Below are 115,343 nucleotides of genomic sequence, written 5' to 3' on the forward strand. Positions count from 1 at the left end.
CTTTGGCCTGATGTGCAAATGAATGATGAAATATTCACAAGAGATGTTTATGCGCAGCAAAACCTTAAAGTGGTTCCGGGCAGTTATTTGGCTCGAAGCGTCGATGGTGTGAATCCGGGTGAAAATAGAATTAGGATGGCATTAGTGGCTACAATTGAAGAATGTATAGAAGGCGCAGAACGTTTACGTGCTTTTATCAAGTCTCAATAATGAAATCATCTATCTGAAGATATTCCAAACATTAAAAAAGCGCTCTATATGAGCGCTTTTGTTTGTAGAAAAGGTGCTTATTTAATTAGCATAAATAAAAAGGCACCCCCCTACTTTGAGGCAGTTTTTTTAGCCAGACATTTAATCGTTGCTATGCAGGCTACTGTTTAATCCACCCCATACTGAAGAATCACTGGTAATCGCTTCTACCGCGCCAGTTTGGCTGTTTCTTCTGAATAATAAGCCAGATTGTCCTGTTAAATCGCGTGCTGAGACAATTTCACCATCAGGTGTTTTTACTTTAGTTCCCGCTGTCAGATACAAACCAGATTCTACAATACAGTCATCGCCTAAAGAGATACCTAAACCTGCATTCGCGCCTAACAGGTTACGTTTACCCATAGAGACAACTTGCTTGCCGCCACCCGATAAAGTGCCCATGATGGATGCACCACCGCCAATGTCTGAATTTTCACCAACAATAACACCGGCGCTGATTCTGCCTTCAACCATGGAGTCACCGAGCGTACCTGCATTGAAGTTAACAAAACCTTCGTGCATTACTGTAGTACCAGAAGCTAAATGCGCGCCTAGACGAATACGGTCAGCGTTACCAATGCGTACACCTTCCGGAATCACATAATCTGTCATGCGAGGGAATTTATCGATAGAGGTGACGCTAAGTTGGTGATTTTCTTCCGCAATTAAACCGCGTAGGTTTTCTACTTCGCCTGGAAGAACAGGGCCAGCTGATGTCCATGCAACATTCGCCAATAAGCCAAATACACCGTCTAGATTTAAACTGTTTGGTTTAACCTGACATTCTGATAATAGATGTAAGCGCAAATAGGCTTCTTCTACAGATTTAGGTGCGTCATCTAATGATTCAATTTCAACTTCTACAAAATCACTTTTCAATAGGCCAACTTTTAAAGCCAGACAGCTTCTAGCTATTTCTTTATTGGTACGTGGAAACCATGTGTCGATTGTTTTGCCGCTTGCTGCATCAGTATATCGATGCCCTATCCGTTTAATTGTCATGTAATGCTCGCTGTGTAAAATGTGAAAGAGTTAAAAATAAACTGCGCAAAGTATACAGTTTGTTGAGTAAAACGTGGATAGATTTAGATAAATTCTCTGGTTTAAATATTGATTCTGTTAAACTGCAGAGTCATTTTTATTGTGATCAAAAGAGAAATAAGTATGTTAGATGTAAATGAATATTTTGATGGAAAAGTTAAATCAATCGCTTATCAAACTGAGACACTTCCTGCTTCTGTAGGTGTCATGTCAGTCGGAGAATATGTGTTTAATACAGCAGACAAAGAGACAATGACGGTAATAACAGGTGCTTTGGAAATAACGTTTAAAGATGCAAGTGAGTCTCAGGTATTTAGTGCAGGTGAATCCTTTAATGTTGAAGCGAATAGTTCTTTTGATGTCGTGGTGAAGCAGGAAACAGCTTATCTTTGTACTTATGGCTAAAGAAACCAGTAGAAAGATGATTGTTAAGCTGTATTTGTTAAGGCACTTTTAAAAAAGTGCCTGTAAGTAGGGGGTGTAGTTATAGATATTTATGTTAATAGCAAAAAAGTTGTTATTAACATCAGTTGTTAGCCGTGTTTAATCAGACACCCTTTTTCACCCACTTCATCGTGGTAAATGTGTAGGCGAGAGAAGCACGCGTAATCGACATTTAAACGAAACAGGTTTTCATCCTGCATACCTAGAATATACATAATGATTAATCGAATCGGGCCTGTATCGCTAACAAATAAAATGCGTTTGCCTTGGTTGTTTTCGATAATGTTTTTGAAGTATGCCAAAACGCGCGATTGAAATATGTGAAAGTCTTCACCTTCAGGTGGTGATACTCTAGTGGGTGATTGCCACCATGCGTTAAGAAGCTCTCCTTCCTCTTTCATGATCTGTTCCGGACACAAGCCTTCCCAATGTCCAAAGTCCATTTCATTCAAACTATCATCGACTTCTAGGTCAATATCATCTTCTTCTGCGATGAGTTGTGCGAATTCCTGGCAACGCTCTAGAGAGGCAGAGACAATTAAATCCCATTTGCCTTTATTATCGAGGGCTTTTACCATTTTCTGCCAACCGGCATCGGTAAGCGTATCGTTAGTGCTGCCGCAGAATACGGCATCATTTTCCACTTCGCCATGACGAAGTAAATCTATTATTGTTGTTGTGGGTGTCATTAATTAAAGCCTGTTAAATAATAAGAGATACATTCCGTATCTCTTATTATTTTAATTAAAACGTGAATGCGTTTTGATAAATCAAAAGACTCACTAAAATTGTTTAAATATATTTAATATCTACAATTTCGTATTCACGTATTCCCGCAGGTGCTTTAACGGTTGCTACATCGCCTTCTTCTTTTCCAATCAATGCTCTGGCGATTGGTGAAGACACAGCGATAAGATTTAATTTAATATCAGCTTCAACATCACCGACTATTTGATAGGTGACAGTTTCTTCTGTATCAAGGTCTTCAAGTTCAACAGTTGCACCAAAAACTACTCTACCTTCGACACCTAAATTGGTGACATCAATAATCTGGGCAGTAGAAAGAACGGATTCCAATTCTTGAATGCGTCCTTCTGCAAAGCTCTGTTGCTCTCTAGCAGCATGGTATTCTGCATTTTCTTTTAAGTCACCGTGTTCTCTAGCTGTAGCTATTGCTTCAACGATTTGAGGACGGGTAATCGTTTTAAGAACATTCAGTTCTTCTTTTAAACGATCAGCACCTACACTTGTAATTGGTGGTCTATCCATGAGGTAATTCCTTTGTACTTTATTTCTTAGTGTTGTTAAGTAAGACGATTACATTATTGATCTAGTGCAAGTCTTGTAGTTTATAAACTTGCTCTTGGTCATCATGAGTCATTGCCTGACATAGCGCCCAAGCCCCTGTGATGGTGGTGGCATAGGTAACTTTACCTTGCAATGCTTCACGTCTGATCTCAAATGAATCTTCAATCGCCTTTTTACCTTCGGTGGTATTTACAATTAAATTAACTTGTTCATTTTTAACCAAATCAACAATGTTAGGACGTCCTTCTCTCACTTTGTTAATTTGTTCGCATTCAAAACCAGCTTCTTTTAACGCACGTGCAGTACCACGAGTGGCAACAAGTTTGAACTCAAGATCCTGTAAAAGTTTCGCAACTTCTAGCACTGCTTCACGATCATTTTCTCTCACACTTAAAAAGGCTGTTCCGCCCTGTTTAGGGAAATCGATACTGGCTGCGTGCTGTGATTTGCCAAAGGCTTCTGCAAAGGTTTTACCAACACCCATAACTTCGCCCGTTGATTTCATTTCAGGGCCAAGAATAGGATCTACACCAGGGAACTTGATAAACGGGAATACAGCTTCTTTAACCGAAAAATGCGTAGGTATTATTTCTTCTCTCATCCCTTGCTCATCAAGTGATGTGCCTGCCATGCAACGTGCTGCAACTTTGGCTAGAGGTCGTCCTGTGGCCTTAGAAACATAAGGAACTGTTCTAGATGCTCTAGGGTTTACTTCAAGAACGTATACATCTTGATCTTTGATCGCGAATTGTACATTCATTAAGCCTACAACATTTAAGGCTAAAGCCATTTTGCGTGATTGCTCACGTAGCTCATCCTGAATTTCTTCGCTCAAAGAATAAGGGGGCAATGAACATGCTGAATCACCAGAGTGAACACCCGCTTGTTCTATGTGCTGCATGATGCCGCCAATAAGCACATTCTCGCCATCACAAATTGCATCTACATCCACTTCAATAGCATCATCCAGGAAGCGATCGAGTAATACCGGAGAATCATTAGACGCCTGAACAGCATCTCGCATATAAGTGCGTAAATCATCTTCGTTGTGGACTATTTCCATTGCTCTACCACCAAGAACATAAGATGGTCTAACAACAAGTGGGTAACCTACTTCACTTGCGAGCCTTACGCCCTCTTCTGTGCTTCTGGCCGTTCTGTTTGGTGGTTGCTTAAGACCTAGTTTCTCAATCATTTGCTGGAAACGCTCACGGTCTTCAGCCAAATCGATAGAGTCTGGGCTTGTACCAATAATTGGAGTTCCGTTCGCTTCTAGTGCTTCAGCGAGTTTTAGAGGTGTTTGCCCACCGTATTGTACGATGACGCCCTTAGGTTTCTCTAAATCTACGATTTCAAGCACGTCTTCCAGAGTCAGTGGTTCAAAATATAAACGGTCTGAGGTATCGTAATCGGTAGAAACGGTTTCAGGGTTACAGTTAACCATGATCGTTTCATAGCCATCTTCTCGCATTGCCAAAGCTGCGTGAACACAACAGTAATCAAACTCAATACCTTGGCCGATTCGATTAGGTCCGCCACCCAATACCATGATTTTATCTTTATCACTTGGCTTGGCTTCACATTCTTCGTCGTAGCTAGAATACATATATGCAGTATCTGTAGAGAATTCTGCTGCACAGGTATCTACTCTTTTGTAGATTGGTCTCACACCTAATTTTTGACGTAGTTTGCGTATTTCTTTTTCTTTAGCGTTTAACACAGTGGCCAAACGTCTATCGCCAAAACCTTTGCGTTTCAGGTCGAACATTTCATCTTTGCCAATACTGCTCGGTAAACGCCCTTTGAGTGAGTTTTCTAATTCAATAATTTCTTCAATTTGACTTAAGAACCATGGATCAATTGCAGTAAGGTCGAACAACTCTTCCAGACTCATGCCATAACGGAAGCCATCCCCGACATAAAGGATACGTTCTGGACCTGCTGCGATTAATTCGCGACGTAATTCGTCGATTGCATTTTCATCAGTAAGGTCAACTTTCTCATCTAAGCCATCTATGCCTGTTTCTAAACCGCGTAGTGCTTTCTGGAAAGATTCCTGGAAGGTACGGCCAATCGCCATCACTTCACCCACTGATTTCATTTGTGTGGTTAAACGTGAATCTGCTTTCGGGAATTTTTCAAATGTGAATCTAGGAATTTTGGTTACAACATAATCTATCGTTGGCTCAAATGATGCTGGTGTTGCACCACCCGTAATATCATTTTTCAACTCGTCTAAAGTAAATCCAACCGCTAGTTTCGCCGCTATTTTAGCAATAGGGAAACCTGTAGCTTTAGATGCAAGTGCAGATGAACGAGAAACACGTGGGTTCATCTCGATGATCACCATACGACCATCTTTTGGATTGATTGAGAACTGTACGTTAGAGCCGCCAGTTTCAACACCAATTTTACGAAGTACCGCTAGAGATGCGTTACGTAATATCTGGTATTCCTTGTCTGTTAATGTCTGTGCAGGTGCAACCGTAATTGAGTCACCAGTATGGATTCCCATTGGGTCAAGGTTTTCGATAGAACAGATGATGATACAGTTATCAGCCTGATCACGAACAACCTCCATTTCGTATTCTTTCCAGCCCAATAGAGACTCTTCTAATAAAACTTCTGTCGTTGGCGAAAGGTCTAAGCCACGCGCCACGATTTCTTCAAATTCTTCAAGGTTGTAAGCTATACCGCCACCAGAACCACCCATGGTGAATGATGGTCTACAGATAGTAGGGAAACCTAATCCTGATTGGACTTGACGTGCTTCTTCCATGCTGTGCGCGACACCAGAGCGTGCTGATGCTAGACCGATATCTTCCATGGCAACACGGAATTTTTCGCGGTCTTCAGCCATATCAATAGCTTCTTTTTTCGCACCAATCATTTCTATGCCGTACTCAGCAAGTACACCATGCTTGTCTAGATCTAATGCGCAATTTAATGCAGTTTGGCCGCCCATGGTTGGGAGCAAAACATCTGGTCTTTCTTTTTCTATGATTTTAGCAACTGTTTTCCATTGAATGGGCTCAATATAAATTGCATCAGCCATTTCCGGGTCAGTCATTATCGTAGCAGGATTAGAATTCACCAGAATTACGCGGTAACCTTCTTCACGAAGGGCTTTACAGGCTTGAGCGCCTGAATAGTCAAACTCACACGCTTGACCAATAACGATAGGGCCAGCACCAATTATTAAGATGCTTTTTATGTCGGTACGCTTAGGCATTATTTGGCCTCCTTCATTAAAGCAATAAAATCATCAAAAATTGGGGCTATGTCATGTGGACCAGGGCTTGCTTCTGGATGTCCCTGAAAACTATATGCTGGGCAATCCGTGCGCTTAACACCTTGTAAACTGCCGTCAAACAATGATCTGTGCGTTGTTTTTAATGTTGCTGGTAATGTGTCTTCATCAACAGCGAATCCATGATTCTGACTGGTAATCATTACTTTTTTACTTTCTAAATCTTGTACCGGATGATTTGCGCCGTGATGACCAAATTTCATTTTGACTGTTGAAGCCCCGCTAGCAAGGCCTAACAATTGATGGCCTAAACAGATACCAAAAGTAGGTACTTTCTTATCTAGAACCGTTTTAATCGCTTCTATTGCATAATCACAAGGCTCTGGATCACCAGGACCATTTGATAGGAACACGCCGTCAGGATTCATCGCTAACACATCTTCCGCTGAAGTTTGCGCAGGAACAACTTTAACAAAGCAGCCTCTGTCAACGAGCATGCGCAAGATGTTTTTCTTGATTCCATAATCATAAGCTACAACAAAATGGTCAGCCGATGATTTATCAATGGTCACATTGTCTTCTGGTTCTAAATTCCAGGTGCCTTCAGTCCAGTCGTATGATTCTTTTGTTGAAACCACTTTTGCCAGATCGGCACCTTTCAAACCAGGAAATGAATTAATTTGTTGTTTGGCTGATTCGATTTGTTCCTGAGTTGCAGCTCCTTCGATACCACCTATGATACAGCCTCGCTGCGCACCTTTTTCACGTAATATACGTGTCAGTCTGCGGGTATCTATATCGGCTATGGCAACTACTTGTTTGCGTTTTAAATAGTCAGGCAATGATTCTTCTGAGCGCCAGTTACTGACTAAACGAGGAACGTCTTTTACTATCAGTCCAGTAGCAAAGATGGTATCGGCTTCTTCGTCTTCTTTGTTTATGCCGGTGTTACCGATATGGGGATAGGTTAATGTAACCATTTGACTTGCATAAGATGGATCAGTCAATATTTCTTGATATCCAGTCATAGCAGTATTAAAAACCACTTCTCCGACATTGCTACCATCGTAACCTATAGACTTGCCATGAAATTCATTTCCATCTTCAAGAATTAGGATTGCCTTCTTATCCAAGCTGCCTCCATTTCGCTTTGTACTAAAGATATGGGGTTTTCAATAACACAAAGCTGTAAATTGCTTACACACAAAACGGGATGGTGCTCCATGCAGAACAACATCCCGATTAAATTCAAAAATATATTGTTGGGTATTCTACTCGAAAAGAATTACGAGTGTCTACGTAGCAGATCGAATCAATAGGTGTATTTGGGTATTATTTTGAAAATAATTTTCCGAGCCAGCGTTTAGGTTGATTTTCAGGCTTATCTTTTACTTGTAAGTTCTGAGGTTTAGATTTAGTTATTGTCCATTTTGGTAAAGGTGGAGTTTTGGCAATGCTGCAAGATGAACCTAGACCCTTTGGGTCAAATACCTTAATGAAATTAGGCTTTTCTAGATTATCCGCATACACAATTCCGCAATAGTCTTCCTTGTGTTCTGCTCTCAATGACAGGTCTATCTTTTCGATATAAGTAATTAAATCTTTCTCTAGCATGGGCTTTTCTGGAACTGTTTTATCTGTTTCATAGATGTACCATTCTTCGTCTGAGTCGGCCTTGACCACATCCCAAATATGATCGAGTTGATGCCATTTTAGAACTCCGTAAAATTTGCTTTTAAAAAGCGCCAAAAAATCAGTTCCACCTGCCTGATTTTTATCTTGTGATGATAGATCCTTGCTCATTGCAAAATCTCCAAGGTATTGCCATCAGGGTCGCGAACAAAAAGTGCTTTACGCCCTGATTGACTCATGGTGAACACAATCCCATGATCATTAAGACGCTGCTGTATGGTCGATAGGTCTCTGACTCTAAAGGCAGCATGCCGATCTCGACCACCATGCTCAGGTCGTTCTAATGGATCGTGATTTTTAACCAATAATAAATGTATTTGTTGAAGATGGTTGATGGTAAGCCAGAATCCATCAAAAGATAAATCAGGGCGTGAATTATCAACTCTTAAGCCTAAAACGGTTTCATAAAAACGTCTAGATTTTTCAAGGTTTGAAATAACAAAACTAATGTGGTCTATCGCTAAAAAGTTGTCTGTTGCTGTCATGTTTATAGTAAGAACGAATATAGTAGGAAATAATATAGTGAGATTGAAATTATCAGAATATATGTTTGATTAAGCCTATGCCTGATATAACAATGAGCGAGGCACCCAATACACGATGGAACATATTACTATCGGTATTAATAAAATAATCGTGTACTCGTAATCCGATGTAATGACCTATTGCCACAAAAGGAACCAACACCAAGCTAAATTGCCATTGCAACTCAACGTCATAAACAACAAATGCGGTCATTTTAAAAGCGACTAAAATTATCCAGATTACAAACAATGTTTCACGTAATTGTATTTTATTGACATAACGAGCTACTACCGCAACTATCAAGGGAGCTCCTGTCAAAGATGTGCCGCTGATATATCCACCAAGCGTCAGCAAAGCAACATCTACTGCTTTTGACTGACTTCGTATCGTGTAATTTAATAACCACGTAGCACCATAAAAAAGCGTGATACAGAACACTATTATAATCAGCCAGTAATTCGGGAGGCTTAAAAGCCCAATGAGTCCTAATATTTTCGGAACTATGATGATAGACATGGACTTTGCAACAACAGGCCAATTTACATTCTGTATTCTGCTGACAATAGTAAATGAGGTGAACAATAATAAATGTGTGCCGATAATAGGCAAGAATACTAACGGCTGATCATCGACTAATAAGAGTAATGGTAAGCCTAAAGCAGCACCACCAAAACCGATTCCAGTTCTTACGAACCCAGTCCAGATAAAAATGGCAGCGATTGCCATAAACTGAAATGCTGATAAATCGTTATTAAGAAAAGTATTTAATGTATCCATTTATAAAGGCACCCCCCTACTTTGGGGCACTTTTTATTAGTGTACTTTTTTATTGATATCAATGTTGCATGCCTGGTTGAACACCTTCGTTAAAACCTTCAGATAGTGACTCTTTGAAACCTGGTATTTCCATGACCATATAGATGATAGCAAAGATAAACAGCAACGATAGAATGATAAATAGATAACTGAGTATTAACCCAGTAATTGCCATTCCTTTGCCTTCGTAATCCATAGGTGCATTTTTAATTTTAGACAGCGCCATGTGGCCGGTGATCACACCAGGTATTGCTGTTATTAGAGATAAGAAGATTGATAACAATCCCAAAATTAAAGATGTAATTGCCAAACTATTATTTTTTACTGGCGCATAAGTAACTTGCTCATGCGTTGTGGCCTTAGGTGCAACTCCATAAGGGTTGTTTTGTTTATCCATAATAATATGCCTTAGAGGCTCCTGAAATAATTTACGTTGAGATGATCGTGAAAATAATAATAAGTCGATTATGAAATACTTTACGTATAATAATTACCCATAAAAAAAGGCATTCCATTTCTGGAATACCTCTTTTTATTCTTATAACGCTATTTAACTGTTAGATACAATCAAAAATCGTTAACAGCATCAAAAGTAAATCGATAGATTATGCTGCTACCACTGGAATATCCAGTAATTTACCTTCACCAATTTTCGCAGACGCTTGATATGACTCAATTTCGTTGAAGTTTAGGTAACGATAAATATCAGCAGACATAGTATCTAACTCTTTAGCATATTCCATATACTCTTCAGTAGTAGGAATTCTGCCTATTAAAGCAGCAACAGATGCTAGTTCCGCTGAGCTAAGGTAAACATTTGCACCATCACCTAATCGATTAGGGAAGTTACGAGTTGACGTAGAAACAACCGTCGAACCAGGAGCTACACGCGCCTGATTACCCATACACAATGAACAGCCCGGCATTTCTGTACGTGCACCAGCATTACCGAAGATGCTGTAGTAGCCCTCTTCCATCAACTGATGCTCATCCATTTTAGTCGGTGGAACAATCCACATACGTGTAGGAACAGTTTTTCCTGCTTTTTGTAGTAATTTACCCGCTGCACGGAAGTGACCGATATTTGTCATACAAGAACCCAGGAAGACTTCATCTACCTTAGCGCCTGCAACTTCTGATAAGGTTTTCACATCATCAGGGTCATTCGGACAAGCTAGGATAGGCTCTTTGATTTCAGACATATTGATTTCAAATACTTTTGCGTATTCTGCATCTTCGTCAGCTTCCATTAATTCTGGATTTGCTAACCATTCTTCCATCGCAGAAATACGACGACCGATTGTACGAATATCTCCGTAACCTTCAGAAATCATCCACTTCAACATTGTAATGTTAGAGGTTAGGTATTCTGCGATAGACTCTTTGCCTAACTTAATAGAACAACCACCCGCTGAACGTTCTGCAGATGCATCTGATAATTCAAAAGCTTGTTCTACTTTCAGATCTGGTAAACCTTCGATTTCAAGAATACGACCACTGAAGATATTCTTTTTACCTTCTTTCTCAACCGTTAAATCACCTGACTTAATCGCCGCTAGCGGAATTGCGTTAACCATGTCACGTAATGTGATGCCCGGCTGCATTTCACCTGTAAAACGAACCAGTACTGATTCAGGCATATCTAATGGCATAACACCTGTCGCTGCAGCAAATGCTACAAGACCAGATCCTGCAGGGAAAGAAATACCTAATGGGAAACGTGTATGAGAGTCACCGCCTGTACCAACAGTATCTGGAAGTAACATACGGTTTAACCAAGAGTGAATGATACCGTCGCCTGCGCGAAGTGATACACCACCACGATTCATAATGAAATCAGGTAGGTTGTGCTGTGTGTCGATATCAACTGGCTTAGGATATGCCGCTGTGTGACAGAATGACTGCATGGTTAAATCTGCAGAGAAACCTAGACAAGCTAAATCTTTAAGCTCATCACGAGTCATTGGACCCGTAGTATCTTGAGAACCTACCGTTGTCATTTTTGGCTCACAGTATTGCTCTGGACGAACGCCTGGTAAACCACAAGCTTTACCAACCATTTTCTGCGCTAAGGTATAACCTTTAGTTGAAGAAGCTGGCTCGTCTGGTTTAGCAAATACATCAGAAGGCTCTAAGCCTAGTGCTTCTCTTGCGCGTGCTGTTAAACCACGGCCAATAATAAGAGGGATACGACCATTTGCACGAACTTCATCTGGTAAAACTGGTGTGTTTAATTCAAATTCAGCAATGACTTCATCTGTTCCAGAGCGTTTTACAACGCCTTCGTATGGATAAACGTCAATTACATCGCCCATTTCCATTTTTGAAACATCCATTTCAATTGGTAATGCGCCTGAATCTTCCATCGTGTTAAAGAATATCGGTGCAATTTTATTGCCGAAACAGTAACCACCTTCACGTTTATTTGGAATAAACGGAATATCATCACCCATAGTCCATAGCACTGAGTTAGTCGCTGATTTACGTGATGAGCCTGTACCGACTACGTCGCCTACATAAGCAACAGGATGACCTTTAGCTTTTAGCTCTTCGATTGTTTCTAATGGCTTATCAACAAAATTAGGACGTGGCATTTTTAACATGGCTAATGCATGTAAAGGGATATCAGGTCGTGACCAGGCATCAGGTGCAGGTGAAAGGTCATCAGTATTTGTTTCGCCCGGCACTTTAAATACAGTTACGGTAACTTTTTCCGCTAGTTTCTCTTTAGAAGTAAACCATTCTGCGTCAGCCCAAGATTGCATGATTTGTTTAGCATAATCATTACCAGCATCAGCCAAATCTTTAACATCATAAAATGCATCAAACATTAATAGAGTTTTTGATAATGCTTCAACAGCCAACGGTGCTAATTTGTCATTGCTTAAGCAATCGATAAGAGGCTTTATGTTGTAACCACCTAACATTGTTCCCAATAACTGTGTTGCTTTTAAATCATCGATTAATGGAGAAGAAGCTTCTCCCGTTGTTATTGCCGCTAAAAAGCCAGCTTTAACGTATGCTGCCTGGTCTACGCCAGCAGGAACACGATTAGTAATAAGATCTAATAATTCTTCTTCTGTGCCGCTTTCTGGGTTTTTTAGTAGTTCTACTAATTCAGCGGTTTGTTCTGCACTTAGAGGCAAAGGTGGAATTCCCTGCTCAGCGCGTTCTGCGACATGTTGGTGGTAAGCGTTTAACACATTAATTTCCTCAAAACTTGAAAAACAGTAGATAATCATCATCTATAGAAGCATGTGTGGCAAGTATAAGTTTTAAATCATGGGTATTAAATGAATGAAATCTATCATAAGAAATTTTCCTAGGCAGGGAATAATAATAAATTTACTACTCATGGCTGCTTTGACTTGTCTTGTTGTAGGTGTCTCAGCACCATTACTGACTCTGGAAAAAATGTATTTCTTTGAAAACACTGTTTCCTTACTTTCTACGATTAAAGGTCTTTATTTACAACAAGAATGGTTTTTATTTTATGTCATCGCTATTTTCAGTTTATGTATACCTGCTATAAAAATAGCTAGCTTGGTATTAATTACTAATATGCAGTTTGAAAAAGGGTCATTTCTAGATAAAACATTACAAATTATAGAAACGTTTGGTAAGTGGTCAATGCTCGATGTGTTTGTTGTAGCGCTCTTATTAGTGTCTGTAAAATTAGGTGTTTTAGCCAAAGTCGATGTGCACTATGGTTTATATGTTTTCGCATCTTCGGTGCTGTTAACCATGGGTATTAGTTTCTGGATACATAAGCTATCAAAGTAAAAAAATTGCTAAAAGTAGATACAGATAAATTACTCATGCCACTTATCATTTAATATTCAGTTTTAATCAGAATATCTTTCACATCTAAGCATCACAAGGATATAAATAGCCTGTGCAGTTATAGATGCAAACTGCACATCACCAGATACTGACTGTTCATGGAATCTTTAGTGTAAAGATATGGGTGAATTTGTACTGGATTTGTAGTTAATGGATTATTCTTTATGAAGAAAAGTACAAATAAATTTTATATTTTGCTAACAGTGATTGCGACTTCATTGTGGTTTCTAGGAAGCTGGTGGCATTACACCTGCAATATAAAAAATACTTGTGGTTCAAACTCTACCGAAACTCTAGCGACAACTCCTAAACAAGAAAAGACTCCTGAAAACAAATCAAATACCTCTGCTAATCAAGTAGTTGATACCGATTCTGATGGCTTAAGCGATGAGGAAGAAAAATTATTAGGTACCGACCCCCTACTCTTAGATACCGATAAAGATAGCATTCCTGATAATGAAGAAATTGGCGCATCTGTCTCAGCACCATTAGATACAGATTCAGATGGAATAATAGATGCCTTAGATGAAGATGATGATAATGATGGCATTAAAACCTCTATCGAAGAAAAAATAGGTACCAGCTCATTACGTCAGGACACCGATGATGATGGGATCAGTGATTTTAAAGAAATAGGCAAAAACCCTGAAAATCCTAAAGATACTGACCTTGATGGAATCATAAATGCCCTAGATGCAGATGACGATGATGATTCAATCAGCACCAGTAATGAAACTTTACTGGGGACTAATTCCCTATTACTGGATACTGACGGAGACGGTATATCTGATTCAAAGGAAATAGGTGAAAATCTGGATCTCCCAATTGATACCGATAAAGATGGAATTATAGATGCACTTGATACCGAAGAAGAAACTGATCAAGACGGTGATGGTTTAAGCGACTCTTTAGAAGCAAAACTAAATACCGATCCTACAAAAGTCGATACAGATGGCGACGGAATAAGTGACTCAGTTGAAATAGGTGCGAATATAGAAACTCCCCTAGATTCGGATCTAGATGGAATAATCGATGCTATCGATGCTGTCGATGATACTGATACAGATAATGATACGATTAGTGATGTCTTAGAAAAGAAGCTAGGCAGCAAACCTGAGAAAGCAGATTCAGATAATGATGGCATTAATGATAATGAAGAAATTGGTAAAAATATTAACAATCCTTTAGATACAGATTCTGATGGTGTTCTTAATATTAATGACAAAGATGATGACAATGACAAACTAATCACACGTTATGAAATTACAATAGGCACCAATCCTCTGTCTAATGATACTGATAGCGATGGGCTAAAAGACAATGAAGAAGTCAGAAGCCCTGAAGGCAATGAATTACAGGATACTGATGGTGATAAATTGATTAATCCTGTTGATCCAGACGATGATAATGATGGAATATCAACCGCACAGGAACTAAGGCATGGTACAGATCCTTTAAAAACTGACACAGATGGCGATGGGAAATCAGATGCTGAGGAATACGGTAGTAATTTTGATCAACCTGTAGATTTAGATGGAAATGGAATAATCGATGCATTGCAGGCATTAGAAACAAACAAAGAAAGTATTGTTAAAAAAGATGAGCCAAAATTAGTACAAGATGAGTCAACTAATAAAACTAATGTTGGAAAGAATCCTACTAGTAAAGAGGGTGTTGAATCAGTTGAGCCATTAGCCGAAATATCCACTAAAACTGATACACAAAATCTGGATTTGGAATACACCAATCTAGATACTGAAAGCGATTTGAAATCTGCGCGATTATATTTCCCTTTCTATTCGGCAGAGCCTAAATATAGTGAAGAAGCTTCAAAATATTTTGATGAAGTTGTTGAGTGGATGAATAAACGTCCGGAAAATTTAATCACACTAATAGGACATACAGATAATATCGGCTCGGATAAGGCTAATCTAGCATTAGGTATAAAAAGAGTCATGGTTATTCGTGAGATGCTAATTAGCAAAGGTGCACCAATTGCTCAGATAGATATTATTTCCCGTGGTGAGTTTGAGCCTATAAAAGACAATAATACCGAACAAGGTCGATTGCTGAATAGACGTGTAGAAATTATTCCAAGTCAAAAAAAGTAGAACGATTCGTAAGTTTTAAAATTTAAACACTAGATAGTTAAAACGTATTAAGGAAAAATTATGTTTAACAACGATGTAACCAAAAACTATAACAACCAGGATGCGACAGGCGAAATTTTGGTTATGCTTGTGGGTGCTTTTTTACTTGGGTGCCTTCTTTGCTGGTTATTCAAAAAATTATTTAGTGAGAATGATGGTGCCGTTCATAGTAGTAATTCGTCAAACTTAAGCGCAAACAATTATAAACAGTCGATAGTTTCACCAAAAGTCGAAGAGCCAAAATATGTGCCACAGACTACTGGTGAAGTTAGAATAATCAAAAGTAATGATGATAGGATTTATTCTAAGCCTAGAATAGATGAGCTTACTAAAATCAGTGGCATCACGCCCGAAGTTCAAACCATATTAAAGCAGGAAGGCGTTAATTCTTTTACTGATTTAAGGGATATAAAAAGAGAAACTCTACAGTCTCTTCAAGAAAGACTTGTAACTAACAATACGAATAGGAAAGAAATTGAAACATGGCCACATCAAGCCAGTTTAGCTTCTAAAGGTGACTGGAATAAACTAAAAGAGTATCAAGCTTTTATTTCCAGGTCACAAAAAGCCTCACTCCATGTAAATACCGTGCCTCCAATAAAACCATCTGATGATTTAAAGGTAATAGAAGGTATCGGTCCAAGAATAGAAGAAATTTTACATTCAAAAGGTATAACCACGTTTCAACAACTAAGTAACTCTGATACAGATGTTTTGAAGAGCTATATTGTTGAAGCAGACAGTCGATTTAACAAGAACGAAACAGAATCTTGGCCACATCAGGCAGCAATGGCTGAAAAAGGACAATGGGAAGAGTTGAATATTTACCAAGAGTTTATGCACTCTGAAACAACTATAAATACCGATGCTAATACATCTTCTGATAACTCGTCTACGAAAAATACAGCTCAAGAGGTTGCTAATAACGATGATATAAAAGACTACGATGATCTAAAGAAAATTGAAGGAATAGGACCTAAAATTGAAGAGTTATTAAATAAAAGTGGTATATATACCTTTAGTCAACTACACAACTCTAATCAAGAACGACTGAAAAGTATTCTAGCAGAAGCGGGGAATCCGTATAGTATGCATAGCCCTGAAACTTGGCCCCATCAAGCAGGTATGGCGCATAATAATGACTGGAAAGGATTAACGGATTACCAAAAGTCTCTTCAAGATAATAGCACTGAACCATCAGTGGACGCAGTTATCATTACTAAGGATGATTTAAAGAAAATTGAGGGTATTGGCCCTAAAATCCAGGAATTGCTAGGAAAATCAGGAATACATACATTTAAAGATTTATCTGAGCAGCAAAGGGAAACTCTTAAAAATCTATTAGATGAAGGTGGCCCTCAATATAGAGTCCATGAACCAGAGAGTTGGCCACAACAGGCCAAACTAGCTAGTGAAGGCAAATGGGATGAGTTACAAAAATTTCAGGATGAATTAATTGGTGGGCGAAAGTAATAGCCACTCATCTCCAATAAAGTGACGTTTGATTGTTTAATCAGAGCAACAATACATACAAGGTAGTTATAAAGTTATTTAGCTGAAAACTGAAGTATATTCATTCTTTTGAAGGTTGATTCATAAGATGAAAAAAGAACTCTATACACATTTTGTTTATTTAAGTAATTTTTATAAGACTACTGAATTAAAGATATATTCGAGTAATTATCTGGAGATAAATGAAATTTCTTTGTTTGGATCTGTTCATAAAAAAATAAATTTAACAGACACATACATTAAAACAAAAAATACTCTGCCTAATAAAAAAATCATCTTAATTATTGCATTATTATTTATTAGCGCTATTAGTGCATTCTCCTTATCACAATTTAATCTAAACAATAAAACAGTATCTTTAGTTCTGTTATTAGCCTCCGCGTCAATCATACTAACTACTGTTTTTCATTTAATAACATATAGCTCTAAAAGAAGACATTCGCTTATTAAGTCATCCAGTGATGAGTTGCTTTATAAATTTGATTTTGATTTGGAGTCTTCATCTAATAGTGAGGAACTTAACGTTTTTACTGTTGAATTACAAAAAAGAATCTCTGGAAATGATGCACTAGACACTTATGTAGATATCTCCCATAAGTGCAGTAACACCGAAGAACAATATAATAATCTGCTATATCATTTGGAATGTTTATATAACTCTGGTGTTATAGACGATACAACGTTCGATAGAATTGATTCGAATATTAATGAGAAGCTATACCCAAACTTATATAAAGACCCTAGACACGTTGCCGAAGTAATATATCTTTATAATAAGTAAGAGCATATAGGTCGAGAATAATGACCACCTTATACAGATAAATATTAAATTACATCTAATATTAGAAAAAATAAAATTCAGAATACAAAAAAGCCAAAGTGAAATACTTTGGCTTTTTTGTGTGCAAACATCTCTCATCGAGATGTTAATGACTGTTTTAGTCTTATGCTGGGACTGCCTTAGATTCAAATGTTAATTTCAAATCATCAGCCTTCTCGGTTATTCTAACAATACCACCATCTTTACTTAACGTTCCGAATAGTATTTCATCAGCTAGACCGCGCTTAATTTTCTCCTGAATGAGTCTTTCCATAGGACGAGCTCCCATAACAGGATCATGCCCAGTTTTTGCTAACCAGCGCTTAGCTTTATCATCTACAATAAGCGTAACTTTTTTGTCATGTAATTGTGCCTCTAGTTTTATGAGGAACTTATCAACGATAGAAATAATCACATTCTCATCCAAAGGCTTAAATTGAATGACGCCGTCAAGTCTATTCCTAAACTCAGGTGTAAACACTCCTTCGATAGCCTTCATGGTATCTAAAGAATGATCTTGTTTAGTGAATCCCATAGAACTACGACTGATGTTCTCAGCTCCAGCATTACTGGTCATAACTAGTATTACATTTCTAAAGTCTACTTTACGTCCTGTACTGTCTGTTAAGAATCCATTATCCATAACTTGCAATAAAAGATTAAATACATCTGGATGTGCTTTTTCTATTTCATCCAGTAACAACACAGCATGTGGGTTCTTGTTAACAGCATCTGTTAACAATCCACCATCATCAAACCCAACATATCCTGGAGGAGCACCAATTAAACGTGAAACAGTATGACGCTCCATATACTCAGACATGTCAAAGCGAAGTAATTCAATTCCTAAGTTTTCAGCCAGTTGATTTGTTACTTCCGTTTTACCAACACCAGTAGGTCCAGCAAAAACAAATGATCCAATCGGTTTAGAGTCATCACGCAATCCTGAACGTGACATCTTTACTGCAGTTACTAATTGGTCAATGGCCATATCTTGACCAAAAACAACACGCTTCAAATTAAGATCTAAGTTTCTAAGTACTTCCATATCAGTACTAGATACAGTCTTAGGAGGTATGCGTGCAATCTTTGCTACTATCGCTTCAACATCTCTAACTGTAATTTTCTTTTTACGCGTTGATTTTGGTTGTAGCTGTCTATTAGCACCCGCCTCGTCAATAACGTCTATAGCTTTATCAGGGAGAAAACGATCTGTGATATATCTCTCAGAAAGCTTTACAGCTGACTCTAAAGCAGGAATGGTATAGGTAACACCATGGTGCTCTTCAAATCGTGATTTTAAGCCTTTGAGAATCTTGACTGTTTCATTAACACTAGGCTCTTTAATATCAATTTTCTGGAAACGACGGGATAATGCTCTCTCTTTTTCAAAAATACTGTGATATTCCTGAAAAGTTGTAGAACCTATACATTTCAGTTCGCCAGTTGCGAGCATCGGCTTTAACAAGTTAGACGCATCCATCGTGCCACCAGAGGTAGCACCCGCTCCTATCATGATATGAATTTCATCAATAAACAGAATCGCATGCTCTTCTTTCTTGATTTGAGTAAGAACACCTTTTAAACGCTTCTCGAAATCACCTCTATATTTAGTACCTGCAACTATCGCTCCTAAATCTAAAGAGTAAATGATTGCTTCTTCTAAAACTTCTGGCACTTCTTTATCTACGATGCGTTTAGCTAAGCCTTCAGCGATGGCAGTTTTACCAACACCGGATTCACCAACAAGTAGTGGGTTGTTTTTTCTGCGACGACAAAGAACCTGTACTGTTCTCTCTACTTCTAGTTCACGGCCAATCAAAGGGTCTATCTTGCCTTCAATAGCTTGTTGATTAAGGTTTGTAGCGAACTTTTCTAGAGGGCTCTCTTGAACTTCTTCAGACTCTTGGTCTGTGTCCTGGTTTATATCAGAGTCTTCTGATGAGCTATTCGTTTCATCTAAGCTAAAATCTGAAAGCATTGCTTCATCTTTGCGAATATCATGAGACACATAATTCACTAAATCCAGGCGAGACATATCCTGTCTTGCTAAATAATAAACCGCATGAGATTCAGGCTCACCAAAAATAGCGACTAAGATATTTTCTCCACTAACCTCACCTTTACCTGTAGCCTGAACATGGTATACCGCTCTTTGAATAACTCGCTGAAAGCCTAAAGTAGGCTGAGTTTCACGTTTATCTTCGGCTGTAAGTAGGGGGGTGCTTTCTTCAATATAGCTTTCTAGTTCTGTTTGTAAAATAGGTATATCTATACCACAAGCCCTTAAAGCTTTTCCGGCCGAAGGGTTTGTCGTCATTGATAATAATAGATGTTCCACTGTTACAAATTCATGGTGCTTATCACGCGCATCCCTGAATAATTTATTTATAGAATATTCAACTTCAGTACTTAACATCTGTATCTCCTTACATTAGCCCTTTTTACAACTGTACATTCTCTATAGTTCGTCACTAAGCTTGTTCCATAGTGCAAAGTAAAGGATGCTCATGCTCTCTAGCAAACTCATTTACCATGACAACTTTTGTTTCTGCAATGTCTTTAGAATAAACTCCACATACACCTTTCCCCTTAGTATGAACATTCAGCATAATTCGAGTAGCTGCTTCTTCATCGAGGTTGAAAAACTGTCGTAAGATTTCTACGACAAATTCCATCGGTGTAAAATCATCATTTACAAGTATAACCATATATCGTTTAGGTTCGGCTACTTCTGGGCGGGATTCTTGCACCACCAAACCTGACTCATGGTCAATATCATCATCTGAATGGTTTACTATTACATTCCTGCTTATCATATATTGATTTGTTAACTGTTTAGCTGGCATTTCTTTGTTCTCTTACTCTCACTTTTTGTTCTCTGTTGACGATCAAAATAATAATCAAGAATTTACATATGAGAAATCATTTGATCACCAAACTCTGAACAACTTACTTCTGTTGCATCATCCATTTGAGAGGAGAAATCAAAAGTAACTTTTTTAGCTGCGATTGCTCCGGATAATGCTTTCACGATTAAGTCCGCTGCTTCGACCCATCCAATATGTCTTAACATCATTTCAGCAGATAAAATAATGGAACCAGGGTTTGCTTTATTAAGACCAGCAATTGGTGGTGCAGTTCCATGCGTAGCCTCAAATAATGCAATCGTGTCTGACATGTTTGCACCAGGTGCGATACCTATACCGCCAACCTGAGCTGCTAATGCATCAGAAATATAATCACCATTTAAATTCAGTGTGGCGATGACATCATAATCTTCCGGGTGAAGTAATATGTTCTGTAAAAAGGCATCAGCGATGACGTCTTTGACGATAATCTCATTACCTGTTTTAGGGTTCTTAAATGAAAGCCATGGACCACCGTTTAATTCGGTTGCGCCAAATTCATTTTTAGCTAATTCATAACCCCATTGTTTAAAGCCGCCCTCAGTAAACTTCATGATATTGCCTTTATGAACCAATGTCATACTTGGTTTGTCATTATCAATGGCATATTGAAGAGCTTTTCGAACCAATCTCTCTGTTCCCTCTTTTGAAACTGGCTTTACACCAATACCAGAAGTCTCAGGAAAACGAATTTTGGTTACACCCATTTCATTCTGTAAAAAGTCGATGATTTTTTTCGCTTCTGGGGTGCCACTTTCCCACTCAATGCCAGCATAAATATCTTCAGAGTTTTCTCTAAAAATAACCATATCCGTTTTTTCAGGCTCACGTACTGGGCTTGGTGTTCCATCGTAGTAGCGAATTGGTCGTAAACAATTATATAAATCCAATTCCTGTCTTAGTGTTACATTGAGAGATCGGATACCTCCACCTACTGGTGTTGTTAGAGGACCTTTGAGGGACACAACATAATCTTTAATAGCTTGCATGGTTTCTTCTGGCATCCAGACATCTGCACCATAGACTTTAGTGGCTTTCTCTCCGGCAAAGATTTCCATCCACTGGATTTCTTTTGAACCACCATAAGATTTTTCAACAGCAGCATTGATAACTTTCTTCATCACTGGAGTAATATCTATACCAATACCATCCCCTTCTATATACGGAACTATTGGCTTATCCGGAACATTTAACGAGAAGTCACTGTTAGTTGTTATCTTTGATCCTGACTCAGGGATATTTATATGTTGGTAATTCATTTAAGTACAAATTTCTCCGTATTTTTATTAAAAGATTATGTGGCTATTGTATCGTATTTCAAGTATTTGTTTTTATCAAAATCTGTTAAATTACGCGCCAAATATTAAATTTTATCAAGAGACACTTTCTATGAAATACCATGTATACGGCATTGGCAATGCGTTAGTCGATAAAGAATTTGAAGTTAGCGAAGCTTTTCTTGCAGAAAACGGCATTGAAAAGGGTTTAATGACATTAATTGAAGAAGATCAATTAAGCAGTTTACTCGCTAATTTAAAAGAAAACTTCGGTCTGAAAAAAAGAGCTGGCGGTGGATCAGCAGCTAACACTATCGTTGCAATAAGCCAATTAGGTGGTAAAACGTTCTATGCCTGTAAAGTTGCGGATGATGAGACTGGCGATTTTTACATGAAAGATTTGGCTATAGCTGGTGTTACAACAAAATTAGATCAAATCAAAGGCGATGGCATAACAGGTAAATGCATCGTCATGGTTACAGATGATGCTGAGCGCACCATGAATACTTACCTTGGTATCACTTCAGACTTTTCAGTAGATGATCTGCATATTGATGACTTAATTAATTCGGAATTCTTATACATCGAAGGTTATTTAGTAACCTCAGATGTTTCTCGAAATGCTGCATTAGAAGCACGTAAAATTGCTAAACAGAACAACGTTAAAACTGCATTTACGTTTTCTGACCCAGCCATGGTTACCTACTTTAAAGACGGCGTGGGTGAAATTATTGGAGACGGTGTTGATGTATTGTTCTGCAATGAAGAAGAAGCATGCACTTACACCGGAAAAACCGATTTACATGATGCAATTACGGAATTACAAAAATTGACTAATAAACTGGTTGTCACCCAGGGGAATAAAGGTGCAATGGTTTTTTCTGATGGCAATAAAGTAGATATAGAAGCGAATAAAGTAACTGCTATAGATACCAATGGTGCTGGTGATATGTTTGCAGGTGCTTTTATGTACGGACTAACACAAGGAATGAGTGACAAAGATGCAGGAATGCTGGCAAGTGAGTCTGCAGCTAGAACTGTAGCTACATTTGGCGCAAGATTAGAGAAAGAAGTCTTACAAAGTGTGCTGGCTAACTATAGTAATTAATCGATCTTGATTTATTAATAGGCTATGTAACTTAGCTAAGCTAGCTAGGCAAATATAGTCAATGCAGACACAGATTATTCAGAAGCTGGTTTTACCATCAGCTTCTGGAATCTAGCCAATGTAGTTTCAAACTCACCTTTAACTTTATCTTTTTCTATGAGATTTTCTGTAATAGCTTGTTGGTATATCTTGAGATTATCGAGAACCACATCAATTTGCTTTTCTAAAGCCTGTTTGTGCTTAATATCTACCATTCTCTCGTGTTTTTGTTCTAACACTTCTAACTTAATAGATTGTTTTTTGTGCCTGCCTTTCAACAGATCGATGGTGACTTGAGCAAGTTGTAGTTTACTGTCATAGGCTTTAACCAATTCTTTTTCACTGCTAAATACAGACAGTAATAAATTGTCTTCGGCGGCTTGAAACTCTTTAATCTTATTTTCTTTATCAGCCTGTAGCTTTTTCATGGCTCTTAAATCAGCCAATTCTTTGATTTGTCTTTTCTTTTCAGCAGACATGACTTTTTCTGTTTCTAAACCCTGCTTGCTGATAACTACATGACCAAGCTGAGATTTAGACGCAGGTACGCTATATGAGTAATGGGTTTTACCATTATCATCTGTCCAACGGTAATACGCAGCTTCTACGGGCAGGTATAAGCAGAGAATTACCGCGATATATTTTGATTTAAATTTTATCATTATTATTTTTTTCTAACGAAGAATTTACTTTGTTAACTCTTTAAATCTTTCCAAATCAGTTTTGTAGTCTGAATTTAATTTAGCAATTTGAGTTTCATTTTCTTCTAATGCTTGCTTATATTGCACAATAGTCTTATTAATATTTACAATTTTTCCGGCTAAAGTAAGCAACGTATCTTTATGTGTAACCTTAGTGACTTTCTTTTCCAGATTTGCAATTTTTTTGGTTAATACATTATTCTGAGCTTCAAGAATTCTTGAATTCCCTTTAAGCATTTTAATTTTGCTTTCAAAAGAATGTTTTAATTCATCTTCGTTTTCATAAGTAGCTAATAAATAATCATCTCTCTTGTAAACAATATCGAGAGCTTCTTGTTTGATTCGTTGTATTTCTTCTTTTTTCGCTTTCTCATTAGCCGCGATTTTTTCCAGATCTATTTCATTCTGGATCGAAGCAGGATCTACCGTTTTGGTAACATCACCTGTCTTGTTTAATTTAGAATGAGTTTTTGTAGAGGCAGCTGCTGGAACTTTGTCAGAAAAATGAACGTTTCCCGCGTCATCAACCCAACGATATAAACCAGCTTGAGCAGATAATGTAATTAATAGAACAGAACCTAGCACAACTATCTTTTTCATCTTATTTACTTACCCTTTAACTTTTACGATTATTTTGATTATATAAAGCCATAATATCATATCCGTAAAAATAGAAAAAAGTTCCCGACGAACGAAACATTCGCTTAAAACAAAAGCTTAGCTATACTTAGCTTTTATTTTCTTACAAATTGAATATCATGAAATCATATCAACAGGAATTCCTCGATTTTGCCATAGCAAATGATGTACTTAAATTTGGTGAATACACCCTTAAATCTGGCCGCCTCAGTCCTTATTTTTTTAATTTTGGCCTCTTTCAAACAGGCTCATCATTAGCAAAATTAGGAGATTATTATGCGCAAGCAATCGTCGATTCTGGTGTTGAATTTGATATGTTATTTGGCCCGGCTTATAAAGGCATCCCATTGGTAGCGGTTGTCAGTGCCACTTTATATGAAAAACATGGAATTGATCTACCCTATGCCTATAACCGTAAAGAAGCTAAGGATCACGGCGAAGGTGGCAATATCGTTGGAGCACCACTCACAGGCAAAGTTTTAATTGTTGATGATGTCATTAGTGCGGGTACTGCATGTCGAGAAGCTGCGGATATTGTTCAGCAAAACAACGCTGAAATAGCAGGTATTTGTATCTCTCTAGATCGTCAGGAGCGTGGCACTGGTAAGTTATCTGCAGTACAAGAAGTAGAAGAAAGTTATGGTATAAAAGTGATTAAAATAATTGGCTTGGATAATGTGATTCAACATATAGAAGAAACAGCAAAAGATGATGAATTACTATCCAGAATAAGAAACTACAGAGTTGAGTACGGTGTTTCTAGTTAAACCACGCAAGCAAAACAGTCTTAACTAAAGAAAGATCGATAAGTAAAAAACTAAACCCACCCCCCTACTTTAAGCCTGATTTCTTTCAATGAAGAAATCAGGCAATACTGGCTTAATAGTTTATTACACTATCAAGTCTTTATTTATTTACTGATCACAAATTTATTTATAAAGAAGCAATTCGCTCAATCGCTTTTTCCAAATTGTCCATGCTCGTAGCAAAAGACAAACGAATATGCCCTTCTAAGCCGAAAGCACTTCCAGGCACAAGTGCAATTCCTTTTTCACTTAATAAAAATTCTGATAATTCAGCAGAATTTGACACGCCATCAATACGATCAATCAAACCACTAACGTTGGGGAAACAATAAAATGTCCCGTCTGATTCAAGACATTCGATGCCATCAATCGCATTTAACGCACCCACCACATAATCATGGCGTTTTTTAAATTCTACCAGCATAGGAATAATGCAATCCTGGCTGCTGTTTAAGGCAGCTACTGAAGCATATTGTGATATAGAGGTTGGATTAGATGTACTCTGGCTCTGAATTTTTTTCATGCCTTTAATCAGATCAGCAGGACCTGCAGCGTAGCCAATTCTCCAGCCCGTCATAGCGTATGCTTTAGAAACACCGTTTAGCACAATACAACGATCATAAAGTTCTGGCGTAGTGTTTAAAATATTAGAAAACTCGGCGTTGTTAAACAGAATATGTTCGTACATATCATCTGTAGCCACGATAATGTTGGGGTACTTTAAAAGCACTTGTCCTAATGCTGCTAATTCATCGTATGAATAATTCACACCAGTTGGGTTTGATGGACTATTAATCACAAACAAACGCGTTTTATCTGTGATGGCGTTTTCAAGTAATTCTGGCGTTAGTTTAAAGTGATGTTTTTGATCAGCTTCGACAATAACTGGCTCACCACCTGCTAAAAGAACCATATCCGGGTAAGACACCCAATAAGGTGCCGGTATGATAACTTCGTCACCATCATTCAATAAAGCCTGACAAAGATTTGAAAAACTCTGTTTGCCCCCACATGATACAAGAATCTGATCGGGCGCATATTCGAGCTGGTTATCATTTTTAAACTTGGCAATAATTGCCTGTTTTAATTCGCTAATACCATCAACTGCTGTATATCCGGTTTTATTATCATTAATTGCAGCGATAGCCGCTAATTTAATGTGTTCTGGTGTACCAAAATCTGGTTCACCAACACCAAGGTTAATAACATCTCTTCCCTCTGCTTTCATCTTTTGAGCTAAGGCGCTCATAGCTAGCGTAGGAGAAGGTTTTACACGCTGTACGCGATTGGATAACTGAATAGACATTAAAAATTTTCCGAAACTAGAATAGATTGAAATATACTCTATCTTACAAATGAGTAAACAAGAATCTGTATGCAAACCACTTTTAATTTAGAAACAAAGTTTGATCCTGCTGGCGATCAACCAACAGCCATAAAATCTTTGGTCGAAGGTCTTAACGATGGCCTGATGCATCAGACATTACTTGGGGTAACAGGGTCGGGTAAAACCTTCACCATGGCAAATATTATTGCGCAAACTCAACGCCCAACAATAATAATGGCCCACAACAAAACCTTAGCGGCGCAGTTGTATGGTGAGATGAAAGAATTCTTTCCGAATAATTCGGTGGAATATTTCGTTTCGTATTACGATTATTATCAGCCAGAAGCTTATGTGCCTGCCTCGGATATTTATATCGAAAAAGATGCTTCAATAAACGAACACATCGAGCAAATGCGTCTTTCTGCAACGAAAGCGATGATGGAAAGAACAGATACCATTATCATTGCCACTGTTTCAGCCATATATGGTTTAGGTGATCCTGAATCGTATATGAAAATGATGTTGCACCTAAATCGCGGCGATAGAATAGACCAGCGCGCGATATTGCATAGACTCACTGAATTACAATACACGCGCAACGATCTTGAACTCTCCCGTGGCACTTATCGCGTACGCGGTGAAGTCATCGATATTTATCCTGCCGACTCAGATCTGGAAGCTGTTCGTGTTGAGTTATTTGACGACGAAGTTGAAACGCTGAGTTACTTTGATCCTTTAACGGGTGAAGTTTTACGTAAAGTCCCAAGGCTGACGGTTTATCCAAAGACGCATTACGTTACTCCTAGAGAAATCATGCTGGAAGCCGTAGAAAAAATAAAAGTAGAACTCAAAGAAAGACTGGAAGTGCTATACGAGGCGAATCGATTAGTCGAAGCACAACGCCTTAAAGAACGTACGCAATACGACATCGAGATGATAGTTGAGGTCGGATATTGCTCAGGCATTGAAAACTATTCACGCTATCTATCTGGTCGCCCACCAGGAGCCCCGCCACCATGTCTACTTGATTACTTACCGGATGAAGCATTAGTCATCATCGACGAATCACATGCCACCATTCCTCAAATCGGCGCCATGTATAAAGGTGATTTTTCACGTAAAACCAATCTGGTTGAATACGGCTTCAGATTGCCTTCAGCTTTAGATAATCGTCCTTTGCGTTTTGAAGAGTTTGAGAAACTTGTGCCTCAAGTGATTCATGTTTCTGCAACACCCGGCAATTACGAAAAAGAACACAGTGATAACGTTGCCGAGCAAGTGGTGCGCCCTACTGGTTTACTCGATCCAACCATTGAGATTAGACCCGTTCTCACTCAGGTTGATGATGTGATGTCAGAAATCAGTGATCGTGCCGCTAAAAACGAACGTGTACTGATTACCACATTAACCAAGCGCATGGCAGAAGATCTCACAGACTATTTGCTTGATCATGGTCAACGTGTACGTTATCTGCATTCAGATATTGATACAGTTGAGCGCGTCGAAATTATTCGTGATTTACGTTTAGGTGAGTTCGACGCCTTAGTCGGCATCAATTTATTACGTGAAGGCTTGGATATGCCCGAAGTCAGTTTAGTAGCAATACTCGACGCAGATAAAGAAGGTTTTTTGCGTTCAGAACGCTCATTAATACAAACCATAGGACGTGCCGCTAGAAACTCTGAAGGTAGAGCAATTTTGTATGCAGATAACGTCACAAAATCGATGCAAGCGGCGATAGATGAAACTGACCGTCGTCGAACCAAACAGATCCAGCACAATAAAGAGAATGGCATTACACCGACAAGTATCGCAAAGAAAATCACGGATATTATGGAAGGTGCTTATGGCAGTTCGATGCGTGGCCGCGCGAATAAGAAATTAGATAAAGTTGCTGATAAAGCGGCAGATTACTCTACACTATCACCTGATAAAATCGCAAAAGAAATTGTTAAACTGGAAAAGAAAATGTTCCAGCATGCTAAAGATCTGGAGTTTGAAGAAGCGGCAGCAGTCAGGGATCAAATCAACCAAATGCGAGAACAGGTATTTAAATAACTGTTCGTATATAACGAGTAAATTTCATCAAGCCACCCCCCCACTTTGGGGGCTTTTTTGCTGTTAACACTACAAACTAATAGTGCGAACACATTTACTTCTACGACTAATACCATGAGTTACTTCACATCAAGCTGACTTAACTGTAGTATTTGCACCTTTAATATTTAACCGAGAGATTGTAATGGGCAGAGCCTACCAGAACCGCAAAGAGTCAATGGCCAAGACTTCAGATATGAAGGCAAAGGTTTACAGTAAATACGGACGTGAAATATACGTTTGTGCAAAAGCTGGCGGTCCTGACCCTGATGGCAATCTAGCCTTGCGCAGTTTGATTGATCGTGCCAAGAAAGACCAGGTCCCGACCCATGTAATCGACAAAGCGATTGATAAAGCAAAAGGCGGTGGCGGGGAAGACTTCTCACCTGCACTTTACGAAGGCTTTGGTCCTGCAGGCAGCATGGTATTAGTCGAATGCCTAACTGATAATCCAAACCGTACTTTTGGTGATGTTCGCCAGTGTTTTACTAAATCAAAAAGCAAGATAGGAACACCGGGCACCGTTAGCCACATGTTTGACCACTCTGCAATTTTTGTATTCAAGGGCGAAGATGAAGAAGCTGCACTAGATGCATTAATGGAAGCAGATGTAGATGTTACTGATATCGAAAATGAAGATGGTATGATTTCAGTCTTCGCGCCAAATACAGAGTACTTCAAAGCGAAACAAGCGTTAGAGCCTCTAGTAGATGAATTTGAAGTTGATGAAATCCAATATTTGGCACAAAATCTTGCGCCATTAACAGGTGAAGATTTAGAGCAGTTTGAACAATTACTAGATTTGCTTAACGATAATGATGATGTTCAGAATGTTTACCACAGCGTAGAAATCTAAATAGTTAATCACATAAAATAAAAAAGCCTGCTAAATTGCAGGCTTTTTTGTGTCTATAAACATAAGTTAATTATGTTTATAGTTAGGTTTTAGCTGGGTTTAATAGTTCGTGGACTTTTGCTTAGATAATGATTCAACCCAGTATCGTGTTCCGCCAGCAACACCTACAGGCATCACGAAAAAGTTAACGATGGGAATCATCATCAATACAGTCAGTACACCTCCAAAACCTAGTGCCATAGAACGATTTTTTCGTAAAAGAGGAAGCTCTTCCTTAATAAACAACTGATGATTACCCATGGCAAAATCAGTGTATTGCAACGATAACATCCACGCACCATAGATACCCCAGGCAAAGGGTGATATGACGTTAACCACAGGGATAACACTAATCAGTAATAGCAGTGGCACCCATTTCAACATATAAAGGACTTTGCTGACCTCACTTCCCATGGTTTTGCCCAAAGTCTTCAACAGCGCTTTAAAACCTTTCTGTTCTGTTATTGGCTGACCTTTGAGTTGTTGTTCCACACGTTCGGCCAGAATGGAATTAAAAGGTGCCGCGATAAGATTGGCGATAATAGTAAACGTATAGTACACAGCGATTAAAATCAGGATCGCAAACAAGGGCCATAGTAACCATTCAAGCCCCGTTTTAATAAAATCAGGCATCCAGCTGGGTAACCAGCCAGTTAAATAATTCATCAACGCTTCAAACTGAGATGAAGCAAGCCAGATTGCAACTGAGAAGACAGCAATATTAATCACCAAAGGGATAAGTACAAAAGGACGAATACCCTTCTTGGTAATCAGTGAAAAACCGCTAAACGCATATTTCATGCCCTGTAAAAAACCAGAAATCATTTTATCTCTTTCCTTGAGTAATATTGTGGGTGGGGAGTTTACTAGTTTGAATAGCTAGAGCAAGTCGTAAACTAGAGTGATTTATAAACAAGAGTATGCTTAATAAAAAAACAGCGTTATTCTTTATCCTTAAAATCTTAATAAAGCTTTCGAGTAATAATAGTTACCAAGCAGAGTAAGTAGCGATTCAAATTTGAATGTTATTTATTACCAATCAGATCTAAGTAACAGGTTTAAACACAACTTTTGTGCTGGCTGGATGCGTTAACAATTTACTGGCAGGACGAATAGGTCTTTGGCAAAAGTTACCTCCGCAATTCGGGCAAACACCCTGCAAGATATTTTCCACACAGGTTCTACAGAATGTACATTCGTAAGTACAAATCATGGCCTCATTTGAATCTGCAGCTAACGATTTATTACAATTCTCACAAGTAGGTCTCAATTCAAGCATTTATCATACCTTTGCAATTGTTTAATGTTATTTAGAAGGTTTTAAACAAGTATAAGCCACCCCCCTACTTTGGGCGGTTTTTTTAGACAAAAAAATACCGACATAAGCCGGTATTTTAAATAATCTAAGATAGATTTCGGATTAGTTATTTAACACAGGTGCAGCTTCTTCACTTTTGATCAGGTTACCTGCCGAATCTTTCATTTCAACAGCTTTTTCCATCACAGAGCTTCCTGCTTCTTTCGCTTTATCCATCATATTATCAGTTGTCTTTGAAACTGCTTCTTTGGCGCTGTCAGTCATAGACGACGCTTTTTCCATCGCTGCTGATCCTGAAGTTTTAGCAGCATCCATTACTTCCTGAGATTTCTCTTTAGTCGCTTCTACTGCACTGTCTTTCATTTCAGTTGCTTTTTCCACGGCACTGTCTTTCATTTCTGTTGCTTTTTCTACAGCGCTATCTTTCATTTCAGCCGCTTTTTCTTTAACCGCTTCAGTAGTTTCGCTAACGGTCTCTTTTGCTTTTTCAACTGCTGTATCAGCCGCTTTAGAAACACTTTCAGTTGCTGAATCTGTTACTTCTTTAGCTTTATCAGCGACAGAACCTGCAGCATCTTTAGTAGCATCTACTGCTTTGCTTGTTGCTACTTTTGCTTTCTCTACTACGTTTGTTGCAGCATCTGATGATTTATCAGTTTTATCATCAGAACAAGCAGATAAACCTAATGCCATTGCTACACAAACTACACCATATGAAAATTTCATTGAACTACTTCCTTTATTTGAATATAAAAAATTAAATCGATGAGGATTATAAAGTTATTTTCTTTAAATTAAAGTAGCTTAGCGTAATTTTCTAAACTACATTCTTAAGTTAATTAAGAATATTAGTACTTACTAAATAATCTGATAGCTATTAAGTACCTATAAACCTTGATTAGTTCAATATTGTTATTTATTTCATAATGACTAGTGCAGTTTTAAATAATGATCTATTGGGTATTTTTGGACATAAATTGAACAAATGGATTACGCAGATGTATTGTGTAAATAGATAAAGGAAAATACATAAGAGAAGTAACAAAGAAGTCGTAGATACCTATAAAGGCACCCCCCTACTTTGGGGGCCTTTTTTAGAACTCAAAATGTAAGGAAATGAATATATAAGGAACGTATTATTCGTTATCGTTTATTAGCTTGCTGCTTCTATTGCCCAAAAACTGCGGTAAATCATCTTTGATGTCTAGCCAGTTTGTTTTTGATGAAACGAATATATGTACGTCTGGTTTCAGATCTATATCGCTATCAAGCGTGCCTAGAGCAAATTCTACAAGCTCCGTAGACTCTATGGAGTCCTGAAAAATGAGACTGGAACCGCATTTTGGACAAAATTTACGGATAGTTCCATTGTCTGCTGTGTAACTTTGCAAGTGTTCTTCGCCTTCAACCCATTTGAAATTTTCACGCTTAGCTTCGCCAAAAGTGGCAAAGGCAGAGCCATGAAATTTACGACACATCGAACAATGACAATGCCCCATTTTAGGCTCTATTTTAGACACTTCATATTTGATGGAAGCACACAAACATTGGCCAGAATATGTTGTCATTTAAATTTCTCGTAAGTGTTTATCAACCCAAGCTCTAATCAAAGCGTTAATCGGCAAGGGAGTTCTTTAAAATTAATTTTGGCAAAGGAAGATTAGTGTCTGCTGATCGCAACTCTTTGCCTCCTTTTTCTCCTGTATCAACATCAGAAATTACAATATTTATACCTAACTTGTCTCCGGGCTTAGGTTGGTAGTTATCTACTACGCTTTTATCAGTATCTTCTTTGTCTTTGTTTTTAGTGGCTGCATCATCTTCACTATCCGGGTCATCAATAGCAGGCTTTGCGTAAATCTGTTTCCAGGGTATCGCCAGATTTAATAAATAACCGGCATCAGTTCTGATGGTACGAGCTTGAGTTGTCGCTTCGTCAAAAGGTGTAAAAGTAAAAGTAATGGCATTTTCAGTGATTGATATCTTTGGCGTTACTTGAGTCTCTTCTACATCTACTGTTTTAGATTGATCAGTATCTACTTTAGCTTCTAAATCATCTTCAGTAGTAGATTGATCTTTCTTTGATTCATCCTGTTTAGCATCGTTGTTTGTTATTTCAGTAGTTTTTTCAGTTGAATCTTTCGTTTTCTCTTTTGCATTCTCTTTGGCATCTTCTTTCGCACCATCATTCGAATCATCATTCTCAGTATCTTTTGATTTAGCTTTCTTTGCTTCATCTGAAGTTGTTATTAGCTCTTTTTTGCCAGTCTTATTTTCAGAATATTTTTCATTACTCTTATTTTTTTCGGTATTTGTTTCGGTACTGGTTTCAGTATTCGATTCGTTATCCGACTTTGTTTCTGCTTTAGTCTTTGATGTTAAGTCCTCATTTTTGTTTGATTCTTTGTTTGTTTCTTTGGATTTGTTCAAGGATTTTTTTAATTCTTTTTCTATCGTTTTTGTAACATCCTTGATTGATGCTTTGTCATCATTTTTTACTTTTTCGGACAAATTTTCTTTGTCTTTTTCAATGGTTGTTTTATCGTTTGTTTCTTCAGCTGTTACAGAGTCAGACTTCTTTTTAGATGAATCGCTAGATTCTTCTATCTCTATCTCTTTATCTTTTTCTTTATCTGCTTCTTTCTTATTTTCTTTGTCTTTTTTCTTGGCTTTTTCAGCTTGAGCTTTTGCTCTGGCTTCGTACACTTTTTTACGTGCAGCTTGTTCTTCTTTCTTTTTCGCTAATAGCTTTTTCTCGGTTTTGATATCGATTTTTTCCTGCGCTATTTTCTTAGCTTTGATCTGTTCTTCAGTTGTCGTATCGAGGGTTAATGAAACACTATCACCGTTTTGTAAGTCGTCATCATTTACGGCCAGACTGATATAGAGATGTTTGGTGTCCCAACTTGCTTGCCAGCTTGCTGAAATGTCTCGACTGCTATTGTCTTTAATATGAGATTTAATGGCATGAGGAGCATTCAAAGCCCAAATATCATTAGGTGTTTTAGCATATATGACAGGAGTTTCAGCACTCTCTCCATTGAGTAATGCCATACCCGAATCAGAGGTCTTTGCCGTTTGTTCTTCAGGGTATAAGCGTGCATTCAAATACCGAATCAGTGAGTCATATTTCGGCGCTTCGCTACGAGGTTGACGTATATGTTCCTTAAGTCCCCAACTGCCATACCAGCTATAGATTCTGGGCGCACTGAAAGCCACGAATAATTTGCCACCATTTCGTTGCCAACCTTCCATTAATTCATCGTATAAAATACCCATACGTGGGTCACGATTTGCAGCATAGAGCAGCTTATTGGGGTGTTCATCGACCTTGCGAGTATTCCAGTCTACCAAATGTTGCCCACCTTCATAGGCAACCAAATCAACACCAAACGACTTAGCCACATTCGCTTGTTTCTTTATGTAGTTGATCGTTGAATCCATTCCCCATTTAGTGGTTTTATCAAGCATTGCCTTGAATACATCATCGACTGTCTTAGCGCGCCTTAATACTCTAGGGTGAGCAGAAAAATACGGACCTATGGCAACAGCATCCGTATGTTTATAAGCATCTTTATATGAAAGAATCGTACTCGACATGGTTTGATTGCTGGCCCAACTACCGAGAACACGCACCAATCTATCATTATCCCCAAAAACCTCTTCCCATATTTTAAAGGTTTCAACACTGCGTAATGAATACCACTTGTAACCGGCTATGGATTTTTTTTCATCCAGTTTTTGCTTCTTACCTTCTGCAATGGCGTAATCGTGATGAGAAAAAATAGGATTCCAGACTTCGTTGCTGTATTCGATGTACGCTTTTAACTCTTTATCCAAATGTTCGCTAACATACTCGCCAAACGCTTTAATGTAATCGTCGCTGGCTTTAAAAGGCATGGAAAACCACGGATCAGCTTTGATCTGATTAGATAAAGCCACCATCACCTCAACAGGTGCGCCGCGGGAACCATACTTGCCACCCCAGCTGGCTTTCTTCAGTGTGTTTCTATCTTTCCAGTCTGTTACAGGGTTACGCGTCATTCCGGACATATTCATATAGCGAATTACCTGAAAATCTTTCATGAAGTTCAAGTAGTCAGGATTAAAGACGATCGCTTTGCTTACGTCTGAATAACCTTTTATTTCAAACTTTATATTTTTGTTATTTTTATTTGATTGAGGCTTATTGCCGACTTTATTTTCAGTAATTTTTTTTGTGTCTTTAGTTGCTTCTTTATTACTGACTTTCTTGGACTTTTCAGACTCTTTTTCTTTAGTATTCTCGGCCTTTAATTTGTCAGAGCTAGCTGTATTTTTTGAATCGTTGTCATCATTAATTTCACTATCACTATCACTATCACTAGCTGCATCATCACTATCATCTGAGGAGGTTTCAGATGTCTGATCTTTTAAACGCAGCTTGCGTTGTTCATCCGCTAATGGGTTTAAATGGTTATCTTCAAAAGACAGATATTCTCCCTTTTCACAGTCCAGATCAGTTTTTACACGAATATGAGGAGAGTCTTTACAGATGCCTCCTTCTGGCAAAATACGAATATTCTGTATGTAATTCTCGGGATTGGATTTTTTTATGAATAAAGAGGCATTTAGAATCTTATCTTTACCTGCTTTTATCTCAATAATGTCTTTATTAGGTCGATGCACAATCAAACGGGCATCATTACCGTAGAAAATCTCACCTTCACCATCATAAAGCACGGTAAAGAAACCATCTTCAACGGTATCTTGTGGCAATCTGTTGAGAAATTTAGTACCTGCTTGACCACCTTTTAAATCACTAGGCCAACCATATTTATCGTATTCAAGTCCTTTACTGCTACCCCAGGGAACGGTTTCCTGAAAGGGAATGGACGATTTAAAGAGATCTAGAAACTGTACGCTGGAAGTATCTTCTCTGACGTCTGCCGTATTAATGCCTAATACGGGTTCAGGTCTTTTTGTTTCTGTAGATTCGTCTTTATCAGATTCTTCATCACCAGATTTGTCGTTTGCTGAGATTTGTTTTCTTATCTCATCAGTAATACTGCTTTTATTACGCCCCTGTAGATACTCAGTCGCTGTATTAATGTCAGCATGAACGAGACCGAAAAAAGTCCCAGCTAATAGCAAATACATTAAAACGTAAAAGAAAGATTGACGAAATAACTGATTTAAACGCGGCATATAACATCCAATGTTAGAGGTATGAACATTATGAAATTAGACAATGTAAATGGCAAGAAAGCCCTTTAACTATAATAAACTAGATCTGTTAATTTAGTTATAACACACCCCCCTACTTATAGGCCTTTTTTTATAGTTTTGTATTTATACTTGCAAGAATTTGGCAAGCAATTTTGAGCTTTAATATGCACTTTCAGTGCCATCTTTATAGTGCTAGTGTTATCCAAGTATTTATTTAATGAGTATTGTCGTCTGGTTTTTTAATAACAACAATAAAACCAACGTTATATCTTGGGGCATTCCTTATATACACTCATATATAATGCCTCATTATTGTATCGCAATATTAATTACTGATTTTCTGCGTTTTAGCATACAATTTTCTGGGATTATTTAAACTTCAGCAGGATCTATTTTCATTAATTACCTATCATTAGATTACTTTTAATGTACTTATTTAGGTAATGTAGTTATGCACGTTCTTATTCTTGGCAGTGGTGTTATCGGTGTAACAAATGCTTATTACTTGGCAAAAGAAGGCCATCAGGTAACGGTCGTCGATCGTCAATCCAGTGCGGGCCTAGAAACCAGCTTCGCTAATGCCGGACAACTTTCTCCTGGCTACTCTGCTCCTTGGGCAGCCCCTGGCGTGCCTCAAAAGGCAGTTAAATGGATGCTAAGCAAGTATGCCCCTCTCATTGTTAATTTTAAACCCGAGTGGGATAAACTGAAATTCATCACGCGTATGTTCGCTAACTGCACACCAAAGGCCTACGGTATCAATAAAGACCGCATGGTCAGACTCGCAGAATACAGCCGTCATTGCTTGCTAGAGCTTGATGGTGAGTTAAAGTTTGATTACAACCATGAGCGCAAAGGTACTTTACAAATATTTAGAACAGAGGCTCAATTGAAAGCATCTGCCAAAGATATTGCTGTTCTTGAAGAAAATAATGTTCCCTATGAGTTACTTGATGCTGATGGCTGTGTCGCCATTGAACCGGGTCTGGCGGATGTCAAAAAAGATATCGTGGGTGGTTTACGTCTGGTCAATGACATGACGGGTGATTGCTTCAAACTTACGACACAACTGATGGAAAAATGTCGTGAGATGGGCGTTGAATTCAAATTCGATACATCGATCAACAAACTGAATATGCGAGATGGAAAAATTTCTTCTGTTGCGACCAGTGCTGGTGACTTAACTGCAGATAAATACATTATGGCTTTGGGGTGTTATGCAACACCACTACTAAAAGAGGTAGGTATAGATAGTCCTGTATACCCTGTTAAAGGTTATTCTTTGACTATTCCAGTGACTAACGAAAATGCGTCACCTGTTTCAACGATTATGGATGAAACCTACAAAGTGGCTATCACTCGCCTAGGCAATAGAATTCGAATCGCTGGTATTGCAGAACTAACCGGTTATGACTTGAGTCTCGGCGATAGACAGCGTAAAACCATGCAGTTTGTTATTTCTAATTTATTCCCTAATGGTACCGATCTGACAGAAGATAATTTCTGGTGCGGATTACGCCCAATGACTCCAGACGGGACGCCGATTATTGGCAAGACAGATATCAGCAATCTCTATTTAAACACTGGACACGGAACGTTAGGGTGGACAATGAGCTTTGGATCGGCGCGAGTATCTACGGATATAGTTTGCGGTAAAGAACCAGAAATTTTAAGTGATAATTTCGCGATTAGTCGTTACAAAGGAAAAACAGAACGTCAGGAAATGGTGAATGAAATAGACCCTTTAGAAGTTAACTAAAGGATCAAAGAAAGAATTAAAAAAAGAAATTGGGGTGACTAAATAAATAGTTAGTCATCCCTTTTACTATAGGTACCTTTTAAATAGGCACCCCCCTACTTTGGAGCGTTTTTTTTACAATAGAACCACATCAAATTGTTCTTGTGTATATAAAGACTCAGCCTGAAAACGAATAGGCACACCAATAAACTCTTGTAACTCCGCTAAACTATCTGACTCTTCATCCAGTAACAAATCAGTCACATCCAGGGATGCCAGTACCAGTAATTCACGCGCATCAAATTGACGTGCTTCTCTTAAGATCTCTCTGAAAATTTCATAACAAACAGTTGTAGCAGTCTTAATGTAACCGCGCCCTTCACAGGTAGAACACGATTCACACAAAATGTGCTCAAGTGATTCTCTGGTACGTTTACGGGTCATTTCTACCAAGCCAAGACTAGACAAAGACGTCACGGAGGTTTTCGCGCTGTCGTTTTCTAAGGCTTTTTCCAGCGCGGCTAACACCTGCTCTTTATGATCATCCTGTTTCATGTCGATGAAATCCAGGATTATAATCCCACCAAGATTTCTTAAACGTAATTGACGAGCTAAGGTTTGCGCTGCTTCAAGATTTGTCTTGAATATGGTTTCTTCTAAATTACGATGCCCTACAAAACCACCGGTATTAACATCGATAGTCGTCATCGCTTCTGTTTGATCGACGATCAAATAACCACCAGACTTAAGGCTAACCTTGCGCTTTAAGGATTTTTGAATTTCATCTTCCACAGAATGAAGGTCAAAAATAGGCCGTTTTCCTGTGTAATATTCAATTTTATCGGACAACTCAGGGATATAGATTTTCGAAAATTCTAAAAGCTTAGCCAACGTTTCTCGCGAATCGACTTTAATGCTTTCAATATCTTCCGCGACCATATCTCTCAGTGCGCGCTGTACTAAGGGCAAATCAGAATAAATCTTTTTGGTTTCGGATTGTCCGGAAGCATCGTTTACTTTTTTCCAGAGCTTGTTTAAAAAGAGTATATCGGCAGCAATTGCGTCATCTTCGATACCTTCTGCTGCGGTACGCGCAATATACCCAAATTTTTGTTCTTTGAGTAAATCTAAGTCGGGGTTATCGGTATCTACTTTTTCACGATAATGAGCGATTAGATTTTTTAGGCGTTTGCGCTCCTCTTCATCATCTATTTTGCTGGAAACACCAATTGTGTTGGTATCCGGCATTAATACGACATAGCGCGAAGGAATCGTTACGTGCATAGTTAAACGCGCACCTTTAGTTCCAAGTGGGTCTTTAATCACCTGGACTAAAACATATTTACCTTCATGGAGTAATTCGGATATTGGCGGAAGTTGGATGTCTTCATCTGGCGTATCGCCATTAAAAATTTGTTCTTTGGGGAAGCGTAAATCAGAAGCGTGCAAAAACGCTGCTTTTTCCTGCCCAATATCAATAAATGCCGCTTCCATTCCAGGAAGTACACGACTGACTTTTCCTTTGTAAATATTACCCACGATACCCTGATTAGAGCTTCGTTCGATCATCAATTCTTGCAGAATACCGTTTTCAACCAATGCGACGCGTGATTCTTGTGGTGTTACATTTATTAGTATTTCTGTGCTCATCGATTAACCTGAAAGTTGTTTGTTATTTTGATGTTCGTTTTATTCGCTTGTTTCTAGATTACTGATACCCAAGTCATTAAGCAATTGCATTGTCTCAAATAAAGGCAAGCCCATTATGCCAGAATATGAACCTTCGATTCGCTGAATAAACATCGCAGCGATTCCTTGAATAGCATAAGAACCCGCTTTATCCTGAGGTTCTCCTGTTTTCCAATATCGTATCATCTCATCCTGAGTTATTTCACGAAATAATACGCGATTACGATTTAGTTTTACGTGGGTATTTCCGTTATAACTAATCGCTACTGCGGATAAAATTTCATGCCAGTTTCCTGACATATCCGATAACATTTTGATGGAATGATCCAAATCAGTCGGTTTAACTAAAATATGATCATTTATTAAACCTAAGGTGTCAGAACCAAGAACAGGTTTATCAGCATTTGCTACTGCTAGAGATTTCTCGATGGCTAAACGTTGCACCAAGTCTTCTGCTGACTCATTGGGTCTGACGCTTTCATCGATATCAACACTTTGAATATCATAAGTGATGCCAACCTGATCGAGTAATTCGGCCCGTCGTGGTGATGCAGAAGCAAGGATAATCTGGCTCATAGTACGAATCTCATCTTATCCAGCACGATGGTAAGGATGATTTTCTGTGACTGTATACGCACGATAAATCTGTTCAGCGAGGATTACTCTGACTAATGGATGAGGAAACGTGAGTGCAGACAATGACCATTTCTCTTGAGCAATTGAAAGAATATCGTTGCTCAGGCCATCGGGACCACCAATTACCAGCGCCACATCCTGACCACCCATCATCCAGTCTTGCATGCGTGTCGCTAGCTGTTCGGTACTCCACGATTTTCCTTTTACATCGAGCACAACCAGTCGGCAATTATTAGGAATGGCCGCTTTGATTTTTTCGGATTCTTTCTCAGTAATGGCGTTTATATTACTGTTCTTTAGTCGTTTTTCGGCGGGTATTTCTTTAAGGACTAAAGCGCACTTTGCTGGCAAGCGCTGGGCATACTCATTATAACCTTGAGTCACCCAGTCTGGCATTTTGGTTCCAACAGCAAGCAGGAAGATATTCATCTATGCGAGTAGTGCTTTGGATTTAACTAGGCGTTTTTGTCAGCGACTGCTTGTTCGACACTTTTGTCGTTTGCATCATCGGCAGCCCACAATTTTTCTAATTGATAGAACTCACGCGTAGTTTCGAGCATCACATGAACAATCACATCATTAAGGTCAACAAGCACCCATTCTGATGATCCTTTGCCTTCAGTGCCGATAACATCAAGGCCAGCTTTTTTAGCTTCTATCACAACATTCTCTGCGATAGATTTTACGTGACGGGTTGAATTACCTGTGGCGATATACAATTTATCTGTCATTGAAGATTTGCCAGTAACGTCTACGGCAACAATATCAACAGCTTTCATGTCTTCAAGCGCGTTTTGTACCAGATCGCTTATTTCATTTAATTTCATATTTTATCTACTTTGGTTAAGATCTAAGTGTGTACTCATTATCTAGATGGTTATCTAGATTAACTACTTATCAGACCCATATAATTTGTTTGATTCAATATAATCACAGACCTTTGCAGGTGTTAAGTAATCACATGATTGTTGGTTTTTTAATTTATCCCTGATCATGGTGGCAGAAATATCTAATTGCGTTACATCACAAAAATAGATTTTTCCCGCTGCAAATGATTTCAAGTCATCAATATTGTCAGTTACGCGCGTTGCCAAATACTCATCAAGCGTCTCATCAATTTGATAGCCCGGTCGCGCAGCAATCACAATATGACAGGCTTCTACAATGTCTTTCCAGTCTTTCCAACTGGTAAAAGATTGAAACGCATCGAGCCCCAATATCATTGAAAAAGACTGATCATTGCCAATTTCAAATCGGATAGATTTCAAAGTGTCTATGGTATAGGAAGCGCCTTCGCGATGATACTCACGATCATCAAGAATAAAAGGTTTTGTGCCTTCTATAGACAATTTAACCATATTGATTCTATCTTCAGCGCTGGCTTCAGGCTGCCAGCGATGCGGTGGCGTTGCACTAGGAATGAATCGAACTTCTGTTAAAGACAGTTTTTCGGCGATATCTAATGCAGGTCGTAAGTGGCCAAAATGAATGGGATCAAAGGTACCACCTATAATTGCAATCAAAGTACATTACTCATTATGAATGACCTTTACTGACGAATGTGGCCATCACCAAAAACAACATATTTTAACGAGGTTAAACCTATTAAACCAACAGGTCCGCGTGCATGTAGTTTATCGGTACTGATACCAATTTCAGCGCCCAACCCATATTCAAAGCCATCTGCAAAACGGGTTGAAGCATTCACCATCACCGAGGCTGAATCCACTTCCCGCATAAAGCGTCGTGTCTTGGTGATATCCTGGGTGATGATACTTTCAGTGTGCTGTGAACTGTATGTGTTGATGTGTTGAATCGCTTCGTCTAGATCAGCAACGACTTTAATCGCTAAAATTGGCGCTAAGTATTCTGTCTGCCAGTCTTCTTCCGAGGCTGGAGAACAATCAATGATTTGTTGCGTCTGTTCACAGCCACGAAGTTCGACACCTTCTTCTACAAATAAGGAATGTAATTCTGGCAAGATTTCAGAAGCTCTAGATTTAGCAACGAGTAATGTTTCTAAGGTATTGCAGGTTCCGTACCGCTGACTTTTTGAATTGAAAGTGACTTTTAACGACTTTTCTTTATCCGCATCATCATCAATATACACATGGCATATTCCATCGAGATGTTTGATCACAGGAATCAGTGAGTCATTGCTAACGCGTTCGATAAGCCCTTTGCCACCACGCGGAATAATCACATCTACATAGTCTTTTAAGCGCAGTAACTCACCTACGGCTTCTCTATCCGTTACTTCAACGACTTGTACACATTCAGACGGTAAACCAGCTTCTTTAAGTCCATCCTGAATACATTGTGCAACGGCTTTATTCGAATGGATCGCTTCAGAACCACCGCGTAAAATGGTGGCATTGCCTGATTTCAAGCAAAGTGCTGCAGCATCTGCTGTAACATTAGGGCGAGATTCATAAATAATACCGATAACGCCTAGAGGTACGCGCATTTGACCAACCTGAATACCCGAAGGCATATAGTTCAAATCATTAATTTCACCGACTGGATCAGCCAGAGCGGCAATCTGGCGTAAACCTTCAGCCATCTGTTTGATACTCGCATCGGTTAATGCCAGCCTGTCCAGCATCGCGTTGTCTAAGCCTTTTGCTTTGCCAGCTTCCAGGTCCTTTGCATTTTCTGTTTTCAGCGTTTCAGTATTGGCAATTAACTTATCAGCTATCGCATGCAAGGCATCATTTTTTGTTTTAGATTCTACAGCAGCAAGGGTTGACGAAGCTTTGCGCGCCTTGATTCCTAATTCTTGCATATAGACGTTAATATCTTGTTTCATAATGTGTGTCTTATTCTCTATGATTCTTTTACTGCTATGTTACTTTTTTTAAAGGACTTCTTTTCTACATCGTTTCTTGTAACTTCACACCCTATTTCTTTTCATTTAAATTAGTTGAGGCCAAGCAAACAATACAAGCAACAAATACATGATAGAAAAAAGTGCTCATAAGTAGGGGGGTGGCTATAGTCTTATACTTGACGTTAAAATATAAAAATTGCTGTTTTCCTGTGTGACAAATAAATATTATAAAGAATTTAAACCTTAATAGCTTTATTACCTGCCAGCGTTAATGCTAATTCTAACAATTCTAACCACACTCTGGTTAAACCTTTGGTAGCGATATCTCCCTGACCCTTTGAAAGGCGATCAATATTGCCATTCATTTTAATAATATGCGGCCAATCCGCTCTTTGCATTCTTTGTAGTGCCTGCTGAAATGGCTTCTGTCTGGGTCTGGGTACTTTATTCATTACCTGTGACATTTGCATACCACTGTTTAAACCATGTACGGCTGTATAAAGTTGTCGGCTTAAGTCAGACAAGGTCCATAAAATCAGTTGAACTGGCACACCCTCTTCTTTTAAGTTGTGATGAATATGTTGTATTCGACGTGTATCACCCAGCATCACTGCGTTCGACAGATCAAAAATTGAAAAACGTGAGCTGTCACTGACAGCTGCAAGTACTTGCTCTTCATCAATCTCAATTTGGTCTTGATCGTTTTTTTGATAAAGTAATTTCAGCTTATTGATTTCCTGAGCGGCGGCCAATAGATTCCCTTCTACACGTTCTGTCAGCAATCGAACCGCATCAGATGTAGCCCGCATGCCTTTCTCGCGCATCTGTTTATTGATCCAGGCCATAGTCTGCGGTGCGGATAAATCCCAGATCTGGATAACCACACCTTGTTTGTCGATGGCTTTTACCCAGGCTGCATTTTTGGCGTTTCCTACCAGCTTGGGCATTTGTATCAACAGAATTTTATCATCGGGTGGATTATCCATATAATCACGAATAGCCTGACTGCCTGCTTTACCAGGACCTTTTGTTTCAACGCGTAAATCAATAAGCTTACGTTCACTAAACAACGACAAACTATTGGATGATCCTAGTAAACTACCCCAGTCAAACTGACCATCTGCATGTAAAATATCGCGTTCAGTAAACCCTTGCTGTTTTGCGAACTGTCGAATAGTGTCGGCCGCTTCCATCAGCTGATAGGGTTCATCACCAGAAAGAAGAAAAACACCCTGATTTTCTCTTTTTTGCTGTAGAAATGAACTTAGTTGGTCTGGATTAATTCTCATCAAGCAATAATAACGCCCCATTACGTTTTTTGTAAGTTTTTAGTCAGAGACTTTCCTGGTAATTAATCTTCCATTAATCGTGCGAAGTTAAATACTTGGAGAAGCAATGCTGTTTTTAAAATACAATGCATGGCTATTATAAAGAATACGAATGGTGCTCAACAGAAAAAGACTACCGTTTATTCTATTGGCTATATATTAAGGGATACTACATCGCTTTATACTGTCGCCAAGTATTACGGATCACTTGATAGGTAAATAAGTGGGTTTGCTCGGGGTTCGTTTTTAATTAAATTGATTATCAATTTACTAAAACATTTAATTCGACATTAAAGAAATAAAAAGGAAATTTACATGAGAATGACTACGCAACTATCTGTATCGAGTGTAATACTCGCTGCTGTATTATCTGGATGTAGCCAACAACAAGTGATTGGTGGTTCGCAAGTTGTTAATGGAAGTTCACAACAAAACGAAGGTGGTTCGCAGGTAGCTGGTAGTTCACAAGCAGGTGGATCTCAACAACAAGTTGAAGCTGCTGCACCAGTTGTAATGGCGAAACCTGTTGCTCCTGCTGCTAAAAGAGCACCTGTTAGAGTTTATCAACCTAAGCGCCCAGCACCTAGAAGAGTCTATTCTCGTGGTCCTGCACCTCGTCCGGCACATTCAGTGAAACGTTCTGGAATGGGTTTACCACCTGCTAAACCAGGACAATGTTTTGCTAAAGTAAAAACGCCAGCAAAATACATTACTAAACAACGTAAAGTACTAATTCAAAAAGCTACTTCTAAGCGTGTTCTAGTAAGAGCGCCTCAGTATCGTTGGATCAACAAGCGCGTACTGGTAAGAAAAGCCACATATCAGAATCGTCATATTCCTGCGCAATACCGTACGCAAAATAAACGTGTGATGGTTAAGCCAGCATATAACACATGGCGTAAAGGTCACGGTGCGATTACACGTATCGATAATATGACGGGTGAGATCATGTGTCGTGTCACAATACCTGCGCAATACAAAACAGTATCTAAGCGTGTACTCGTTAGAAAAGCACAAACAATCAGAAAAATGATTCCTGCTGTTTATAAAACAGTAAAGCAGAAGCAACGTGTGTCTGGTGCAATTTATAAAACAGTAAACCGCCCTGCTCGTTACACAACACAAAACTACCGTGTAAAAGTAGCTGGAGCACGTTACGTTTGGCGTCCAATTCTTTGCAAAACGAATGCACCTAAGAACTACCGTCATGCTGCAGTTAAACGTAAGCCTGTCGTTCGCCCTAAGGCAATGCATAAGACTCAATACAAGCGCCCTGCTCAAGGCATTACTCATCAGCAGTACCTGAAAGTAATGAATGCACCTATGCCAAGCAAAGCAGCACCTAAAAAACGTATGCCTAAAAAGGTTATGTCGAAGAAGGTGAAAACTGCGCCAATGACTAAAGCTGCTACTAAGCCAGCAGCGACTATGACTAAACCCGTTGCTAAAGCACCAGCTAAAGCAGCAGGCACTACAGAAAAGCCAAGCAAAACTGCGATTAAACAAAATATCGTTTATGGTATCCAGGCTGCACTTAAGTCTAAAGGCTATAACCCTGGCAAGCTTGACGGAAAAATGGGACCAAGCACAGCGGCAGCTTTGAAGGCATTCCAGAGTTCACGTGGTTTACCTGTAGGCGTTTTATCTAAAGACACATTCCGTGCTTTAGGTCTTGTTCGCTAATTGATTTAAATAGGTATATTACGGTGTAATATTTATTACAAATCAGTTAACAAAAAAGCCTGCTTTTAGCAGGCTTTTTTGTGTCTTTAATTTGAACGTATGATGGGGTATTGTTGTACTCATAAACCTAATCATAAACAAATGTAAGGAACACATAGAATGGTAGAAACATACGAAAAACTGGGTCTTTTTTATCTAGGTCAAGATATTGATAAAACCACTCAGGAAGCTACCGAAGCCCTTACACTTTTAAAGAATAAAAACTTCACTACTCATGCCACTATTATTGGTATGACAGGCAGTGGTAAAACCGGTTTAGGCGTTGGTATTATTGAAGAAGCCGCGATTGATAATATCCCGTCTATTGTCATCGATCCCAAAGGTGATATGGGTAATCTTTGTTTAACAGATCCTGAGTTTTCGCCGAGTTCTTTTGCACCCTGGGTAGCTGATGAAGCTAAAAATAAAGAACAAGACGTCAACGAATATGCCAAAAAGATTTCCACCATGTGGAAAGAAGGGATTGAAAGTCATCATCAAAATAGCCAAAGAGTCGCTAAATTTTCTGCTGTTAAAAAAACCATATACACACCAGGCAGTAGCTCGGGGATTAGTATTAATGTTCTTAGCTCACTAGAAACTCCACCTTCTGAAGTACTAGATGATACCGATGCTTTTTCATCTTACATAAACTCAACGGTTAGTAGCTTATTATCATTAATCGGAATTGAAGCAGACCCGGTTGAATCAAAAGAATACATCTTACTGGCACAGTTAATCTCTAATTCATGGATGGATGGGAATGATCTGAGCCTGGAAGATTTAGTCGGTCGAATCATCAGCCCACCGTTTAAAAAGATTGGTGTATTGCCTTTAGATGCTTTTTATCCTCAGTCCGAACGTTTCAAATTTGCCACAAAATTTAATTCAGTCATTGCATCACCAACGTTTAAAAGCTGGTTAGAAGGTGAAACACTGGATATACAAAAATTACTTTATGATGAAGGTGGTAAAGCCAAAGTAGCCATATTCTCCATTTCTCATTTAAGTGATGAAGAACGTATGTTCTTTGTAACCTTGTTATTAAATAAATTCGTCGCCTGGATGAGACGTCAAAGCGGTACATCTGCCTTAAAAACATTACTCTACATGGATGAGATTTATGGCTTCTTCCCACCAACGAAGAATCCTCCCAGTAAAGAACCTATGCTGATATTGCTCAAACAAGCCAGAGCCTATGGTGTCGGTGTTGTATTGAGTACGCAAAACCCTGTCGACCTTGATTATAAAGGTCTGTCGAATATGGGAACATGGTTTATCGGTCGCTTACAAACCACGCAGGATATCGATCGAGTGATTGATGGTCTGGGCGGAAAAGTGGGTTCCAGTTTCAACAAAGATGAAATACGCGCCTTATTAGCAAATTTAAAGAAACGTACTTTCTTCCTAAAAAGCGCGCATCTTGATGATATTCGATTGTTCAGTACACGATGGGTGTTAAGTTATCTTAAAGGTCCATTAAAGCGTGATGAAATTTCTACTTTGATGCATGATCAAAAAGCACTTTCAGAGAAGAAACAAGAACAAAAAGTAGAAAGCATTAGCGCTCCAATTATCCCTGAAGGATTTGATAGTTACACAACGCTAGATAGCAGTATTCCTCAATATTATATGCCAGACCTAACAGGATCGAAGCAATACATACCTAGCTTGATGGCAGATTGTACGCTTAACTTTTTTAATCAATCCAAAGGAATTGATGAAGAAGAAAATTACTGTCTCACTTTAGAATTATCAGAAAGTGATTCTTCCGCAGATTGGGATCATGCCATGAGTGAAGAAGGCGTCGAAAATTGCTTTGCTAAACTACCAAGTAAAGCACCAGAAGATGCACATTATGCAGTTGTCCCTGATTTTGTGGCTAAAGACAAACAACTTCGTAAAGCGACAAAATCATTATCTGACTGGTTGTATTACGAGCATGTTCTAGAACTCTATCAATGTGATTCACCTAAGCTTTTATCTAAGCCTTATGAATCATTAGGAGATTTTAAAGTACGTGTTGCTGATATTTTAAATGATGAAAAAGAAAAAGCGATTGAAGTCTTGCAAGAGCGATATGCTAAAAAAGAAAAGGTATTAACGGATCGATTAGATCGTTACTCATTAAGCCTGGAAAAAGAAGAGTCTGATACAACGAGTTCCTTTTTAAACGTAGGTATTACTGTTTTAGGCGCCCTATTCGGAAAATCTAAAGCTTCTATTGGTAGAGCTGGATCACGTGTTCTTAAAGAAAGAGGTGATGTTGGGCGTGCCAAAGAAAAAGTCGCTAAAGTGGAAGAAGATTTGAGGGATCTTGAAGAAGAACTGGAAGATAAGATTGATGATTTAGCTGAAGAATATTCTATCGACGAAGTAGATATCGAAGATTACAGCATTAAACCAAGAAAAACGGATGTGCAAATCAATGAAATCGCCGTTGTCTGGAAATCCATCTAACGAATCTCAAAGCTACTTGCTTAAAAATAAAACTTAATCGGCTCTAGATATTTATAAAAGTCCCCCCCCTACTTATAGGGGGTTTTTTATAATTCATAATTAGTCATAGTAAGCGATATATTCGTCATCATCCTAATTTGAAATGACGTATAGACGTAATCGAAACTATCATTTAGCGCTAATATTTAAACCTACACCACTTGCTAATCCGATAAAGTCAGGGAATGAAGTATTAACGTTGGCACAATTATTAATTGTGATTTCACCGTTTGCTCGCAAACCTGCAATTGAAAATGCCATTGCAATTCTGTGATCTCCATGACTTTCTACTGTCCCTGAAGTGAGCTGACCACTTTGAATAATAATCCCATCTGGTGTAGCTACAGCATCAATGCCGCAATTCACCAAACCATCTACCATTACCTGGATTCTATCACTTTCCTTAACACGCAGCTCTTCTGCGCCGGTTAAACGTGTTTCACCTTCAGCACAAGCAGCAGCCACAAACAGTACCGGGAATTCATCTATCGCTAATGGAACCAGTTCTTCTGGGAAATGAATGCCTTTTAACTTTGCAGAACGAATTCTAATATCTGCTACAGGCTCTCCACCCACTTCTTGTTGATTTGAGAGCGTAATATCAGCACCCATCAACTTAAGAATATCGATCACACCTGTACGTGTTGGATTGATTCCAACGTGTTGCAGGGTGATATCAGAGCCTTCTGCGATACTTGCTCCAACCATAAAAAATGCTGCTGACGAGATATCTGCTGGCACATCAATATCACAAGCTGTTAATGATCCACCACCGACTAAACGCATGCTATTGCCGTTAGTAGTGACGTCATAACCAAAGCCTCTTAACATGCGTTCTGAATGATCACGTGTGATGCCTGGCTCGGTAACACTAGATTCGCCTTCAGCATACAAACCTGCGAGTAATACTGCAGATTTAACCTGCGCACTAGCAACTGGCATATCGTAATGAATACCTGTTAATTTATGACCACCTTTGATATTCAGTGGAGCAGTTCCACCTTCTTGCGTTTCGATAACTGCTCCCATGCTAGCAAGCGGTTTAGTAATTCTATTCATTGGGCGCGAAGAAAGTGATTCATCACCTATCAGTGTAGAATCAAAGGATTGCCCTGCGAGTAAACCTGTCATCAGGCGCATGGCAGTTCCACTATTTCCCATATCTAAATCAGATTCTGGTTTTTGTAGACCATGCATGCCGATGCCATGAATAGTGACTTCATTGCCATTGGCTCCAGATGGACCTTCGATTGCAACCCCCATTTTTCTAAACGCATTCATCGTCGCTATACAATCTTCACCCGTTAAAAAACCAGTCACATGGGTTGTACCATCTGCCAAAGAACCCAGCATAATAGAACGATGAGACATCGATTTATCACCAGGGACTCTAAGTGTTCCAGTTAATTTCCCATTTGGGCTCGTTTTGAATGTTACTGAATTGGACATTGGTACGGGTAATCCTTGTTAGTGTTAACTTTATGCGAGGTAATACACATAAAAATATATTTTCTTAAATTATGATTTAATGATGCTGTCGCGCGTGGCTTTAGCCTTGGCAAAGAGTTGTTCTATCTCATCAGCATCTTCATTTTGTATGGTATTTCTGAGCTCTGTTAGATCTTTCTGAAAATTATCCAATACTGAAAGGATAGCTGTTTTGTTATCCAGACAAATATCACGCCACATAACGGGGTCACTGGACGCCGTTCTTGAAAAACTCGCAAAACCGCCAGCGGTGTAATCAAAGACGGCATCACCATATTCTGATTTAGATAAGGTATTAACGAAAGAATACGCTAACACGTGAGGCAAGTGACTGGTAGCTGCTAAAACATCATCGTGTTGTTTGACTGCCAACGTTTCGACTGTTGCGCCAGTAATTTGCCACATCTCTTTAATTTTCAAAACAGCTTCACTACTGGTTTCACTGGTTGGTGTCAGTATGACTTTATGATCTACGTATAAATCGTCAATTGCAGCTTCGACACTACTTTTCTCGCGTCCGGCAATTGGGTGCCCAGCGACAAAATTGGGTGGAAGTACACCATCATAAGCTTCTTTAGCTGCTGCTAATACACTCCCTTTAGCACTACCTGCGTCTGTCACAATCGTATTCGCACCTAGATGAGGAACTATTGTTTTTAGAATAGGTGGTATTGCGCGAATAGGAACAGCAAGCAATACAATATCTGCCCCTTCCACTGCTGCAACTGGGTCTAGTGTGTAATCGTCTATAACACCTAATTCAACAGCTCTTTGTAAATGCGCTTCACTGCGACTGCAACCAACAATTTGTTCGCAGTAACTTGCTTTTTTTAACGATAAAGCAAGTGATCCACCAATAAGACCAACACCAAATATGGTTAGTTTTTTAATCATTGTAAAAAATCTTCATGCAGTGTTCTTCTTTTATCAGTTTAGAGTGTGTATGTTATTGAATAATGATAAGAAATTAATTAGAGATATTAACTAGCTATGAAAGACGATTAGTCGATCGGATATTGCTCTAATGCAACATCTAAAGCATCAAGACAACGTTGATTTTCTTCAGCAGTAGAAATAGTGATACGTAAATGGTTAGGTAAGCCATAATTAGGTATAGGTCGAACGATAACTGCTTCTTTAAGCATAGCTTCGTAAAGTGGGACAGCGTTCTGCTCCATGTCTATGGTAATAAAATTGCCAACGGTTGGAATATAATCTAAACCACGATATTGACAAGCAGCTCGCCAAAACTTGATTCCCTTGGTATTAATATCAACACAATTCTCAAGATGATCCTGATCATTTAAGGCAGCGGTAGCCGCTTCAATTGCCATAGCATTTACATTGAAAGGATGTCTTACTCGGTTTAGCAAATCCGCAATTTCTGCACTACAAACTGCATACCCAACACGAAGACCTGCTAAGGCATAAATTTTAGAAAACGTACGCGTTACGATCAGATTAGGAAACTCTTCAAGCCACTGTAGCGTATCTGGGTATTCACCTTCTTGAACATATTCAAAATAAGCTTCATCCACAACTACTATAATATCCTTAGGCACAGCAGAGATAAATTCATGCAATTCATCTGACTTTAACCAGGTACCTGTAGGATTATTTGGATTAGCGATAAAAATAACACGCGTTTTATCATTAATTAAGTCCTTCATCGCAGTCAAATCATGACCGTAAGGATTAGTCTCATGATCGACAGGTAAGGCTTCGGCAACGACACCCGTGGCATTAACTGACTGGATACTAATCGGGTAAACCGCAAAAGCATAACGTGAATAAATAGCTTCGCGTCCTTCGCATAAAAAAGTTCTAGCGATCATATCTAAAACGTCATTTGAACCATTACCCAATGTAATCTGGTTCTGGTTAACCTTGAGCATGTTTGATAATTTCTGCTTTAAGATAAACCCATTACCATCTGGATATAATTGAATTGATGCTTTCGCTTTGTCTAATGCTTCTAAGACCAAAGGACTAGGGCCCATAGGATTTTCATTGGAAGCAAGCTTTAGCGTATTACTAACACCTAGCTCTCTTTCTAATTCATCGATTGGCTTACCTGGCATATAAGGCTGTAAGTTTTGAACGCCATTAATCGCCAGTGATTTATAATTAATTGTCATAATGCTTAGAACTATTGGTTAAATGTATTAAAGGACAGCTTTAGGGTAAGACCCTAGCACTCTCATGAGTTCGGACTCTTCGGAAAGTTCTTCAAGCGCTTTGGCAACATTCGGTTCACTTGAGTGCCCATCGATATCCATGAAGAAGTAATATTCCCAGTTTGCATTTCTTGATGGTCTTGACTCAATACGCGTCATATCTAAACCATGTGCAGCTAAAGGCGCTAATAGATGATAAAGCGCACCAGAGCGATTCTTTGCAGAAATCATCAGCGTCGTTTTATCTTTACCAGACTGAGGCACATCTTGTTTACCAATCACTAAAAAGCGCGTAGTGTTATCTTTGCTGTCTTCTATATTGCTATAGGCAATATCTAGTTCATATATTTTAGCTGCTAAAGCGCCTGCGATAGCGCCAGATTCTGGGTCTTCTTTAGCTCTTCTAGCCGCTTCAGTATTACTTGAAACCGGAATTTGCTCTACATTAGGCAAATTATCATTGAGCCATTGACGACATTGAGCCAGAGATTGTGGATGTGAATACACACGTTTGATAGTGCGCCAATCTTTATTCACTGTCATTAAGTTCTGATGAATTCGCAAGGTGATTTCACCACTAATCTTTAGTGGCGAATGCATGAAAACATCTAAGGTATATGAAATAACACCTTCAGTAGAGTTTTCTATCGGCACAACACCATAATCGACAGTGCCATTTTCGACTTCTTTAAATACCTGACCGATTGATCCCATTGGGACAGTTTCTACCGCATGACCAAAATGTTTTTTTGATGCTTCTTGTGAAAAGGTGCCGTTAGGACCAAGAAAAGCGACTTTAATGCTTTGTTCCAAGGCCAAACAAGATGAAATTATTTCACGATAAATCGCAGTGATTCGTTCGTTTTTTAGCGGGCCAGGATTATTTTCAGTAACGCGGTTTAATATTTGGGCTTCTCTTTCTGGTCGATAAAACCACAGATCGACTTCACCGGTTTCACGTTTTATTTGCGCCACTTTTTCAGCGCATTCTGCACGCTGTGAGAGTAATTGTAAAAATTGATCGTCGATTGCGTCAATTGAATCACGAATTTCTAATAACTTTTTATTTACATCTGAGTTTGTCGTATCTGCATTATCTATCAACTTTTCAGATGATTTCTTACCGTTGTTATTATCCATTCAAAATCCAATTAAAATCTAAAGTTATAATATATTACGTCTCACCATATCTATAAAAGAGACTGCAAAAAACCAACTGCTTTAATACCAAAATAAATGATTAAAGCAAAGATCACATAAATTACCATTGGTAATTTAATAGGGTTATTTTTTTCGTAAATTCTAGGCTGCTTGGCAGTTCCGATTTCGATCTCTATATCGTCTCCGGCAGCAAATGTCTTTATGGCTGTTTTTGATCGAAAATGCAATGTTTCTCCATCCAACTGGTATTCAATAGTTGGCAAATCTAACTCACCAATATCCATCACATCAATTACTTTGCCGTTGATTATTTTAGCGTTTTTAAAAACCAGTACACTTTTGATATACACGATCAGAACAGCAATCAATAATATTACTAAAACAACCGTCCCCCAGCCAAAAACAATATTGAACATCACATCAGAATCATTCATCTTTTTTACAAGCACCCAATTCAACAAATTTTATTATTATAAACGCCCACTCACATAACTAATGGTGTAGTTTGCTTGTTTTGATATATATCATAATGATGATTAGAAACTTAACCGTACTTTGTTTCGAATGATTTCATCATGTCTACTAATTCAATAACACCTTGTTCTGGCATAGCATTATAAATACTGGCGCGCATGCCACCAACGGACTTATGCCCTTTTAAGTAAACCAGATCTCTAGTTGCAGCTTCTGTTAAAAATTTTTCGTTCAGCTCAGAATTGGCAAGGGTAAATGGAACATTCATTAAAGATCGATATTCTTTATCAACCGGGTTTGAATAAAAATCAGAGTTATCTATACAATCGTAAAGCATGGCAGCTTTTCTTCGATTTAAAATTTCCATTTGCTCAAGACCACCTTGTTGCTTTAGCCATTTAAAGATCAATCCAGCCAAATACCAGGCATACGTTGACGGCGTGTTGTACATCGAGCCATTTTTTGCATGAACATCATAATTCAGCATTGTTGGGGTAATATCCATTGCATCGCCAATGAGATCCTCTCTGACAATAACAATGGTCAAACCTGCAGGACCTATATTTTTCTGAGCACCTGCATAGATAAGGCCAAATTCAGACACATCTACTGGTCTAGATAGAATGTTGGAAGACATATCCGCTACCAAAGGAATTTCACCTGTGTCTGGCACCCAGGGAAACTCAACACCTGCAATAGTTTCATTCGGAGTATAGTGGAGATATGCCGCATCTGGATTTATGTTCCATTCTTCATAGTTTTGTATCGAGGTAAAATGACTACTTTCTGAGTTAGAAACCACGTTAACCAGGCAATATCGGCTTGCTTCAGTAATCGCTTTGGTAGACCAGATGCCGGTATTCACATAATCTGCACCCTCTTTTCCGCGCAGCAAATTTAACGGTATTGCCGCAAATTGAGAGGTTGCACCACCTTGTAAAAATAGCACCTTGTAATTATCGGGAATGTTCATGACTTCACGAAGATCAGCTTCAGCTGTTTCAGCGATGCTCATAAATTCTTTACCGCGATGACTCATCTCCATCACTGACTGGCCGGTACCATTCCAATCCAGTAATTCTGCTTGTGCCTGTTCCAAGACTGGCTGTGGAAGCATTGCTGGGCCGGCGCTAAAATTATACTTGCGAGTCATGTTGTAATCCTTGTTAGAAGCTGTGACATCATATTTACACTAAATTATTACTGATCTTTGTTTTCTACTAAATCTAATTCGCGTATATCAATTGCAGGGGTTAGATTGTTGATAGTAACTGGCGTTGATAAAGAGATGTTTTTTTCAATCGATGTCTTCAACATCAATTGCAATAAACGTTGACGGGTCAACAGTAGTTTATCCACTTCTTTAGTGAAGTAATAAAAGACCCATTCAACGGCATGATCACCAGTCTCTTTAACACCGAATTCTAAATCATATTGTGGTTCTAAATAAATACCATTATCAATTTTCGCAGCATCGTATACGGTCAAAAATAGATCTTCTACAGCATCTATAGAAGTATCGTAAGAAATTTTGAAAGACAGGCTTTCGCGAAGCCCTCGAGCTGAAGCAAATTTGGATAAATTATGTACCGTAAAATCCCTTAATTTGGAATTACGAATCATAATTCTATGATTGTTTGGGATATTTAAAATAACAGTATGGAACACCTTGGTTTTATACACGAGCCCGTAAACCAATTCCCCGTCATTGAACTGAATAACGTCACCTTCGGTTAACATATCGCTGTTCAGTATAATCAAACCATGAAAGATATCAGGTGCCCAGATACTGGATGTTAACGCGAGGAAAACACCTATTATTCCGATAACACCGCCCGCCTCTAATACTGAGTCGAAGCCCAGTAATCTGATGATGCTTATTAACGCAATCACAGCAATAAACAGATTACTAAAGATGCTTAATAGTCGGGTTTGATAGGTAGATACAAAGCGTTTTACGTCATTAACCTCACGCTCTTTACCGTAGTATCGAACTAAAAAACCATGTGTAATGTGCATCGATAAATAAGCAAAATAGATAACCGCCAGAACAGCGATAACATGAATCAGTAAGGTTTTATTTTGCTTGTCTTGAAAGAACCGGAAATAACCGTAAGCCAGTATAATTAATAGATTCAACGCCCGAAAGATCATCACTTTGCGGGAGAAATTACTGACTTTTTCTGGCTGATGATAAACAGCTTTAAGGATAACTTTTGCAAATATAAGCAAAAATAAATTAGCACCGATAAGCAAGTAACCGAAACTATCTACCTGATTTATATATTCGATAATTTTATCGACAGCACTATCCATAAATGAATTAGGGGTGTCTTCAATTAAATAAAATTAAATTGAAGCCACCCCCCTACTTTGAATGATATTTTTTACGTTGTTAATAACGTAAATAGAACGAAAACAGGACTAAAGAGAGCTAAGCAGATTACTCTGGAGACTCATCAGTATTATCACTGCTGTCACTCGCATCAGCGTCGTCAGAAGAATCGATATCGTCACTTTCAACAGAAGCTTCGGTAGCTCCATCAGTTAGTGTTGGATCCATATCTTCATCAATATCATCTTCGGACTCATCATCCATAGATTCAATGCGCTCTAATTGCGTTAGTTTTTCGTTTTCGCCCAGTTTGATTAAACGTACACCCTGTGTATTTCTACCAACGACTGATACATCAGCAACCGAGGTACGAACCAAAATACCACCGTTGGTGATTAGCATGATTTCATTATCATCAGTAACCTGAACAGCACCGATTGCAGCACCGTTTCGTTCAGATGTCTGGATAGCAATAACACCACTACCGCCACGATTTTGAGCAGAGAACTCTTCTACTTCAGTACGCTTACCGTAACCGTTTTCAGTTGCCATTAATAAACGACCTTCACGAAGAACGATTAATGCATTAACTTTGTGACCTTCAGGCATCTTGATACCACGTACACCAGCAGCAGTTCTACCCATGCCGCGTACATCAGATTCTTTAAAGCGAATGGCTTTACCTTGTGAGGTAAATAGCATCGCTTCATCATCTTTTTCTGTGAGTGCAACATCAACCAGCTTATTACCATCACGTAAATCGATGGCGATAATGCCTGAAGCACGTTGATTAGAGAATGCTTTCAAATCTGTTTTCTTGACTGTGCCGTTTTCAGTGGCCATAAAGATGTACTTGTCATCTTCATATTCACGTATCGGTAAAATAGCCTGGATGCTTTCATCTTCATCAAGTGGTAATAAATTAACAATGGGTCGACCACGAGAAGTTCTACTCGCCATGGGTAATTGATACACCATTAACCAGTACACTTTACCTTTAGAGGAGAAACATAAAACAGTGTCATGAGTACTTGCGACGAAGAGTTTCTCAATGAAATCTTCATCTTTCATTTTGGTGGCTGATTTACCGCGTCCACCACGACGTTGTGCACGATAAGTATCAATTGGTTGTGCTTTTGCATAGCCTTCATGAGACAGCGTTACAACAACATCTTCTTCTGGAATCAGATCAATATCACCCAGATCTTCACCAACTGCATTGATTTTAGTAAGACGTTCGTCGCCGTACTTTTCGAGCATTTCAATAAGTTCTTCACGAATAACGCGCATTAAGCGTTCTGGACTCGCCAAGATATCAAGCAAGTCAACTATCGTAGCGAGTAACTCTTTGTATTCGCCCAGTATCTTGTCTTTTTCAAGACCTGTTAAACGATGTAGTTGTAGATCTAAAATTGCTTTTACTTGAACATCGGTTAACCAGTAACCATCATCTTTCAGACCGTAACGCGGATCGAGGTTTTCAGGACGTGCTACTGTAGAATCACCACGTTCTAGCATCTCAAGAACGATGTCAGCTTTCCACGAGCGACTCAGTAAAGCTTCACGTGCTTCAGCAGGATTCGCCGATGCTCTGATCAAAGCGATGACTTCATCAATATTACCTAAGGCAACAGCAAGACCTTCTAAGATGTGGGCGCGTTCGCGTGCTTTACGTAGCAAGAAAATAGTGCGACGGGTAACCACTTCACGGCGATGGCGAATAAACGCTTCGATGATTTCTTTTAAGTTGAAAAGCTTTGGCGCGCCATCAATCAACGCCACCATATTGATGCCGAAACTATTCTGCATCTGTGTTTGTTTATAGAGGTTATTCAAGATAACTTCAGCGACTTCACCGCGCTTAAGCTCGATAACCATACGCATACCGTCTTTATCAGACTCGTCGCGTAGTTCTGAAATTCCTTCTATCTTCTTCTCTTTTACGAGTTCTGCAATTTTCTCAATAAGACGTGCTTTGTTAACCTGATAAGGAAGCTGTGTAACAACAATCTTTTCACGGCCTTTCTTATCGGTTTCGAAATCCGCTACGGCGCGAATTTTTACACTACCTTTACCAGTGTGATACGCCTGTTTGATGCCATGAGCACCGTTAATGACACCAGCCGTTGGAAAATCAGGACCTGGCAAATACTGCATTAAATCGTCAATACTAAGCGTTGAGTCATCAATCAACGCTACACAGGCATTGATTACTTCAGTGATATTGTGCGGCGGAATATTGGTCGCCATACCTACAGCGATACCAGAAGAGCCGTTTAATAGTAGATTGGGTAAGCGAGTTGGGAAAACTACTGGCTCGAATTCAGATTCGTCATAGTTGCCTTGGAAATCAACGGTTTCTTTTTCAAGATCAGCCATTAACTCATGTGCGATCTTCGACATACGGACTTCCGTATAACGCATCGCAGCAGGAGAATCACCATCGACAGAACCAAAGTTACCTTGTCCATCAATGAGCATATAACGCATTGAAAATGGCTGAGCCATTCGAACCATGGTGTCGTATACAGCAGTATCACCATGCGGGTGATATTTACCGATAACATCACCGACGATACGCGCTGATTTTTTATAAGGCTTGTTGAAGTCGTTGCGGAGCTCGCCCATCGCAAATAACACACGACGATGAACAGGTTTTAAACCGTCTCGAACATCGGGTAATGCACGTCCTACGATTACGCTCATCGCGTATTCCAGATAGGATTTACGCATCTCATCTTCAAGATTAATCGGGATAATTTCTTTCGCGAATTCAGCCATATTATTTGGGGTTCTTTTATGAGTATTTTGTACGGTTTTGTTTGCTTATTTTAAGAAGAAATATGCTTCTTAAAAAACTGCTGGCGAGTATATCAGAATGGCACAGAAATAGTACCTAAATACGCGCTTTTAAACGCGTCTAAGTGGTTTATTTTTATAATATATACACCCCCCTACTTTTGAGGCGTTTTTGCACCTAGCGCAGCTGAATTATATTACGCTCAGATCAACGTAGGTATCATAGAATGCAGCGCCATTTCCAATATCGGTTTTGCTGTGGCTATCAATTAAAGCATTGACGGTTTGTCCTGTTGGACTACTCTCGCACCACGCGCCCTTTGGTGTATATAAAACACCCGCCGCTACAGTGTCATTTACATCGGCAATCAGAACCACTTCACCTTTATTATTATGAAGTTTGACTTTATCACCGGTTTTGATATTTAAGGTTGATGCATCGTTAACATTGATAGACACTTTTTCCGATTCGGTATTATTCCCACCAAATGTAGAATTGGAACGATTAAATGCTGCTGCAGTGACCAAGGTAAACGGTCTGTCTTTTATTATTGATTCGTAACGTGGCAAACCATAGCCGAACTCGTTTTCTAAATCTTCATTGTAGAGTGTGATTTTCTCATCATCGGCCATATCGGATAACCAGACATGATTTTTATCGATGGTGCTTAAGGCAGAATGTGTAGAAATCTCTGAAACTTTATTTGTCTCAAATCTTTCTGATGATAAATCCAGCGCTTGTTCTTGCAGTTCAGCGTCCGTGTCGCTGAATAATGCATCGGTAAACCCGAAGCGTTTGCTCAGACGTCTAAATATCTCTGTGTTAGGCAATGCATTACCTACGGGTTGAATTGCGGCTTCTGCGCGCTGTGCGTAATTATGACCGTATCCCAGATAAACATCATCATGCTCAAAGCTACTGCACGCAGGTAAGATAACATCGGCGTATTGCATGCTATCGGTCATATTGATTTCACAACCAATCACAAAGACATCTTCTTTACTTAGTGCTTCAATCATTTTGTTTTGATCAGGATGCACCAGTACCGGGTTATGGTTGTAAATAAACACAGACTTGATTGGCACCCCCCCACTTATAGGGCTTTTTTTGCTGCTTGATGGAATATCGTTACCCAAAATGTGATCTGCTGTATCAACGATATTAAAGGTGCGCGTTGGTTTTTCAAGAAGGTCTGGACGCTGTAACTTATCCGTTGTCTTAGGATATGCAGGAGAGTGATAGCCAATTTGTCCTTGTCCCTTTTGACCAAATTGACCTAGCAATACAGCTAAAGACATCGCAGAACGAATCGCAGATCCACCATTTTTGGAACGCTCAAGCCCAACACCGGTTTGCATTGAAATGCGCTTGGCATTCCTGAATAGCTCAATAAACGTATCAGCTTGTGATTGATTGATGCCACAAATCTCTGCCAATTTATCGATAGAATACGACGATGCATTTTCCAGGTATTCATCAACACCAGAGACTTTATCGATTAGTTTAGTTTTATCGATCATACCCAGTTTATCGAACTGTGATGCCATCGCGAGCGCAAAATAAGCATCAGTTCCGGGCGTTACTTGTAAAAACAGATCTGCGCTTCGGGCAACTTTGATTCTTTCTGGATTAATTACGATTACTTTTGCGCCATTGTCTTTGGCTTTTTTGATGATTTTCATCAAGTGCAAATAGGTAGTGCTGGTATTTGTGCCCCATAAAACAATCAAGTCAGAATACACTGCTTGCTCTTGAGACATCGCCACGTGGTTACCAAACAATGAACGGTACGAAAGACCGCGAACTCCAGCACATAATGGCGATCTATCGAGTTGCGTTGCACCTAGCTTATAAAAGAAACGCATATCCATTGAACCACCAGACAATTGTCCATGAGGCCCGGCATAGTTTAATGGCATTACTGATTCAGGACCGTATTCTAGAATTCCTTTTTGCATGCCTTCATAGCATAAGTCTAATGCTTCATCCCAGGAAATCGGTTCGAATTGAGTACTGCCGTTATCTCCACCTTTAGCGTCAATTCTTTTTAACGGTGTGGTTAAACGGTGTTTGCCATGAACAAAATCAGGATAGTACTTCGATACCTTGCCGCAAATGACACCCTTTGTCATTGGGTTAGCATTAGAGCCTTTAATTTTATGTATTTTGCCATCTTTAACTTCTACATTAAGACTACAGGCATCAGGACAATCTAAAGGGCAAACACTTGGCGCCTTGTAATCTTGTTGATGCTCGTGGTTTTGTGTTTCTTCATTTAGGTTTGCTGACATAATTCGCTCTTCATTCGTTATGACGATAAATAAGAGTCTAATTGGATTTAATGCGATTAAACAGGCACAATTATTTTTTTAAAAAGCATGCCACTCTGAATCAATCTAGTTTTAATTATTTTAAAGATACAAACATGAAACGTAAAATTAAAGGCTTCCATCTGGATGAAGAGAACGATTGGGTAGCTGAACTAGAATGCCATCATGGCCAACATGTTCGACATCAGCCACCGTTTATTAATCGACCCTGGGTGATAAGCAAATCCGGGAGAAACAGTAAGCTAGATCATGAATTAAACTGTTTGAAATGTGATTTAGGTGAACCAAAAGATGATTGGTAAGTAAAAAGGCTGATTTAAATGATTTTTAGTTACTTTTAGATATCTTAAGTTTTTGCTTAAGCCACCCCCCTACTTTGAGGCGTTTTTTTTAATATATTCAAGGGGCGCTTATCAAGTATCTAAATTATAGTTTCGGCAGTTTACACATATTAATATTGCCAGTGTCTAAAGCTAATTTCAGTATTTAAGTATAATGAAGACCCATAAGTACTCGAACGTGTTCTGTCGCGCAACGGCCTAGAGAGGTAAGATCATAACCACCTTCAAGCATCGAAATTACTCTGCCATTTGCAAACTCATCAGCAATTTTACAGATTTGATCGGTAACCCAGATATAGTCACTATCCATTAAACTAAAACCGCCCATTTCATCATCAATATGTGCATCGAAACCTGCTGAGATATAAATTATTTCAGGCTTAAACTTTCTTAATGCTGGCAACCATTTTTCTTCAACCGCCGCTCTATAATCAGAACCTTTGGTACCCGCTGGCAATGGAACATTCACCATTAGCTCTTCCATAGATTTTCCAGCATAGCCAGGATAGAAAGGATGTTGGTAAGTTGAACAGAAAAGTACGTGCGGGTTGTGAGAGAGAATGTCTTCTGTGCCATTGCCATGATGCACATCAAAATCTACGATAGCGACTCTTTCTAATTTGTGATGTTCTATGGCATGTAACGCGGCGATAGCAATATTATTAAAGAAACAAAAACCCATTGCAGCACCTTTCTCAGCATGGTGACCAGGTGGACGAACATTGCAGAACACTCTTTTAGCCTCACCGGATACAGCTAAATCTGTCGCTAATATACCTGCACCGGCAGAACGTTGTGCAGCTTCCAGAGTAAACGGATTCATGCAGGTATCCGGGTCTACATGACGTAAACCTTCAAGCGGCGAATGATTATAGATTTCCTCTACATACTTGTTTTCATGCGCTCGTTCGATTTGTAAAATAGTGGCATTAGGCGCTTCATGATACCTTAAAAAATCCATGAGTCCTTTCGCAGACAACTGATCTTCAATTGCCGTAAGACGCTGAGGGCACTCTGGATGAAACTCAACCATTTCATGTCGCAAACAATCTGGATGAGTAATATAAGCTGTGGGCATAAAATATTTCTCCTTCGCTATTTTAAGCTGCAGTTTTTCATTCTTTTTGTTTTTGTTATTATTTACTAGAGAGACTAGCTTCTATTCCGTTTATTTACCAACTTACTTTAGAGATATTTACGTGGCATATTAAATAAGTATCTATGTATTGATAATTGTCATATAAAACACTGGCCAATAAAGACAAGATCAACATATAAAATATCTATATTTTGTTATTATTTAATTATTTATATATGCTGGCTTCATTATGTCTGAACATTACTTAAAAGCATTATTTGACCCGTCTTCAATCGTTATTGTTGGCGCGAGTGAAACTGAACAAACATTAGCCGCTTTAATAACCAAAAAACTGCATAAGCAGTTTACCGGTAGCCTCTATTTCGTTAATCCCAGACATAAAGAAATCCTGGAAACCCCTTGCTATAAAAAAGTCACGCTCATTGAAGAAGATATAGATCTGGCAATAATTGTTAGTCCAACAAGAACCGTTGAAAAAGTGATTCGCGAATGTGCAAAACAAGGTATTAAAAATGCTTTTGTTATGTCTAAGTATGCCAATACCTACAAGTCGCAAATCACACCAGAAATGAAATCCTTGTTAAAGGTAGCAAAAGAAGTAGATGTCAGAATTTTAGGCCCCAATGCCGCCGCATTGATTCGTCCGTCGACCAATTTCAATGCCAGTATTACCGATAATAAAATAATACCCGGCAAACTCGCAGTAGTCGCACGATCCAGAACCATTTGTAGCAGTCTTATTGATTGGGCAGAAACAGAGCAAGTCGGATTCTCATCGGTAATCTCTCGTGGTTCTGGGATTGATTTAGAGTTCTCGGACATTATTGATTTTTTAGCTAACGATCACAAAACCAGCAGCATTATTGTTCATATTAATCAAGTAACGCACTCCAGAGCATTCATGGGAGCTTTGAAAGCAGCAGCCATGCGTAAACCCGTTGTTATTTTAAAATCATCCCACGACAATGGCAGTTACAGTGATGCTATTGCAAAAACAAAAGATGTTAGAGCGATGGATGACGTCTTTCGTGCTGCCGTTTTAAGAGCAGGTGCAGACCATGTGACAACGCTGTCACAGTTGTATACGGCAGCTAAAATCCTAGCCAATAATCGACGCACAAAAGGTAATAATTTGGCACTCATTTCTAATGGTTATGGACCAGTAATGCTGGCGAATGACCGACTTAGAGATTTAGGGTTTCAACCAACACTACTGAGTAAAAGCCTTGTGGAAGAATTGAAGGGCACCTCAAAGAATATTTACGGTTTTGATAATGCGATAGTTATTCCTGACAGAAAAAATACCGCAGAACTATACGCAAAAAATATTAAAATTTTACTGGCGAGTAAAGAAGTGGACGGCATAGGAATTATATTTGCACCAGATGCCATGATAGACAGTCAGAATCTGGCTACTGAAATAGCTAAAGTAGTAAAAAATGCCAAAAAGCCAACTCCTACTATCTGGTTAGGAACAGCATCAGGCGGTCAAGGTCGCAAGATATTTACACAAGAGAAAATATCTAATTACCGGTCACCAGAAGCAGCCATGGATGGTTATAGTTTCTTATGCAATCACTTGGCAAACAGAAAAAAATTACTGCAAGTCCCTTTTCCACTGAATAAAACAATTCCACCAAAAACAGCAATTGCTAAAGAAATTATTGAAAAAAACCTTCTACAAAAGCGTAATGTGCTGTCGAGAAAAGATTCAATAAAACTGTTAGAAGCCTTCCATGTTAAATGCAACCCAGCATTGCACGCAGACTCAGTAGAGGAAGCTATAAAAATAGCGGATGACATTGGCTACCCTGTTGCATTGAAAATTGACTCTCAACATATCACGTATAAATCTGATGTTGAGGGTGTGAAATTGAACTTACAAGATGCAAAAATGCTAAAAAAGGCATTCTTGCAGATAAAAACAAGCATTTCTAAAATACGCTCAAACATTATCATTGATGGCATTATCGTTGAAAGAATGTATGCACCCTCTTCTGGTCGTGTATTGAATATCAGTATTCTAAACGACCCTGCTTTTGGACCCGTAATCAGCTTTGGCCCGGGTGGTACGCAATCCCCCGCAATGAAGGATAGAGCAATCCAGCTACCACCACTGAATAGGAGATTAGCTGAAGATCTGATTAACAATACACAAGTAAGTTTAATTTTAGATAAATACCGTAATTTACCTGCAACCAACAAAGGTAAATTACGAGAGATGCTTATACGCGTTTCGGAAATAGCGATTCATTTACCACAAATATTTGAATTAACCCTAAACCCAATCATTCTTGATGAAAATGAAGCCATAGTTAACGATCATCAAATAGTAATTCAGAAGTTTAACAAAGACCCTAAACACTTTAGTCATCTAGCAATACATCCATACCCATCCGATTGGCGCAGATTCATTACCATTAAGAATCATAAGAAAGTTGAGCTGCGTCCTATTCGTAGTGAAGATGCACAAGCAGAAGTAGAGCTCATCAATAATATGTCGAGCAAATCTAAATATTTTAGATTTATGCATGCTGTCAATGATCTGACACCTGAAATGTTATCCAGATTTACCAAATTAGATTACGATCGTGAAATGGCTTTTGGTGCTTTTATTCAAAAAAAGAACAAAGATAAGCTATTGGGTGTAAGTCGCTATTCCATAAACCCTGATAAGAAAAGTTGTGAATTTGCTATTGGCATAGCCGATAAATATCAAGGTTTGGGTTTGGCCAGACAGTTAATGCTGATTCTGATTGAGCACGTTAAAGACCGTGACCTTAAAATTATTGAAGGTACTGTGCTCAAAAATAATACCTCTATGGATAATCTAATGGATTCTCTAGGCTTTAAAAAGAGCGCATCAAAAGACGATTATGATATTAATATTTATACCTTTGAATTTGATGAATAGAACGTTTGTAAATGCCAATTGTTAACAGTGAATTTAAACCAGCCTGGTGGCTAAACAACCCACACCTGCAAACGCTCTGGTCTACTTTTTTTAAAAACCGACCAGATCTACAATTACATAAAGAACGTTTAGAACTAATAGATGGCGATTTTATTGATATTTCGTCAACTACTGACCTCCACCAAAAACCCATTGTTCTTATTTTGCATGGACTAGAAGGAACCTTAGAATCACATTATGCCAAACCACTAATCAAACTCCTTGAAGATAATGGGTATGGCGTATGTTTTATGCACTTTCGAGGCTGCAGTGGCGAGATTAACCGTTTAAAACGAAGTTATCACAGTGGTGACAGTTCAGATTTGCAAGCCGTTATTGATTTTATAAAAACCAGGTACCAACAGGCTCCGTTTGCGGTAATAGGTTTTTCATTAGGTGGTAATTTATTACTCAAATGGTTAGGCGAACAACATTCTGAAGCGAATACCACAACGGCAATAGCAGTGTCCGTGCCCTTTAAATTAAAAGATGCCGCTGAAAGATTGGAGAAAAGTTTTTCCCGTGTTTATCAGAATCATCTGATGAGTAGTTGCAAGAATAAATACCAGCAGAAAGATAATCTATTCAACATTGGTTTAGTGGAAGATATCAAATCTGTAAATACCTTTTTTGACTTTGATGACAAAATTACAGCACCGCTTCACGGTTTTTCAAATGCAGAAGATTACTATGCAAAATCAAGCAGTCATCAATTCTTAAATAAGATAGAAAAACCAACCTTAATACTCCACGCAGAAGATGATCCATTCATGTGGAGAACTACACCTCCGCAAGAAAAAGACATATCAAAAAATGTCACTGTTGAGTTATCTAAAACAGGAGGCCATGTTGGTTTTGTTTCAGGGAAATATCCTTGGGCAGCCAGATACTGGGCCGATCAAAGAATTTTACAATGGTTAAAATCACAATCTAAAAAGTAATATTTCGGTTATTTCTATTATTCTTAAAAACAATCACTGCTTTTATTCAAGATTAATATTCATTAATCATTAGCAGTTAAGTCAAGATTCATACTTCTCGTGTAAAATAGTTTGCACATAAAATTAATTATAAAGAAGTCATTTACTTATAAAAAATATAGAAATGGTAATTCTTAAAAATTATAAAAAAAGTATTAATAATTATGACTTTAGAAATCTCATCAAATTCAATCACTGCACCTAAAGAAATGAATAATTCTGCCAGGCGTGGATTACTATTACTAAGTATCTATGCCTTTCCCATAGTCTTGTCTTCTCTCGTTTTTCTGTTGGTCGTAATGATTAGCGATATTGATTTCAGTTCAGTTGGTAGTAAAACCGACTATGCAGAGATAACCAGCCCTAAAAATCAATCAGCTGTTGAGAAAAAATTCACTATATCCGGAACGTTAAGCGAACCTCTCAAAGATCATAAATTTTACTTACTTGAGTATCGTGAAAAGAATTACTGGCCAAAATATTCTATGGGCAATAAAGCAATGTCCTGGAATAAAAACCTTACCAATAGAGCAAAAAAGAACGCGTTCAATTCTTACTTAATCATCATGGCTGATAAAGACTTATCAGCAACCATAGACAACTGGTTTAAGAGAGCACATGAAACAGGTGAATACCCGGGAATTCCTGATTTAGAGGTAGATCATGTAGTTGCTAAAGTAAGAGTACAAAAAAAATGAGCGCTATAAGAATGAACTGGCTGGATATTTCCAGATTAGCTGCTGCTTTTAGCATCATTGGCATCCATACAACCACAGACCCAAAAGGCAAGGCCTTCATTGATTATGATATCAGTGAAAGAGTTTTTCCGGTGTTGATGAGAACTACCGCAGAACTGGCAAGTACTGAATTTTTCATCCTGGTTTCTTTGTTCTTATTGGCGTTTAAATTAGAAAGAAAGCCTATGCCTTATGGCGCAACCATGAAATTACAAATGCGTCGTTTATTGGTTCCTTTTGTTTTCTGGACTTTCTTTTATGCCTTTTTTGTACTGATAAAAGCCAATGCTTTTGGCTATCTTGATCCAATGCTCGAGAAATTAACAAAACCGGAAACCTGGGCGAGTTATTTCTTATTGGGTAAGTCACAGTATCACATGCACTTTATACCAACGATATTCCTGATTTTCCTATTTCACCCTGTATTCAAATTAGCTTTGAAAGCCCCTATTCTGGGTTTACTGGTTGTACCATTCTTAGCATTCAACTTAAGTATGAGTACCTGGATTTGGGGAAACATTAGCGATAGAAATACACTCGAATATTTAATACGAGGAATCAAAGTACTTTCTTATATAGGTTACGGTTTTGCGGCTTATAGCATTCTGGGTCTATGGCAACAAAAATTTGATAAAGAATTGTCGAAAAAGATATTCATGTTCGGATTATTAGCGGTCAGTATTTTCTTCATCATAAAACTGACTCATGCAGCGCTAAGTATTGAAGCAGGATCGTATGTTCCGAAAATGGGTGCCATTTACTATGCGCATAATTTACTTCCTATTGGTGTCATTCTTTTATTCCTCGGGTCTCAGCATTTCAATTGGCCAGAAAAAATAAGTGATTTTTCAAAGTTCACTTTTGGTACCTATCTGATGCACCCAGCGGTAATAGACATAATAGATATATTCCTGAAAGGTGTGGAGATGGCACCTTATCAACTTGTTTTATTTAAATACACATTTACGTTAAGTATTGTGCTAGCGCTGTCTATTCTGATCAGCAAGATTCCATTGCTTGCATGGACTATTGGATTGGGGCCTTTACCTTTTGCTAATAGAACGTCAGGAAAACTAACAACGAATGAAGTTACTGATAAACCCAAAGTAGCTACAACAAACTAATTACTGATAACTAACTGAAAAACTTTATATGCTTACAAAAATATTACTGATTGGCACTTTTATATTACTGGCTTGGAGTACATATGTACTGACTAACAAGAACCAATATATTATGGCGCAAAATACAAAATTAATTGAATTGCAGGGTGAGCTAAAAAAACAACAAGAAACCATCATTCAAAATGCTGACAAACAAATGAAGTTATTAGTTGCTAATAATAAAGCTTCTGAATCAGCGATTAAGTCTGTAGCAGACAAAATATCAAAAGTGAAAGTCGCTGTAGATAAATTGAAAAAAACAATCGCTACAAAAAAACCTGCTGCCAAGAAAAAACCAAGTGCTAAACCTAAACCAGCAGCAAAACCTAAACCAGCGGCTAAGCCAAAACCAGCTGCTAAGCAGAAAGCGGAAGCATCACAAAAAGCTATGCCAAAAAAGCCTGATAATGCTGACGCAGAACTGGAATTAACAAAAAAACTGAATAGTGTAAATGAGTTACATAAGCAGGGTTCTATTGAAGCAGCTGCAACAGCGCTAACAGAATTCAAAGGACTTATCTGGAAAAACAGAAAAGATGAAAGGGTCACGAAAGAAACTGTTTTATCCATTATTTCTTCAATTGATTACACCTTAAAGAAATGGAATGAAAAAGAATTAACGTACGACTTATCAAAAGTGAATGAGAAATTTAAAACATTTTTTAGCAAAAAGGAGGCATCAAAATGAGTAACAAAGTAGAAAAAGAAACGATGTCAAAACGCCTTCTTACAGGATTAGTCGTACCTTTATCTTTGGGTGCAGTATTAGCTGGGTCATCAATCTTTGTAATATCACAAACGAATAAAAACGTTAGTCTGGAAGATAAGGCAAAAAGTGAACTATTAGGAAGTCTCTTATTACCTAAGAAAGAAGAAGCAAAAACAATAAAAAAAGAGAACATGGAAATCGCTGAATCTAACAAAAAAGTCAATCTAGGCACCTGTTTTGTTCCGAAAAAAGAGTTAACTGAAATCGATGAGCACATCGCTAAAACAGCTTGGACTTATTACGAAAACAATTATCAGGAAAAAACGGGCTTATTCAACGCTGCCAACCAATACCCTTCTACCACGATGTGGGATACAGGTTCTGCCTTGGCGGCAACAATCGCCGCAGAAGATTTTGGCATTATTGATGATAAAGAATTTGATGACAAAATCACCGCGCTGATTAAAACCTTAATTACTATGGATTTATTCAAAGGAATAGCACCGAATAAGGTTTACAACACAAAAACCATGAAGATGGTTACCTATGCCAATAAAGTTACTCCTGATGGTGTTGGTGTTTCAGTATTGGATTTAGCACGTTTAGTTTCCTGGCTTCGAACATTATCGTGTAAACATCCCAAATTTACACATCAGATTGATTTAGCATTAAAGCGTTGGAATTTTGACACCTTAATTAAAGATGGAAGAATGCAAAGTCTCAAACGCTACCCAGAAACAGGGGAGATTAAATCATTCCAGGAAGGACGATTAGGGTATGAGCAGTATGCCGCTAAAATTTTAGAGCGTGAAGGTCATAATTTAAATGTCTCCTCTACTTATAATAATGTAGACAGAAAAGATATCGATATCTATGGCATTACTGTTGCTACTGATAACCGTACACCTGAAGAATACCATTCTAATAACTCTGTTGTTTCTGAGTCATACATCATGGATGCCATCGAAAATGGCTATGATGATGAAAATACACCCCTGATCAATAATATCTACCAGGTACAAAAGAAAAGATGGGAAGAGACAGGCATTGTTACAGCGGTTTCGGAAGACAATATCAATAAAAAACCCTACTTTGTTTATAACACGATCTTTTCTGGTGGAAAAACCTGGGTCGCTAAATCTTCAAAAGGTGCCATCCTGACAGAGCATAAAACGGTTTCTAATAAAGCCGCTATCGCGATGTCATTACTGTACCCAGATGATAGCTACAGTGATGTGTTATTCAATAAAGTCAAAAGTGCTTACGATCCTAAAAAGGGATGGTATTCAGGTATTTATGAAAACGGGGAAGGATATAATTCTTCGACAACTGCAAATACCAATGGCGTTATTTTAAGTGCGCTACTGTATAAAAAATACGGTTCAATGCATCAAATTTGCCAGAAATGTCGACCTAGTGCTAAATCAAAACTGTTGGCAGCTAATAATGAAAATAAAAACCTGTGTGAGTCAAACTAAACATGTATAGAAAATCAATAACACTTTTGACGTTTTGTATTTTAGCGTCTTTGCAACAAACGGCTGTTGCGAAAACCAGCTTTTATGCACCAGAAGTTAAAAAGAAAATTAGCGTTGAAACAAAGAAAAAAACGAAATACAGCCTTGGGGGACAGTTAACCTTAAAAGATAGAGTTCATGACAGTAAAGTAAGTTTCAGTGCGAGTGCTACCTGGAAGCCAGATTCGAAAGACTATTGGTATATCAAAGGTACAGCAAAGCATAATTTTGATAACGGAGACGAAGGTTTTACTTATAATTACGGGCTTGGCTATGATGATTGGCACGAAGGTACCTGGACAGTTCAAATTAACAATTATGACAGTTTAAAAATTGGTGAAGGCGGCTTCAATCTAGATAGCGCCATTGTGAGTGTTGGTTATAAAACCAAAATTAAGCAATTACAAAAACTGAATATGAAATCTACCATTACCTTAAGTAAACGTACTGACGGTGACACCAAGCTTTCTACATCTCTGCAGTGGGCGCCCAAAAAATACTGGTTTATTAAAGGCATATTGATTACACCACTTGAGAATGGCAAACCTTATTGGAACTATCTGTTTGGCTATGATGATTGGCATCCCGGTACTTTTGGATTTGAATATACAAATTATGAATCAAATCCAACCAGTGAAACTAACTTTAGAAAAGGGTTCTTCTCTTTAACGTATAAGTACAAATTAAAATAAATAAATTATAAATACAAAGTCACCCCCCTACTTATGGGCGGTTTTTTTAAATAAGAAAGGAGTTATGCGAACTAATTAGACTCAGATTGTAATGTAAGAATAAGTTGTTTTACCGCTTCATATTCTGAAACAAAATCTTGAAAAAGCTGATCTATTTCTTTTTCATCATTTGATTCAAACTTTTCAATCTGAAAACTGATGTCAGATAAACCAATAGCACCGAAGGTTCTCGAACTGGATTTAAGTGAATGGCCGATATCTTTAACAGATTCCCAACCCTTATTTTCAATATGATTCTTCATGTTGTCGATTGATGATTCAGTTTCCTGAAAAAACACAGTAACAAGTTCAGGAAATACTTCATCCATGCTTTCTGCCAGACTAAAGAATTCGCTTTTATTAAAATTTATATCTTTCATAAAAATCTCTTAAAATTGAGAACGTTATTCATATAACCCGAAGGTTATATGTGTAAACACCAAAGTATACTTTTAATAAAAATAATTAACATAATATATGAATATACTCGTCGTTGATGATTCCACAGAAATACGTTTAATCATCAAACATTACCTTACAAAGTTTAATCACAATGTCGATTTAGCCGTCGATGGTGGCGATGCATGGGAGAAAATAACAAATAACGAGTATCAAGTCATTATTAGTGATTGGAAAATGCCAATCATGAATGGTTTAGAGCTGTGTAAAAAAGTCAGAGCGGCCAATTTTAAAAACTATATCTATTTCATACTGTTAACAGGTATGTCAGGAAAACAAAATACGCTCGATTCAATAAAAGCTGGGATCGATGATTTTGTAAACAAACCCATCGATGCTGATGAATTAAAAATTCGTTTAACCTCTGCAAAAAGAGTATTGGATTTAGAAGAAACATTAGAACGTAAGAATCTGGCACTTAAAAAGATCAATGAACAATTAAACACAGATTTAAAAAATGCGACGAATACTCAAATCAGTTTACTTCCCGCTAATCTGGATTCAAAGCATTTCACAACTGCCTGGTACTACAAGCCTGCCGTTTTTGTAGGTGGTGATACATTTAATTACTTTACGCCCTCACCCGATTTTTTAGTGTTTTATAAAATTGATATCTCAGGTCATGGAATATCTGCAGCGATGCTTTCTATGTCACTTCAATCGACCTTGGGCTTAAAACGTGGGTTATATGGTGGACCAATCACCCGCGAAAGTTCTTATGATTTACCTAGAGTGTTTGCAGAAAACCTGAACAAAATGATGCTGGAAAATAATACCGACCATTATTTAACCATGATTTTTGGCATTGTAGATATCAAGTTAAACCAAATGCATTATGTACAAGCCGGTCACCCTCATCCCATGTTTTACAACAAAGAGCATGACCAACTTACAGAGATTGATGTCGATGGATTCCCTATTGGCTTAATCGACAATGTTGAATATGAGACACGGCATATAGATTATAAATCCGGGGATAAGTTTGTTGTCTATTCTGATGGTATCAATGAAGTAGATTCTGCAATAACTGATAAAAGATTGGAATCAAATACGCTCTACGAGCATTTCAATTCCATTAGAAACCTAACACCCAATAATATGATCGACAAGATCAAAAATACCTGGTTGAAAAAAGAACAACTAAAGGCATTACCTGACGATGTCAGCATACTCATTTTCGAGTTTAAATAAATAAAAATTAGGAGAATTACAATGAACCTTGCAATCACTGAAAACGAAAATATTACAGTCGTTACTGTTAAAGAAGCACGTTTGGATGCCTCTATAGCACCTGAATTTAAAAAACAAATGGAAGAGTTAATCAATAATGATAAAGACAAAATCATTCTGGATATTTCAGAAATAGGTTTTATGGATAGTAGCAGTTTAGGTGCTCTAGTAGGTGTATTAAAGGCAATGGGTAACAACGGAAAACTAATTGTCTGTGGCGCTTCAGGTGTCGTTCTGGAATTGTTTAAACTGACTAGAATGGACCGTATTTTCACTTTGGCAGACGACATGCAAGCTGCTAAATCAGCTTTTGTTGCTGAAGCTTAGATAATGCTAAATAGCGAATCATTCAACAATGTAATTAACAAAGCAACAATTACAGTATTAAACGGAGTAATAACCTAAGAGGTTATTCAACTGATATGAATAATATTAATCAAACAGAAATTGACAGTGAGTTATCAGAAGTTAAAAAACTTTCTGCTCACTTTCGAGATTTCTGTAACCACAATTCTCTTAATGAGCAGCTATCTGGATTATTAGAACTAGCTCTCGTAGAAGCGGTGAATAATATAATCATTCATGCTTATGAAGGCTTACCCGGCAATACTATCAAAGCGCAATATCAGAAAACTGATTCTAATATCATTATTACACTGACTGATTTCGGTAAAAAATTTACCGGCAAAGATAAGAATAAAGATACAGAAAAAGGTGACTTGGAATCTTTACCAGAAGGAAACTGGGGTATAGGACTCATAGAATCTATCGTTGATGATATTCAAAGAAGTAGAAACGCTGATTCGAACACATTAATAATTACAAAAAGTATCAATTAATCATTACTTAAATCTAACAATTAACAATAAGAAGAACACATGAATTTTTACTTTGATAAATACGAAGACAGAAAACCAGAGCCACCATTACCGCATAATGAATGGCGAGAATTACTGTGGCAGTATTTTGCTGTAATAGCACTTGTTGTTGGTGCCTGGTATATCACTTGGCGATGGACATCATCCTTAAACTACGATGCACTCTGGTATGCCATTCCGTTGGTCATTGCAGAAACAGGTGCGTATATTGGATTAATACTCTTTACGTTTAATTTATGGAAAGTAAAAGATACACCTAAACAAGATCCTCCCACCATGTTGAGCGAAGTGATCGCCTATGATATTTCTAAAGATAGAAAGATCAATGTCGATATGTACTTCCCTACTTATGATGAGGATCCAGAACTAGTTAGATTGAGCCTAATCGATGCAAAGAACGTACTGAACCCCATGGGTGTCAATATCAGTATTCACGTTTTAGATGACGGTAGCCGAGACAGCATGAAACAAGTCGCGGATGAAGAAGGTGTAAATTACATTACACGTGAAGGTAATATTGGCTTTAAAGCGGGTAATTTAAGAAATGCCATGGAACAAACAGGTGGAGATTTTATTGTCATTTGTGATGCAGATACACGCCCTCTTCCAACCTTACTCGAACACACTTTAGGTTACTTTAAAGATTCTGATGTTGCATGGGTACAAACGCCACAATGGTTTTTTGATATTCCAGAAGGCAAGCCCCTTGATCAAGCCCTTGGAAAATATCTTTCTACTCCCGGAAGATTATTGGGCAAAGGGATACAAAAAATAATTGGACCAGTACAAATTGGACAAGACCCTTTTGTTAATGACCCTAAGATGTTCTATGACGTGATTCAACGTAGAAGAAATTGGTGTAATGCCTCATTCTGTTGTGGAGCTGGCTCTATTCACAGACGTGAAGCTGTTATGGAAGCTGCATTAAAATCGTATGCAGAACAGATTGATGCTGATGTCGAAGATATTTACAAAAAAGTAAAAAAGATAACAGGCGAATCAAAACTTGATGAAAGTCTGCTTACATTGATTGATCAACAAGCGTTGTTAAATAATGAATTCACGCCTTATCGTTTTCACGTCTCTGAAGATATTTACACGTCGATTGTTTTACATTCCGATCCGGATAGAAACTGGAAATCTGTGATGCATCCCGACGTTGAATCTAAAATGCTATCACCGCAAGATCTTTTAACCTGGACTATCCAGCGATTTAAATACGCAGGTGGCACGCTGGATATTGCTAAAAATGATAACCCGGTATTTCGTAAAGGAATGTCGCTTCCTCAACGCTTAATGTATGCAACGACCATATGGTCATATATTGGTGGAATATGGAATGCTATTTTCCTTACTGCGCCTCTAGTGTATTTATTCTTTGCAGTATCACCAGTACAAAGCTATTCGATGGACTTTTATATCCACATAGTTCCGTTTTTATTATTGACTGAAATAGCCTTTATGATTGGCGGCTGGGGGTTAGCAGGATATCCATCCAAAGCTTCCTATTTAGCTTTTTTCCCGACAAATTTAAGGGCCTTATGGACAGTAATGAAAGGAGAAAAAATTAGTTTCCCTGTTACGCCAAAAGACCGTCAGGAAGGTAGCTTCCTACATTTGGCGATCCCACAAACAGTCATTATTGTATTAACAACAATAGGTATTATTTACGCATGGTCTCAATATCAGTTAGAACATCCTTCTTATGATATTAACGGCGTTTTACTGAATACTTTTTGGGGATTAAATAATATTTTAGCGTTAAGTGGCATCATCTTTGCTGCTTTATGGAAGCCTGAAAAAGAACAAGAAGAAATTACTGCAGTTTAAATAGAGTATATAAAAAATGAATAACAATAACGTACCAGGATTCAAACAAAACTTAGTGAGAGCAAGGTCACATATTATCTTTATGCTAGCCTTAATCACTGCTTTTTCGTTGGTGATATCACTATCAAACGCTTCTTTTGAAGATCGAGTAACGGCAAAATCAACAGTGAAGAATGTAATAGAAATGAAATTACCTCCACAAAGAAATCTAACAGAAGAAGAAAAGCAATGGGCGTTGATTGCCTGGAAATATTTCCAAAATAATACGATTGAATCTACAGGTTTAGCGAATTCTGCAAATGCCTATAAATCAACAACACTCTGGGATAGCTCATCTTATTTACTAGCTGTTATTTCTGCGAGTCGACTTGGAATTATTGATAAACCTGAATTTGAAAACCGAGTAAATAAATTTCTCGCAACCATGCTAAAACTACCTTTATATGAAGGCAAGTTACCTAACAAAGTGTATAACACCGAAACATTGGAGATGGTTGATTATAATAATAAAAAGACCGAAAAAGGTTTAGGTTGGTCAGCGATTGATATCGGTCGTTTAATGGTGCCTCTCAATATCCTGGTTTGGAATTACCCCGAATTTACTACACAGGTAAAAGCGATTACAAAACAATGGGACCTTAGTGCTGCAGTAGATAAAGGAGATATGTACGGTGCATTAAATGAAGATGGCAAAACGGTTTACCTTCAAGAAGGACGTTTAGGCTATGAAGAATATGCATCAAAAGCATTCCAGCTAGTTGGACTAGATGTTAGTAGTGCAATTGATTACACGTCATGGCTAAAATTCATAGATATCGAAGGGATCAATATTCCTACTGATAGTAGAAGCCCTGAAAAATTTACCGCACATAACTATGTCGTTTCAGAACCTTATATTCTGGATGGTATTGAGTATGGTTGGGATCAAATGTCGCGTGAGTTTTCTGGTCGAGTTTATACAGTACAGGAAGAAAGATATAAGAATACTGGCAAACTTACCGCTGTTAGTGAGGACAATATCGACCAAGCACCCTATTTCGTCTATAACACCGTTTTTACAAGTGGTAAGAAATGGAATGCCATCACTGAAGATGGAACAGATGCGAGTGAGTTTAAAACTCTTAGTACTAAAGCTGCATTTGGCTGGCACATGCTGTATGAGACTGAATACACTAAAAAACTAATGAAAGTAGCTAGCCAACTGTACGACCCTAATCTTGGATGGTACTCAGGTTTGTATGACAAAACAGGTGAGCCAAATAAAGCATTAACTGCAAATACAAATGGCATAATCCTGGAAACATTAGCTTACAAACAAACAGGTCAATTATTGAAACCATAATATTGAATTAAAAACACCTTTACATAGTTTGTAGCATCGAACGTAAAAAAATGAATAATTATAAATAGAGCGTATAAAAATATGTGTATCACAACAAATACAGCTTGGAAAAACGTACAACAACATGCACTAGAAATGTCAGAATTTCACGTTCGTGATGCATTCGTAGAGGATTCCGAACGCTTTAAAAAATATTCAATTCATTTAGATGGTTTACTTTTTGATTATTCCAAACAACGTATAACAAAAGAAACCATGGAGTTACTTTTCGAGCTCGCCAAAGAAAGTGATTTAGAAAACTGGCGTGATCGATTGTTTAATGGAGAACGCATAAACCATACTGAAGATCGTTCTGTATTACATACAGCATTAAGAGATATGTCTGATGACCCAATCTATGTTGATGGTAAAGATATTAAACCAGGCATAGATTCTGTACTTAAAAAAATGGAAGCGTTTATAGATAAAGTTCACAATGGAGACTGGTTGGGCTTTACCGGCAAACCCATAGACACCATTGTAAACATTGGTATTGGAGGTTCTGATCTAGGCCCGAAAATGCTCTATGAAGCATTAAAACCCTATCATATCCCTAAGATAAAGGTTTGTTTTGTATCTAACCTGGATGGTGCAGATTTAGCCAATCAAATTACGCAAATAGATCCCGAAACGACTTTATTTACCATCGCATCCAAGACGTTTACAACGCTAGAAACAATGCAAAATGCAAATACTGCAAGAAACTGGTTCCTAAGACATACTGAAAATGAGAGTGATATCGCCAAACATTTTGTAGCAATTTCCACCAACGCAGAAAGTGTTGCAGAATTTGGGATCGATACGAACAATATGTTCGAATTCTGGGACTGGGTTGGAGGACGCTATTCTCTTTGGTCTGCAATTGGATTACCGCTTGCACTCGGTATAGGAATGCATCATTTTAATGCACTTCGTGAAGGTGCATTTGATATCGATACACACTTCAAAACCAGCCCTTTTGAAAGAAATATTCCAGTAATAATGGCCCTCATCGGAATTTGGAATAGAAATTTTTTGGGCGCTGAAACTTTAGCTATTCTGCCTTATGACCACCTGTTAAAAGATCTCCCTGATTTCCTTCAACAACTCGGTATGGAGAGTAATGGAAAATCTGTGGACCGTGATGGTGAAGAAATTGATTATGCCACTGGCGCAGTTGTATGGGGTGCGACGGGTAACAATGGTCAACATGCGTTTTTCCAATTATTACATCAAAGTAAAACCTTAGTTCCTTTAGATTTTATAGGGAGTGTAAACAGCGGTTATTCCTTAGAAGGACACCAGCAAAAATTGTTTTCTAATATGGCTGCTCAAGCCAAAGCATTGATGTGTGGAAAAACAGAAGAAGAAGTGACTAAAGAAGCAAAGTCACAGCATGATAGAGATATCGTTCCTTATAGGGTTTTCGACGGAAATGTTCCATCGAATATGTTTTTGTTTGATCATTTAACACCACACAGCTTAGGTATGCTCATCGCTCTGTATGAGCATAAGGTTTTTGTTCAAGGCATTATCTGGAACCTTAATTCGTTTGACCAATGGGGTGTTGAACTTGGTAAAAAACTGGCCAACGAAATTTTAGACGACCTTATTAGTGATGAAAACACAAACAAACACGATTCTTCAACAGAAGGTTTAATGAATTATTTCAAAGCAAGTTTTATGGATAAACTTGCTTCTTAATTCACCTTTAACTTAATAATAAAAAAATTCGCCATTATGCTTAAAAATTTCACACGATCTGATGTTGTATACAGACACACTTTTGTCATCATTTTAGCGTTTGTATTGATCATAGGTAGTGCAGTCGTCCTGGCTTATACCTATAAGCAAACAAATGCCATGAATGAACGCATTGCAAAATTAGATGCAGAACAATTCGCAACATCAGTAGCTAAATTTAGAAATTTTTACAGTGAAAAGATCGTACCAATTGCAAAAGATCATGGATTAAACGTAACACATGATTATGAGAATGCTAATTGGTCCATCCCCTTACCCGCAACATTCGCTAAAGATTTTGGGGAATACATTTCTAGCGATGATAAATCTTATGCGGTAAAACTATACAGTGATTTACCCTTTCCATGGAGAAATCAGGAAAAATTAGACACCATTGAAAAAGCCACTATAGAAAAAATAAAAGAAAATCCAGACGCTCCAGTCATATCTGTAGAAAGCCACAATGGCAATAAATATATCAGATACGCTCGTGGTGACATTATGAAAGAGAGCTGTGTAGCTTGTCATAATAGTTATCCCGGTTCTCCAAAAACGGATTGGAAAGTAGGTGACGTCAGAGGTGTTCTAGAAGTCATTAGGCCAATAAATACAGCTCAGTTTAATTCTATTGGTTTACTTAAAGAATCTTTTCTTATGATGCTCGCCATTATCTTATCAATGGTTAGTCTTATCTTTTTTGTGCTGAGAAAATTAACAAATTCATTAAATGCTGCATACGAAGCTTATGAAAAAGAGGAAAAAACATCTCAAAAACTACACGCTAGCAGCGTAAAAATGACAGCTATTGTCAATTCAGTAGAAGAAGTCATCATAGTTATTGACGAAAAAGGAATAATTACAGAATGCAATAATTCCATAGTGAAAGTATTTGGCTACTCTGTAAAAGAAATAATAGGTAAAAATGTTAGTGTGTTAATGACAGGCGATCACCATATACATCATGACAATTATATAGAAGAGTATATAGGTAAAGGTGAAGGAACTGTCATGGGACAGAACAGAGAGTTTGTTGCCATCCGTAAAAACGGAGAAGTCTTCCCAATAGAACTTTTTGTAAATGATGCGCGGATTGGGGATACGGTTTTCTTCACGGGTAGTATAAGAGATATTACCGAGCGTATTGAAATTGAAAAAGACAAAGAGCTTACACACAAAGCTGCACTAGAATCCGCGGAATTAAAGAGTGAATTCCTTGCCAATATGAGTCATGAAATCAGAACGCCTATGAATGGTGTTATCGGCATGACTGAGCTACTTCTGCTATCAGACCTTGATGAAGAACAACAAGAACTCGCACATACCGTTAAAGATAGTGCAGACTCTTTATTAACCATTATCAATGATATTCTCGATTTCTCGAAGATTGAAGCAGGCAAGCTATCGATTAAAAAGAGGCACTTTAAACTGTTAAAAATGATAGAAGGTTCTATCGATTTACTATCAAAAGAAGCCAATAAAAAAGAAGTAGAACTTGCCTTCTTCATTGACAAAAATGTGCCCCTCGAAATTACTGGCGATGCCGGAAGATTACGCCAAATTCTAATTAATCTTCTCAATAATGCCTTGAAGTTCACAGAAGATGGACAGGTCATTTTATATGTCTCGATGAACAACGATGACACCATATGTTTTTCAATAATTGATTCTGGTATTGGTATTCCAGAAGATTCTTTAGCCACCCTATTTGATAGCTTCTCACAGGTTGATGGCTCAAGCTCCAGAGAACATGGTGGAACAGGTTTAGGACTTGCCATTTGTAAGCAGTTAGTAAACCTCATGAAAGGTGAAATGGGAGTCGAAAGCAAATTAGGCGTTGGCTCTACTTTCTGGTTTACAATCAAACTGGATGAGAACAATGAACACCCCATTAAACCATTAATTGATTCCAATGCTCGCGTTCTAATGTGGAGTACTTCAGAAACGTTGAATCGTTACTATAAAGAGCAACTAAGCCAATGGGGTATGAGCTCAACTATTGTCAGAAACCTGAATAGCATCAACAATGAACTAGATAATAATACTTACAATATGCTGGCACTAGATTCGGATAATATATTCATTGATGAAAACAACCCTGAATCCTTTTTCCCTATTTTAGAGACCCTACGTCAAAAATCTAATGCCTTGTTTGTGTTGTATGCGAGCCATCAACAATATCAGTTCCTATCGACGCTTAAATTTGAAAAGAACATCGTTTTATTTAAAAAACCGATCAAACATACGGCGATCAAAACACTGATGGATCAGTTTGAATCCAGAGCAAATAAAACAGCAGAAAAAGATACATCTCCAATCAAAATAGAGACACTTGAAACTACTCAAGAAGAGATGACTAACGATGAAAAAACAACAGTAATAGAGAAAGATAAATACCACATTCTTTTGGCAGAAGACAATCTGGTTAACCAGAAGGTTGCCGTCAAAATGCTGACTAATTTAGGCTGTAAGGTAACAGTCTCCAATAATGGTCAGGAAGCATTAGATAAAGCGCGTGAGCATTACTTCGACGCTATCTTTATGGATTGTCAAATGCCTGAATTGGACGGTTATGAAGCAACAAAACTCATCAGAACCTTCCCCCAAAGCCACATGAATTATGACATACCAGTCATCGCCTTTACTGCTAATGCCATGAAAGACGACCATAAGAAATGTGAACAGGCAGGAATGGATGACTATCTAAGTAAACCAGTAAGTCTTGATAAGCTGGAAAAAGTAATACACAAATGGATTGAAAAGATGGCTGCGAGACAATCCAGATATTTAAAACAAAAATTAATGAAGGAATTATTATGAAAGGCATAGTGTTTACAGAATTTTTAGAGATGGTGGAGGATAAATTCTCCCCAGAAATGGCAGATAAAATTATAGACGCCTCGAAAAGCTTATCTACCGATGGTGCTTATACGGCTGTGGGTACTTATCATCACTCTGAATTAATAGAGTTGGTATCGCACCTGAGTGAAGAGACAGAGATAGATTTAGCTTTGCTGGTAAAAACATTCGGTATCTATTTATTCGGTCGATTTGTAGCGCTTTACCCGGGATTTTTTGAAGATAATAAAGGGACGTTTGGATTCCTTCAATTAATCGAAAATCATGTACACGTAGAAGTTAAAAAATTATATCCAGATGCAGAGCTACCGACCTTTGATACAAACCTGGTGAATGATCACCACCTGGAAATGATATATCAATCAAAACGTCCGTTTGCCCCACTGGCAGAAGGATTAATCCAGGGTTGCATGGACTATTACAATGAAAAAATAGACATCCAGACAGAAGATTTATCTGGCGGCGAAAACAAACACGTCAAATTCTCTTTAATTAAACACTAATTTACAAATCAAATATCATGAGTGAAGAACAAGTCAGATTACTTGAGAGACGCATAGCACGCGAGAAATCAGCGCGAAAGCAAGCAGAAAACTTACTCGAGTCTAAAAGTCTTGAGCTTTATAATGCAAATATTCAATTGAAGGAAATTGCTGACTCACAAGAAAGTGAAATTCAAAAGCGTACACAAGAATTAAAAGTTGCTAGAGATAAAGCGATAAAAGCCAGCAGTATCAAAAGTAATTTTCTAGCAACAATGAGTCATGAAATACGAACACCTATGAACGGCGTTATTGGTATGGCACAGCTATTACTGGATACTGACTTAAGCAATAAACAACGCCGACAAGCTAATGTTTTATTGTCCTCATCAGAATCCTTACTGCAAATAATTAATGATATTTTAGATCTATCAAAATTAGAATCCGGAAAGTTTCAGGTGCAAAAAGAATCATTTGCTCTGGGATCATTCCTTGATGATATTTTGAACTCTTTTGCGATTACTAGCCAAAATAAAAAAATCGAACTACTCAATATTATCGATAGAAATGTACCTGAAAAAATCCAGAGTGATCCTTTACGATTAAGACAGGTGCTGATTAATTTGCTGGGCAATGCGTTTAAATTTACAGAAGATGGATTTATTGTTTTAAAGATCAATCTAGAACGGGGTAATGAAACAGATGCTAATTTACACTTCATTATTCGAGATACTGGCATTGGAATTACACAGAAAAATTTAATAAAGCTGTTTAAACCATTCAGTCAGGTTGAAGATTACAATCAAAAGCGCGCAATCCAGCAAGGCACGGGTTTAGGCTTATCTATTAGTCAAAAATTGTCTGAATTAATGGGTGGCTCAATTCATGTAGAAAGTGAAGTCAATAAAGGCACTACGTTCACATTGAGTTTGCCCATAAACTTAGACTTAAACTTAAACTTAAAAGACATTGAAAATAAACCAGATCGACCATTATTAGATAAAAATATCATTTTTTATCAGCCTTTAAGGTCTATTTCAGATATTGCTGAACAGCAGTTAAGCAATATCAGTGATCAAGTAGAAAATATGCAATCACTTGAAGATTTTTTAGAAAGGTCTTCTCAAAAAGGTACTACTAAAGACGCCTATATTCTCGATGTAGAGAACCTAAAGAAAAAACAAATCAAATATTTATTAACGCATTTAACTAACAACAACATTAAGTACAACGATTGGCTATTCATACAAAGTATCAACAGCAAACACGAAGATCTGGAAATTTATTGCGATAAACATAACATTAAAACAGTGATGAAACCTACCTGCCAATTCACATTATACGATGCGGTGAAATCATTGAGTGATGGTCACTCACAAAAGAAAGTGACAAAAAATGATAATAAATCAGACTTTACAGGGAAGAAACTACTCCTTGTTGAAGACAACAAAGTCAATCAAATGGTCGCAAAAGCATTACTTAAAAAATTAGGCCTAGATATCACTATTTCCAATGATGGGCTCGAGTCTTTAGATGCATATCAAAAAGATTCATTTGATATAGTTCTTATGGATATCAATATGCCAAATATGAGTGGAATAGAAGCGACTCAGGAATTGCATAAAATCATGAAGGTCAATAATACGTCCACCCCTATCATTGCTTTAACCGCTAATGTTATGGAAGGCGCAGAAGAAGAGTATCGATCTTATGGTATGAATGGTTACCTATCTAAACCTATTGAAATAGATAAGTTAAAGATTGAACTGAATAAATGGTTATAAAATAGCCTTACCATAAAGCGTAACCCTTATACCAATTTACATTGAATAGTTACGTTTCGATAAGATAGATCGTGAAAGCATGAGCACAATATTTAAAAGAATGTTTAAATAAGCGCACATGAAAAAGACACATCACACATCGAATACTCGCGTAAAAACGCCAAAAAATTCCATCAAATCACCATTACCGATGAGGCATGGTGTTTCTGCCAGTAGAGTGTGGCTTCCCAAGCCTGGAGATTCTAAAAACACAACAGAACAATATGGCGAATGGCAAACAATCCTAGAATTCCTCATAGAAAGGTTTCCATTTATTCCCGCGGATATTTTAGAAGAACGTATGCTCCGTGGTGATATTGTCAATCAGGACGGTACGGTATTTAGACCCGACAGCCAATACCAGGCGGAAACGTTTTTATTTTACTACCGTGAAATACCCAATGAGGCCGAAATTCCGTTCAAAGAGAAGATTCTCTATAAAGATGAAAATATCATTGTCGTGGATAAACCGCATTTCTTACCGGTATCTCCCTCTGGTCGGTATGTCAGAGAGAGTTTGCTTGCACGACTAAAACATCATTATCAGCTTGAAGACATCAGTCCTATCCACCGCTTAGACAGAGAAACAGCAGGAGTCATACTATACAGTTGCAATAAAGACATACGTGGCGATTACCAAACGTTGTTTCAAAAGAAACAGGTTGAAAAAACCTACGAAGCCATCGCACAAAAACCTGACAGTAACTCAGACTTAAGCTTTCCCTTAAATTACAAAAGTCGCATGACAAATGGCGATCCATTTTTTGTAATGCGTGAAGAAGAAGGTGAAGCTAATTCTGAAACTAATATCGAACTCATTGAGACTCAATGTAATCTGGCTAGGTATCGATTAAGCCCAGTTACCGGAAAACAACATCAATTACGCGTGCATTTAATGTCTTTGGGTATACCTATTCTAAACGATCCTTTTTACCCTGTAGTTTTACCCGATAAAGGCGATGACTATTCTTCCCCTTTACAATTATTAGCGAAAAGTATCTCGTTTATTGATCCCATCAGTCAGGAAAAGAGATTTTTTGAAAGCGAACAAAATTTAACATTATTGTCATCAAAATAATGCATAAAGTACTAGAAGAAAAAAATAGCAGACGCTAAAATCCGCACCCAATGAATAAAAAACTTAAACGTACGCTAACTTCTTTATTTCCTGTTGAAGAAGGTAGGACTGGCTCTTGCAACAATTGTGGCGCATGTTGTCATTTGCCTTATCGTTGTGTTTTTTTAAAGACTGCCGAAGATAATAAAGAATACTGCTCTATCTACACTGTGCGCCCACCTAACTGTCGTAAATTCCCGCGTACCGCAGAAGAACATCAATTGGTTGAAGATACCTGTGGCTTTGAGTTTAAAGACAGCAAAATAGTAGTAGAAGCTAGCAGCGGCAATAATACTAAATAAACAGTAAGGCAGCCCCCTACTTACAGGCGTATTTTTAGATAAGTAATAAATTACACAGTACTAGCCACTAGCATTAACCACTAGATAAAGCTCTTCAACAAAAATCTTATTCAATAAAAAGGCCCTATCAAATGACAGGGCCTTTTTTATTAATAGCGATAAAACTACCGTTGAAGGTAATCCTTAACTAGAGAGTATCTACAGTTAAACCAGCGTTATAACTATCGAAATATTCATCTAACTGTTCGTGTCTCTGGTACTCAATGCGCACATCGATATTTTCTGTCACATTATAATAGCCACCGACACCAACGAATGGATTTGTCTCTTCCACTCTTACACGTACATTATTCGATGAGACTTCGGTTCTGATTCGCTCTGCACCAACACGACCATAGATGCCCGCACGTGGAGTGAGCGGGACATAACCCACAGCAGAGAATTGGATCGCGGTTGCTTCAAACTCGCGTTCAATGCCACCTTGTGAAATGGCAGTATCGCCAAAATCGGTATAACCAAGTTCTAAAGATACGTGCTTGCCGCTGCCAATGTATTTACCGACAGCCACGTTAAAACCCGCTTCGTCAAAATCATCACCGTATTCTGCGTGCATACCGTTTGCTGCAAAATAAAAGTCATTGGCATGAGCCGTAGAAACGCCAGAAAGCAGAATCACGGAAAGTGTGGTACTCAAAAGTGTTTTATTCATAATCAATCCATTGAAAATAATAAGTCTGGTAGCATAATATCAGACATTATTATGCCTTGAATGATCAAATATCTAGCAATTTCAATGATTTGACTATTTTTTGAACAGTAGGGAGAGACTAAGTCACCCCCCTACTTTGGAGGACTTTTTTCTATTGAATCAAAACTAACGAAACAATTAATGGAACAAATAGAAAATGATAATTTAGATTAAGGCATAGATTAAGTTTAAGACTATGCCTTCTTTTGCAGAATGATTTCCTGCCATTCTTCAGGTCCAGTCTTGTGAACTGAAACACCTTTAGAATCAACAGCAACAGTCACTGGCATATCTTTTACATCAAACTCATAGATAGCTTCCATACCCATTTCTTCGAATGCCAGTACTTTTGAACCGACGATCGCTTTAGAAACCAGATATGCAGCGCCGCCTACCGCCATCAAATAAACACTCTTGTGCTTCTTGATCGCTTCGATACCAGCGGGTCCACGCTCTGCTTTACCAATCATGCCGAGCAAGCCTGTTTCAGCTAGCATTTGTTCAGTGAACTTATCCATACGTGTAGATGTTGTAGGGCCAGCAGGACCAACGACTTCATCACGAACAGGATCAACAGGTCCAACGTAATAAATGAATCTGTCTTTTAAGCTTACCGGTAGTTCTTCGCCAGCGTCCAGCATACTGGTCATGCGTTTATGTGCAGCATCACGACCCGTTAGGATCTTACCGTTAAGCAATAACACGTCGCCTGGCTTCCAGCTTTGGACTTCTTCATGCGTAATCGCATCGATATCAACACGTTTAGCGGACTCACCCGCTTCATAACTAATATCAGGCCATACACTGCTATCAGGAGGCGTTAATACCGCAGGACCAGAACCATCAAGCGTGAAATGTATATGACGGGTTGCCGCACAGTTTGGAATCATACACACAGGCAATGACGCTGCATGTGTTGGGTAATCCAGAATTTTTACGTCTAAAACCGTGGTTAAACCACCCAATCCTTGTGCGCCTATACCTAGATTGTTAACCGCATCCATAATTTCTAAACGCAATTCTTCAACTCTGTTTTGTGGACCACGATCTCGTAATTCCTGGATATCGATTTCCTGCATTAATGATCGTTTTGCAAGAACTGCTGCTTTCTCTGCTGTACCGCCGACACCAATTCCTAATACACCCGGCGGACACCAACCAGAACCCATTGTTGGAACTGTTTTAACTACCCAATCGACCAGAGAATCGCTAGGGTTAAGCATCACCATTTTTGATTTGTTTTCAGATCCGCCACCTTTAGCCGCTACCTGAACATCAATCTTGTCGCCTTTAACCATATTAAGATGAACTACGGCTGGCGTGTTGTCTTTGGTATTGGTTCTAGCGCCTAATGGATCAGCCATAATAGATGCGCGTAATTTGTTGTCTGGGTTGTTGTAAGCCTGGCGTGTTCCTTCATTCACCATTTCCTGAATATCCATCGAAGTGCTATCCCACTTCACATCCATACCCACATCAACAAAAACAGCCACAATGCCGGTATCCTGACAGATAGGTCGATGACCTTCAGCACACATACGTGAGTTCACTAAAATCTGAGTTAAAGCATCTTTAGCGGCAGGAGACTCTTCTCGCTCCCATGCGTTAGTCATGGCTCGTATAAAATCTTCACCATGGTAGTAAGAAATAAATTGCAATGCATCTGCAATACTTGAAATAAAGTCAGCTTGTTTAATTATAGTCATGGGATCTTATTAGTTTGATGATGTTAGAAAAAAGTAACGGTTAGTTAGTATGAATGTTATTGAAGTTAAAAGGTAATCTTTAGAATATACACTTATTAAATTACGCACAAAAACTTCTAAAATAACTATAGCATTAGAATTATTTCCTACACTCATAAAAAATGAATAGTGACAATAAACTCAGTATCGATCTACTAAGGCTTGTCATATCGTATCCATACATTTTGATCTGCTTTATTAGTAATGAATAGCGTACTGTTTACGACAAAGATACTTAACGTATTACAAAATGATCACTCGTTAATTTCCAAAGTCACCCCCCTACTTACAGGCATTTTTTTAAATATCAATTAACAATGAAAGATACACTATGCTAAGGCAATGAAACAAAAAATACTCATGTCATGGAGCAGCGGCAAAGACAGTGCCTGGGCATTACAACAACTGCTACAAAACCCAAACGTCGAAGTCGTCGGGTTATTCAGCACTATCAATAAAGACGCTGATCGAGTGGCAATGCATGGCGTAAGAGTCGAGTTATTAGAAGCCCAGGCAGCAAGCATTGACTTACCACTGGAAATAATTGAAATCCCCGACCCTTGCAGTAATATCGACTACGAATCGATCATGTCAGACTTCATCGAAACAGCCAAAAAGAAGCATATTGAATGTATTGCATTTGGTGATTTATACCTTGAAGATATCCGACGTTACCGAGAACATCAATTAGTTGGCACAGGCATTGAAGCCATATTCCCGATATGGGGTTTAGATACCGATAATTTGTCCAGAACACTAATAGATAATGGCATCAAGGCTGTTATAAGCTGCGTCGATTCGAAACAACTCTCAGAAGACTTTGTCGGTAGAAAATACAACACTAACTTTCTACAAGATTAACCCGAAACCACTGACCCATGTGGAGAAAACGGTGAATTTCACAGTTACGTGTATGACGCGCCAATGTTTAAACACGCTATAGAAATAACGCTTGGTAAAACATTTAAAAAAGACCAGTTTGTATACATTGATGTATTGCCCAAATAAATACACTAAAAAGTCACCCCCCTACTTTGGGGCACTTTTTTTAATGCGTTTTTGACTGTTATTTAAGATCAAATAATAGAGATTAAAGTTTTATTTATTTGTGTCTAGCTGCTTGTATCTGACCAGAGAAAATATAGGCGTTACTACAAATGTTGATATATCGACGTTTAATCAACTTGCGACTCAATTTTTACGTGTTATTAGAATCAATTCATAAGCCATATTATTATAATCTATAGTAGGTTTTCTTGAGCTTATAACAAATGTGTTCTATATAGACGCACTATATTATTATAAGAAGCAGGATTTTTGCATGACTGATAAACAATCGACCATTATTTATACGCATACTGATGAAGCACCCGCTTTAGCGACTCGTTCTTTATTACCTATTGTTCAGGCTTTTGCTGCAAAAGCAGATATCAATGTTGAAACACGCGACATCTCTTTAGCAGGACGAATTATCTCTAACTTTGCTGATTACTTAGCTGAAGATAAACGCATTGAAGATGCGCTTCAAGAGTTAGGTGCTTTAACGCAAGACCCTAGTGCAAATATTATTAAGCTACCAAATATCAGTGCTTCAATTCCCCAGTTAAAGAAAGCGATTGCTGAGTTACAGGCAAAAGGTTATGCCATCCCTGAATTTCCTGACGATCCACAAACGGGCGAAGAGAAAGAAATTCGAGATAGATTCAGCAAGGTTTTAGGTAGTGCGGTGAACCCTGTGCTTCGTGAAGGTAACTCAGATCGTCGTGCTCCGGCATCCGTAAAACAATATGCGCGTAACAACCCACACAAAATGGGCGAATGGAGTCAGGCATCTCAATCACACGTTGCACACATGCGCGGTGGAGATTTCTATTCAAGCGAGAAGTCTACAGTGATGGAAAATGACTGTAATTTCAGTATCGAGTTTGAAGACAAAGCAAGCGGCGAAAAGAAACTATTAAAGTCACCGGCTCCATTGCTTAAAGGCGAAGTGATCGATGCCATGTTCATGAGCAGCAAAGCACTTCGTGCGTTTTTTGAAGAGCAAATGAACGATGCTAAAGAAACAGGCATTCTTTTTTCGCTACACGTAAAAGCGACCATGATGAAAGTTTCGCATCCCATCGTTTTTGGACACGCTGTAACGGTTTTCTATAAGCGTTTATTCGATAAGTGGGGCGACGTATTTGAAGAAGTAGGCGTTAATCCTAATAACGGTCTGGGCAATGTGTATGCGAAAATTCAAAACTTGCCACAGTCTAAACGTGCAGAAATAGAAGCAGATATTCGCGCCTGTTACATCAATCGTCCTGAGATTGCGATGGTTGATTCTGACCGTGGTATTTCTAACTTACACGTACCGAGCGATGTAATCGTTGATGCTTCAATGCCTGCGATGATTCGTAACTCGGGTAAAATGTGGGGTGCTGACGGTAAACTAAAAGATACCAAAGCGGTTATTCCTGAAAGCACTTATGCAACAATTTACCAGGAAGTGATTAACTTCTGTAAAACGAATGGTGCATTTGATCCAACTACCATGGGTTCTGTCCCTAATGTGGGTTTAATGGCACAAAAAGCCGAAGAATACGGTTCTCATGACAAAACCTTTGAATTAGAAGCCGATGGTATCGTGCGTGTTATTGGTGATGATGGTGAAGTGTTCCTTGAGCATAACGTTGAACAAGGCGATATCTGGAGAATGTGTCAGACCAAAGATGCACCTATCAGAGACTGGGTTAAGCTTGCTGTTAAACGCGCGCGTATTACCGGTGACACTACGGTGTTCTGGTTAGATCACAAACGTGAACACGATATGCAGTTAATCAAAAAAGTAAAACTGTATCTTAAAGATCACGATACAGAAGGCCTTGATATCAAAATCATGCCACCTGTAACCGCTATCCGTTACACCATGGAACGTTTGATCGAAGGTAAAGACACGATCTCTGTAACAGGTAATGTGTTACGTGATTACCTGACTGACCTATTCCCTATTTTAGAATTGGGCACCAGTGCAAAGATGCTTTCTGTAGTTCCACTAATGCAAGGTGGTGGCATGTTCGAAACAGGCGCAGGCGGATCAGCACCGAAACACGTTCAGCAGTTCAACGAAGAAAACTATTTACGTTGGGATTCATTAGGTGAGTTCCTGGCATTAGCTGAATCGCTTGAACACATGTCTGAATCTACAGATAATTCTAAAGCCCATGTACTGGCTGAAGCATTAGACAAAGCTACGGGTGAATTACTCAATAACAATAAGTCTCCACAACGTAAAGTAGGCTTGTTAGATAATCGTGGCAGTCATTTCTATCTAGCATTGTATTGGGCTAAGGCACTTGCAGAACAAGATACAGATGCTGAGTTAAAAGCACAGTTTACTGAATTGGCGAACAAACTTGTTAGCGATGAAGAGAAAATCGTTACTGAACTGAACAGTGTTCAAGCTAAAGCAGTGGATATCGGTGGTTACTACTTCCCAGACGAAGAAAAAGCAGTTGCTGCGATGCGCCCTAGCGCAACCTTCAATGCATTACTTTCTTCTCTAAGCTAAGCCAAGTTAAGCCAAGCCAAGTTAAGCCAAGCCAAGTTAAGTTAAGTTAAGTTAAGTTAAGTTAAGTTAAGTTAAGAATATTCCATAAAAACTATCCCATTACCTATCTGACTATTCAGTCAGATAGGTCTAATAAATTCTAATGTATATCTTTTAAGTCACCCCCCTACTTTTAAGCACTTTTTACCAAGCCTATATATTTCTCCTATAATCATGAAATATTAAAACAAAACAATTTTCTACCAAAGGATTTCTAATGAATTACAGGCTTTCAAAAAAGTTACATCAACGCATAATCCTATTGATCACACTTAGTTTTAGTTTGTTTGTCAGTGCATGTAATGGCGGTGACAATAAAAAACCAGAAGCCAAAGCTGCAGTGGTTAGACCGGTAAAAACAATCACGGTTAAACCCGCCAGTAATTCAATAAAGAAAACTTATTCTGCAGTGGTTTTGGCCACTCAACAAGTCGATCTTTCTTTTAGGGTATCAGGTAAATTGCAACAGTTACCGATAAAAAATGGAATGGAAGTTAAGAAAGGTGATGTCATTGCGCAACTTGATAAACGTGACTTTCAATCCAAAATCACTCAACTTAAAAGCCAGATAAATCAAGCCAATGCTCAGATGAAAGCAATGAAAGCAGGCGCAAGACCTGAAGATGTTGCCTCATTAAATTCAGCGGTAACAGCGGCTCAGGCAGAATTGAATCAAGCTCAAATTCAATTTAACCGTACCGCAGAGTTGGTTAAAAAGCAGGTAATTGCAAGAAATGAGCTGGACAAAGACCGGAGCGCCTTAACCGTTGCAAAAGCTAATTTAAACAGCAAAAAGCAAGAATTACGCAAAGGTAAAGCTGGCGGTAGAAAAGAAGATGTTTCTGCACAGGTTGCTGTCATTCAAGGCTTGCAATCGCAACTTAAAAATCTTGAAGATACTTTGGCTGATGCCACTTTACGCGCACCTTTTGACGGCAGAATTTCATCGCGTCAAGTTGAAAATTTTGCCAACGTTCAAGCAAAAGAGTCTATCGCAACCATCCAGAAAACCTCTTCTGAAATTGATATTGTTTTTAATATTCCTGCACCTGATATCGTGGTACTTGTGCCTATTAAAGATCAATTAAAGTCGACAGTTGTTCTAGATAGTTACCCAGGAAAAGAGTTTCCGGCAGAGCAACGCGAATTTTCAAGTGAGGCAGATTCAGCAACACAAACCTACCAGGGTCGTGTTGCAATCAAAACATCTGAAGGTGAGCCAATTCTTCCCGGCATGACGGGCAATTTAATTGTAACGGGTAATAGCGGCAAGAGTGATGTTTACTCCCTGCCAGTATCAGCAATTGCTTCACAACCTTCGGGACAGCCTTTCATTTGGGTTGTAGATGATGCTAACAAGGTATCAAAACGAGATGTCACAATAGGCGAAGCGTCAGGAGCTAACGTAGCTGTTTCTAAAGGTATCCAAGCGGGCGATGTGGTTGTCACAGCAGGAATATCTGCGTTACAAGACAGTATGACGGTAAAACCAATCACTGCTGTTGGAGAATAATCGCATGAATCTTGCAAAGTTTGCGATTGAAAAACGCGTAGTCAGTGCTTTATTAACACTGCTGATATTATTCGGTGGTTATCTTGCTTATACCTTGTTGCCGCGTTTTGAAGACCCTGAGTTTATCGTTAGACAGGTCAAAATAATCACGCCATATCAAGGTGCGAGTGCAGCAGAAGTTGCTGACGAAGTGACCGATGTTGTAGAAAATGCGGTACAACAATTACAAGGGGTAAAAGAAGTAAAGTCAGTATCTTCGATAGGTCTGTCAGAAGTCACTCTTGAATTTACCATTGCATCAACTAAAACCCGTCCTCAGTTAAATCAGAAATTCTCACAACTACGGGCGAAAATATCTGATATCACCAATCAACTACCTCCGGGTTCTTCACCCCCAATCGTTTATGACGATTTCGGTGATGTGTATGCACTTTATTTTGCTATTACTGGTGATGGCTATTCGCTAGCTGAAATAAAGACCTATGCAAAATCTCTACAAAAGGAATTAGTATTGGTACCGGGGGTTTCTAAAGTATTGATAGCAGGTGACCCCACAGAAGTCATTTATGTTGAATATAATCCATCCAAACTTGCTCAGTTAGGTTTCTCATCTGGGCAAGTAGCGCAATTACTCGAAGGGCAAAATCTTGTCACATCTGCCGGTAGTGTCGATGCAGGTAACACCCGTTTAACAATTCGCCCTAGTTCTGCAGTTTCATCGCTAGCAAATATCGAAGAACTCGTGATTGTAAATGCGCAAAGTGGACGCAGCTTTCGCTTAAAAGATATTGCTACTGTTAAACGTGGGGTTAAAGAACCAGAGTCAAAACTGTTATATCGAGACGGCAAACCAGCAATTGGTATAGGCATTTCGAATACCATCGGCGGTAACGTTGTAAATATGGGTGATGCTGTTAATGCCCGTATAGCGGCACTCGAAAGCCAAAGACCTTTAGGTATGGAGTTGTCTGTCATTTCTGATCAATCCGTTTCGGTACGGACTTCTGTGAATGATTTTGTCGTCAATGTGATGTTAGCTTTAGCGATCGTTGTTGGTACTTTACTGATATTTATGGGCTTGCGTAGTGGTCTGTTAATGGGTGGCATCTTGCTCGTTACTGTTGCGGGAACGCTGATCGGCATGTACTTCTATGGATTGAATTTACAACGTATTTCCTTAGGTGCACTGATTATTGCATTAGGTATGCTGGTGGATAATGCCATTGTGGTAGTTGATGGCACCCTGGTCAGAATTAAAAAAGGTGAATCTCCCAAAGAAGCTTCTATCGCCGTCGTTGAACAAACTAAATGGCCATTATTAGGCGGAACTGTTGTTGGCTTCCTCGCCTTTTCAGCGATCGGATTTTCACCAGATAACACCGGTGAATACGCTGGTTCGCTATTCTGGACGATTACCATATCACTGCTATTTAGTTGGTTGATCGCGATTTGGCTAACACCGTATTTTTGTACGTTATTCTTAAAAGCTGAAGTTGCTTCAACCAAAGTTAAGAAAGAGCATTTTATCCTGTCCGGTTATCGCAAAATCCTGACTGGTTTTCTACGTTTTCGCTGGGTAACACTGGGCTTGGTTCTTGCTCTTTTCGTTGCCGCAGTCGTTAGTTTTGGACAGGTAAAACAAGGCTTTTTTCCGACATCTACGCGTGCACAATTTGTTATTGATTACACGCTTCCTCAAGGTACAACCTTTAATAAAACCAATTCTGACTTGAATGAAGTAAGTGATTGGGTACGTAAATTAGAAGGAGTTACAGGCACAAATAGAGTCGTCGGTGGCGGCCATTTACGCTTTATGCTTACCTACTCTGCTGAAAGTGGTAATGCCGCTTATGGTCAACTTTTAGTTGATGTGGAAGATTATCAACAGATAACAGACTTATTGCCTAAAATCCAAACACACCTTGATTCGACCTACCCCAATGCAATCTCTAAAGTTTGGAAGTTTGTACTTGGCCCTGGTGGAGGCAGTTTAATTCAAGCCCGTTTTACGGGTAAAGATCCGGTAGTTTTACGAGAACTCGCCGAACAAACCAAGTCCATCTATAGCAAACAGGGTGCGATAAGTGTTAAAGATGATTGGCGTGAAATGGTTAAAGTTATCAGGCCAAAAATTAATGAGCAGAATGCACGACGTGTGGGTCTCTCACAATCGGATATATCTAAAGCTATCGATGAGTTTTTTAATGGCACAACGGTTGGACTTTATCGTGAAGCTGATGAATTGCGCTCAATTGTATTTAGACCAAATGCCGAGAACCGCAAAGATGTGAAAAATATTCGTGATATCGAAATATTTAGTCAATCATCAGGACGTTATATCCCTATCACGCAAGTGGTAGATGATTTTGGCGTGGTCTTTGAAAATGCCAAGTTACAACGTTATAACCGTTCTCTAGCGATTATGGCAGAAGCTGACCCAGCGCCCGATGTTGATGTTAGTGAAGTATTTGCAAAGATTAAACCTGAAGTAGAAGCGCTGAATTTACCTGATGGATATAAACTTGAGTGGCGAGGTCAATATGGCGATGGAAATGATGCAAATGCAGGCTTAGCGTCGACGTTCCCTTATGGTTTTGGCGCGATGATAATCGTGGTCTTTTTATTATTTAATGCCATTAAACAGCCCATTATCATTTATTTAACGGTTCCATTGGCAATCATTGGTGTTGTATTTGGACTGATCGCTTTAAGGACGCCAATGGAGTTCATGGCAATCCTTGGAATGTTAAGTCTTACAGGCATGCTGATAAAAAATGCCATCGTGCTGATTGATCAAACCGACTCAGAAATAGCCGATGGTAAAGCCCGGATGGCTGCAGTCATAGATGCGGCTGTATCTCGTGTACGCCCCGTAAGTTTAGGTGTGTTGACCACGGTATTAGGGGTTGTTCCTTTACTATCAGATCCTTTCTTTAGAAGCCTGGCTGTGGTGATTATTTGCGGCCTAAGCTTTGCAACGATTTTAACACTGATTATTGTCCCGACTTTATATGCGATTTTCTTTGGGGTTAAAAAGGATGAAGTCTAGCCTGATCAAGGAATGAGTTATGAATCTAACATTTGCCTTTCTTTATAAGTTTTTTTGGGCGGTAGTCCTGACCTTTCCGACGCTAATACTATTCTCAATAGTGATTGCTGTCTTGGGCTTAGTGGTTGGAAAGAAGGAAGGCTGGACTAACTTTGATGCAATCTACTGGGCTTTTATTACCGCCTTAACCGTTGGTTATGGCGATTTAAGACCGACTAAAAAGTCATCACGAATTTTTGCTCTGCTTATTTCAGTGATAGGAATCATGTTATTCGGTATTGTAGTTGCAATAACCGTCAATACCTTTGGAAGCTCGTTACAGGAGCATCTAGCGTCTAAATAAGTAGTTTGTTATTTAGGTGAGGTCCCCCCCCTACTTTAACAAGCTTTTTTACTAAACTATTTCAGACAAATACCAAATTAATGTCAAAACTTTAAAATACCAATAGCAAACCCATAGTAAACCAATATTAAGTACTCTCATCTGACAGTTAACTTGAACTAAAGTAGCCTTAAGTCAGACAAAGCATTACATAAATTAGCTATTTTTTTCACCATCTATTAGCAGGCTTAGTAATAGCAGGTGGGACAACTATTTTAACCAGTTATGATTTTCTAAGCGATTGATACTTACGTATAAATATTCATTAAGTATCTCTATTTGTAATCTGCTATTGTTACCAGCTTTTTGTAGCTTGCCAGCTTAAACAAGCTATATTTAATCGACTGTTTTATTTAATCAGCTATCCACTTTAATCAACTTAGAGTTTTAATGAAATTGAGTACCATAACATTTGTTTTTATCGCCTTATTGTCGCTAACCCCTTTTGCGGCTTATCTCTATAAAAACCTTGAACCTGAAAAAGTTTCAGCGGAATCCGTTTTTACGCCTGCTGCAATCAAAAATGGAACAAGCGACGCTACAAAAAGTAAAACGGCAGAAGGTAATACTCAATCATCTGTTGAGATAACAAAAATAGCTGATGATAAAGACACAGCGTCTAAGCCAAAAAAAGTTTCTATTGACGTTAAATACCCGCCAGCGCTTAATAAGACTTCACCATTAGGCATTAACACCAATGAAATCTACGAACAGGATGCCAGTATTCCCTTTGTTGATTTATTCAGAGTATCAATGCCGTTTAATGAAAACATTCGTTGCCGCAAGCAGGATCAGCCTTGCTTAACATCAGCAAAAGTAGAATACGATAAACAAGGTTGGCCGAAGAAGCTCAATGGTGGAAAAGCCGGTGTATTCTTCATTCGTAACGTCAGCCGCGAAGCTTATCCAGAAGGTAATTACACCGTGCTCTATGACGGTGAAGGCAAGATAGATTACCTACAGAATGTCGAAGTCGTGAAACGTGAAAAAGGCGAAGATACCATTCAACTTACCGCGCGCGCTGATGGATTCATGACGGCTGCATTACAAATTGTAGAATCAAACCCTGAAAAACCCTTACGCAATATTCGTATACTGTTACCGGGTGGTATTTGTCAGGGCAAACCCTTTGAGCAGGTTGCAGACTCTATTTTCTGTAAAGATTCAAAATACCTAAGCTTTAAAGATCATTACAAAACAATTCTGTTTAACCCTGATTATTTAAACTTCATGAAAGACTTTAATGTCATTCGTTTTATGCCCATGTCTGGCGTGACGCGTAATCCTGCAGTTACCTGGGATCAACGTCCTAAAATGGATAAAGCAACCTGGGGTGGCATATATGGATCACGTGGTGCACCTTTAGAAGTTCAGGTTGAATTAGCTAATCGACTTAAAGCAAATCCATGGTTGAATGTGCCACATGCCGCTGATGATAATTATATTAAGCAGTTCGCTACCTATGTGCATGAGAATTTAGACCCGAAGTTAACACCCTATATTGAATACACAAATGAAGCGTGGAATTCGAATTTCGTTCACAACGAATACATGCAGAAAATGGGCATCAAGGAAAAACTCGATCAAGATGCATTAATGGCTGGCTATAAATACTATTCCAAGCGCTCTGTTGAATTCTATGAAATCTGGGAGAAGATCTATGGTGGTCACGAGAAATTTGTCAGAGTCATCAGTGGTTGGGATACACGCCCTGATATTAGCGGCATTATTCTGGCCTACAAAGATACTTACAAGTCTGTTGATGCCTTGGCAATCGCGCCTTATATCGGCGGCAATACGCGTGGTTTCAGAGAGTCTGAGACAGTTGATGATATTTTCCATCTACTTACCGATGAGAAGTCGTATCGCTCTTTAAATAAAGTCATCGATGAAATCAAAAAGCATCAAAAACTGGCAAACGATTTTGGTGTCAGTCTGGTTGCTTATGAAGGTGGGCAAGGTTTGGTAGATTGGGCCACCAGGGATTATATGCAACACCCAAATCCACTATTCTTTGGGGCAAATCGTGATCCCCGCATGGCGGATTTATACGACACTATTTATAAAGAATGGCGTGAACTTGGGGCAGACTTATTTGTGGCATTTAGTGCGCCTAGAAGTTGTAATGCGTCTGGTTGCTGGGGATTAAAAGAACATATCCGCAAAGATCTAAAAGAGTCTCCGAAACATCAAGCCAGTCTCGACTTTATCAACACCAATGATAAGTGGTGGAAGTGGGATGAGATTAAAGCCGTGAAGAAGCCTGGCAGCAAAGAAGTAGCAAAATACCTACCGAAAACTGATCCGGATAAACCTCGAATAGTGATTCGTCCTGCTAAAGGTGATCCAAAGCATTTCTTCCGTCTGGAGAATCCACAAGCACTGAATATCTTACTGGAAGGTGATTCGTGGGATAAACGCGATATATCGGGTAAATGGCAAGTCAAATGGGATAAAGACTATTTGTATTTCAGTGCAAAAGTTTACGACAAAGAAGCTAAGAATGATTCTAAAAATCCTGAAGATGATGACTCGGTAGAATTCTTCATAGACCCGAATAATAGTCGTAGCAAAACCCTAGACAAGTCTAACGATTTTCATTTTATATTTGCACGAAATGGCAAAAAAGCAACCTTTGGAAGCGGCACTTCAAAAAACCAGAAATTAGATATTCCATTTGATGTAGAAGAGAAATATGATGGCTACGAAATCCACGCCAAGATCAAATGGAAAGATCTGGGTGTTACACCTGCCGTAAAAAATAAACTCGGCATGGATGTCGTCATTAATGACGATGATGACGGTGGAAAAAGTGATGCACGATTAGGCTGGAACACTAGAAATAGTCACCCTGTACCTAGTGATTACGGGATGATTTTAATGAGTGGCAGGTAGTCTTTTATTAGTACGATTTAATGTAAAGGCACCCCCCACCTTTGGGGCGTTTTTTTACATTGAATATATTAACTGTCTTCGATTCTTTCGAACAATTTATACCCACCATTATCTTCTGGGCTTCGTTTACCCTAAGCGCTGGCCCTTTCTGGATAACCGTGATGAGTTCGGCAAAGCATACGCCGATATCTGAATTATTCCGTCATTTCCTGATCTATCAATTATTAGGCTGGTTCCCGATCATCATGGTGATCGGTGCAATCGTAACAACCATTGGAAAATTAAATGAGGCCATCTATACCAGTCTCTATTTCATTGGTGCAGCGGTCATTTTCTACCTTGCGTATAAAACCTATCAAAGCACAATAAGCAGCAAAGCCAGTTTTAAATTTAACTGGAAAGCGATGATAGTGCTTTCGTGGACCAACCCAAAAGTCTGGCTGACTGTTCCTACCGGTGTATTGACCGCCAACTACACAGACAGTGATAGCCTGAATATTCTTATTATGTTTATTGTTGGTATCCCACTCTATTATATCGGCTTCTTTATGTGGGCGTATATGGGAAAATTTGGAGCAAAAATTGCCAAAGATAAATTCAATATTTTCAATGCCCTATTATTGTTTATCTATGGCGCTTATCTTCTTTATGAAGGTGTTTTGGCTGTAAAAGCGGCTTAGAGATAACAATGGGGAGCAAACAATGAGGATTTATAATAAATAATAGTCACCCCCCCCCCTACTTTAAGTGACTTTTCATTTTGCTGTTTAAAATGACATAAGGAACTTATGCTTTGCGGAATGATATTACGTTTTTGTTTTTAGAAAACGTAAATAGAATTTATGCAGATCTAGGCACTTTTCTTATAATCTAAAACAAACCACTTAATGAATCTATTCTGATTCGAGTAAGCGTCTCATTTCATCAAATTTTTCGCTTTCTTTCTTTTCTACTTTTGGAAACTGAGGATTCATTGCACGTAGGTTCTCAACGATTGTTCTGGCAACCTGCACTCGCATATACAGTTTATTATCGGCAGGAATCGCATACCACGGTGCATGTTCTTTGCTGGTGTGATTAATAAGCTCCTCATAGGCGTGCATATAATCATTCCACAAGGCACGTTCTTTGATATCACCGGATGAGAATTTCCAGTTTTTTTCTGGTTCGTTTAAACGGGAAAGAAAACGGTTTTTCTGCTCTTCCTTAGAGACATTCAACCAGAACTTTAGAACCAGAGTACCATTTCTGGCTAGGTGCTTTTCATAGTCATTAAAGGATTCAAAACGATTCTGCCAAAAACCTTGCAGATTCTTTTCATCCAGCGTTTCTGGTAAATCGTTCAAGCGTTGGTATTTTAGATAATCGGGATGTACTCGAACCACTAACCCTTCTTCATAATAACTGCGATTGAATATACCGATTTTACCTCTTTCTGGTGCACGAATATTACTGCGCCACATAAAGTCATGATCAAGTTCTAAAGATGAAGGTTGTTTGAAGGATGAAACCTGGCAGCCAGCTGGATTTACACGATTAAATACCGAACGTATGGTGCTGTCTTTTCCAGCGGCATCCATGGCCTGAAAAACGATCAGTAATGAGCGTTTATCTTCAGCGAATAGCTGATGTTGCAACTCAGCAAGTTCCTGCCTGAGGTCACCCAATTCTTTTTTCAGCGTTTTTTTATCTAACTCAGATTTATCAGCAATGGTTGCTGCCTCTGAAAGCTTGAATTGGTTATCTATTCCAACCTGAAAATTACTTTTAACCGCTTTTAGCATGTTGACGTCCTCAAGACTTATTTTATCTTATAGCGTGATCTACTTTTATTGTGTTTTTCTTATAACGAGAAGTTTCGTATAAGTACTTTAGTAGTTACTCAGCCTTCCATCAACCAGCGAGTAAATCTTATCCATCTTTTCAGCAAGTTGCATATCGTGTGTAACGATAACAAATGCGGTTTGCATTTCCTGATTCAGGCTTTGCATCAAATCAAATATTTGCAGCGCAGTTTTATGATCAAGGTTTCCTGTCGGTTCGTCAGCCAATACCGCATTCGGATTAGTTACCAGTGCTCTGGCTATGGCTGCACGTTGACGTTCACCACCTGAAAGTTGACCCGGCTTATGAGACAACCTTTCTGACAGTCCCACCTTATTAAGAATATCACTGGCTTTACTACTCGCTTCAGTTGTAGATGAACCTCGAATCAGTAATGGCATTGCCACGTTTTCCAGCGCAGTGAATTCAGGTAATAAGTGATGGAATTGATAGATAAAACCTAAAGACTGGTTGCGTAAATCTCCGCGTTCTTTATCACTGAGCTTGGCTATATTTTTACCCATGACATGCACAGTGCCTTCGGTTGGAAGATCAAGCCCACCCAATATATGTAGCAAGGTACTTTTGCCACTGCCAGAACTGCCTACGATGGCTATTTTTTCTCCGGCGCTAATATCAAGTGAAATACCTTTGAGTACTTCAACGTCTAACTTTCCTTCCTTAAATCGTTTGGTAAGGTTTTCACACGCAATTACCTTGTCTATTCCATTATTATCAGTTTCAGTCATTGTTTTACTCATAGCGAAGCGCTTCAGCGGGTTGGACTTTAGATGCTTTCCACGCAGGAAAAATGGTTGCCAGTATAGATAACAGGAAGGCACTGATAGAAATCAAGATCACATCTCCCCATTCAATTTTTGCATCGATATGCGTGATACCGTGAATTTCGGCATTCAATAGTTGAACATTTATCAGGTGCTCGATTCCTTGAACAATAGCGCTGACATTACTCGCAACTAATACACCCAGCAGCACACCAATGACGGTTCCGATCAATGCCAGTAATCCACCTTGCACGATAAAAACCCGCATTACTTGTGCCGGCGACATGCCTAATGTTCTGAGGATAGCGATGTCAGATTCTTTATCAGTAACGACCATAATCAAGGTAGAGACAAGATTAAATGCAGCCACACCAATGATCAGAAGCAAGACTAGAAAAAGCATGGTTTTCTGTAATTGCAAAGCTTTAAAGAATGTTGAGTGCTGGGTTGTCCAATTGGTTATAACGTAATCACCGGTAGAATTTTCAGCTATCTCTTTTGTGACTTGATTCGCCATAAATATATCGGAAATCTGGGCGCGTATTCCTGTTACTTCTTTATCCATTCCAAACAGTTCAGCAGCATCGTCCATATGAATGTAAGCAACCGACTTATCATAGATATTTAAATCAACTTTGAACGTGGCAGCGACTTCAAAATCCTTCAGTATCGGAATCAAATCATCAGGGTTTTGTGACTCTCCGTCATTCGTAAAACTCTGTTGTTTAGGACTTAACAGAGTAATCGTTTCGCCGATAGAAACATCAAGGGTTTTCGCCAGTGTTTCACCCAGTATTATTTTGTATTCACCAGATTTAAGCACATTCAAACTCACCGTCTCTGTTGTCCCTTCAGGTGTTTGAATATAACGGTTGATAGTACCAATATCTTTTTCTAAATCAGGCAAAACACCTTCCAGTAAAGTTGCCTGAACAGTATCAGCTTCTTTAAGCATCACCTGTTTTTCTATGAATGGAGCAGCTCCGGTAACCTGAGTATTTTCCAGTATCTGATTACGACGGTTTTCCCATTGGGGTAATACCCAGTCCGAATCAGAAACGGTAACGTGAGAAAGCATCCCTAAGTGACGATCTTGAATACCTTTGACGTAACCATTCATGATTGACAGAACAGTAATCAAAACAATGATACCCAACGCGATTCCTATCACTGAGGCCAATGAAATGAATGAAATAAAATGGTTGTCTTTCTTCGCCTTGGTATAGCGAAAACCGATAAAAGCGGATAGTGGCTGAAACATATACTTAAATTTCGCTCTTATTGGTTATTAAATTAATCAGTTTATTCATAACGCAAAGACTCAGCAGGTTGAACTTTAGCGGCACGACTTGCAGGATATAATGTTGCTAAAATTGCGAGAACAAACGATGCGATTGAAATGCCTATGACTTGTTTGAAATCAACAACTGATGGAAATTTAGAACTAGCGTAGAATAAATCCTGAGGCAATAACTCAATATTGAAGAGTGTTTCTATCCATTCAACAATTGTGCCGATATTCAGTGCCAGTAACACACCTAAAATCGCCCCGAGAATCGCACCGAACAAACCGATAATAATCCCCTGAACCATAAATATTCGTTTGACCTGTTTGGCCGACATACCTTGGGTACGTAGAATCGCGATATCAGCTTGCTTATCATTAACTACCATCACCAGCGATGAAACCAGATTAAAAACAGCAACCAATACAATCAAAAACAGGATGAAGAACATCACTACTTTTTCAGTCTTCTGGACTTGAAACAGGCTTTTGTTTTCTTGCCCCCAATCAGTGACCGTAAATTCATCACCTAGTTTTTTGGACAAACCATATGAAACTTCAGGCGCATCAAATAAATCGGTTAATTTTAAACGAATACCCGTTACATTATCTTTGGTTGAAAACAACTTGGAGGCGTCTTGCATATGTATAAACGCTGTCGCGCTGTCGTATTCAGCCATATTGATTTTATACACAGCAACCACGGTAAAGCGTTTACTTCTGGGAATCATGCCAGCGGGAGTGACTCTAAACCTTGGTGTTACAACCGTTAACTTATCCCCTGGGAACACACCTAGTTGTTGCGCAAGTTCTACGCCTAAGGCAATACCATATCCACGCGGTTGAAGATCATCAAAACTGCCTTCCAGCATTCGATTATGCACACCCCCCACCTTTGGCTGCTCTTTTGGTAAAATTCCTTCGAGTAAAACGCCACGAAGTTCACCATTTGCGCTTAACATGACTTGATTTCTGATGAATGGTGCAGAGCCAATAACTTCTGGCATATCAACAAGTTCCTGCTGTTGTTTCCGCCAATCTGAGAGCAAACCGTTTGTCTCACTAATGGTGACATGCGAAACCATGCTTAGTATTCTATCCCTAAGCTCTTTCTCGAACCCATTCATTACGGAAAGAACGGTAATAAGTACAAGAACCCCAAATAATATCCCAAGCATGGAAGCCAAGGAAATAAACGATATAAAGTTATTTTTGTGCTTTGAGCGTGTGTAACGCAAACCGACAAAGAGTTCTAATGGTTTAAACATGGGTGCGGATTATAGCCCTGACTGTATGAATAAGTAACAAAATTGTAAAAGAAAACACATACTTAAAAATTTGACAACGAATTAATAAAAATAGTCATAAAGAAGAGAAAATAAAAATGAATATTAAACCCTTACTCCTCAGCGCAGCCTTTGCTTTTAGTGCACAAATGATACCAATGAGTGCAAGTGCAGAAATATTAGCGATTGGCCCACATGCAAAAGTATTAAAGAAAGCGAATCTGCCTACACATGGTCAAAGTATGAAACAGGTACAAAAGCGTTTCGGTCCTGCTCAAAGAATCAAAGTATCAAAAGGTAAAGTAACTAAACGTAACCCAAAAATCACTCGTTGGGATTACTCAGGCTTCTCAGTTTATTTTGAAAATTCACATGTTATTCATAGTGTTGTAAAGCGATAGCAGTCAAAACTTAGCGAAAAAATATAAAAATAATATAACCACAAAAAGAAAATAATAATGACTAAAAAGTTTACCACTTACACGTGGGCGTTCCTTCCGTTCGTCTTCAGTTCAGCCGCAGTTCTTACATCACCTTCATTTGCTTCACCATCAGCATCACAACAATATCAAGATGGGCACTATGAAGACGCCAGACAAGTAAGCCGGGCAAACCATGAATATGTAGGTGGTAGAACCAGTATAGGCGGAGGCATTACAGATGATGGCGATGTTGACGTTGAGTTCAATCAGGTTATTTCTGAAGGTCAAAATCACAGCACTGGTGTTGGTTTGTGGGCCGGTTATGATCTAGAAGGCGACGATAAAGGTTTATTAGGTCGTGGTGTACAAATGAATCACAATTGGGTATCACGTGATAAATTTGGTAATACTTCTCATGTGAATAAAGTATTTGCTGCTTACGATAAAAATGAAGCGGGTCACGATAAAGCTACAGTGGGTTATGGTCGCGAAAATCAGAATTTATTCTGGGATGCTCATGTCAGCAAAGGTTTATCAGGCAGAAAAGATTCAAGAATCATAGACGGTAAAACTGTGAGCGATCGCGCTTATGACTATGGTGTAGGTGGCAGTATTGGTAAATTTATACCAGATGCTAATGTACGTGTTCGTGCAGGCTTAGATCATGAGTGGAGCGATAAAGTTGGCGCTGGAGAGAAAGATGCTCACAATACTACTTTATCTGCTGGATTAGAAAAATTCTTCCAGGGCACAGGTCACAGTGTATCGGTTGATGTTTCCGGATCTAAACGAAGTGGCGGTTATAACGACGGTGCCAGTAGCGATGCTGATGTGAGTGGGCGTGTTGGTTATCGTTACGACTTTGGTAGTGCATTCCGCGCCGAATCAACAACACGTCGAGTTCGTGTCGAAGTACCGGGGAAAGCAACACCGCCTCGTTATGAACAACGCACACAATATAAACGTGTACCAACTTACAAAACAGTCCCTGTTTATGGAAATAAAAACGTTGGCACCGGAAAAAAACGTTTAGTTAAAAGCACTATGGAACTTGAAGGACAAACGTTCTTTAAACTCAACAGTTCTAAATTAATTCCTTCTGCAAAAACCCGTTTACTGCAAGTGGCTGCAGAAATTCGTAAAACAGGTTATAAGGGTAATATCCGAATCACTGGTAATACCTGTGGTTTAGGTGATGCCGTGTATGACCAGATTTTATCTGAGAAACGTGCAAATTCTGTAAAAAAATTCTTAATTAAAAACGGTTTCAACCCTGATCATCTGGTTTCTCGTGGTTTAGGTAAAGCTCATCCCAAATATCCTAACGTACCAGGACAAGGATTCAAAAATCGACGTGTTGATATCGAATATGTTACAGAATCCCAGCGTTATGTTGAAGACAAAACAGCACAACAAAGAGTACAAACAGGCACACGTCAAGTAGTCAGTGGTTTCAAAAATGTTCCCAATGGCACTAAAAATGTCATGATTGATAGCGGACAACCAGGAACACCACGCGTTATCTGGAAAACCGAAACAATCAAAAATTCACCGGCCTGGATTACCCGTGCGCTTCACAATAATATTAAGCACGATAGAAGTGTTAATACTTATCAAACTACTGAAGGTTCTACGACTCCCCTTAGCAATCAAGGCCCAGTAGCGACTAATGATTCAACAAAAGTAGAATGTGGTCAATCAGTAGCAATTAATGTTCTTGCTAATGATACAGATGTCAATAACGACACATTAAATGTAACAAGCTTTACCCAGCCTTCTAATGGTACGGTTAGTCGTGGAGCAAATAACGAACTGATTTATACGGCTAATGGCGGTGGTTGTGGTGTTGATGATCAATTCACTTATACGATTTCTGATGGAAATGGTGGAACAGATACAGCAACAGTAACAATCTCGGTTGAAGCTGATGATAAAGTAGTCGCAGCAAATGAAGTAAGTGCAACAGAAGAAGGCGAAGCAGTGACTATCGATGTGCTCAGCAACGATGATGCCGATGCGACAATTACTCGTATCGTAGCTGCAGCTGCTAATGGTGTGGTTTCAATTGTAAATGGCAAGTTGGTATATACCCCAAACCCGGGCTTCTATGGTACTGACAAGTTTACTTATGAAGTTAAAGATCCTAGTGGCAATGTTGACACCGCTACGGTAACAGTAACCGTTAAAAAACCTGAAAATTCAGCACCTATTGCTGTGGGCGAAACTACACCGACACAAATGGGACAAGCCGTTACACTTAACATTCTAGATAATGACTCAGACCCTGAAAATGATACATTAACCATTACCAATGTCAGTGACCCAGCACATGGTACGGCAGCTATCAGAGGTGGTCAGATTATTTATACGCCAGATACTGGTTATGTCGGTACTGACAGCTTTACTTACACCATTTCCGACGGCAATGGCGGCACTGCAACAGCGACTGAAACGATTACGATCACAGGTTCTACAAGTCTTAGCAACTCTGCACCAGTAGCGACAGATGACAATGCAACAACGCCTGTCAATCAAGCAGTGACACTGACTACCTTATCTAATGATACAGACCCAGACGGTGATGCTTTAACAATATCTAACGTAAGCAACCCACAGAATGGAACCGCAGTCATTCGTGGTGGAGAAATCATATACACTCCGGATACTGATTTTGTTGGTACTGAAACATTCACATACACAATATCTGATGGCAATGGCAATACTGCAACAGCGACTGAAACAGTAATTGTTACAGGCCCTGGTAACGCAATACCGAATGCGGTCAATGATGCTAGTAAAGTGGCTTGTAATGGTGACGTTGTGATCAATGTGTTATCGAATGATACCGACACGGATGGAAACACCCTATCTGTCAGTAGTTTCACACAGCCAGCCAATGGTTCAGTAACTCAAGGATCTAATGGCACTCTGATCTATACCTCTAACGGTGCAGCTTGTGATATTGATGATAAATTCACATACACAGTTTCAGACGGTAACGGCGGCTCAGATACAGCAACAGTGACTGTCGTTGTCGACCCTGCTGCTAACTCAGCTCCAGTTGCCGTGGATGACAATAAAACAACTTTACAGAATACTCCGGTAAGTTTTAATAGCTTAACGAATGATTCCGACCCAGAGAATGATACATTAACAATAACAGCTGTTGGCTCTCCTTCTCATGGTTCTGCCGAAATCAGTGGTAATCAAATCATATATACACCTGATAATGGTTATGTCGGTCAGGATTCATTTAGCTACACTATTTCAGATGGCAAAGGCAACACTGCAACAGCAACTGAAACAGTTACAATTACTGCAGTAGTTGAGCCGAATAAGATGCCCGTTGCCAAGGATGACTCTGTATCAACAAATCAAGACACTCCAGTAACCTTGAATACTTTATCAAATGATTCTGATCCTGATGGAGACACTCTCACAATCACCAGCGTAGGTAATCCATCTAATGGTAAAGCGGTGATTAATAGCGATAAAATTGTGTATACACCAGAAGCAGGTTTTGTGGGCGAGGACTCTTTCACTTACTTTATTTCGGATGGTAAAGGTGGCACCGCAACAGCAATAGAGACAATTACAGTGAAAGCAGTAGTTGCACCTAATAAAGCACCCGTTGCAGTTGATGATGCTGTTACGACTGATCAGGATACCCCTGTTACGTTAAATACACTATCAAATGACTCTGACCCTGATGGTGACAGCTTGAAGATTACCAGTATTGGTAATCCATCACATGGTTCAGCTTCTATAAATGGCGGTAAAATTGTCTACACACCAGATCCTGGTTATGTAGGAACAGATTCTTTCAGTTATGAAATATCTGATGGCAAAGGTGGTACTGCGACTGCTACTGAAACAATTACCATTAAAGCTGTAGTGATTCCGAATAAAGCACCTGTTGCAAAAGACGATTCGGCAACGACTCCGGAACAAACACCGGTGACTTTAACCACGTTGTCTAACGACTCCGATCCCGATGGTGATAATTTGACCATTACAAATGTTGAAACTCCTGCAAACGGTACAGCGACAATTAATGGTCAAACCATTGTTTATACACCGAAAGCTGGTTTTTCAGGGACGGACAAGTTCGAATATACTATTTCTGATGGTAATGGTGGTACAGCAACAGCGACAGAAACAGTCATCGTTACTGCTGTAAATAAAGCGCCTAATGCATCTAATGATGTAGCAACAACAGGTTGTAGTGTTATTACGATTGATGTTTTAGGCAATGATACAGATCCAGATGGGGATACACTCAAATTAGTTAGCGTCACTGGTGCCAATCTTGGAACAGCTGTTGTATCAGGTAATAATATTGTATACACCCCTTCTAATACCTGTGGTAAAGGGAATACTGGTGTAGACAATCTTAGTTATACGATTTCAGATGGTAATGGTCACACAGCATCAGCTGGAGTCACTGTAAATGTTGAAGGTGTAACTGGTACGTCTAGCATCAATGCTGAATCGGATGACGTTACAACAACAAAAGGAACACCTATTACCATTAATGCACTTGCCAATGATGGAGGTGAAGGTTTAAAAATCATCGCTGTAGATTCTGGTAGCAATGGTAATGCAGTGGTTAGTGGCAATAAAATCGTGTATACGCCTTTCGCTGACTTTACCGGAACAGAAAGTATCTGGTATGACATTATCGATGAAAATGGGCACAATGATTCTGCACTAATCGTCATTTTTGTTGAGGAAGGTTGTCCTACAGGTACTAAATGTAACTAAGTTCACATCTTGTAATACAGATACAAAATTAGAGCCACAGTTAACGCTGTGGCTTTTTTTTTGCAAAAAAACAGATAGATTTATCAAATCCACTTTTGACTTTGGCACCCCCCTACTTACAGGCGTTTTTTGAGCCTTACTTTTTTATCTATATGCTTGTAGAAATGTTTAATCATTGTTCTAACTATCTTCTAATCATGTTCTAAATCAATTGCAAAACATTGATTTAACGATTAATTTCACATAATAAATACACATTTACTGTTTTAATTAAATAGCTGTTCTAAACTTGGATAATATTTACTTCGAGTTTAATGATTCATGTCACTGTTAGAAATTGAAAACCTCACTATTGAATTCCCTAATCGCCACGGCACAGAAGTAGCGGTAGATAAAGTAAGCTTAAGCGTCAATGCAGGAGAAATCCTCGGATTAGTGGGAGAATCAGGCGCAGGAAAATCAACAATTGGTAATGGCATCGTGCAATTATTGAGTAAGCCAGGACGTGTTGCAGCAGGAAAAGTAACGCTTAACGGCGAAGTCATTTCAGGTTTACAAGGTGAGTCTATTCGCAAGATTCGCGGATCTAAAATCGGTTTTATTTTTCAGGATCCAATGACATCTCTAAACCCTTTATTCACCATCGAAAACCAGATGGTAGAAACCATCATTAATTGTCTTGGGGTGAGTTACAAAGAAGCTCTGGAAAGATCAATCGAATTACTCACCAAAGTAGGAATCCCTGAACCTGAAGTAAGGATCAAACAATACCCTCATCAATTTTCTGGCGGCATGCGACAGCGCGTTGTCATCGCTATTGCCTTATCCGGTGAACCTGATCTGATCATTGCTGATGAGCCAACAACCGCGCTTGATGTGTCAGTGCAAGATCAAATACTCAAACTCATTCAAGACCTGTGTACCGACCTGCAGGTCGGCTGCATTTTGGTAACTCACGACATGGGCGTGATTGCCAATGTGACAAACCGTGTTGCTGTTCTTTACCGAGGTAAACTCGTAGAAATTGGCGAAACTAAAGATGTTTTAGGTAATCCACAACACCCATATACACAAAGTTTGATTAGTGCCGTGCCGTTAGCAGGAAAGAAAGTTGATAGATTCCCGCTGGTAGAAACCATTGAAAGCATAGAGTCTGGATTAAAATCAATCGATGTTACTACACACTGGTTAGGTCAAAGCTCACAACATCACAATACAGATGACCTGCTTATCATCAAAGACCTTAATTTAAGTTTCCTCACTCAGGATGCTTTCTTTAAAAAGAATCGAAAACGTCTTCAAGCGACAGACAATGTGAGCTTCAGTGTTAAACAAGGGGAATCGTTTGGATTAGTGGGTGAGAGTGGCTCAGGTAAATCAACGATCGCGAGAATGATAGCCGGTCTGCAACAGCCTGATTCGGGTTCGATTGTTTATGATGGGGTTGAGCTAATCAACAACCCTGATAAAGAAAAAGTTAAATCTGTAAGGCAACGGCTGCAAATGATTTTCCAGAACCCCTATTCCAGCCTAAATTCTAGAATGAAAATCAAAGACATTATTGCAGAACCGATTTTGTATCATCATCTAGCCAAAACAAATGAAGTTGAAGGCATTGTAGGTGATTTACTCGATCATGTTGGCCTGGGTCGTAAGTCAGGGGTGAAATACCCACATGAATTTTCTGGTGGTCAGCGTCAAAGAATTTCCATCGCACGGGCACTTGCAACACGCCCTCGCCTGCTTATTTGTGACGAGCCGACATCTGCATTAGATGTATCAGTACAGGCACAAATACTTAACCTGCTAAAAGATTTACAAGATGAATTAGGACTGACAATGCTATTTATCAGCCATGATTTACCGGTAATAAGACAAATGTGCGACCGAGTTGCCATCATGAGACAGGGTAAAATATTAGAACTTCAACAGACCGAAGATCTATTCGAACACCCTAAAGATAAATACACGAGAGAGCTGCTAGACCTGATGCCTCGTTTTGATGATTTGACCCACGATCTAAATGCTAATTCACATGTTTAAATCGTCTTTTCAATAGCTTATAAAATAATTTACTTAAAAAATACTTAACTAAAAATGCAGTTTTATAAATCTGTACTAAACTCATTAAGTCTAAAATACGATTAAGTTTTTAGAATGATTAAAAACATTATTTAAAAATAAATAGGGAGTTAAAAAATGAAGAAACAACTTGGTTTTATCGGAAAAGTCAGCGGACTTCTCCTGACAAGTTTACTCGTACTAAACCCAGCTACTGCTAAAACACTTAAATTAGCGTATGACGCTGACCCTGTAAGTTTAGATATTCATGAACAGTTATCTGGCGGTATGTTACAGCTCTCACACATGACGCATGACCCACTCGTGCGTTGGGCACAGGATTTATCGTTTGAACCACGTTTAGCAACATCATGGGAACGTACGGATGAAAATACAGTACGCTTTAAATTACGTGAAGGGGTTAAATTCCATTCAGGCAATACACTAACAGCTGCTGATTTTAAATGGACGTTTGATCGTCTTAAAACCAGTAAAGACTTCAAAGGTATTTTCTCGAACTTTAAAGCCTTAAACGTTATTGATGACAATACAATCGATCTCGTTACTGATGGCCCTTACCCACTTGTTATGCACACGGCGACTTATATCTTCCCAATGGATAGTAAGTTCTACGCAGGTAAAGATGAGAACGGTAAAGACAAAGCAGAAATCGTAAAAGATGGTGCTTCTTATGCCTCAACACATACATCTGGCACGGGACCTTTCAAAGTAACTTCACGTGAGCAAGGCGTTAAAGTTGTGTTTGATCGTTTTGCTGATTACTGGGATAAAGACTCTAAAGGCAATGTAAGTCAAGTAGTAATGACACCGATTAAAGACAACCAAACTCGTGTTGCGGCACTATTATCTGGTGACGTTGACTTTATCGCACCGGTTGCGCCAAATGAGTTTGGACAGATTGAAGCGAACGACAAAGTGCAATTAGTAACAATGGCGGGCACTCGAGTAATTACTTTCCAGCTTAATCAGGAACGTCGTGAAGAGTTTAAAGACCAAAAAGTACGTCAGGCAATGGCTTACGCTGTAAACAATGAAGGTATTGTGCAGAAGATCATGAAAGGTTTCGCAACAACGGCTTCTCAAATGAGCCCTAAAGGTTACCTAGGTCACAACGAAAGCCTTAAGCCTCGTTTTAATCTGGAAAAAGCAAAACAACTCATGAGCGAATCTGGCTACCCAGATGGTTTCACCGTTACTATGATGGCGCCTAATAACCGTTATGTAAACGATGAAAAAATCGCACAAGCGGTTGCTGCGATGCTATCTAAAATCAATATCAAAGTTGACCTTAAGACTATGCCAAAAGCACAGTACTGGCCTGAGTTTGATAAACGCGCTGCTGATATGTTAATGATCGGTTGGCATTCTGATACTGAAGATAGTGCAAACTTCTATGAATTTCTCGCTATGACACCGAACAAAGAAACAGGTATGGGTGCGTATAACTCTGGAAATTACAGTAGCAAAATGGTTGATGAAACAACGATGAAAGCTAATAAAGAAACAGATGATGCCAAGCGTGCTGCAATGCTGCAGTCTATCGAAAAGCAAATTTACGATGACGCTGCGTTTATCCCGCTACATTGGCAAAATCTTGCATGGGCTTCTCGTAAAGGTGTAAATATCAAGCCTATCGTTAATGCAATGAACTTCCCTTACATTGGCGATCTTGCTATTGACTAGTTTTACTACTCTACTCCATTAATTTTTACAATTAATGACTAAATGCTGGGTACAGGCTTAAACCTTACCCAGCTTTTTATTAACTACACTAATAATATCCGCGCCCTACTATGCTGCAATTTTTGCTTAAACGTTTTTTACAAGCCATCGTTGTGATGCTAATCATTAGCCTCCTGAGTTTTTCTATTAAAGATAAATTAGGTGACCCGTTACGAGAAATGACAGGACAGTCAGTTTCGGAAGCAGAAAGAGAAGTCATGCGTGATGAAATGGGATTGAATGACCCATTCCTAGTCCAGTATGGACGCTTTATCAAAGATGCACTGCACGGTGATTTAGGGACATCCTATTTCCATAAATTACCGACCATGACAGTAATCTTAAAGAAATTACCCGCGACACTGGAACTTACCTTTGCAGCGTCGCTCATTATTATTTTTCTCTCTATTCCACTGGGTGTTTTTTCCGCCATCAAACCCAAACACTGGTTTAGTAAATTTATTATGGCGGTGAGTATCGTGGGCATATCTATACCTGTGTTCCTTACGGCACTTGCCCTAATCTACATATTCTCCGTTAAACTCGGCTGGATGCCATCTTTTGGCCGTGGCGAAACCGTTCACCTGTTTGGATATTGGGAAACGAATTTCCTCACCAAAGACGGTATTCTGCATATCATCATGCCAGCTATCGCCTTGTCATCCATCATGTTGCCGCTGTTTATTCGCTTGGTCAGAGCCGAAATGCTCGAAGTGTTAAGTTCTGAATACGTCAAATTTGCCAAGGCAAAAGGCCTGAAGGCAGGCAAAATTTATTTCAAACATGCCTTAAAAAATACCATGTTACCTGTGATAACGGTTGGTGGTGTTCAAATCGGCATTATGGTTGCTTATACGATTCTGACAGAATCAGTGTTTCAATGGCCGGGTATGGGCTTTATGTTTTTAGAGGCGGTAAATCGTTCTGATATTCCCCTGATCGTCGCTTACATCATGTTTGTAGGCTTTCTATTTGTTGTTGTTAATACGCTGGTGGATTTACTCTACGGCGTCATCAACCCAACGGTTAATTTATTGGGTAAAAGTAAATAATGAATAATACGACCAACAAAAACACAAAGTTTCAGCGCTTTCTGGCCTCTGATTTTTTCTATCATTTTAAACGCGATAAACTGGCAATCATCAGTTCTATCATTTTTCTGATACTGATTTTACTCGCGATACTTTCGCCTTTAGTAGCGCCTTATAACCCTTACGATTTACAGATTCTGGATATCATGGATTCGGAATTACCTCCCGTTTGGCAACAAGGTGGTGATCCACGATTCCTCTTAGGTACAGACGATCAAGGCCGAGATCTATGGAGCACCATACTTTATGGAATGCGTGTTTCTTTGATGATTGGCATTCTTGCGGTGTTATTACAGGGAGTCATCGGAATTACGATTGGTCTTGTTGCCGGTTATGTCGGCGGTAGAACAGATAATTTACTAATGCGTATTGCAGATGTGCAGTTGTCTTTTTCTACTTTGATGGTTGCCATTATTATTCTGGCTATCGTTCAAAGCGCCTTTGGTAGCGATGCGTTTAATCAATGGGCTATGGTAATACTGATTTTGATCATTGGTCTCGCAGAGTGGCCACAAATCGCCAGAACGGTTCGTTCCAGTGTGCTCGCAGAAAAGGAAAAAGAATACGTAGATGCCGCTAAAGTGATGGGTTTCAGTCCAATCAGAATCATGTTCAAACACATTCTGCCTAACTGCCTCTCGCCAATATTTGTAATCTCAACGGT

General features: G+C 38.8%; 89 protein-coding genes and 1 pseudogene (2 of these 90 running past the window's edge). 45 read left to right on the forward strand and 45 right to left on the reverse strand.

Annotated elements, in window-relative coordinates:
* A protein-coding gene (dapC, locus tag EV695_RS06915; RefSeq protein ID WP_131905227.1) for a succinyldiaminopimelate transaminase crosses the window boundary here: on the forward strand, positions 1 to 210 show its end. Its footprint begins 987 nt before the window's first position; the window shows 210 of its 1,197 coding nt (coding positions 988–1,197); its start codon lies off the left edge, out of view; its stop codon occupies positions 208 to 210.
* A 141-nt stretch (positions 211 to 351) separates the two neighbouring features.
* Here dapC and EV695_RS06920 read toward each other — a convergent pair whose 3' ends face one another.
* Positions 352 to 1,251: a tetrahydrodipicolinate N-succinyltransferase N-terminal domain-containing protein gene (locus EV695_RS06920; protein WP_131905228.1), complete on the reverse strand. Its 900-nt coding sequence runs from the start codon at positions 1,249 to 1,251 to the stop codon at positions 352 to 354.
* A 162-nt stretch (positions 1,252 to 1,413) separates the two neighbouring features.
* Between EV695_RS06920 and ppnP the strand changes: the two genes are divergently transcribed.
* Positions 1,414 to 1,695 (forward strand): pyrimidine/purine nucleoside phosphorylase, encoded by a 282-nt coding sequence (gene ppnP / locus EV695_RS06925; RefSeq protein ID WP_131905229.1) that lies wholly within the window; start codon positions 1,414 to 1,416, stop codon positions 1,693 to 1,695.
* Between the two features lie 128 nt (positions 1,696 to 1,823).
* Here the strand turns inward: ppnP and EV695_RS06930 are convergent, their stop codons facing one another.
* The 9 genes from EV695_RS06930 to acnB all read right to left on the reverse strand — a co-directional run bounded on the left by EV695_RS06930 (position 1,824) and on the right by acnB (position 12,528).
* Entirely contained in the window at positions 1,824 to 2,423 is a 600-nt protein-coding gene (locus tag EV695_RS06930) for a histidine phosphatase family protein (protein ID WP_131905230.1), read from the reverse strand.
* 103 nt (positions 2,424 to 2,526) lie between these two features.
* A complete protein-coding gene (greA, locus tag EV695_RS06935; protein ID WP_131905231.1) occupies positions 2,527 to 3,003 on the reverse strand; it encodes a transcription elongation factor GreA in 477 nt (158 codons plus the stop codon).
* A 61-nt stretch (positions 3,004 to 3,064) separates the two neighbouring features.
* Positions 3,065 to 6,274: a carbamoyl-phosphate synthase large subunit gene (gene carB / locus EV695_RS06940; protein WP_131905232.1), complete on the reverse strand. Its 3,210-nt coding sequence runs from the start codon at positions 6,272 to 6,274 to the stop codon at positions 3,065 to 3,067.
* The gene (carA, locus tag EV695_RS06945) at positions 6,274 to 7,425 is read right to left on the reverse strand and encodes a glutamine-hydrolyzing carbamoyl-phosphate synthase small subunit (RefSeq protein WP_131905233.1); all 1,152 of its coding nucleotides are present in this window, start codon (positions 7,423 to 7,425) and stop codon (positions 6,274 to 6,276) included. The genes carB and carA overlap by 1 nt, the downstream gene beginning before the upstream one ends.
* A gap of 199 nt (positions 7,426 to 7,624) precedes the next feature.
* Positions 7,625 to 8,095, reverse strand: coding sequence for a hypothetical protein (locus EV695_RS06950; protein ID WP_131905234.1), 471 nt, complete (start codon positions 8,093 to 8,095; stop codon positions 7,625 to 7,627).
* Positions 8,092 to 8,469, reverse strand: coding sequence for a VOC family protein (locus EV695_RS06955; RefSeq protein ID WP_131905235.1), 378 nt, complete (start codon positions 8,467 to 8,469; stop codon positions 8,092 to 8,094). The genes EV695_RS06950 and EV695_RS06955 overlap by 4 nt, the downstream gene beginning before the upstream one ends.
* A gap of 52 nt (positions 8,470 to 8,521) precedes the next feature.
* Positions 8,522 to 9,286 carry a TSUP family transporter gene (locus EV695_RS06960; RefSeq protein ID WP_207906996.1) on the reverse strand — a complete coding sequence of 255 codons (765 nt, stop codon included), beginning with the start codon at positions 9,284 to 9,286 and terminating at the stop codon, positions 8,522 to 8,524.
* Between the two features lie 58 nt (positions 9,287 to 9,344).
* Complete coding sequence (locus tag EV695_RS06965; RefSeq protein ID WP_131905236.1) at positions 9,345 to 9,722, reverse strand: DUF4190 domain-containing protein; 378 nt, start codon at positions 9,720 to 9,722, stop codon at positions 9,345 to 9,347.
* Between the two features lie 208 nt (positions 9,723 to 9,930).
* Positions 9,931 to 12,528 carry a bifunctional aconitate hydratase 2/2-methylisocitrate dehydratase gene (gene acnB / locus EV695_RS06970; protein WP_207906997.1) on the reverse strand — a complete coding sequence of 866 codons (2,598 nt, stop codon included), beginning with the start codon at positions 12,526 to 12,528 and terminating at the stop codon, positions 9,931 to 9,933.
* Between the two features lie 151 nt (positions 12,529 to 12,679).
* Here acnB and EV695_RS06975 point away from each other — a divergent pair, with 151 nt between their 5' ends.
* From EV695_RS06975 to EV695_RS06990, 4 genes are all read left to right on the forward strand, one after another.
* Positions 12,680 to 13,108, forward strand: coding sequence for a paraquat-inducible protein A (locus tag EV695_RS06975; RefSeq protein WP_207906998.1), 429 nt, complete (start codon positions 12,680 to 12,682; stop codon positions 13,106 to 13,108).
* 224 nt (positions 13,109 to 13,332) lie between these two features.
* Positions 13,333 to 15,279, forward strand: a complete 1,947-nt coding sequence (locus EV695_RS06980) for an OmpA family protein (RefSeq protein ID WP_131905238.1) — start codon at positions 13,333 to 13,335, stop codon at positions 15,277 to 15,279.
* Positions 15,280 to 15,339: 60 nt separating this feature from the next.
* Positions 15,340 to 16,791, forward strand: a complete 1,452-nt coding sequence (locus EV695_RS06985; RefSeq protein ID WP_131905239.1) for a helix-hairpin-helix domain-containing protein — start codon at positions 15,340 to 15,342, stop codon at positions 16,789 to 16,791.
* 127 nt (positions 16,792 to 16,918) lie between these two features.
* Entirely contained in the window at positions 16,919 to 17,611 is a 693-nt protein-coding gene (locus EV695_RS06990) for a hypothetical protein (protein WP_131905240.1), read from the forward strand.
* A 163-nt stretch (positions 17,612 to 17,774) separates the two neighbouring features.
* Here EV695_RS06990 and clpA read toward each other — a convergent pair whose 3' ends face one another.
* The 3 genes from clpA to icd form a co-directional block, all read right to left on the reverse strand.
* Positions 17,775 to 20,069, reverse strand: a complete 2,295-nt coding sequence (gene clpA, locus EV695_RS06995; RefSeq protein WP_131905241.1) for an ATP-dependent Clp protease ATP-binding subunit ClpA — start codon at positions 20,067 to 20,069, stop codon at positions 17,775 to 17,777.
* Positions 20,070 to 20,124: 55 nt separating this feature from the next.
* Complete coding sequence (gene clpS, locus EV695_RS07000) at positions 20,125 to 20,469, reverse strand: ATP-dependent Clp protease adapter ClpS (RefSeq protein WP_131906125.1); 345 nt, start codon at positions 20,467 to 20,469, stop codon at positions 20,125 to 20,127.
* Between the two features lie 92 nt (positions 20,470 to 20,561).
* Positions 20,562 to 21,818, reverse strand: coding sequence for an NADP-dependent isocitrate dehydrogenase (icd, locus tag EV695_RS07005; protein WP_131905242.1), 1,257 nt, complete (start codon positions 21,816 to 21,818; stop codon positions 20,562 to 20,564).
* Between the two features lie 130 nt (positions 21,819 to 21,948).
* Between icd and EV695_RS07010 the strand changes: the two genes are divergently transcribed.
* Positions 21,949 to 22,944, forward strand: coding sequence for an adenosine kinase (locus EV695_RS07010; RefSeq protein WP_131905243.1), 996 nt, complete (start codon positions 21,949 to 21,951; stop codon positions 22,942 to 22,944).
* A 74-nt stretch (positions 22,945 to 23,018) separates the two neighbouring features.
* On the opposite strand, the gene EV695_RS07015 is transcribed toward EV695_RS07010, so the two are convergent.
* Together EV695_RS07015 and EV695_RS07020 are read right to left on the reverse strand one after the other, a co-directional pair.
* Positions 23,019 to 23,645 carry a DUF4124 domain-containing protein gene (locus EV695_RS07015; RefSeq protein ID WP_131905244.1) on the reverse strand — a complete coding sequence of 209 codons (627 nt, stop codon included), beginning with the start codon at positions 23,643 to 23,645 and terminating at the stop codon, positions 23,019 to 23,021.
* A 24-nt stretch (positions 23,646 to 23,669) separates the two neighbouring features.
* Positions 23,670 to 24,284 (reverse strand): DUF4124 domain-containing protein, encoded by a 615-nt coding sequence (locus EV695_RS07020; RefSeq protein ID WP_131905245.1) that lies wholly within the window; start codon positions 24,282 to 24,284, stop codon positions 23,670 to 23,672.
* 158 nt (positions 24,285 to 24,442) lie between these two features.
* On the opposite strand from EV695_RS07020, the gene pyrE reads away from it, so the two are divergent.
* Positions 24,443 to 25,090 carry an orotate phosphoribosyltransferase gene (gene pyrE, locus EV695_RS07025; RefSeq protein ID WP_131905246.1) on the forward strand — a complete coding sequence of 216 codons (648 nt, stop codon included), beginning with the start codon at positions 24,443 to 24,445 and terminating at the stop codon, positions 25,088 to 25,090.
* A 166-nt stretch (positions 25,091 to 25,256) separates the two neighbouring features.
* Here the strand turns inward: pyrE and EV695_RS07030 are convergent, their stop codons facing one another.
* On the reverse strand, positions 25,257 to 26,435 hold the full coding sequence (locus EV695_RS07030; protein WP_131905247.1) for a pyridoxal phosphate-dependent aminotransferase: 1,179 nt from the start codon (positions 26,433 to 26,435) through the stop codon (positions 25,257 to 25,259).
* Positions 26,436 to 26,504: 69 nt separating this feature from the next.
* Between EV695_RS07030 and uvrB the strand changes: the two genes are divergently transcribed.
* Both uvrB and EV695_RS07040 read left to right on the forward strand, forming a co-directional pair.
* Positions 26,505 to 28,514, forward strand: a complete 2,010-nt coding sequence (uvrB, locus tag EV695_RS07035) for an excinuclease ABC subunit UvrB (protein WP_131905248.1) — start codon at positions 26,505 to 26,507, stop codon at positions 28,512 to 28,514.
* A 184-nt stretch (positions 28,515 to 28,698) separates the two neighbouring features.
* Positions 28,699 to 29,409, forward strand: a complete 711-nt coding sequence (locus EV695_RS07040; protein ID WP_131905249.1) for a YebC/PmpR family DNA-binding transcriptional regulator — start codon at positions 28,699 to 28,701, stop codon at positions 29,407 to 29,409.
* 99 nt (positions 29,410 to 29,508) lie between these two features.
* Here the strand turns inward: EV695_RS07040 and cysZ are convergent, their stop codons facing one another.
* The 5 genes from cysZ to EV695_RS07065 form a co-directional block, all read right to left on the reverse strand.
* Positions 29,509 to 30,273: a sulfate transporter CysZ gene (gene cysZ, locus EV695_RS07045; RefSeq protein ID WP_131905250.1), complete on the reverse strand. Its 765-nt coding sequence runs from the start codon at positions 30,271 to 30,273 to the stop codon at positions 29,509 to 29,511.
* A gap of 220 nt (positions 30,274 to 30,493) precedes the next feature.
* Positions 30,494 to 30,727 carry a DUF1272 domain-containing protein gene (locus tag EV695_RS07050; protein ID WP_131905251.1) on the reverse strand — a complete coding sequence of 78 codons (234 nt, stop codon included), beginning with the start codon at positions 30,725 to 30,727 and terminating at the stop codon, positions 30,494 to 30,496.
* A 141-nt stretch (positions 30,728 to 30,868) separates the two neighbouring features.
* Positions 30,869 to 31,492 carry a hypothetical protein gene (locus EV695_RS07055; protein WP_131905252.1) on the reverse strand — a complete coding sequence of 208 codons (624 nt, stop codon included), beginning with the start codon at positions 31,490 to 31,492 and terminating at the stop codon, positions 30,869 to 30,871.
* Positions 31,493 to 31,902: 410 nt separating this feature from the next.
* Positions 31,903 to 32,334: a GFA family protein gene (locus EV695_RS07060; protein ID WP_131905253.1), complete on the reverse strand. Its 432-nt coding sequence runs from the start codon at positions 32,332 to 32,334 to the stop codon at positions 31,903 to 31,905.
* Positions 32,335 to 32,380: 46 nt separating this feature from the next.
* A complete protein-coding gene (locus tag EV695_RS07065; protein WP_131905254.1) occupies positions 32,381 to 35,953 on the reverse strand; it encodes a hypothetical protein in 3,573 nt (1,190 codons plus the stop codon).
* A 472-nt stretch (positions 35,954 to 36,425) separates the two neighbouring features.
* On the opposite strand from EV695_RS07065, the gene EV695_RS07070 reads away from it, so the two are divergent.
* Positions 36,426 to 37,733, forward strand: coding sequence for a D-amino acid dehydrogenase (locus EV695_RS07070; protein ID WP_131905255.1), 1,308 nt, complete (start codon positions 36,426 to 36,428; stop codon positions 37,731 to 37,733).
* Positions 37,734 to 37,847: 114 nt separating this feature from the next.
* Here EV695_RS07070 and rng read toward each other — a convergent pair whose 3' ends face one another.
* The 7 genes from rng to holA form a co-directional block, all read right to left on the reverse strand.
* The gene (rng, locus tag EV695_RS07075) at positions 37,848 to 39,362 is read right to left on the reverse strand and encodes a ribonuclease G (protein ID WP_131905256.1); all 1,515 of its coding nucleotides are present in this window, start codon (positions 39,360 to 39,362) and stop codon (positions 37,848 to 37,850) included.
* 39 nt (positions 39,363 to 39,401) lie between these two features.
* Entirely contained in the window at positions 39,402 to 39,977 is a 576-nt protein-coding gene (locus EV695_RS07080; RefSeq protein WP_131905257.1) for a Maf family protein, read from the reverse strand.
* Positions 39,978 to 39,992: 15 nt separating this feature from the next.
* Positions 39,993 to 40,466, reverse strand: a complete 474-nt coding sequence (gene rlmH, locus EV695_RS07085) for a 23S rRNA (pseudouridine(1915)-N(3))-methyltransferase RlmH (protein ID WP_131905258.1) — start codon at positions 40,464 to 40,466, stop codon at positions 39,993 to 39,995.
* Between the two features lie 26 nt (positions 40,467 to 40,492).
* Positions 40,493 to 40,864 (reverse strand): ribosome silencing factor, encoded by a 372-nt coding sequence (rsfS, locus tag EV695_RS07090; protein ID WP_131905259.1) that lies wholly within the window; start codon positions 40,862 to 40,864, stop codon positions 40,493 to 40,495.
* A gap of 63 nt (positions 40,865 to 40,927) precedes the next feature.
* Positions 40,928 to 41,560: a nicotinate-nucleotide adenylyltransferase gene (gene nadD / locus EV695_RS07095; protein WP_131905260.1), complete on the reverse strand. Its 633-nt coding sequence runs from the start codon at positions 41,558 to 41,560 to the stop codon at positions 40,928 to 40,930.
* A 26-nt stretch (positions 41,561 to 41,586) separates the two neighbouring features.
* Positions 41,587 to 42,846 (reverse strand): glutamate-5-semialdehyde dehydrogenase, encoded by a 1,260-nt coding sequence (locus EV695_RS07100; protein WP_131905261.1) that lies wholly within the window; start codon positions 42,844 to 42,846, stop codon positions 41,587 to 41,589.
* A 257-nt stretch (positions 42,847 to 43,103) separates the two neighbouring features.
* Positions 43,104 to 44,156, reverse strand: a complete 1,053-nt coding sequence (gene holA / locus EV695_RS07105) for a DNA polymerase III subunit delta (RefSeq protein ID WP_165874645.1) — start codon at positions 44,154 to 44,156, stop codon at positions 43,104 to 43,106.
* Between the two features lie 354 nt (positions 44,157 to 44,510).
* Here holA and EV695_RS07110 point away from each other — a divergent pair, with 354 nt between their 5' ends.
* Together EV695_RS07110 and EV695_RS07115 are read left to right on the forward strand one after the other, a co-directional pair.
* Positions 44,511 to 45,878 carry a peptidoglycan-binding protein gene (locus EV695_RS07110; RefSeq protein ID WP_131905263.1) on the forward strand — a complete coding sequence of 456 codons (1,368 nt, stop codon included), beginning with the start codon at positions 44,511 to 44,513 and terminating at the stop codon, positions 45,876 to 45,878.
* A gap of 159 nt (positions 45,879 to 46,037) precedes the next feature.
* Positions 46,038 to 48,377, forward strand: a complete 2,340-nt coding sequence (locus EV695_RS07115; protein WP_131905264.1) for an ATP-binding protein — start codon at positions 46,038 to 46,040, stop codon at positions 48,375 to 48,377.
* Between the two features lie 168 nt (positions 48,378 to 48,545).
* Here the strand turns inward: EV695_RS07115 and aroA are convergent, their stop codons facing one another.
* The 9 genes from aroA to EV695_RS07155 all read right to left on the reverse strand — a co-directional run bounded on the left by aroA (position 48,546) and on the right by EV695_RS07155 (position 61,142).
* Entirely contained in the window at positions 48,546 to 49,865 is a 1,320-nt protein-coding gene (aroA, locus tag EV695_RS20135) for a 3-phosphoshikimate 1-carboxyvinyltransferase (protein WP_165874646.1), read from the reverse strand.
* Between the two features lie 69 nt (positions 49,866 to 49,934).
* The gene (locus EV695_RS20140) at positions 49,935 to 50,798 is read right to left on the reverse strand and encodes a prephenate dehydrogenase (protein WP_165874647.1); all 864 of its coding nucleotides are present in this window, start codon (positions 50,796 to 50,798) and stop codon (positions 49,935 to 49,937) included.
* Positions 50,799 to 50,905: 107 nt separating this feature from the next.
* On the reverse strand, positions 50,906 to 52,042 hold the full coding sequence (hisC, locus tag EV695_RS07125) for a histidinol-phosphate transaminase (RefSeq protein ID WP_131905265.1): 1,137 nt from the start codon (positions 52,040 to 52,042) through the stop codon (positions 50,906 to 50,908).
* Between the two features lie 27 nt (positions 52,043 to 52,069).
* Positions 52,070 to 53,221, reverse strand: a complete 1,152-nt coding sequence (gene pheA, locus EV695_RS07130; protein WP_131905266.1) for a prephenate dehydratase — start codon at positions 53,219 to 53,221, stop codon at positions 52,070 to 52,072.
* A 50-nt stretch (positions 53,222 to 53,271) separates the two neighbouring features.
* Entirely contained in the window at positions 53,272 to 53,676 is a 405-nt protein-coding gene (locus tag EV695_RS07135) for a hypothetical protein (RefSeq protein WP_131905267.1), read from the reverse strand.
* Between the two features lie 110 nt (positions 53,677 to 53,786).
* A complete protein-coding gene (serC, locus tag EV695_RS07140; protein ID WP_131905268.1) occupies positions 53,787 to 54,869 on the reverse strand; it encodes a 3-phosphoserine/phosphohydroxythreonine transaminase in 1,083 nt (360 codons plus the stop codon).
* Between the two features lie 47 nt (positions 54,870 to 54,916).
* Complete coding sequence (locus EV695_RS07145) at positions 54,917 to 56,032, reverse strand: mechanosensitive ion channel family protein (RefSeq protein ID WP_131905269.1); 1,116 nt, start codon at positions 56,030 to 56,032, stop codon at positions 54,917 to 54,919.
* Positions 56,033 to 56,159: 127 nt separating this feature from the next.
* On the reverse strand, positions 56,160 to 58,832 hold the full coding sequence (gyrA, locus tag EV695_RS07150; RefSeq protein ID WP_131905270.1) for a DNA gyrase subunit A: 2,673 nt from the start codon (positions 58,830 to 58,832) through the stop codon (positions 56,160 to 56,162).
* Positions 58,833 to 59,042: 210 nt separating this feature from the next.
* Positions 59,043 to 61,142, reverse strand: a complete 2,100-nt coding sequence (locus EV695_RS07155) for a molybdopterin-dependent oxidoreductase (protein WP_131905271.1) — start codon at positions 61,140 to 61,142, stop codon at positions 59,043 to 59,045.
* A 134-nt stretch (positions 61,143 to 61,276) separates the two neighbouring features.
* On the opposite strand from EV695_RS07155, the gene EV695_RS07160 reads away from it, so the two are divergent.
* Entirely contained in the window at positions 61,277 to 61,483 is a 207-nt protein-coding gene (locus EV695_RS07160; protein ID WP_131905272.1) for a DUF3565 domain-containing protein, read from the forward strand.
* Between the two features lie 184 nt (positions 61,484 to 61,667).
* Here EV695_RS07160 and EV695_RS07165 read toward each other — a convergent pair whose 3' ends face one another.
* Complete coding sequence (locus EV695_RS07165; protein WP_131905273.1) at positions 61,668 to 62,600, reverse strand: histone deacetylase family protein; 933 nt, start codon at positions 62,598 to 62,600, stop codon at positions 61,668 to 61,670.
* 250 nt (positions 62,601 to 62,850) lie between these two features.
* Between EV695_RS07165 and EV695_RS07170 the strand changes: the two genes are divergently transcribed.
* The 7 genes from EV695_RS07170 (at position 62,851) to EV695_RS07200 (ending at position 71,372) form a co-directional block, all read left to right on the forward strand.
* Positions 62,851 to 65,535: a bifunctional acetate--CoA ligase family protein/GNAT family N-acetyltransferase gene (locus tag EV695_RS07170; RefSeq protein WP_131905274.1), complete on the forward strand. Its 2,685-nt coding sequence runs from the start codon at positions 62,851 to 62,853 to the stop codon at positions 65,533 to 65,535.
* 11 nt (positions 65,536 to 65,546) lie between these two features.
* Positions 65,547 to 66,515: a hydrolase gene (locus EV695_RS07175; protein WP_131905275.1), complete on the forward strand. Its 969-nt coding sequence runs from the start codon at positions 65,547 to 65,549 to the stop codon at positions 66,513 to 66,515.
* Positions 66,516 to 66,718: 203 nt separating this feature from the next.
* Positions 66,719 to 67,252, forward strand: a complete 534-nt coding sequence (locus EV695_RS07180) for a hypothetical protein (RefSeq protein ID WP_131905276.1) — start codon at positions 66,719 to 66,721, stop codon at positions 67,250 to 67,252.
* Positions 67,249 to 68,415 (forward strand): acyltransferase, encoded by a 1,167-nt coding sequence (locus tag EV695_RS07185; protein ID WP_131905277.1) that lies wholly within the window; start codon positions 67,249 to 67,251, stop codon positions 68,413 to 68,415. Before EV695_RS07180 ends, EV695_RS07185 begins: the two co-directional genes overlap by 4 nt.
* Positions 68,416 to 68,527: 112 nt before the next feature.
* The gene (locus EV695_RS20255) at positions 68,528 to 69,142 is read left to right on the forward strand and encodes a hypothetical protein (protein ID WP_207907000.1); all 615 of its coding nucleotides are present in this window, start codon (positions 68,528 to 68,530) and stop codon (positions 69,140 to 69,142) included.
* The gene (locus tag EV695_RS07195; RefSeq protein WP_131905278.1) at positions 69,139 to 70,641 is read left to right on the forward strand and encodes a DUF3131 domain-containing protein; all 1,503 of its coding nucleotides are present in this window, start codon (positions 69,139 to 69,141) and stop codon (positions 70,639 to 70,641) included. The genes EV695_RS20255 and EV695_RS07195 overlap by 4 nt, the downstream gene beginning before the upstream one ends.
* Before the next feature lie 2 nt (positions 70,642 to 70,643).
* Positions 70,644 to 71,372: a hypothetical protein gene (locus tag EV695_RS07200; protein ID WP_131905279.1), complete on the forward strand. Its 729-nt coding sequence runs from the start codon at positions 70,644 to 70,646 to the stop codon at positions 71,370 to 71,372.
* Positions 71,373 to 71,443: 71 nt separating this feature from the next.
* On the opposite strand, the gene EV695_RS07205 is transcribed toward EV695_RS07200, so the two are convergent.
* Positions 71,444 to 71,791, reverse strand: a complete 348-nt coding sequence (locus EV695_RS07205) for an Hpt domain-containing protein (protein ID WP_131905280.1) — start codon at positions 71,789 to 71,791, stop codon at positions 71,444 to 71,446.
* Between the two features lie 97 nt (positions 71,792 to 71,888).
* Here EV695_RS07205 and EV695_RS07210 point away from each other — a divergent pair, with 97 nt between their 5' ends.
* The 11 genes from EV695_RS07210 to EV695_RS07260 all read left to right on the forward strand — a co-directional run bounded on the left by EV695_RS07210 (position 71,889) and on the right by EV695_RS07260 (position 85,491).
* The gene (locus EV695_RS07210; RefSeq protein WP_131905281.1) at positions 71,889 to 73,061 is read left to right on the forward strand and encodes a fused response regulator/phosphatase; all 1,173 of its coding nucleotides are present in this window, start codon (positions 71,889 to 71,891) and stop codon (positions 73,059 to 73,061) included.
* 21 nt (positions 73,062 to 73,082) lie between these two features.
* Positions 73,083 to 73,427, forward strand: a complete 345-nt coding sequence (locus EV695_RS07215) for an STAS domain-containing protein (protein WP_131905282.1) — start codon at positions 73,083 to 73,085, stop codon at positions 73,425 to 73,427.
* 95 nt (positions 73,428 to 73,522) lie between these two features.
* On the forward strand, positions 73,523 to 73,939 hold the full coding sequence (locus EV695_RS07220; RefSeq protein ID WP_131905283.1) for an ATP-binding protein: 417 nt from the start codon (positions 73,523 to 73,525) through the stop codon (positions 73,937 to 73,939).
* Positions 73,940 to 73,978: 39 nt separating this feature from the next.
* Positions 73,979 to 75,808 (forward strand): glycosyltransferase, encoded by a 1,830-nt coding sequence (locus EV695_RS07225; RefSeq protein WP_131905284.1) that lies wholly within the window; start codon positions 73,979 to 73,981, stop codon positions 75,806 to 75,808.
* 16 nt (positions 75,809 to 75,824) lie between these two features.
* The gene (locus tag EV695_RS07230) at positions 75,825 to 77,150 is read left to right on the forward strand and encodes a DUF3131 domain-containing protein (RefSeq protein ID WP_131905285.1); all 1,326 of its coding nucleotides are present in this window, start codon (positions 75,825 to 75,827) and stop codon (positions 77,148 to 77,150) included.
* 81 nt (positions 77,151 to 77,231) lie between these two features.
* Positions 77,232 to 78,872, forward strand: coding sequence for a glucose-6-phosphate isomerase (pgi, locus tag EV695_RS07235; RefSeq protein ID WP_131905286.1), 1,641 nt, complete (start codon positions 77,232 to 77,234; stop codon positions 78,870 to 78,872).
* Between the two features lie 36 nt (positions 78,873 to 78,908).
* The gene (locus EV695_RS07240) at positions 78,909 to 81,728 is read left to right on the forward strand and encodes an ATP-binding protein (protein WP_131905287.1); all 2,820 of its coding nucleotides are present in this window, start codon (positions 78,909 to 78,911) and stop codon (positions 81,726 to 81,728) included.
* Entirely contained in the window at positions 81,725 to 82,270 is a 546-nt protein-coding gene (locus EV695_RS07245; RefSeq protein WP_131905288.1) for a heme NO-binding domain-containing protein, read from the forward strand. The genes EV695_RS07240 and EV695_RS07245 overlap by 4 nt, the downstream gene beginning before the upstream one ends.
* Before the next feature lie 17 nt (positions 82,271 to 82,287).
* Positions 82,288 to 84,033 carry an ATP-binding protein gene (locus EV695_RS07250; protein WP_131905289.1) on the forward strand — a complete coding sequence of 582 codons (1,746 nt, stop codon included), beginning with the start codon at positions 82,288 to 82,290 and terminating at the stop codon, positions 84,031 to 84,033.
* Between the two features lie 118 nt (positions 84,034 to 84,151).
* Complete coding sequence (locus EV695_RS07255) at positions 84,152 to 85,150, forward strand: pseudouridine synthase (protein ID WP_207907001.1); 999 nt, start codon at positions 84,152 to 84,154, stop codon at positions 85,148 to 85,150.
* A gap of 50 nt (positions 85,151 to 85,200) precedes the next feature.
* The gene (locus EV695_RS07260) at positions 85,201 to 85,491 is read left to right on the forward strand and encodes a YkgJ family cysteine cluster protein (RefSeq protein WP_131905290.1); all 291 of its coding nucleotides are present in this window, start codon (positions 85,201 to 85,203) and stop codon (positions 85,489 to 85,491) included.
* A 187-nt stretch (positions 85,492 to 85,678) separates the two neighbouring features.
* On the opposite strand, the gene EV695_RS07265 is transcribed toward EV695_RS07260, so the two are convergent.
* The gene (locus EV695_RS07265) at positions 85,679 to 86,200 is read right to left on the reverse strand and encodes an outer membrane beta-barrel protein (protein WP_131905291.1); all 522 of its coding nucleotides are present in this window, start codon (positions 86,198 to 86,200) and stop codon (positions 85,679 to 85,681) included.
* A 233-nt stretch (positions 86,201 to 86,433) separates the two neighbouring features.
* Complete coding sequence (locus tag EV695_RS07270; RefSeq protein WP_207907002.1) at positions 86,434 to 87,945, reverse strand: fumarate hydratase; 1,512 nt, start codon at positions 87,943 to 87,945, stop codon at positions 86,434 to 86,436.
* Between the two features lie 399 nt (positions 87,946 to 88,344).
* Here EV695_RS07270 and EV695_RS07275 point away from each other — a divergent pair.
* The 7 genes and pseudogenes from EV695_RS07275 (at position 88,345) to EV695_RS07305 (ending at position 100,098) form a co-directional block, all read left to right on the forward strand.
* Positions 88,345 to 88,992: pseudogene (locus EV695_RS07275) on the forward strand (Dph6-related ATP pyrophosphatase).
* A 313-nt stretch (positions 88,993 to 89,305) separates the two neighbouring features.
* Positions 89,306 to 91,540: an NADP-dependent isocitrate dehydrogenase gene (locus EV695_RS07280; protein WP_131905292.1), complete on the forward strand. Its 2,235-nt coding sequence runs from the start codon at positions 89,306 to 89,308 to the stop codon at positions 91,538 to 91,540.
* 256 nt (positions 91,541 to 91,796) lie between these two features.
* Positions 91,797 to 93,092: an efflux RND transporter periplasmic adaptor subunit gene (locus tag EV695_RS07285; protein ID WP_131905293.1), complete on the forward strand. Its 1,296-nt coding sequence runs from the start codon at positions 91,797 to 91,799 to the stop codon at positions 93,090 to 93,092.
* A 4-nt stretch (positions 93,093 to 93,096) separates the two neighbouring features.
* Complete coding sequence (locus tag EV695_RS07290) at positions 93,097 to 96,141, forward strand: efflux RND transporter permease subunit (protein WP_131905294.1); 3,045 nt, start codon at positions 93,097 to 93,099, stop codon at positions 96,139 to 96,141.
* 19 nt (positions 96,142 to 96,160) lie between these two features.
* Positions 96,161 to 96,484, forward strand: coding sequence for a potassium channel family protein (locus EV695_RS07295; protein WP_131905295.1), 324 nt, complete (start codon positions 96,161 to 96,163; stop codon positions 96,482 to 96,484).
* Between the two features lie 429 nt (positions 96,485 to 96,913).
* A complete protein-coding gene (locus EV695_RS07300) occupies positions 96,914 to 99,418 on the forward strand; it encodes a sugar-binding protein (RefSeq protein ID WP_131905296.1) in 2,505 nt (834 codons plus the stop codon).
* A gap of 59 nt (positions 99,419 to 99,477) precedes the next feature.
* Complete coding sequence (locus EV695_RS07305; protein WP_131905297.1) at positions 99,478 to 100,098, forward strand: hypothetical protein; 621 nt, start codon at positions 99,478 to 99,480, stop codon at positions 100,096 to 100,098.
* Between the two features lie 213 nt (positions 100,099 to 100,311).
* On the opposite strand, the gene EV695_RS07310 is transcribed toward EV695_RS07305, so the two are convergent.
* The 4 genes from EV695_RS07310 to EV695_RS07325 all read right to left on the reverse strand — a co-directional run bounded on the left by EV695_RS07310 (position 100,312) and on the right by EV695_RS07325 (position 104,580).
* Positions 100,312 to 101,202 (reverse strand): PPK2 family polyphosphate kinase, encoded by an 891-nt coding sequence (locus tag EV695_RS07310; RefSeq protein ID WP_131905298.1) that lies wholly within the window; start codon positions 101,200 to 101,202, stop codon positions 100,312 to 100,314.
* An 87-nt stretch (positions 101,203 to 101,289) separates the two neighbouring features.
* Positions 101,290 to 101,991, reverse strand: a complete 702-nt coding sequence (lolD, locus tag EV695_RS07315; protein WP_131906128.1) for a lipoprotein-releasing ABC transporter ATP-binding protein LolD — start codon at positions 101,989 to 101,991, stop codon at positions 101,290 to 101,292.
* Positions 101,992 to 101,995: 4 nt separating this feature from the next.
* Positions 101,996 to 103,288: a lipoprotein-releasing ABC transporter permease subunit gene (locus tag EV695_RS07320; RefSeq protein ID WP_131905299.1), complete on the reverse strand. Its 1,293-nt coding sequence runs from the start codon at positions 103,286 to 103,288 to the stop codon at positions 101,996 to 101,998.
* Between the two features lie 41 nt (positions 103,289 to 103,329).
* Positions 103,330 to 104,580, reverse strand: a complete 1,251-nt coding sequence (locus EV695_RS07325; protein WP_131905300.1) for a lipoprotein-releasing ABC transporter permease subunit — start codon at positions 104,578 to 104,580, stop codon at positions 103,330 to 103,332.
* A gap of 116 nt (positions 104,581 to 104,696) precedes the next feature.
* Between EV695_RS07325 and EV695_RS07330 the strand changes: the two genes are divergently transcribed.
* The 6 genes from EV695_RS07330 to EV695_RS07355 all read left to right on the forward strand — a co-directional run.
* The gene (locus tag EV695_RS07330) at positions 104,697 to 104,999 is read left to right on the forward strand and encodes a hypothetical protein (protein ID WP_243651524.1); all 303 of its coding nucleotides are present in this window, start codon (positions 104,697 to 104,699) and stop codon (positions 104,997 to 104,999) included.
* 57 nt (positions 105,000 to 105,056) lie between these two features.
* On the forward strand, positions 105,057 to 109,784 hold the full coding sequence (locus EV695_RS07335) for an Ig-like domain-containing protein (protein ID WP_131905301.1): 4,728 nt from the start codon (positions 105,057 to 105,059) through the stop codon (positions 109,782 to 109,784).
* 321 nt (positions 109,785 to 110,105) lie between these two features.
* Positions 110,106 to 111,827: a dipeptide ABC transporter ATP-binding protein gene (locus tag EV695_RS07340; protein ID WP_131905302.1), complete on the forward strand. Its 1,722-nt coding sequence runs from the start codon at positions 110,106 to 110,108 to the stop codon at positions 111,825 to 111,827.
* A 156-nt stretch (positions 111,828 to 111,983) separates the two neighbouring features.
* Positions 111,984 to 113,549, forward strand: coding sequence for an ABC transporter substrate-binding protein (locus EV695_RS07345; protein ID WP_131905303.1), 1,566 nt, complete (start codon positions 111,984 to 111,986; stop codon positions 113,547 to 113,549).
* A 122-nt stretch (positions 113,550 to 113,671) separates the two neighbouring features.
* Positions 113,672 to 114,640, forward strand: a complete 969-nt coding sequence (locus tag EV695_RS07350; RefSeq protein ID WP_207907003.1) for an ABC transporter permease — start codon at positions 113,672 to 113,674, stop codon at positions 114,638 to 114,640.
* A protein-coding gene (locus EV695_RS07355) for an ABC transporter permease (protein ID WP_131905305.1) crosses the window boundary here: on the forward strand, positions 114,640 to 115,343 show its 5' portion. The gene runs 235 nt beyond the window's last position; 704 of the gene's 939 nt are visible here — the first part of the coding sequence; the start codon lies at positions 114,640 to 114,642; its stop codon lies off the right edge, out of view. The genes EV695_RS07350 and EV695_RS07355 overlap by 1 nt, the downstream gene beginning before the upstream one ends.

The organism is Cocleimonas flava (assembly GCF_004339015.1).
GTDB lineage: Bacteria > Pseudomonadota > Gammaproteobacteria > Thiotrichales > Thiotrichaceae > Cocleimonas > Cocleimonas flava.

Coding starts and splice junctions, on each gene's coding strand:
- EV695_RS07225 (WP_131905284.1), top strand. CDS start 73,979: ATGAATTTTTACTTTGATAAATACGAAGACAGAAAACCAGAGCCACCA.
- EV695_RS06975 (WP_207906998.1), top strand. CDS start 12,680: ATGGCTGCTTTGACTTGTCTTGTTGTAGGTGTCTCAGCACCATTACTG.
- EV695_RS07030 (WP_131905247.1), bottom strand. CDS start 26,435: ATGTCTATTCAGTTATCCAATCGCGTACAGCGTGTAAAACCTTCTCCT.
- EV695_RS07280 (WP_131905292.1), top strand. CDS start 89,306: ATGACTGATAAACAATCGACCATTATTTATACGCATACTGATGAAGCA.
- EV695_RS20255 (WP_207907000.1), top strand. CDS start 68,528: ATGGCGCAAAATACAAAATTAATTGAATTGCAGGGTGAGCTAAAAAAA.
- EV695_RS07300 (WP_131905296.1), top strand. CDS start 96,914: ATGAAATTGAGTACCATAACATTTGTTTTTATCGCCTTATTGTCGCTA.
- EV695_RS07310 (WP_131905298.1), bottom strand. CDS start 101,202: ATGCTAAAAGCGGTTAAAAGTAATTTTCAGGTTGGAATAGATAACCAA.
- greA (WP_131905231.1), bottom strand. CDS start 3,003: ATGGATAGACCACCAATTACAAGTGTAGGTGCTGATCGTTTAAAAGAA.
- rng (WP_131905256.1), bottom strand. CDS start 39,362: ATGAGCACAGAAATACTAATAAATGTAACACCACAAGAATCACGCGTC.
- EV695_RS07330 (WP_243651524.1), top strand. CDS start 104,697: ATGAATATTAAACCCTTACTCCTCAGCGCAGCCTTTGCTTTTAGTGCA.
- EV695_RS06950 (WP_131905234.1), bottom strand. CDS start 8,095: ATGAGCAAGGATCTATCATCACAAGATAAAAATCAGGCAGGTGGAACT.
- EV695_RS07135 (WP_131905267.1), bottom strand. CDS start 53,676: ATGAATGATTCTGATGTGATGTTCAATATTGTTTTTGGCTGGGGGACG.
- EV695_RS07170 (WP_131905274.1), top strand. CDS start 62,851: ATGTCTGAACATTACTTAAAAGCATTATTTGACCCGTCTTCAATCGTT.
- EV695_RS06955 (WP_131905235.1), bottom strand. CDS start 8,469: ATGACAGCAACAGACAACTTTTTAGCGATAGACCACATTAGTTTTGTT.
- EV695_RS07215 (WP_131905282.1), top strand. CDS start 73,083: ATGAACCTTGCAATCACTGAAAACGAAAATATTACAGTCGTTACTGTT.
- EV695_RS06985 (WP_131905239.1), top strand. CDS start 15,340: ATGTTTAACAACGATGTAACCAAAAACTATAACAACCAGGATGCGACA.
- EV695_RS07160 (WP_131905272.1), top strand. CDS start 61,277: ATGAAACGTAAAATTAAAGGCTTCCATCTGGATGAAGAGAACGATTGG.
- EV695_RS07115 (WP_131905264.1), top strand. CDS start 46,038: ATGGTAGAAACATACGAAAAACTGGGTCTTTTTTATCTAGGTCAAGAT.
- EV695_RS07180 (WP_131905276.1), top strand. CDS start 66,719: ATGACTTTAGAAATCTCATCAAATTCAATCACTGCACCTAAAGAAATG.
- EV695_RS07220 (WP_131905283.1), top strand. CDS start 73,523: ATGAATAATATTAATCAAACAGAAATTGACAGTGAGTTATCAGAAGTT.
- EV695_RS07065 (WP_131905254.1), bottom strand. CDS start 35,953: ATGCCGCGTTTAAATCAGTTATTTCGTCAATCTTTCTTTTACGTTTTA.
- EV695_RS07255 (WP_207907001.1), top strand. CDS start 84,152: ATGAAAAAGACACATCACACATCGAATACTCGCGTAAAAACGCCAAAA.
- EV695_RS07290 (WP_131905294.1), top strand. CDS start 93,097: ATGAATCTTGCAAAGTTTGCGATTGAAAAACGCGTAGTCAGTGCTTTA.
- EV695_RS07145 (WP_131905269.1), bottom strand. CDS start 56,032: ATGGATAGTGCTGTCGATAAAATTATCGAATATATAAATCAGGTAGAT.
- EV695_RS07210 (WP_131905281.1), top strand. CDS start 71,889: ATGAATATACTCGTCGTTGATGATTCCACAGAAATACGTTTAATCATC.
- EV695_RS07155 (WP_131905271.1), bottom strand. CDS start 61,142: ATGTCAGCAAACCTAAATGAAGAAACACAAAACCACGAGCATCAACAA.
- EV695_RS20140 (WP_165874647.1), bottom strand. CDS start 50,798: ATGATTAAAAAACTAACCATATTTGGTGTTGGTCTTATTGGTGGATCA.
- EV695_RS07345 (WP_131905303.1), top strand. CDS start 111,984: ATGAAGAAACAACTTGGTTTTATCGGAAAAGTCAGCGGACTTCTCCTG.
- EV695_RS07185 (WP_131905277.1), top strand. CDS start 67,249: ATGAGCGCTATAAGAATGAACTGGCTGGATATTTCCAGATTAGCTGCT.
- EV695_RS07335 (WP_131905301.1), top strand. CDS start 105,057: ATGACTAAAAAGTTTACCACTTACACGTGGGCGTTCCTTCCGTTCGTC.
- EV695_RS07340 (WP_131905302.1), top strand. CDS start 110,106: ATGTCACTGTTAGAAATTGAAAACCTCACTATTGAATTCCCTAATCGC.
- gyrA (WP_131905270.1), bottom strand. CDS start 58,832: ATGGCTGAATTCGCGAAAGAAATTATCCCGATTAATCTTGAAGATGAG.
- EV695_RS07040 (WP_131905249.1), top strand. CDS start 28,699: ATGGGCAGAGCCTACCAGAACCGCAAAGAGTCAATGGCCAAGACTTCA.
- EV695_RS07080 (WP_131905257.1), bottom strand. CDS start 39,977: ATGAGCCAGATTATCCTTGCTTCTGCATCACCACGACGGGCCGAATTA.
- EV695_RS07070 (WP_131905255.1), top strand. CDS start 36,426: ATGCACGTTCTTATTCTTGGCAGTGGTGTTATCGGTGTAACAAATGCT.
- EV695_RS07010 (WP_131905243.1), top strand. CDS start 21,949: ATGAAATACCATGTATACGGCATTGGCAATGCGTTAGTCGATAAAGAA.
- EV695_RS07175 (WP_131905275.1), top strand. CDS start 65,547: ATGCCAATTGTTAACAGTGAATTTAAACCAGCCTGGTGGCTAAACAAC.
- clpA (WP_131905241.1), bottom strand. CDS start 20,069: ATGTTAAGTACTGAAGTTGAATATTCTATAAATAAATTATTCAGGGAT.
- EV695_RS07100 (WP_131905261.1), bottom strand. CDS start 42,846: ATGAAACAAGATATTAACGTCTATATGCAAGAATTAGGAATCAAGGCG.
- rlmH (WP_131905258.1), bottom strand. CDS start 40,466: ATGAATATCTTCCTGCTTGCTGTTGGAACCAAAATGCCAGACTGGGTG.
- EV695_RS07230 (WP_131905285.1), top strand. CDS start 75,825: ATGAATAACAATAACGTACCAGGATTCAAACAAAACTTAGTGAGAGCA.
- EV695_RS07270 (WP_207907002.1), bottom strand. CDS start 87,945: ATGACTATAATTAAACAAGCTGACTTTATTTCAAGTATTGCAGATGCA.
- EV695_RS07240 (WP_131905287.1), top strand. CDS start 78,909: ATGCTTAAAAATTTCACACGATCTGATGTTGTATACAGACACACTTTT.
- EV695_RS06980 (WP_131905238.1), top strand. CDS start 13,333: ATGAAGAAAAGTACAAATAAATTTTATATTTTGCTAACAGTGATTGCG.
- EV695_RS07165 (WP_131905273.1), bottom strand. CDS start 62,600: ATGCCCACAGCTTATATTACTCATCCAGATTGTTTGCGACATGAAATG.
- EV695_RS07055 (WP_131905252.1), bottom strand. CDS start 31,492: ATGAAATTTTCATATGGTGTAGTTTGTGTAGCAATGGCATTAGGTTTA.
- EV695_RS07050 (WP_131905251.1), bottom strand. CDS start 30,727: ATGCTTGAATTGAGACCTACTTGTGAGAATTGTAATAAATCGTTAGCT.
- serC (WP_131905268.1), bottom strand. CDS start 54,869: ATGACTCGCAAGTATAATTTTAGCGCCGGCCCAGCAATGCTTCCACAG.
- EV695_RS07110 (WP_131905263.1), top strand. CDS start 44,511: ATGAGAATGACTACGCAACTATCTGTATCGAGTGTAATACTCGCTGCT.
- EV695_RS07245 (WP_131905288.1), top strand. CDS start 81,725: ATGAAAGGCATAGTGTTTACAGAATTTTTAGAGATGGTGGAGGATAAA.
- EV695_RS06990 (WP_131905240.1), top strand. CDS start 16,919: ATGAAAAAAGAACTCTATACACATTTTGTTTATTTAAGTAATTTTTAT.
- EV695_RS07265 (WP_131905291.1), bottom strand. CDS start 86,200: ATGAATAAAACACTTTTGAGTACCACACTTTCCGTGATTCTGCTTTCT.
- ppnP (WP_131905229.1), top strand. CDS start 1,414: ATGTTAGATGTAAATGAATATTTTGATGGAAAAGTTAAATCAATCGCT.
- lolD (WP_131906128.1), bottom strand. CDS start 101,991: ATGACTGAAACTGATAATAATGGAATAGACAAGGTAATTGCGTGTGAA.
- EV695_RS07250 (WP_131905289.1), top strand. CDS start 82,288: ATGAGTGAAGAACAAGTCAGATTACTTGAGAGACGCATAGCACGCGAG.
- aroA (WP_165874646.1), bottom strand. CDS start 49,865: ATGTCCAATTCAGTAACATTCAAAACGAGCCCAAATGGGAAATTAACT.
- EV695_RS07285 (WP_131905293.1), top strand. CDS start 91,797: ATGAATTACAGGCTTTCAAAAAAGTTACATCAACGCATAATCCTATTG.
- EV695_RS06930 (WP_131905230.1), bottom strand. CDS start 2,423: ATGACACCCACAACAACAATAATAGATTTACTTCGTCATGGCGAAGTG.
- EV695_RS07195 (WP_131905278.1), top strand. CDS start 69,139: ATGAGTAACAAAGTAGAAAAAGAAACGATGTCAAAACGCCTTCTTACA.
- pgi (WP_131905286.1), top strand. CDS start 77,232: ATGTGTATCACAACAAATACAGCTTGGAAAAACGTACAACAACATGCA.
- clpS (WP_131906125.1), bottom strand. CDS start 20,469: ATGATAAGCAGGAATGTAATAGTAAACCATTCAGATGATGATATTGAC.
- EV695_RS07015 (WP_131905244.1), bottom strand. CDS start 23,645: ATGATAAAATTTAAATCAAAATATATCGCGGTAATTCTCTGCTTATAC.
- EV695_RS07260 (WP_131905290.1), top strand. CDS start 85,201: ATGAATAAAAAACTTAAACGTACGCTAACTTCTTTATTTCCTGTTGAA.
- rsfS (WP_131905259.1), bottom strand. CDS start 40,864: ATGAAATTAAATGAAATAAGCGATCTGGTACAAAACGCGCTTGAAGAC.
- hisC (WP_131905265.1), bottom strand. CDS start 52,042: ATGACAATTAATTATAAATCACTGGCGATTAATGGCGTTCAAAACTTA.
- EV695_RS07325 (WP_131905300.1), bottom strand. CDS start 104,580: ATGTTTAAACCATTAGAACTCTTTGTCGGTTTGCGTTACACACGCTCA.
- EV695_RS06920 (WP_131905228.1), bottom strand. CDS start 1,251: ATGACAATTAAACGGATAGGGCATCGATATACTGATGCAGCAAGCGGC.
- uvrB (WP_131905248.1), top strand. CDS start 26,505: ATGCAAACCACTTTTAATTTAGAAACAAAGTTTGATCCTGCTGGCGAT.
- EV695_RS07320 (WP_131905299.1), bottom strand. CDS start 103,288: ATGTTTCAGCCACTATCCGCTTTTATCGGTTTTCGCTATACCAAGGCG.
- EV695_RS06960 (WP_207906996.1), bottom strand. CDS start 9,286: ATGGATACATTAAATACTTTTCTTAATAACGATTTATCAGCATTTCAG.
- EV695_RS07060 (WP_131905253.1), bottom strand. CDS start 32,334: ATGACAACATATTCTGGCCAATGTTTGTGTGCTTCCATCAAATATGAA.
- EV695_RS07020 (WP_131905245.1), bottom strand. CDS start 24,284: ATGAAAAAGATAGTTGTGCTAGGTTCTGTTCTATTAATTACATTATCT.
- pheA (WP_131905266.1), bottom strand. CDS start 53,221: ATGGATAATAACAACGGTAAGAAATCATCTGAAAAGTTGATAGATAAT.
- holA (WP_165874645.1), bottom strand. CDS start 44,156: ATGAGAATTAATCCAGACCAACTAAGTTCATTTCTACAGCAAAAAAGA.
- cysZ (WP_131905250.1), bottom strand. CDS start 30,273: ATGATTTCTGGTTTTTTACAGGGCATGAAATATGCGTTTAGCGGTTTT.
- EV695_RS06965 (WP_131905236.1), bottom strand. CDS start 9,722: ATGGATAAACAAAACAACCCTTATGGAGTTGCACCTAAGGCCACAACG.
- EV695_RS07200 (WP_131905279.1), top strand. CDS start 70,644: ATGTATAGAAAATCAATAACACTTTTGACGTTTTGTATTTTAGCGTCT.
- EV695_RS07295 (WP_131905295.1), top strand. CDS start 96,161: ATGAATCTAACATTTGCCTTTCTTTATAAGTTTTTTTGGGCGGTAGTC.
- icd (WP_131905242.1), bottom strand. CDS start 21,818: ATGAATTACCAACATATAAATATCCCTGAGTCAGGATCAAAGATAACA.
- pyrE (WP_131905246.1), top strand. CDS start 24,443: ATGAAATCATATCAACAGGAATTCCTCGATTTTGCCATAGCAAATGAT.
- EV695_RS07205 (WP_131905280.1), bottom strand. CDS start 71,791: ATGAAAGATATAAATTTTAATAAAAGCGAATTCTTTAGTCTGGCAGAA.
- carB (WP_131905232.1), bottom strand. CDS start 6,274: ATGCCTAAGCGTACCGACATAAAAAGCATCTTAATAATTGGTGCTGGC.